At 72.2% G+C, this 112,320-nt stretch carries 106 protein-coding genes (1 of these 106 only partly in view); 58 read left to right on the top strand and 48 right to left on the bottom strand.

The window, feature by feature from the left end:
- The first annotated feature begins 335 nt into the window (after positions 1 to 335).
- The 5 genes from ACGIF2_RS15200 (at position 336) to ACGIF2_RS15220 (ending at position 5,308) form a co-directional block, all read left to right on the top strand.
- Positions 336 to 530 carry a hypothetical protein gene (locus ACGIF2_RS15200; RefSeq protein WP_396047886.1) on the top strand — a complete coding sequence of 65 codons (195 nt, stop codon included), beginning with the start codon at positions 336 to 338 and terminating at the stop codon, positions 528 to 530.
- Positions 527 to 2,764 carry a TOMM precursor leader peptide-binding protein gene (locus ACGIF2_RS15205; protein WP_396047888.1) on the top strand — a complete coding sequence of 746 codons (2,238 nt, stop codon included), beginning with the start codon at positions 527 to 529 and terminating at the stop codon, positions 2,762 to 2,764. Before ACGIF2_RS15200 ends, ACGIF2_RS15205 begins: the two co-directional genes overlap by 4 nt.
- Positions 2,765 to 2,918: 154 nt before the next feature.
- The gene (locus ACGIF2_RS15210; RefSeq protein WP_396047890.1) at positions 2,919 to 4,055 is read left to right on the top strand and encodes a sensor histidine kinase; all 1,137 of its coding nucleotides are present in this window, start codon (positions 2,919 to 2,921) and stop codon (positions 4,053 to 4,055) included.
- Positions 4,052 to 4,657, top strand: a complete 606-nt coding sequence (locus ACGIF2_RS15215) for a response regulator (RefSeq protein WP_396047892.1) — start codon at positions 4,052 to 4,054, stop codon at positions 4,655 to 4,657. The genes ACGIF2_RS15210 and ACGIF2_RS15215 overlap by 4 nt, the downstream gene beginning before the upstream one ends.
- Before the next feature lie 102 nt (positions 4,658 to 4,759).
- Positions 4,760 to 5,308: a GtrA family protein gene (locus ACGIF2_RS15220; protein WP_396047894.1), complete on the top strand. Its 549-nt coding sequence runs from the start codon at positions 4,760 to 4,762 to the stop codon at positions 5,306 to 5,308.
- A gap of 22 nt (positions 5,309 to 5,330) precedes the next feature.
- Here the strand turns inward: ACGIF2_RS15220 and ACGIF2_RS15225 are convergent, their stop codons facing one another.
- Both ACGIF2_RS15225 and ACGIF2_RS15230 read right to left on the bottom strand, forming a co-directional pair.
- Positions 5,331 to 6,104, bottom strand: coding sequence for a hypothetical protein (locus ACGIF2_RS15225; RefSeq protein WP_396047897.1), 774 nt, complete (start codon positions 6,102 to 6,104; stop codon positions 5,331 to 5,333).
- 123 nt (positions 6,105 to 6,227) lie between these two features.
- Positions 6,228 to 6,776, bottom strand: coding sequence for a potassium channel family protein (locus tag ACGIF2_RS15230; protein ID WP_396047899.1), 549 nt, complete (start codon positions 6,774 to 6,776; stop codon positions 6,228 to 6,230).
- Positions 6,777 to 6,871: 95 nt separating this feature from the next.
- On the opposite strand from ACGIF2_RS15230, the gene radA reads away from it, so the two are divergent.
- Both radA and disA read left to right on the top strand, forming a co-directional pair.
- Positions 6,872 to 8,335, top strand: coding sequence for a DNA repair protein RadA (gene radA / locus ACGIF2_RS15235; protein WP_396047902.1), 1,464 nt, complete (start codon positions 6,872 to 6,874; stop codon positions 8,333 to 8,335).
- A gap of 134 nt (positions 8,336 to 8,469) precedes the next feature.
- Positions 8,470 to 9,552 carry a DNA integrity scanning diadenylate cyclase DisA gene (gene disA / locus ACGIF2_RS15240; protein WP_396047904.1) on the top strand — a complete coding sequence of 361 codons (1,083 nt, stop codon included), beginning with the start codon at positions 8,470 to 8,472 and terminating at the stop codon, positions 9,550 to 9,552.
- A gap of 32 nt (positions 9,553 to 9,584) precedes the next feature.
- On the opposite strand, the gene ACGIF2_RS15245 is transcribed toward disA, so the two are convergent.
- A complete protein-coding gene (locus ACGIF2_RS15245) occupies positions 9,585 to 10,184 on the bottom strand; it encodes a hypothetical protein (protein WP_396047906.1) in 600 nt (199 codons plus the stop codon).
- Positions 10,185 to 10,324: 140 nt separating this feature from the next.
- Between ACGIF2_RS15245 and ACGIF2_RS15250 the strand changes: the two genes are divergently transcribed.
- Both ACGIF2_RS15250 and ACGIF2_RS15255 read left to right on the top strand, forming a co-directional pair.
- Complete coding sequence (locus ACGIF2_RS15250) at positions 10,325 to 11,266, top strand: A/G-specific adenine glycosylase (protein ID WP_396047943.1); 942 nt, start codon at positions 10,325 to 10,327, stop codon at positions 11,264 to 11,266.
- A 60-nt stretch (positions 11,267 to 11,326) separates the two neighbouring features.
- A complete protein-coding gene (locus ACGIF2_RS15255) occupies positions 11,327 to 11,683 on the top strand; it encodes a cupin domain-containing protein (protein WP_396047908.1) in 357 nt (118 codons plus the stop codon).
- Positions 11,684 to 11,690: 7 nt separating this feature from the next.
- Here the strand turns inward: ACGIF2_RS15255 and ACGIF2_RS15260 are convergent, their stop codons facing one another.
- Positions 11,691 to 12,200: an amino-acid N-acetyltransferase gene (locus ACGIF2_RS15260; protein ID WP_396047910.1), complete on the bottom strand. Its 510-nt coding sequence runs from the start codon at positions 12,198 to 12,200 to the stop codon at positions 11,691 to 11,693.
- A gap of 254 nt (positions 12,201 to 12,454) precedes the next feature.
- Here ACGIF2_RS15260 and ACGIF2_RS15265 point away from each other — a divergent pair, with 254 nt between their 5' ends.
- The 4 genes from ACGIF2_RS15265 (at position 12,455) to ACGIF2_RS15280 (ending at position 18,499) form a co-directional block, all read left to right on the top strand.
- Positions 12,455 to 14,290 carry a glycerol-3-phosphate dehydrogenase/oxidase gene (locus ACGIF2_RS15265; protein ID WP_396047912.1) on the top strand — a complete coding sequence of 612 codons (1,836 nt, stop codon included), beginning with the start codon at positions 12,455 to 12,457 and terminating at the stop codon, positions 14,288 to 14,290.
- A gap of 152 nt (positions 14,291 to 14,442) precedes the next feature.
- On the top strand, positions 14,443 to 15,180 hold the full coding sequence (locus ACGIF2_RS15270) for an MIP/aquaporin family protein (RefSeq protein WP_396047915.1): 738 nt from the start codon (positions 14,443 to 14,445) through the stop codon (positions 15,178 to 15,180).
- Between the two features lie 53 nt (positions 15,181 to 15,233).
- Positions 15,234 to 16,760 (top strand): glycerol kinase GlpK, encoded by a 1,527-nt coding sequence (glpK, locus tag ACGIF2_RS15275; RefSeq protein WP_396047917.1) that lies wholly within the window; start codon positions 15,234 to 15,236, stop codon positions 16,758 to 16,760.
- A gap of 197 nt (positions 16,761 to 16,957) precedes the next feature.
- Positions 16,958 to 18,499: a DUF222 domain-containing protein gene (locus ACGIF2_RS15280; RefSeq protein ID WP_396047919.1), complete on the top strand. Its 1,542-nt coding sequence runs from the start codon at positions 16,958 to 16,960 to the stop codon at positions 18,497 to 18,499.
- Between the two features lie 106 nt (positions 18,500 to 18,605).
- Here the strand turns inward: ACGIF2_RS15280 and ACGIF2_RS15285 are convergent, their stop codons facing one another.
- From ACGIF2_RS15285 to ACGIF2_RS15300, 4 genes are all read right to left on the bottom strand, one after another.
- Complete coding sequence (locus ACGIF2_RS15285; protein ID WP_396047921.1) at positions 18,606 to 19,358, bottom strand: SDR family NAD(P)-dependent oxidoreductase; 753 nt, start codon at positions 19,356 to 19,358, stop codon at positions 18,606 to 18,608.
- A 243-nt stretch (positions 19,359 to 19,601) separates the two neighbouring features.
- Positions 19,602 to 20,126, bottom strand: coding sequence for a hypothetical protein (locus ACGIF2_RS15290; RefSeq protein ID WP_396047923.1), 525 nt, complete (start codon positions 20,124 to 20,126; stop codon positions 19,602 to 19,604).
- Between the two features lie 199 nt (positions 20,127 to 20,325).
- Positions 20,326 to 21,126, bottom strand: a complete 801-nt coding sequence (locus ACGIF2_RS15295; protein WP_396047925.1) for an ABC transporter permease — start codon at positions 21,124 to 21,126, stop codon at positions 20,326 to 20,328.
- Complete coding sequence (locus ACGIF2_RS15300) at positions 21,119 to 22,105, bottom strand: ABC transporter ATP-binding protein (protein WP_396047927.1); 987 nt, start codon at positions 22,103 to 22,105, stop codon at positions 21,119 to 21,121. Before ACGIF2_RS15300 ends, ACGIF2_RS15295 begins: the two co-directional genes overlap by 8 nt.
- A gap of 89 nt (positions 22,106 to 22,194) precedes the next feature.
- Here ACGIF2_RS15300 and ACGIF2_RS15305 point away from each other — a divergent pair, with 89 nt between their 5' ends.
- The 4 genes from ACGIF2_RS15305 (at position 22,195) to ACGIF2_RS15320 (ending at position 24,465) form a co-directional block, all read left to right on the top strand.
- The gene (locus ACGIF2_RS15305) at positions 22,195 to 22,932 is read left to right on the top strand and encodes a TetR/AcrR family transcriptional regulator (RefSeq protein WP_396047929.1); all 738 of its coding nucleotides are present in this window, start codon (positions 22,195 to 22,197) and stop codon (positions 22,930 to 22,932) included.
- A gap of 121 nt (positions 22,933 to 23,053) precedes the next feature.
- Entirely contained in the window at positions 23,054 to 23,365 is a 312-nt protein-coding gene (locus ACGIF2_RS15310; protein ID WP_396047931.1) for a putative quinol monooxygenase, read from the top strand.
- Between the two features lie 72 nt (positions 23,366 to 23,437).
- Entirely contained in the window at positions 23,438 to 24,082 is a 645-nt protein-coding gene (locus tag ACGIF2_RS15315; RefSeq protein ID WP_396047933.1) for a DUF998 domain-containing protein, read from the top strand.
- Between the two features lie 59 nt (positions 24,083 to 24,141).
- Positions 24,142 to 24,465 (top strand): PGPGW domain-containing protein, encoded by a 324-nt coding sequence (locus ACGIF2_RS15320; RefSeq protein ID WP_396047935.1) that lies wholly within the window; start codon positions 24,142 to 24,144, stop codon positions 24,463 to 24,465.
- 95 nt (positions 24,466 to 24,560) lie between these two features.
- On the opposite strand, the gene ACGIF2_RS15325 is transcribed toward ACGIF2_RS15320, so the two are convergent.
- Positions 24,561 to 25,886, bottom strand: coding sequence for an MFS transporter (locus ACGIF2_RS15325; protein WP_396047937.1), 1,326 nt, complete (start codon positions 25,884 to 25,886; stop codon positions 24,561 to 24,563).
- Between the two features lie 245 nt (positions 25,887 to 26,131).
- Between ACGIF2_RS15325 and recQ the strand changes: the two genes are divergently transcribed.
- Positions 26,132 to 28,210, top strand: coding sequence for a DNA helicase RecQ (gene recQ, locus ACGIF2_RS15330; RefSeq protein WP_396047939.1), 2,079 nt, complete (start codon positions 26,132 to 26,134; stop codon positions 28,208 to 28,210).
- Between the two features lie 104 nt (positions 28,211 to 28,314).
- On the opposite strand, the gene ACGIF2_RS15335 is transcribed toward recQ, so the two are convergent.
- The 4 genes from ACGIF2_RS15335 to ACGIF2_RS15350 all read right to left on the bottom strand — a co-directional run bounded on the left by ACGIF2_RS15335 (position 28,315) and on the right by ACGIF2_RS15350 (position 32,059).
- On the bottom strand, positions 28,315 to 29,088 hold the full coding sequence (locus ACGIF2_RS15335; protein ID WP_396047094.1) for an SDR family oxidoreductase: 774 nt from the start codon (positions 29,086 to 29,088) through the stop codon (positions 28,315 to 28,317).
- 169 nt (positions 29,089 to 29,257) lie between these two features.
- Complete coding sequence (locus tag ACGIF2_RS15340; protein WP_396047092.1) at positions 29,258 to 30,031, bottom strand: SDR family oxidoreductase; 774 nt, start codon at positions 30,029 to 30,031, stop codon at positions 29,258 to 29,260.
- 163 nt (positions 30,032 to 30,194) lie between these two features.
- Positions 30,195 to 31,025, bottom strand: a complete 831-nt coding sequence (locus ACGIF2_RS15345) for an alpha/beta fold hydrolase (RefSeq protein ID WP_396047090.1) — start codon at positions 31,023 to 31,025, stop codon at positions 30,195 to 30,197.
- Positions 31,022 to 32,059 (bottom strand): aldo/keto reductase, encoded by a 1,038-nt coding sequence (locus tag ACGIF2_RS15350; RefSeq protein WP_396047088.1) that lies wholly within the window; start codon positions 32,057 to 32,059, stop codon positions 31,022 to 31,024. The genes ACGIF2_RS15345 and ACGIF2_RS15350 overlap by 4 nt, the downstream gene beginning before the upstream one ends.
- Before the next feature lie 77 nt (positions 32,060 to 32,136).
- Here ACGIF2_RS15350 and ACGIF2_RS15355 point away from each other — a divergent pair, with 77 nt between their 5' ends.
- From ACGIF2_RS15355 to ACGIF2_RS15370, 4 genes are all read left to right on the top strand, one after another.
- A complete protein-coding gene (locus ACGIF2_RS15355) occupies positions 32,137 to 32,598 on the top strand; it encodes a tRNA (cytidine(34)-2'-O)-methyltransferase (protein WP_396047100.1) in 462 nt (153 codons plus the stop codon).
- Positions 32,599 to 32,757: 159 nt separating this feature from the next.
- The gene (locus ACGIF2_RS15360; protein ID WP_396047086.1) at positions 32,758 to 33,297 is read left to right on the top strand and encodes a MarR family winged helix-turn-helix transcriptional regulator; all 540 of its coding nucleotides are present in this window, start codon (positions 32,758 to 32,760) and stop codon (positions 33,295 to 33,297) included.
- 133 nt (positions 33,298 to 33,430) lie between these two features.
- Positions 33,431 to 35,125 carry an MFS transporter gene (locus ACGIF2_RS15365; RefSeq protein WP_396047084.1) on the top strand — a complete coding sequence of 565 codons (1,695 nt, stop codon included), beginning with the start codon at positions 33,431 to 33,433 and terminating at the stop codon, positions 35,123 to 35,125.
- An 83-nt stretch (positions 35,126 to 35,208) separates the two neighbouring features.
- Complete coding sequence (locus tag ACGIF2_RS15370) at positions 35,209 to 35,670, top strand: MarR family winged helix-turn-helix transcriptional regulator (protein WP_396047098.1); 462 nt, start codon at positions 35,209 to 35,211, stop codon at positions 35,668 to 35,670.
- 19 nt (positions 35,671 to 35,689) lie between these two features.
- Here ACGIF2_RS15370 and ACGIF2_RS15375 read toward each other — a convergent pair whose 3' ends face one another.
- From ACGIF2_RS15375 to ACGIF2_RS15385, 3 genes are all read right to left on the bottom strand, one after another.
- Positions 35,690 to 36,442: a nuclease-related domain-containing protein gene (locus ACGIF2_RS15375; protein ID WP_396047082.1), complete on the bottom strand. Its 753-nt coding sequence runs from the start codon at positions 36,440 to 36,442 to the stop codon at positions 35,690 to 35,692.
- A 99-nt stretch (positions 36,443 to 36,541) separates the two neighbouring features.
- On the bottom strand, positions 36,542 to 36,964 hold the full coding sequence (gene msrB, locus ACGIF2_RS15380; protein ID WP_396047080.1) for a peptide-methionine (R)-S-oxide reductase MsrB: 423 nt from the start codon (positions 36,962 to 36,964) through the stop codon (positions 36,542 to 36,544).
- Positions 36,965 to 37,131: 167 nt separating this feature from the next.
- Positions 37,132 to 38,640, bottom strand: a complete 1,509-nt coding sequence (locus ACGIF2_RS15385; protein ID WP_396047078.1) for a DEAD/DEAH box helicase — start codon at positions 38,638 to 38,640, stop codon at positions 37,132 to 37,134.
- Positions 38,641 to 38,946: 306 nt separating this feature from the next.
- On the opposite strand from ACGIF2_RS15385, the gene ACGIF2_RS15390 reads away from it, so the two are divergent.
- Positions 38,947 to 42,348, top strand: coding sequence for an EAL domain-containing protein (locus tag ACGIF2_RS15390; protein WP_396047075.1), 3,402 nt, complete (start codon positions 38,947 to 38,949; stop codon positions 42,346 to 42,348).
- A 10-nt stretch (positions 42,349 to 42,358) separates the two neighbouring features.
- Here the strand turns inward: ACGIF2_RS15390 and ACGIF2_RS15395 are convergent, their stop codons facing one another.
- Entirely contained in the window at positions 42,359 to 43,099 is a 741-nt protein-coding gene (locus ACGIF2_RS15395; RefSeq protein ID WP_396047073.1) for a PilZ domain-containing protein, read from the bottom strand.
- Between the two features lie 253 nt (positions 43,100 to 43,352).
- On the opposite strand from ACGIF2_RS15395, the gene ACGIF2_RS15400 reads away from it, so the two are divergent.
- The 4 genes from ACGIF2_RS15400 to ACGIF2_RS15415 all read left to right on the top strand — a co-directional run bounded on the left by ACGIF2_RS15400 (position 43,353) and on the right by ACGIF2_RS15415 (position 47,366).
- Positions 43,353 to 45,299 carry a putative bifunctional diguanylate cyclase/phosphodiesterase gene (locus tag ACGIF2_RS15400; RefSeq protein ID WP_396047071.1) on the top strand — a complete coding sequence of 649 codons (1,947 nt, stop codon included), beginning with the start codon at positions 43,353 to 43,355 and terminating at the stop codon, positions 45,297 to 45,299.
- 75 nt (positions 45,300 to 45,374) lie between these two features.
- Entirely contained in the window at positions 45,375 to 46,049 is a 675-nt protein-coding gene (locus tag ACGIF2_RS15405) for a hypothetical protein (protein ID WP_396047069.1), read from the top strand.
- Between the two features lie 131 nt (positions 46,050 to 46,180).
- Entirely contained in the window at positions 46,181 to 46,963 is a 783-nt protein-coding gene (locus ACGIF2_RS15410) for a signal peptidase I (protein WP_396047068.1), read from the top strand.
- Positions 46,944 to 47,366, top strand: a complete 423-nt coding sequence (locus tag ACGIF2_RS15415) for a hypothetical protein (RefSeq protein WP_396047066.1) — start codon at positions 46,944 to 46,946, stop codon at positions 47,364 to 47,366. Before ACGIF2_RS15410 ends, ACGIF2_RS15415 begins: the two co-directional genes overlap by 20 nt.
- Here the strand turns inward: ACGIF2_RS15415 and ACGIF2_RS15420 are convergent.
- Positions 47,356 to 48,672 (bottom strand): MFS transporter, encoded by a 1,317-nt coding sequence (locus tag ACGIF2_RS15420; protein ID WP_396047064.1) that lies wholly within the window; start codon positions 48,670 to 48,672, stop codon positions 47,356 to 47,358. The genes ACGIF2_RS15415 and ACGIF2_RS15420 overlap by 11 nt on opposite strands.
- Before the next feature lie 61 nt (positions 48,673 to 48,733).
- Here ACGIF2_RS15420 and ACGIF2_RS15425 point away from each other — a divergent pair, with 61 nt between their 5' ends.
- Positions 48,734 to 49,414 carry an ArsR/SmtB family transcription factor gene (locus ACGIF2_RS15425; protein ID WP_396047062.1) on the top strand — a complete coding sequence of 227 codons (681 nt, stop codon included), beginning with the start codon at positions 48,734 to 48,736 and terminating at the stop codon, positions 49,412 to 49,414.
- A gap of 56 nt (positions 49,415 to 49,470) precedes the next feature.
- Here the strand turns inward: ACGIF2_RS15425 and ACGIF2_RS15430 are convergent, their stop codons facing one another.
- Positions 49,471 to 49,830 carry a hypothetical protein gene (locus ACGIF2_RS15430; protein WP_396047061.1) on the bottom strand — a complete coding sequence of 120 codons (360 nt, stop codon included), beginning with the start codon at positions 49,828 to 49,830 and terminating at the stop codon, positions 49,471 to 49,473.
- Positions 49,831 to 50,081: 251 nt separating this feature from the next.
- Here ACGIF2_RS15430 and ACGIF2_RS15435 point away from each other — a divergent pair, with 251 nt between their 5' ends.
- Positions 50,082 to 50,465: a hypothetical protein gene (locus ACGIF2_RS15435; RefSeq protein ID WP_396047060.1), complete on the top strand. Its 384-nt coding sequence runs from the start codon at positions 50,082 to 50,084 to the stop codon at positions 50,463 to 50,465.
- Positions 50,466 to 50,494: 29 nt separating this feature from the next.
- On the opposite strand, the gene ACGIF2_RS15440 is transcribed toward ACGIF2_RS15435, so the two are convergent.
- From ACGIF2_RS15440 to ACGIF2_RS15455, 4 genes are all read right to left on the bottom strand, one after another.
- Positions 50,495 to 51,385: a class II glutamine amidotransferase gene (locus ACGIF2_RS15440; RefSeq protein WP_396047059.1), complete on the bottom strand. Its 891-nt coding sequence runs from the start codon at positions 51,383 to 51,385 to the stop codon at positions 50,495 to 50,497.
- A 202-nt stretch (positions 51,386 to 51,587) separates the two neighbouring features.
- Entirely contained in the window at positions 51,588 to 53,486 is a 1,899-nt protein-coding gene (locus tag ACGIF2_RS15445; RefSeq protein ID WP_396047058.1) for a DUF4914 family protein, read from the bottom strand.
- Positions 53,487 to 53,649: 163 nt separating this feature from the next.
- Positions 53,650 to 55,443 carry an ABC transporter ATP-binding protein gene (locus tag ACGIF2_RS15450; protein ID WP_396047057.1) on the bottom strand — a complete coding sequence of 598 codons (1,794 nt, stop codon included), beginning with the start codon at positions 55,441 to 55,443 and terminating at the stop codon, positions 53,650 to 53,652.
- Positions 55,440 to 57,359, bottom strand: a complete 1,920-nt coding sequence (locus ACGIF2_RS15455; RefSeq protein WP_396047056.1) for an ABC transporter ATP-binding protein — start codon at positions 57,357 to 57,359, stop codon at positions 55,440 to 55,442. Before ACGIF2_RS15455 ends, ACGIF2_RS15450 begins: the two co-directional genes overlap by 4 nt.
- 174 nt (positions 57,360 to 57,533) lie before the next feature.
- On the opposite strand from ACGIF2_RS15455, the gene ACGIF2_RS15460 reads away from it, so the two are divergent.
- The 6 genes from ACGIF2_RS15460 to ACGIF2_RS15485 all read left to right on the top strand — a co-directional run bounded on the left by ACGIF2_RS15460 (position 57,534) and on the right by ACGIF2_RS15485 (position 64,330).
- Positions 57,534 to 59,000: a DUF2252 domain-containing protein gene (locus ACGIF2_RS15460; protein ID WP_396047055.1), complete on the top strand. Its 1,467-nt coding sequence runs from the start codon at positions 57,534 to 57,536 to the stop codon at positions 58,998 to 59,000.
- Positions 59,001 to 59,014: 14 nt separating this feature from the next.
- Positions 59,015 to 60,673 (top strand): MFS transporter, encoded by a 1,659-nt coding sequence (locus ACGIF2_RS15465; protein ID WP_396047054.1) that lies wholly within the window; start codon positions 59,015 to 59,017, stop codon positions 60,671 to 60,673.
- A gap of 64 nt (positions 60,674 to 60,737) precedes the next feature.
- Positions 60,738 to 61,016 (top strand): hypothetical protein, encoded by a 279-nt coding sequence (locus tag ACGIF2_RS15470; protein WP_396047052.1) that lies wholly within the window; start codon positions 60,738 to 60,740, stop codon positions 61,014 to 61,016.
- A 112-nt stretch (positions 61,017 to 61,128) separates the two neighbouring features.
- Positions 61,129 to 62,922: an ABC transporter ATP-binding protein gene (locus ACGIF2_RS15475; RefSeq protein ID WP_396047051.1), complete on the top strand. Its 1,794-nt coding sequence runs from the start codon at positions 61,129 to 61,131 to the stop codon at positions 62,920 to 62,922.
- 68 nt (positions 62,923 to 62,990) lie between these two features.
- Complete coding sequence (locus ACGIF2_RS15480; RefSeq protein WP_396047050.1) at positions 62,991 to 63,677, top strand: YdeI family protein; 687 nt, start codon at positions 62,991 to 62,993, stop codon at positions 63,675 to 63,677.
- A complete protein-coding gene (locus ACGIF2_RS15485; RefSeq protein WP_396047049.1) occupies positions 63,647 to 64,330 on the top strand; it encodes a LiaF transmembrane domain-containing protein in 684 nt (227 codons plus the stop codon). The genes ACGIF2_RS15480 and ACGIF2_RS15485 overlap by 31 nt, the downstream gene beginning before the upstream one ends.
- A 6-nt stretch (positions 64,331 to 64,336) precedes the next feature.
- Here ACGIF2_RS15485 and ACGIF2_RS15490 read toward each other — a convergent pair whose 3' ends face one another.
- Positions 64,337 to 64,882: a hypothetical protein gene (locus tag ACGIF2_RS15490; protein WP_396047048.1), complete on the bottom strand. Its 546-nt coding sequence runs from the start codon at positions 64,880 to 64,882 to the stop codon at positions 64,337 to 64,339.
- 233 nt (positions 64,883 to 65,115) lie between these two features.
- On the opposite strand from ACGIF2_RS15490, the gene ACGIF2_RS15495 reads away from it, so the two are divergent.
- Positions 65,116 to 66,666 (top strand): M20/M25/M40 family metallo-hydrolase, encoded by a 1,551-nt coding sequence (locus ACGIF2_RS15495; RefSeq protein WP_396047096.1) that lies wholly within the window; start codon positions 65,116 to 65,118, stop codon positions 66,664 to 66,666.
- Between the two features lie 132 nt (positions 66,667 to 66,798).
- On the opposite strand, the gene ACGIF2_RS15500 is transcribed toward ACGIF2_RS15495, so the two are convergent.
- The gene (locus ACGIF2_RS15500) at positions 66,799 to 68,007 is read right to left on the bottom strand and encodes a methyl-accepting chemotaxis protein (protein ID WP_396047043.1); all 1,209 of its coding nucleotides are present in this window, start codon (positions 68,005 to 68,007) and stop codon (positions 66,799 to 66,801) included.
- 223 nt (positions 68,008 to 68,230) lie between these two features.
- On the opposite strand from ACGIF2_RS15500, the gene ACGIF2_RS15505 reads away from it, so the two are divergent.
- From ACGIF2_RS15505 to ACGIF2_RS15520, 4 genes are read left to right on the top strand one after another with little or no spacing between them, the layout of a single operon-like run.
- Complete coding sequence (locus ACGIF2_RS15505; protein ID WP_396047042.1) at positions 68,231 to 69,157, top strand: ABC transporter ATP-binding protein; 927 nt, start codon at positions 68,231 to 68,233, stop codon at positions 69,155 to 69,157.
- Positions 69,154 to 70,044 (top strand): ABC transporter permease, encoded by an 891-nt coding sequence (locus ACGIF2_RS15510; RefSeq protein ID WP_396047041.1) that lies wholly within the window; start codon positions 69,154 to 69,156, stop codon positions 70,042 to 70,044. The genes ACGIF2_RS15505 and ACGIF2_RS15510 overlap by 4 nt, the downstream gene beginning before the upstream one ends.
- Before the next feature lie 8 nt (positions 70,045 to 70,052).
- Positions 70,053 to 70,895 carry an ABC transporter permease gene (locus tag ACGIF2_RS15515; RefSeq protein WP_396047047.1) on the top strand — a complete coding sequence of 281 codons (843 nt, stop codon included), beginning with the start codon at positions 70,053 to 70,055 and terminating at the stop codon, positions 70,893 to 70,895.
- 60 nt (positions 70,896 to 70,955) lie between these two features.
- Positions 70,956 to 71,573: a TetR/AcrR family transcriptional regulator gene (locus tag ACGIF2_RS15520; RefSeq protein WP_396047040.1), complete on the top strand. Its 618-nt coding sequence runs from the start codon at positions 70,956 to 70,958 to the stop codon at positions 71,571 to 71,573.
- Between the two features lie 33 nt (positions 71,574 to 71,606).
- On the opposite strand, the gene ACGIF2_RS15525 is transcribed toward ACGIF2_RS15520, so the two are convergent.
- Positions 71,607 to 71,984, bottom strand: coding sequence for a VOC family protein (locus ACGIF2_RS15525; protein WP_396047039.1), 378 nt, complete (start codon positions 71,982 to 71,984; stop codon positions 71,607 to 71,609).
- A 155-nt stretch (positions 71,985 to 72,139) separates the two neighbouring features.
- Here ACGIF2_RS15525 and ACGIF2_RS15530 point away from each other — a divergent pair, with 155 nt between their 5' ends.
- Positions 72,140 to 73,279 carry an RDD family protein gene (locus tag ACGIF2_RS15530; RefSeq protein ID WP_396047037.1) on the top strand — a complete coding sequence of 380 codons (1,140 nt, stop codon included), beginning with the start codon at positions 72,140 to 72,142 and terminating at the stop codon, positions 73,277 to 73,279.
- Positions 73,280 to 73,345: 66 nt separating this feature from the next.
- On the opposite strand, the gene ACGIF2_RS15535 is transcribed toward ACGIF2_RS15530, so the two are convergent.
- Together ACGIF2_RS15535 and ACGIF2_RS15540 are read right to left on the bottom strand one after the other, a co-directional pair.
- A complete protein-coding gene (locus ACGIF2_RS15535) occupies positions 73,346 to 73,558 on the bottom strand; it encodes a hypothetical protein (RefSeq protein WP_396047035.1) in 213 nt (70 codons plus the stop codon).
- A 118-nt stretch (positions 73,559 to 73,676) separates the two neighbouring features.
- Complete coding sequence (locus ACGIF2_RS15540) at positions 73,677 to 74,081, bottom strand: hypothetical protein (protein WP_396047033.1); 405 nt, start codon at positions 74,079 to 74,081, stop codon at positions 73,677 to 73,679.
- A 67-nt stretch (positions 74,082 to 74,148) separates the two neighbouring features.
- Between ACGIF2_RS15540 and ACGIF2_RS15545 the strand changes: the two genes are divergently transcribed.
- Positions 74,149 to 75,612, top strand: a complete 1,464-nt coding sequence (locus tag ACGIF2_RS15545) for a wax ester/triacylglycerol synthase domain-containing protein (RefSeq protein WP_396047031.1) — start codon at positions 74,149 to 74,151, stop codon at positions 75,610 to 75,612.
- Between the two features lie 178 nt (positions 75,613 to 75,790).
- On the top strand, positions 75,791 to 76,024 hold the full coding sequence (locus tag ACGIF2_RS15550) for a hypothetical protein (protein WP_396047029.1): 234 nt from the start codon (positions 75,791 to 75,793) through the stop codon (positions 76,022 to 76,024).
- 91 nt (positions 76,025 to 76,115) lie between these two features.
- On the opposite strand, the gene ACGIF2_RS15555 is transcribed toward ACGIF2_RS15550, so the two are convergent.
- Both ACGIF2_RS15555 and ACGIF2_RS15560 read right to left on the bottom strand, forming a co-directional pair.
- The gene (locus ACGIF2_RS15555; protein WP_396047027.1) at positions 76,116 to 76,400 is read right to left on the bottom strand and encodes an acylphosphatase; all 285 of its coding nucleotides are present in this window, start codon (positions 76,398 to 76,400) and stop codon (positions 76,116 to 76,118) included.
- Between the two features lie 54 nt (positions 76,401 to 76,454).
- Positions 76,455 to 77,120 (bottom strand): TetR/AcrR family transcriptional regulator, encoded by a 666-nt coding sequence (locus tag ACGIF2_RS15560; protein ID WP_396047025.1) that lies wholly within the window; start codon positions 77,118 to 77,120, stop codon positions 76,455 to 76,457.
- A gap of 70 nt (positions 77,121 to 77,190) precedes the next feature.
- On the opposite strand from ACGIF2_RS15560, the gene ACGIF2_RS15565 reads away from it, so the two are divergent.
- Positions 77,191 to 78,564: a glycosyltransferase gene (locus tag ACGIF2_RS15565; protein ID WP_396047023.1), complete on the top strand. Its 1,374-nt coding sequence runs from the start codon at positions 77,191 to 77,193 to the stop codon at positions 78,562 to 78,564.
- 24 nt (positions 78,565 to 78,588) lie between these two features.
- On the opposite strand, the gene ACGIF2_RS15570 is transcribed toward ACGIF2_RS15565, so the two are convergent.
- Positions 78,589 to 80,043 carry an MDR family MFS transporter gene (locus ACGIF2_RS15570; protein ID WP_396047021.1) on the bottom strand — a complete coding sequence of 485 codons (1,455 nt, stop codon included), beginning with the start codon at positions 80,041 to 80,043 and terminating at the stop codon, positions 78,589 to 78,591.
- 113 nt (positions 80,044 to 80,156) lie between these two features.
- Between ACGIF2_RS15570 and ACGIF2_RS15575 the strand changes: the two genes are divergently transcribed.
- A complete protein-coding gene (locus ACGIF2_RS15575) occupies positions 80,157 to 80,759 on the top strand; it encodes a TetR family transcriptional regulator (RefSeq protein WP_396047019.1) in 603 nt (200 codons plus the stop codon).
- Between the two features lie 38 nt (positions 80,760 to 80,797).
- Here ACGIF2_RS15575 and ACGIF2_RS15580 read toward each other — a convergent pair whose 3' ends face one another.
- The 11 genes from ACGIF2_RS15580 to ACGIF2_RS15630 all read right to left on the bottom strand — a co-directional run bounded on the left by ACGIF2_RS15580 (position 80,798) and on the right by ACGIF2_RS15630 (position 91,796).
- On the bottom strand, positions 80,798 to 81,064 hold the full coding sequence (locus ACGIF2_RS15580) for a type II toxin-antitoxin system RelE/ParE family toxin (protein WP_396047017.1): 267 nt from the start codon (positions 81,062 to 81,064) through the stop codon (positions 80,798 to 80,800).
- On the bottom strand, positions 81,064 to 81,336 hold the full coding sequence (locus tag ACGIF2_RS15585) for a type II toxin-antitoxin system Phd/YefM family antitoxin (RefSeq protein ID WP_396047015.1): 273 nt from the start codon (positions 81,334 to 81,336) through the stop codon (positions 81,064 to 81,066). Before ACGIF2_RS15585 ends, ACGIF2_RS15580 begins: the two co-directional genes overlap by 1 nt.
- A 131-nt stretch (positions 81,337 to 81,467) precedes the next feature.
- Entirely contained in the window at positions 81,468 to 84,932 is a 3,465-nt protein-coding gene (locus ACGIF2_RS15590) for an FUSC family protein (RefSeq protein WP_396047013.1), read from the bottom strand.
- Positions 84,933 to 84,970: 38 nt separating this feature from the next.
- Positions 84,971 to 85,897 carry an urea transporter gene (locus ACGIF2_RS15595; RefSeq protein WP_396047011.1) on the bottom strand — a complete coding sequence of 309 codons (927 nt, stop codon included), beginning with the start codon at positions 85,895 to 85,897 and terminating at the stop codon, positions 84,971 to 84,973.
- Between the two features lie 57 nt (positions 85,898 to 85,954).
- Positions 85,955 to 87,025 (bottom strand): urease accessory protein UreD, encoded by a 1,071-nt coding sequence (locus ACGIF2_RS15600; protein ID WP_396047009.1) that lies wholly within the window; start codon positions 87,023 to 87,025, stop codon positions 85,955 to 85,957.
- On the bottom strand, positions 86,992 to 87,627 hold the full coding sequence (gene ureG / locus ACGIF2_RS15605; protein ID WP_396047007.1) for an urease accessory protein UreG: 636 nt from the start codon (positions 87,625 to 87,627) through the stop codon (positions 86,992 to 86,994). The genes ACGIF2_RS15600 and ureG overlap by 34 nt, the downstream gene beginning before the upstream one ends.
- Positions 87,628 to 87,673: 46 nt before the next feature.
- Complete coding sequence (locus tag ACGIF2_RS15610) at positions 87,674 to 88,399, bottom strand: urease accessory protein UreF (protein WP_396047005.1); 726 nt, start codon at positions 88,397 to 88,399, stop codon at positions 87,674 to 87,676.
- Positions 88,400 to 88,407: 8 nt separating this feature from the next.
- Positions 88,408 to 90,132 carry an urease subunit alpha gene (gene ureC / locus ACGIF2_RS15615; RefSeq protein ID WP_396047003.1) on the bottom strand — a complete coding sequence of 575 codons (1,725 nt, stop codon included), beginning with the start codon at positions 90,130 to 90,132 and terminating at the stop codon, positions 88,408 to 88,410.
- Positions 90,132 to 90,548: an urease subunit beta gene (locus ACGIF2_RS15620; protein ID WP_396047001.1), complete on the bottom strand. Its 417-nt coding sequence runs from the start codon at positions 90,546 to 90,548 to the stop codon at positions 90,132 to 90,134. Before ACGIF2_RS15620 ends, ureC begins: the two co-directional genes overlap by 1 nt.
- A gap of 43 nt (positions 90,549 to 90,591) precedes the next feature.
- Positions 90,592 to 91,488, bottom strand: a complete 897-nt coding sequence (locus ACGIF2_RS15625) for a sirohydrochlorin chelatase (protein ID WP_396046999.1) — start codon at positions 91,486 to 91,488, stop codon at positions 90,592 to 90,594.
- Positions 91,489 to 91,490: 2 nt separating this feature from the next.
- Positions 91,491 to 91,796, bottom strand: a complete 306-nt coding sequence (locus tag ACGIF2_RS15630) for an urease subunit gamma (RefSeq protein WP_396046997.1) — start codon at positions 91,794 to 91,796, stop codon at positions 91,491 to 91,493.
- A 223-nt stretch (positions 91,797 to 92,019) separates the two neighbouring features.
- Here ACGIF2_RS15630 and ACGIF2_RS15635 point away from each other — a divergent pair, with 223 nt between their 5' ends.
- Positions 92,020 to 92,559, top strand: coding sequence for a fluoride efflux transporter FluC (locus ACGIF2_RS15635; protein WP_396046995.1), 540 nt, complete (start codon positions 92,020 to 92,022; stop codon positions 92,557 to 92,559).
- Positions 92,556 to 92,933 carry a fluoride efflux transporter CrcB gene (crcB, locus tag ACGIF2_RS15640; RefSeq protein ID WP_396046993.1) on the top strand — a complete coding sequence of 126 codons (378 nt, stop codon included), beginning with the start codon at positions 92,556 to 92,558 and terminating at the stop codon, positions 92,931 to 92,933. The genes ACGIF2_RS15635 and crcB overlap by 4 nt, the downstream gene beginning before the upstream one ends.
- Before the next feature lie 332 nt (positions 92,934 to 93,265).
- On the opposite strand, the gene ACGIF2_RS15645 is transcribed toward crcB, so the two are convergent.
- From ACGIF2_RS15645 to ACGIF2_RS15660, 4 genes are all read right to left on the bottom strand, one after another.
- Positions 93,266 to 94,312: a DUF2776 family protein gene (locus tag ACGIF2_RS15645; protein ID WP_396046991.1), complete on the bottom strand. Its 1,047-nt coding sequence runs from the start codon at positions 94,310 to 94,312 to the stop codon at positions 93,266 to 93,268.
- Between the two features lie 427 nt (positions 94,313 to 94,739).
- Positions 94,740 to 95,183 (bottom strand): hypothetical protein, encoded by a 444-nt coding sequence (locus ACGIF2_RS15650; RefSeq protein ID WP_396046989.1) that lies wholly within the window; start codon positions 95,181 to 95,183, stop codon positions 94,740 to 94,742.
- On the bottom strand, positions 95,180 to 96,121 hold the full coding sequence (locus ACGIF2_RS15655) for a cold-shock protein (RefSeq protein WP_396046987.1): 942 nt from the start codon (positions 96,119 to 96,121) through the stop codon (positions 95,180 to 95,182). Before ACGIF2_RS15655 ends, ACGIF2_RS15650 begins: the two co-directional genes overlap by 4 nt.
- Before the next feature lie 204 nt (positions 96,122 to 96,325).
- Entirely contained in the window at positions 96,326 to 97,804 is a 1,479-nt protein-coding gene (locus ACGIF2_RS15660; protein ID WP_396046985.1) for an OmpA family protein, read from the bottom strand.
- A 347-nt stretch (positions 97,805 to 98,151) separates the two neighbouring features.
- On the opposite strand from ACGIF2_RS15660, the gene ACGIF2_RS15665 reads away from it, so the two are divergent.
- Complete coding sequence (locus ACGIF2_RS15665) at positions 98,152 to 98,727, top strand: TetR/AcrR family transcriptional regulator (RefSeq protein ID WP_396046983.1); 576 nt, start codon at positions 98,152 to 98,154, stop codon at positions 98,725 to 98,727.
- A gap of 32 nt (positions 98,728 to 98,759) precedes the next feature.
- Complete coding sequence (locus tag ACGIF2_RS15670; RefSeq protein WP_396046981.1) at positions 98,760 to 99,935, top strand: GDSL-type esterase/lipase family protein; 1,176 nt, start codon at positions 98,760 to 98,762, stop codon at positions 99,933 to 99,935.
- 500 nt (positions 99,936 to 100,435) lie between these two features.
- On the opposite strand, the gene ACGIF2_RS15675 is transcribed toward ACGIF2_RS15670, so the two are convergent.
- Complete coding sequence (locus tag ACGIF2_RS15675; RefSeq protein ID WP_396047941.1) at positions 100,436 to 100,948, bottom strand: helix-turn-helix domain-containing protein; 513 nt, start codon at positions 100,946 to 100,948, stop codon at positions 100,436 to 100,438.
- A gap of 470 nt (positions 100,949 to 101,418) precedes the next feature.
- On the opposite strand from ACGIF2_RS15675, the gene ACGIF2_RS15680 reads away from it, so the two are divergent.
- From ACGIF2_RS15680 to ACGIF2_RS15700, 5 genes are all read left to right on the top strand, one after another.
- Complete coding sequence (locus ACGIF2_RS15680; protein ID WP_396046979.1) at positions 101,419 to 101,601, top strand: hypothetical protein; 183 nt, start codon at positions 101,419 to 101,421, stop codon at positions 101,599 to 101,601.
- A 350-nt stretch (positions 101,602 to 101,951) separates the two neighbouring features.
- Positions 101,952 to 103,223 carry a hypothetical protein gene (locus ACGIF2_RS15685; RefSeq protein ID WP_396046977.1) on the top strand — a complete coding sequence of 424 codons (1,272 nt, stop codon included), beginning with the start codon at positions 101,952 to 101,954 and terminating at the stop codon, positions 103,221 to 103,223.
- The gene (locus ACGIF2_RS15690) at positions 103,220 to 103,795 is read left to right on the top strand and encodes a hypothetical protein (RefSeq protein ID WP_396046975.1); all 576 of its coding nucleotides are present in this window, start codon (positions 103,220 to 103,222) and stop codon (positions 103,793 to 103,795) included. Before ACGIF2_RS15685 ends, ACGIF2_RS15690 begins: the two co-directional genes overlap by 4 nt.
- Positions 103,792 to 105,723, top strand: a complete 1,932-nt coding sequence (locus ACGIF2_RS15695) for a hypothetical protein (RefSeq protein ID WP_396046973.1) — start codon at positions 103,792 to 103,794, stop codon at positions 105,721 to 105,723. Before ACGIF2_RS15690 ends, ACGIF2_RS15695 begins: the two co-directional genes overlap by 4 nt.
- Before the next feature lie 426 nt (positions 105,724 to 106,149).
- Entirely contained in the window at positions 106,150 to 106,293 is a 144-nt protein-coding gene (locus tag ACGIF2_RS15700) for a hypothetical protein (RefSeq protein WP_396046971.1), read from the top strand.
- Between the two features lie 728 nt (positions 106,294 to 107,021).
- Here the strand turns inward: ACGIF2_RS15700 and ACGIF2_RS15705 are convergent.
- Complete coding sequence (locus ACGIF2_RS15705; RefSeq protein WP_396046969.1) at positions 107,022 to 107,777, bottom strand: DUF4145 domain-containing protein; 756 nt, start codon at positions 107,775 to 107,777, stop codon at positions 107,022 to 107,024.
- Between the two features lie 326 nt (positions 107,778 to 108,103).
- Between ACGIF2_RS15705 and ACGIF2_RS15710 the strand changes: the two genes are divergently transcribed.
- The 4 genes from ACGIF2_RS15710 to ACGIF2_RS15725 all read left to right on the top strand — a co-directional run.
- Entirely contained in the window at positions 108,104 to 108,928 is an 825-nt protein-coding gene (locus ACGIF2_RS15710; protein WP_396046967.1) for an abortive infection family protein, read from the top strand.
- Positions 108,929 to 108,949: 21 nt separating this feature from the next.
- The gene (locus tag ACGIF2_RS15715) at positions 108,950 to 110,476 is read left to right on the top strand and encodes a ribbon-helix-helix protein, CopG family (RefSeq protein ID WP_396046965.1); all 1,527 of its coding nucleotides are present in this window, start codon (positions 108,950 to 108,952) and stop codon (positions 110,474 to 110,476) included.
- Positions 110,477 to 111,224: 748 nt separating this feature from the next.
- Entirely contained in the window at positions 111,225 to 111,467 is a 243-nt protein-coding gene (locus ACGIF2_RS15720; RefSeq protein ID WP_396046963.1) for a hypothetical protein, read from the top strand.
- A 695-nt stretch (positions 111,468 to 112,162) separates the two neighbouring features.
- Positions 112,163 to 112,320: the start of a hypothetical protein gene (locus ACGIF2_RS15725; protein ID WP_396046961.1), read on the top strand. 1,126 nt of this gene lie beyond the right edge of the window; 158 of the gene's 1,284 nt are visible here — the first part of the coding sequence; it begins with the start codon at positions 112,163 to 112,165; its stop codon lies beyond the right edge, outside the window.

Raw genomic sequence — 112,320 nt, forward strand, 5'->3', positions numbered from 1 at the left:
CGCTCCGGGCTGACGGTCCCCCTGACGACCAGCCCGGCGGCGCCCCCCCGCCAGGACATCGACGTCCCCCGGCGTCGAGTGCCTGATGATCGGCTGCACGCGGCCAACGTAACGCCCTCGGGCAGGGGTGGAAGCACCTCGGCGCAGAAAGTGAGAAACGCACACCGACCACGCGCGTCCGCCACGCGCCCGGACCGCCACGGCCGCCGTGACCTGCGCGCAAGGGGCGAAACCCACCGAACCTCTGTGCACATCGCACTACGCCCGCCCCCGGGGCGTCGAGCACAGTGGGGCGCGAGACGCCGCCCCGGCGTCCGACGAGAGGGGATCTCGACATGACGACGACCATCAGCCCGGAAGCAACCCTCGACGAGCTCTACACGATGCTCGAGCGCACCGATGCAGCCGTGGAGCCCCGCACCGCGACGCCCGCGACCGGCATCGCCCACGTGGAGGACTTCGAGTCCTTCTACTGGTTCACGCTGCGCGTGCCCGGCAGCTTTTACCCCGGGGAGACCGCCCCGCGGTGACGGTTCCACCCGAGGAACGCCCCAGGGCGGCGACCCTCGTGCCCGTCGGTGTCACGCGCGACTCGCTCGTGCGGCTGGCCGACGGCACGGGGGTCGCGCTGCGTCCGGGCAGCGCCCGGCTGGTGCACGGCTCACGGCGCGAGACCCTCACGTCGCTGCCGGCCCGGGCCCTGCTGGGTGCGCTCGACCCGGACGGCGCCCCGCGCCCGCTGCACGCGGTGCTGGCCGACGCGCTGGCCGACCACGCGAGCACCTCGCCCGGCGGGGCCACCCGCACGATCCCCGCGGCCGGGTGGATGGCAGCCCTCGCGTCGCTCGTGGCCCGCGGCACAGTGCTGGTCGACCCACCCGGTGCGGGACTCGTCGCACCGCACCCCCTGCGCGGCTTCCTCGGCGCACCCACCACCTCCCTCGCGGCCGGGCCGATGCCCGTCGAGGTGGACGTGGTGGGTGCGACGCGCGGCGCGACGGGCGCGGCCGTACGTGCTGCGCTCGCCGCGTGCGGGTTCGCGGCCGAGATCGGCGCAGCGACATCCACGGCTCCCCCGGCGGCCCGCGTGGTGCTCACCGCGGACCTCACGAGCGGCGCCGCGCGCGCCGCGTACGACTCGGCCCTCGCGGCCGGCGTGCCCGTGCTCCCGGTGGGGCTCGGGCAGCGCACCGTGCTGCTGGCCCCGGTGCTCGGGCCGCAGGGCACCTGCCCCGCGTGCCTGGTGCGCTCGCTCGCTCCGGGCGCCGAGCACGACCCGCCCGACGACGTGCCGCTCGGCTGGTCGCCCGCGGTCGAGGCGGTCGCGGGCGGGCTCGTCGCGGGGTGCCTGGCCCAGCACCTGAGCGGCCGCCCGGCGCCGGCGTGGGAGCTCGTGGCGCTCGACGTGGCCGACGCGTCCACCCGCCGTCACCGTCTCATCCGGTTCACGACGTGCGGCCGGTGCGGACGGCCCCCGGCGCCTCGCCGCACGGCGACGGCCCCGACGCCGGTGCGGGCCGCGGACGGCTACCGCTCGACGGGTGCGGCCGAGTTCGTCGCGCGGGTCGATGCGCTGGTCGACCCCCTCACGGGTGTGGTGACCGAGGTGTCGGACGCCGAGCAGGTGGCGGGGGGCTGGGTCGTGCGCGCCCGGCACCGGGTGCGCACGGGAGCGGGGTGGACGACGATGCCCGCGCTGGGTCGCGGTCCGGACCCGTTGGCGGCGCGCGCGTCGGCGCTCGGCGAGGCGGTCGAGCGGTACTCGGTGTCCTGGCACGGCGACGAGGTGCATCGCACGGCGACCCTGGCGAGCCTGGGGCACGACGGGCTCGACCCGGCCGAGTGGCTGCTGTTCGCCCCGGGTCAGGTCAGCGAATCGGGTCCGGTGCCGCGCCGGCTCGATCCCGACGAGGTCGTCGACCTGCTGCCCCTCACGTCCATCACCTCGGGCCGCACCCGCTGGGCCCCGGCCTCGACCCTGCTCTTCGGCCACCCGGGCCCGCACGACGTCGGCACGCCCGACTCGAACGGGTGCGCCGCCGCGGCGACGTGGTCCGAGGCCGTGCTGCACGGCCTGCTCGAGCTCGTCGAGCGGGACGCCGCGAGCCTGTGGTGGTACCCCCGCGCGCACCGTCCCGCGGTCGACCCGCAGGTGCTGGACGCGCGCACCCGCGCCGCGACCGACGCCCGCCTGCAGGCCGTGGGCCGCCGGTGGTGGCTGCTCGACCTGACGCACGACCTGGGGGTGCCGGTGGTCGCGGCCGTGAGCGCCCGCACCGCTCCCGAGGGCTCGGGCGAGGGCGAGGCGGTCGTGCTGGGCCTCGGCGCACACCTCGACGTGGCACGCGCGGCCCGGCGGGCGCTCGGCGAGCTCGACCAGATGCTCGCCCTGGGCCCCGACACCGACCCCGATGCGCACCCGCCGGTGGCACGCGAGTTCTGGGCCACGGCGCGCACGTCGACGCACTCGTACCTGCACCCCGACCCGGACGCGGTGCGGTGCCCGGCCCGGGTGGCGCCGTCGGGGGACGCCGCGACCGACGTCCGTGCGCTCGTGGACGTGCTGGCCGCGCACCGCGTGGAGGTGCTCGTGCACGACGCCTCCCGGCCCGAGACCGGGGTCCCGGTCGCGCGCGTCCTCGCCCCCGGGCTCCGGCACCTCGACCGCAGGCTCGCCCCGGGACGCCTGCACGACGTGCCGGCGCGGCTGGGCTGGGTCGAGCCGGGGCCGCGCGAGCTCAACCCCGTGTGGCTCTTCGTGTGACGTGCGGTGACACGGTATGCGCCGTCCTGTCACAGAACGCCCCCGGCTCACTAGACTCTCGCGCGGGTCGCCGACGCACGAGGGGGTCGTCTTGGTTCCCGTCCTGTCGGTCGCATGGCGTTCCCGCGTCGCGCTGTGGCGACGTTGGCCTGCCGTGCGCGCGCTCGACGCGGTCACCGCGTGCCTCAGCCTCATGCCCGCGCTGTCGGTCGTGGGGGCCGGGCACGGCTCGGGCGTGGTCGGCGTCCTGGTGTGGCTCCTGTCCGTGCCGCTGGCCGTGCTCGTCGTCCACCACCTCACGCTGCCGCTCGCGACCCACACCCCGGTGCGCGCCGAGTGGTCCCTCGGGGCGCTGGCGGCCGTCTGCTACCTGCCGATGCTGCTCGCCGGGCGCCCGTGGGGGGCGTCCGCCGGCCTGCTGGCCGCGTGCGCGCTCGCCGCGCTGCCGTGGCGCCGTTCGCTCGTGGTGGTGCTCGTGGTCGTGGCGCTCGACGCGTCCGGCTCGCTGCTCGTCTTCGGGCAGCGACCCATGGACACCGTCTACGGCACCCTCCAGGTGCTGCTCACCGCGGCCGTCCTCGCGGCGCTCGCGTGGACGGTGCGGATCACCCTCGAGCTCAACCAGCTGCGGATCGAGCTCGTGAGCACCGCGGTGCTGCGCGAGCGGCTGCGCATGTCGCGCGACCTGCACGACGTGCTGGGGCGCGGGCTCGCGGCCATCTCGCTCAAGGCCGAGCTCGCGCGCCGCTACCAGGAGCGCGGCCTCGACGCCGAGACGGCGGCCGAGCTCGACCAGATCTCGAACGTCGCTGCGCAGTGCGGCGACGACCTGCGCGCGCTCGTCACGGGCTATCGGAACCTGTCGCTCGAGAGCGAGATCGACGTGGGTCTCGAGCTGCTCGAGGAGGCCGGGATCGAGTGCCAGGTGCGGGTCGACGCCCACCTCGCGGCACCCACGGCGGTGAGCGACACGCTGGCGTGGGTCGTGCGCGAGGGCGTCACGAACGTGCTCAAGCACAGCCGCGCGACGCGGTGCCGGCTCACGGCCGAGCGCCGCGAGGGGCACCTCGTCGTCACGGTCCACAACGACGGCGCCGACCTCGCGCAGGACGGCGCCGCCGTGCCCGATCCCCGCCCGGCCCCGGGCAACGGCCTGCGGGGCCTGCACGAGCGCGTCGCCGCATCGGGCGGGACGGTCTCGGCCGCGGCCGGGCCCGACGGCACGTGGACGCTCGTGGTCGCGCTGCCGACGACCGACGACCCGGCTCTGACCCAGGAGGTCCCTGCGTGATCCGACTGCTCGTCGCCGAAGACATGCACGTGGTGCGCTCGGCCCTCGTCGCCCTGCTGGGCATGGAGGAGGACTTCGAGGTGGTCGCCGAGGTGGGTCGCGGCGACCTCGTGCTCGCCGCCGTCGAGCGCACGCGGCCCGACGTGGCCCTGCTCGACCTCGACATGCCCGGCCAGAACGGCATCGCCGTCGCGGGCGAGCTGGCCCGCGCGTGGCCGCAGGTCCGGGTGGTCATCCTCACCGGCGTCGGGCGCCCCGGCTCGGTCAAGGCCGCGCTCGAGGCCGGTGCACGGGGCTTCGTGCTGAAGACCGCCTCGGCACGGGCGCTCGTCGAGGGGGTCCGGACCGTCGCGGAGGGCGGTCAGGTGCTCGACGCGAGCCTCGCCGCCGCGGCCCTGCGGCTCGGCGCCAACCCGCTGCGCCCACGCGAGCAGGAGCTGCTCGACCTCGTCGCGAGCGGGTGCTCGGTGCGGGAGTCCGCGCAGCGCCTCTTCCTCTCGGAGGGCACCGTGCGGAACTACCTCTCCGCGATCGTCGACAAGCTGGGCGCTCGCGGGCGGGTGGACGCCATCCGCATCGCCCAGGAGAACGGCTGGATGTAATCTCTCGCCCCGGTGTCGCGGTGGCCCGCTGGCGGCACGTCTCACAGCCGACGCACAGGGAGCGGTTAGCAGATGCCGGTGGTCGTAGCGCACAGTGGTGCGGTGGACACGACCGTCGAGATCGGCCCGCTCGGCGACGGGTGGACAACGCTGCCAGCCGACCCCCCACGACCCACCCTCAGCGTCGCCCGTTACGTGCCGCGCACCCCGCTGGGTCGACGGGCGGTCGCCCGCCTCCGCCGCACCGAGCTGCTCGACCAGCTCGTGCGGTTCGGGCTCGTCGGCGCGGTGATGACCGCGTCCTACATCGTGATCTACCTCGCACTGACCGCCCCGATCGGGGCCCAGACCGCCAACTTCGTGGCCCTGTTCGCCACGGCCGTCGCGAACACCGCCGTGAACCGGCGGGTGACGTTCGGCGTCCGCGGGCGCAGGCGGGCCGCGGCGCAGCACGGCCAGGGGCTGCTGATCTTCGCCCTCTCGTGGGCCCTGACGTCAGGGTCGCTCGCTGTGCTCGACGCGCTCGCCCCCGGCGCGCCGCACACCGTCGAGCTCGCGGCGCTCGTGGTGTCGAACCTCGGGGCGACGCTCGTGCGGTTCGTGCTGCTGCGCCAGTGGGTGTTCCGCCCAGCTCGGTCTCACGACGCCTGAGCGCGGGCGACAGCCCGCAGGATCAGAGCGGGAAGGCCAGGTAGAAGTCGCGGATGCTCGCGGCGGGCCCGGTCGCCCGGAAGGCCGTCGTCCCGTTGGACCACACCACGACGCCCTCGGCGCCGGACGGCACGATCGTGAACGAGCCGACCACGGCACCGGCCACCGTCACGTCGCCCGACTCGGCGACCAGCGCGTCCGGGGCGGCCGACGGGTCGGCGCTCGAGTCGGCGCTCGCGTCGGCGCCCGCGACCGGGAGCGCCGCGACGACGGCGCGCACGTGGGCGTCGGCCTCGGCCGCCGTCTCCCACTGCCCGGCCTGCACGACGACCTGGCCCGTGCCGCCGTCGGTGAACGTCTCGGTGTACGCCTCGATCGCCCCCGCCGCGAACCACTCCGGGTCGTCGGCCGAGGAGGCGAGCGCGAACTGCAGGACGGTCGTGGGCAGCGCGCTCGCGAACGCCGAAGTGGCCGTGCGCGCGACCGGCTCGACGGTCGGCGTGGGCGTCGGCAGGAAGACGGTCGCGGCGGCGGCCGCGGGCACGACGTCGTCGTCGCCGCTCAGCACCAGCGCGGTCGTGATGCCACCGACCACGAGCACGGCCGCGGCGATCCCGCCCACGAGCAGCACACGGCGGCGTCGTCCACCGCCGGCGGGGTCCTCGTCGACCGGGGGCTGCGTGGTGGACGGCGGCGTGGTCGTCACGCCCGCCGAGCCCTGCGGCCACAGCACCGAGGAGACGGGCTGCTGGCCCGGGAACTGTCCAGGCTGCTCACCCGGTCGGCTGTCACTCATGGTGTCTCCCTGGCTGCGTGTCGTCCGGCAGGCGGCAGCCGGGCGTTCCCGCAGGAAGCCTAGTGGCCAGGGTGCGCGACAGACCTGAGCGACACCGCCGTGGCGCCGCCCGTCCGCGCGTCCTCAGTCCGACGGCGGCTCGCCGTCGGACGGCAGGACGCCGCGGCCACCGAAGGTCTGGATGCGGTAGGTCACGACCGACACGAGCAGCCCGAGCGCGAACAGGTCGAACAGGATCTGCACCGTCGTCACGATGCGCGCCACCTGCCCCACCGCGTGCACGTCCCCGAACCCCACGGTGCCGAGCGTCACGACCGTGTAGTAGAGCGCATCGGTGCGCGTCGCGATCCCGACCATCTCGTTCGCGCTGCGGGTCGCGAGCAGGTAGTAGGTCAGCGCGAAGAACACCACCACGGTGTAGACCACCGTCAGCACGCTGAGCAGCCGGACGGCCGGGTCTGCCCGGGCCTGGACCTGGCGGCGCACCTGGCGGACGACGAGGACGATGAGCGCGAGCACCCCGAGCGCGAACACGACCGAGCGCGTGAGGCGGGGCAGCGCGTCCTCCTCGAGGTCGAGCGGGACGGCGTAGTAGATGACGACCGCGGCCGTGAGCGTCGCGAGCGAGCGCAGCACCGCCCCGCGGCGGACGGCGCGGCGCTCCGAGACCATGAGGCCATCATCCGAGCACCGGCCGACCGGTGCCCGGCGAACCACGGCGCGGGCGGGCGTCGGGGCGTGTGGGTCGAGGCGGCTACCGTGCGAGCGTGACCTCGACGACCGGCGCCCGGCGCGCCGAACCCCGCAGCCGCACCGTCCGAGCGGGCTTCCGCTGCGGCGAGTGCGGCTGGACCACACCCAAGTGGGTCGGCCGCTGCGGCGAGTGCCAGGCGTGGGGCTCGGTGCTCGAGGACACGGGCCCCGGTGGCACCGCACCGCGCACAGCGACCGTCACCCCCACACGCAGCCCCGCCCGCCCGATCGCGGAGATCGACGTCGAGGCGGCCCGCGCCCGCTCGACCGGCGTCGACGAGCTCGACAGGGTGCTCGGCGGCGGACTGGTCCCGGGCGCCGTCGTGCTGCTCGCGGGCGAGCCCGGGGTGGGCAAGTCGACCCTGCTGCTCGACGTCGCGAGCCGTGCCGCACGTGCGGGCCGCGACCCGCTCGACGCCGCGTTCCGGCCCGACTCCCCCGAGGGGCGACGGGTCCTGTACGTGACCGGCGAGGAGTCCGCCGGCCAGGTGCGGCTGCGTGCCGAGCGCATCGGGGCGCTCGACCCGCACCTGCTGCTCGCGGCCGAGACCGACCTCGGCACGCTCCTCGGGCACGTCGAGCAGGTCGACCCGGACCTGCTCGTGGTCGACTCGGTGCAGACCATCGCGTCCGCGGCGATCGACGGCACCGCGGGCGGCGTCAGCCAGGTGCGCGAGGTCGCGAGTGCGCTCATCGCGGTCGCCAAGGAGCGCGACATGCCCGTCGTGCTGGTCGGCCACGTGACCAAGGACGGCTCGGTCGCGGGTCCCCGCACGCTCGAGCACCTGGTGGACGTCGTGTGCCAGTTCGAGGGTGAGCGGCACTCGCGGCTGCGGCTGCTGCGCGCGACGAAGAACCGCTACGGCCCCACCGACGAGGTCGGCTGCTTCGACCTGACCGAGACGGGCATCGAGGGCCTGACCGACCCGAGCGGGCTGTTCGTCTCGCACGCGCTGCACCACGTGCCGGGCACGTGCGTGACGGTCACGCTCGAGGGTCGCCGGCCGCTCGCGACCGAGGTCCAGGCCCTCGTGGCGCCGAGCATGCTGGCCAACCCGCGCCGCACCACGAGCGGCGTCGACGCGAGCCGGCTCGCGATGGTCCTCGCTGTGCTCCAGCGCCGCGTCGGCGCGCGCCTCGCCGACCAGGACGTCTACGTCTCGACAGTGGGTGGCGCGCGGGTCGTCGAGCCGTCCGCCGACCTGGCGCTGGCCCTCGCGACCGCGAGCTCGCGCGAGAACGTCGCCCTGCCGCGCGGTCTCGTCGCGATGGGCGAGGTGGGCCTCGCGGGCGAGATCCGCGTCGTCACGGGCATCCACCGACGGCTGGCGGAGGCCGCCCGGCTCGGGTTCGTCCGTGCCGTGGTGCCCGCCGGATCGATCGACGCGGGCAGCGGCCCCGCGGGCATGGAGCTCATCGAGGTCGCGGACCTCGCCGAGGCCGTGCGCGCCGTGGGCGTGGCCGGCGACCACACCTGAGACCCACGGCTGCGACGTCCGACGCCGCACCGGCTCCCGACGGGTGCCCGGTGGTGCGGACCAGTGATGTCGCGTGCCCCCGGGGCGCGTGTCTACCCCCCGGCCCGGCCCCCGGTCCCGCGTAGGATCACCGTGTGCCGACCACCCCGCTGCCTGACGACCTGCTGCGCTCGACGCTGGCTGCCGTCGCACCCGGTGGCGAGCTCCGCGACGGCCTGGAGCGCATCCTGCGCGGACGCACGGGCGCACTGATCGTCCTGGGGCACGACAGCACCGTCGAGTCGATCTGCTCGGGCGGCTTCGTGCTCGACGTCGAGTTCTCGGCGACGCGCCTGCGCGAGCTCGCGAAGATGGACGGTGCCGTGGTCGTCGACCGCGACGTCCGGCGCATCCTGCGGGCCGCCGTCCAGCTGCTGCCCGATCCGACCATCGAGACCACCGAGTCCGGCACCCGGCACCGCACCGCGGAGCGCGTCGCCAAGCAGACCGGCTTCCCGGTGATCTCGGTGTCCGCGTCGATGCGGATCGTGGCGCTGTACGTCGGCGGCGTGCGGCACGTCCTCGAGGACTCCGACACGATCCTGTCGCGCGCCAACCAGGCGCTCGCGACGCTCGAGCGGTACAAGTCGCGGCTCGACGAGGTGAGCGGCACGCTGTCGGCGCTCGAGATCGAGGACCTCGTCACCGTGCGCGACGTCACGGCGGTCGTGCAGCGCCTCGAGATGGTGCGCCGCATCTCGGAGGAGATCGCCGGCTACGTCGTCGAGCTCGGCACCGACGGCCGCCTGCTGTCGCTCCAGCTCGACGAGCTCACGGGCGGCATCAGCTCGGACCGCGAGCTCGTGATCCGCGACTACGTGGACAGCTCGCGCAAGGAGCGCGACGCGACTGCCGTGCAGGCCGCGCTCGCCGAGCTCGACAGCACCGAGCTCATCGACATCACGCACTTCGCCCGCGTGCTCGGCCTGCCGGGCGGGGGCGACGCCCTGGACGCCGCGGCGGGTCCGCGCGGCTACCGCCTGCTCTCGAAGGTCCCCCGGCTGCCCGCCGCGATCGTCGACCGGCTCGTCGAGCACTTCGGCGGTCTGCAGAAGCTGCTCGCCGCGAGCATCGAGGACCTCATGGCTGTCGACGGCGTCGGGGAGCAGCGCGCCCGGGCCGTCCGCGAGGGCCTGTCGCGCCTCGCCGAGTCGAGCATCCTCGAGCGCTACGTCTGACGGTCCCCCGCCACTCGAGGACGAAGACCTGCCTACTCGAGGACGAAGACCTGCGGCGCTGAGGACGCGCCCGCGAGCGTGAGCGTCGTGGAGTAGGTGCCGGGCTTGGCGGCCGGGAGGTCTTTCGGGCAGCCGGCGGCCGAGCGGGCCCGCGTCCACTGCACCTGGGTCACGTCCGACTTCCCCGCGGCCAGCAGCAGCGGGCGCTCGACGGGGTCGGCGGGGCAGTCCTGGCTCGCCCAGATGCGGTCGTCGCCCGAGGTGATCACGATCCCGAGCTGCCCCGAGCCCGCGTCGACGAGGCAGTCGACAGCGCCCGAGTTGGCGATCGTCACCGTGAACATGGGCTGCGCCGACGCCCCGTAGGACGCCGCGTCGGCCGCGAGGGTCAGGGCCAGCGACTCGGGCGCGCACGCCTGGGGGGTCGCGGACCCCGGCGACGACTCGGCGGGCAACGGGTCGGAGACCTGCTCGACGTCGCCCCCCGCGCCGTCGACCGTGTCGTCGCCGCCGCGCCCGGCGACGGCCCACACCACGAGCGCGACCACGAGCAGGGGCAGCCCGAGGACGACGAGGCGGCGCACCCAGTACACGCGGGACGGCAGAGGTCCGGCAGGTCGCAGCACACCCATCAGGCACCGTCCTCACGTCCGCCGCACGAGGCGGCCAGTCACCCGTTCAGCCGTAACGTACCGGTCACCGACGGCCCGCCGGCGGCCACCGCGCCGGTGGGGGCACGACCTGTGTCGGGAGAGGATGTCCTGTGCCTGCGATGCCTGACGCCCCGACGCCGCGCGAGGTGGGTCCGGACGCCCCGGCACCCGGCGGCCCCGGGCTGCGCGCGGCTGTGCTCGAGTGGTTCGACGAGAACGCCCGCGACCTGCCGTGGCGCGCCCCCGACCGCACCCCGTGGGGGGTGCTGGTCAGCGAGGTGATGCTGCAGCAGACGCCCGTGGTGCGGGTCGAGCCCGCGTGGCGCGCCTGGATGGCGCGCTGGCCCGAACCCGCCGACCTGGCGGCGGCCGGCACCGCGGACGTGCTGCGGGCGTGGGACCGGCTGGGCTACCCGCGCCGTGCGCTGCGCCTGCAGGAGTGCGCGCGCGTCGTCGTCGAGCGGCACGACGGCACCGTGCCCCGGACCACCGAGGAGCTGCTCGCGCTGCCCGGCGTGGGCGCGTACACCGCGGCCGCCGTCCAGGCGTTCGCGTTCGGGCTGCGCTCGGTGGTGCTCGACACCAACGTGCGGCGCGTGCTGGCCCGGTCCGTGGGCGGCACCGCCCTGCCGGCCCCGAGCCAGACGACCGCCGAGGTGCGGCTCGCCGCGTCGTACGTGCCCGACGACGACGCGACCGCTGCCCGCTGGTCCGCAGCGTCGATGGAGCTCGGCGCGCTGGTCTGCACGGCCCGCAGCCCACGGTGCGAGGAGTGCCCGGTCGCCGGTCTGTGCGCGTGGCGGGCAGCGGGCCGGCCGGACGACGAGCACGCCGCCCGGCGCCGCACGCAGGCGTGGGCCGGCACCGACCGTCAGGTGCGCGGTCGCGTCATGGCCCTGCTCCGCGAGGCGCTGGAGCCTGTGCCCGCCCACGCGCTCGACGCGGTGTGGCCCGATCGGACCCAGCGCGAGCGCTGCGTCGCGGGCCTGCTCGCCGACGGCCTCGTGGTGCGGGTGCCCGGCCCCTCCGACGACGACCCGCCGACCTACCGGCTGCCCTGACGGACCCCTACGCTCGCGAGCACCCGTCCTGATCCCCGCCCCGATCCCCCGGAGACCCCCGTGCGCCTGTTCACCCTGCCCCGCCACGACGTCGACGCCTTCAGCAGCTCGGGCGTCGTGATGGACTTCCTGCCGCACGTCGGCCCGGCCGACGAGACCCGCGTGCACGTCGCGCACCTCGCCGCGGGCGGGACGCTCGGGCGGCACCCGGCCACCCTGCGGCAGGCGTTCGCGGTGGTCGAGGGCGAGGGCGAGGTCGCGGCGGACGACGGTGAGCGCCGCGCGGTCGGCCCCGGCGTCCTCGTGGTGTGGGAGCCGGGCGAGGTGCACCAGACCTGGGCGACGACAGCGCTCACCGCGGTGATCGTCGAGACGGTCGGCGACCTGGACCTCGCGGAGCACTTCGCCGGGGTGTGAGCCCGCGCTACAGCTCGATGAGCATGCGCGTGTTGCCGAGGGTGTTCGGCTTGACGCGTGCGAGGTCCAGGAACTCGGCCACGCCGTCGTCGTGCGAGCGCAGCAGCTCCGCGTAGACCTCGGGGGTCACGGGCGTCCCGTCGATGGGCGCGAACCCGTGCGCGGCGAAGAAGTCGACCTCGAACGTCAGGCAGAAGACGCGGCGCAGGCCGAGCTCGCGCGCGCGGTCGAGCAGCGCGTCGAGCAGCAGGTGCCCCACGCCGCGCCCGCGCCAGGCCGGGTCGACAGCGAGCGTGCGCACCTCGGCGAGGTCCTGCCACATGACGTGCAGCGCCCCGCAGCCCACCACCCGCGGGTCGGCCGACTCGGCCACCAGGAACTCCTGGACCGCCTCGTAGTAGCCCACCCACTCCTTGGCGAGCAGGATGCGCTCGGTCGCGTACGGCTGCACGAGGTCACGGATGGTGCGCACGTCGGCCGGCAGGGCCGGGCGCACGCGGGGGCTGGCTGTGCTCACGGGATCACGGTACCCAGGTGCGCGGGACGGCCCGCAGCATGCCCACCTGCGGTTGCGTCCGGCCGCACACCGGGCCGCACGGTGGGACGATTCATCCCGTCTTCACCCTGCAGCGGTTGCGCGGCTGCTCCCGACGTGGTGACGTAGCGGCCAGGCGAGGACGCACGTGCGGGCTCGCGGCGGCGCTGGACCGCTCCCCTGCCGTGCGTGCCCCGTCATGGCACCAGCAGGCGAGGACCGACGGGGAGCGAACCATGAGGACAGCGGCACTGACGGCACGCCTGCGGGGCGACGCCCTCGAGGCGATGCGCAGGAGCACCGAGCCCGGCCGCGAGCTCGACATCCTCGTGATCGGCGGCGGGGTCACGGGCGCCGGGATCGCGCTCGACGCCGTGACGCGCGGCCTGTCGACGGCTGTCATCGAGGCGCAGGACTGGGCGAGCGGCACGTCGAGCCGGTCGAGCAAGCTCGTGCACGGCGGCCTGCGCTACCTGCAGATGCTCGACTTCCACCTGGTCCGCGAAGCCCTGACCGAGCGTGACCTGCTCATGAGCCGCATCGCGCCGCACCTGGTCAAGCCGGTGTCGTTCCTCTACCCGCTCGAGAACCGCGTGGTCGAGCGGGCGTACGTCGGGGCGGGCGTCGCGCTGTACGACACGCTCGCGACGGTCTCGGGCTCCAAGCGCGCGATGCCCATCCACCGGCACCTGACACGCAAGGGCATGGAGCGGCAGTTCCCGGACCTGCGGCACGACGCGGCGATCGGCGCTGTGCAGTACTGGGACGCGACGGTCGACGACGCACGGCTCGTCTCGACGCTCATCCGCACCGCTGTGTCCTACGGGGCGCACGCGACCTCACGCACCGAGCTCGTGCAGATGCAGACGACCACGGGCGGTGCGATCACGGGCGCCGAGATCGTCGACCTCGAGACCGGTGAGCACATCGACGTGCGGGCCCGGCACGTGATCAACGCGACGGGCGTGTGGACCGAGCAGACCGAGACCCTCGCGGGCACCGACGGCGGGCTGCGGGTGCTCGCGAGCAAGGGCATCCACATCGTCGTGCCGCGCAGCCGCATCGCGGGCACCTCGGGGCTGATCCTGCAGACCGAGAAGAGCGTCCTGTTCATCATCCCGTGGTCGCGCTACTGGGTGATCGGCACCACCGACACCCCGTGGGAGCAGGAGCTCGTGCACCCGGTCGCGAACTCGGCGGACATCGACTACCTCATCGCGCACGCGAACACGGTGCTGTCGCGCCCCATCTCCCGCGAGGACGTGATCGGGACGTGGGCCGGCCTGCGCCCGCTGCTGCAGCCCGGCACCAAGGAGGGCACGTCGTCGGCCAAGGTCTCGCGCGAGCACACGGTCGCGAGCCCCACCCCGGGCCTGACCGTCATCGCGGGCGGCAAGCTCACGACGTACCGCGTCATGGCCAAGGACGCCGTCGACTTCGCGATCGGGTCGCGCGCCACGACGCTGCCCTCGATCACGGCGCGGATCCCCCTGGTGGGCGCCGAAGGGCTCGAGGCGCTCCAGCGGCAGGCCCGCTCGATCGCGAAGCGGTACGGCTGGGACCGGTTCCGCATGGACCACCTGCTGCACCGCTACGGGTCGCTCCTCTCCGAGCTGCTCGACCTGGTGGACGCCGATCCGTCGCTCGCCAAGCCGCTCGCGCACGCCCCCGCGTACCTGCGGGTCGAGGCCGTGTACGCCGCGAGCCACGAGGGCGCGTTGCACCTCGACGACGTGCTCATGCACCGCACGCGTCTCAACTACGAGCAGGTCGACAAGGGTGTCGGTGCGCTCGAGGAGATCGCCGATCTGGTCGCGCCGGTGCTGGGCTGGGGCGTCGAGCAGCGGGCCGCGGAGATCGCCGCGTACCGCGAGCGCGCCGCCGCCGAGGAGGCCGCCGCTCTCGAGCCCGACGACGCGACCGCCGAGCGGGTGCGCCTCAACGCGCCGGACCTCGTCCCGCTCGTGCCCGTGGGCGGTCTCGAGGAGGACGAGCCGCCGCGGGCGACGCCCGGGCGCAAGCCGGGCGCCGAGGCGGACAGCCCTGCCTCACCCGGACCCGCGGGCACCTGACCCGCACGTCGGGACCGGCGCCGTCGGCCCCATCGCAGACCGCCTCGGCGGTCTGACCTCGCGGGGCCGACGGCGCCCGCTCCGCACCAGGCCTCCGGGGATACCGCACTTCCCCCGGACGACACCGACGTCGCTCAGGAAAGAGGTCGCACATGGACGTGTACAGCAATTGGGAGATCTTCGCGTCGGAGGCATTCGGGACAGGGCTGCTGACGCTGCTCGGCACCGGCGTGGTCGCCAACGTCCTGCTGCCGAAGTCGAAAGGCTTCAACGGCGGCTGGCTGCTCATCAACTTCGGGTGGGGCTTCGCGGTGCTCGCCGGCGTGTACGCAGCCTTCCGGTCGGGCGCTCACATCAACCCCGCAGTGACTCTCGGCATCTGGGCGAACGGCTCGGAGGACTTCGCGCCGGGCATCGAGGTGACGGCCTGGCACGGCGTCGTCTACGTCACCGGGCAGATGTTCGGCGCCGCGCTCGGTGCCCTGGTCAGCTACCTGGCCTACAAGAAGCATTTCGACGAGGACCTGGACCCGGCCTCCAAGCTGGCCGTCTTCGCCACCGGCCCGGCGATCCGCTCTTACGGATGGAACTTCGTCACCGAGGTCATCGCCACCTTCGTCCTGGTGTTCGTCGTCCTGATGTTCGCCAACGACCCCGCCAAGCTCGGGGCGCTGCCGGTCTCGTTGCTGGTCGTCGGCATCGGCGCCAGCCTCGGTGGCCCCACGGGGTACGCCATCAACCCGGCGCGTGACCTGGGCCCCCGCATCGCCCACGCGCTCCTGCCCATCAGGGGCAAGGGCTCGAGCGACTGGTCGTACGCGTGGGTCCCGGTGCTCGGCCCGGCCGTCGGCGGCCTCATCGGCGGGCTCGCCGCCTCCTGGTTCGTCTGACCCGCAACCTCCCGCGCCTCCCGCACAGCGATCCCTCGATGGAGAGGAACACCATGCCTGACAGCGAGCAGTACGTTCTGGCGATCGACCAGGGCACCACCAGCACCCGCGCGATCGTCTTCGACCACGGCGGCACGATCGTGGAGACCGGCCAGATCGAGCACGAGCAGATCTTCCCGCGCGCCGGGTGGGTCGAGCACGACGCCGAGGAGATCTGGCGGAACACCCGCGAGGTCGTCGGCATCGCGCTGACACGGGCGAACATCACGCACCACGACCTCGTGGCGGTCGGCATCACCAACCAGCGCGAGACCACCGTGGTGTGGGACCGCCGCACCGGCAAGCCCGTCTACCACGCGATCGTCTGGCAGGACACGCGCACCCAGAAGATCGCCGACCAGCTCGCTGCGCTGGGCGGCGGCGCCGACCGGTACAAGTCGCGCGTGGGTCTGCCGCTCGCCACCTACTTCTCGGGACCCAAGATCCGATGGATCCTGGACAACGTCGAAGGGGCTCGGGAGAAGGCCGAGCAGGGCTTCCTCGCGTTCGGCAACACCGACTCGTGGGTGCTGTGGAACATGACGGGCGGCCCGAACGGCGGGGTGCACGTGACCGACGTGACCAACGCGTCGCGCACCATGCTGATGAACCTCGACACGCTGACGTGGAACGAGGAGATCGCGGCCGAGATGGGGATCCCCCTGTCGATGCTGCCGGAGATCCGCTCGTCGTCCGAGGTCTACGGCACCGGACGCAAGGGGGGCTTCGTCCCCGGCGTGCCGATCTCGGGCATCCTGGGCGACCAGCAGGCCGCGACGTTCGGGCAGGCCTGCTTCGAGGTCGGGTCGGCGAAGAACACCTACGGGACGGGCAACTTCCTGCTGCTCAACACCGGGAACGAGCTGGTCCCGTCCGAGAACGGGCTGCTCACGACCGTCGCCTACAAGATCGGCGACAAGGACCCGGTGTACGCGCTCGAGGGGTCGATCGCCGTCACCGGCTCGCTCGTGCAGTGGCTGCGCGACAACCTGGGCATCATCAAGGCCGCGCCCGACATCGAGAAGCTGGCGGCGAGCGTGCCCGACAGCGGCGGCGCGTACTTCGTGCCCGCGTTCTCGGGGCTGTTCGCGCCCTACTGGCGTGCGGAGGCCCGCGGCGCGCTCGTGGGCCTGACCCGGTACGTCAACAAGGGGCACATCGCGCGCGCCGCGCTCGAGGCCACGGCGTTCCAGACCCGCGAGGTCGTCGACGCCATGAACGCGGACTCGGGCGTGACCCTGACCGAGCTCAAGGTCGACGGCGGCATGGTGCGCAACGACATGCTCATGCAGTTCCAGGCCGACGTGCTCGACGTCCCGGTCATCCGCCCCCAGGTCGCCGAGACGACAGCGCTCGGGGCCGCCTACGCCGCAGGCATCGCGGTGGGGTTCTGGTCGGGCGAGCAGGACGTGATCGACAACTGGGCCGAGGACAAGCGCTGGGAGCCGTCCATGGAGACCGGCGAGCGCGAACGGCAGTACCGGCTGTGGAAGAAGGCCGTGACCCGGACCTTCGACTGGGTGGACGACGACGTGGAGTGACGTCGGACCGGCTGCCGCGCGAGCGGGAGCCTGCGGTGCGACGACGGCCGGTCACCCTTGGGGTGGCCGGCCGTCGTGCTGGTTGTCGGCTGCGGGTGTCGGCAGCGGGTGTGTCGACCGCGAGGCATGCGCTCGAGGTTGTCCACAGATCGCGCGACATCTCCCCACGAAGGGGATGCATCGGTAGAATCGAACACATGTTCGATATTCCCGACGCGGTGCCCGACCCGGTGCTCGACCAGCACCTCGAACCGCCCCTCGCGACTCAGCGGCCCGGGGTGCGGCTCGCGGCCCGGCTCGACGCCCTCGAGGTCGCCCGTGCCACCGACTTCGCGCTCGTCGAGGTGGTCGCCGCGTGGCAACGGGTCGCCTCGTGGGCCGCAGCCCAGGCCGCAGCCGCTGCCGCCGAGCTCGCCGGCCGCGACTCGATGAACCCGAGGTGGCCCGTCAGCGCCACCGACGCGCGCCACTCGTGCGTCGCCGCCGACGAGCTCGCCATGCGGCTGGCGTGCTCACGCCGCGCCGCGCGGCTGCTGGTCCGGGACGGGCTGGCCTTCGCGGGGCCGCTGACCTGGACCGGTGAGGCGCTGGCCCGCGGCGAGATCGACGCGGTGAAGGCCCGCATGATCGCGGACCGTCTCGAGGGTGCGTCGATGGAGGTCGCGCTGGCGGTCCAGGACGCGATCCTCGGCGACGCGCACGCGTGCACACCCACGCAGCTCGGGCGCACCCTCACCCGCGCCCTGATCGAGGTCGACCCCGCCGATGCGGCCCTGCGCCACGACCGAGCCACGACCACCCGGCACGTCGACCGACCACGTCTGCTGCCCGACGGGATGGCGGGCCTGTGGGCCGTCCTGCCTGCCGAGGATGCCGCCCGCATCGACATGACGCTGGACACCTCGGCCCGATCGGCGCGCGCGACCGGCGATCCGCGCACCCTCGACCAGCTCCGCGCCGACCTCCTCGTCGACCTGGCCACCGCGCCGCCGAGCCGGCACGCGAGTCCGGGCACCACGACCTGCGCCGCGTCGACCGCTCGGCTCGCGACCCCGGCCACCGGCACCACCGGCACCACCGGCACTCGCACTGGCACCAGCAGCGGCAGCGGCAGCGGCAGCGGCACTCCGTCGTCCCGGGCGCTGGATGCCCTGCCCCGTCCGCGCGGCCCGGCGGCACAGATCCGGGTCACGGTCAGCGCCTCGACCCTCATGGGCCTGGACGACCAGCCGGCCGAGCTCGACGGGTACGGCGCGATCACTGCGGTCCAGGCGCGCGCCCTCGCCGCCGGCGGCGTGTGGCGACGGTTGGTGACCGATCCGCTGTCCGGGACGGTCCTCGACGTCGGCCGCACCCGGTACCGACCTCCCGCCGACCTCGCCGAGCTGGTCGTCGCCCGCGACCGGTACTGCGCCGCTCCGGGCTGCTCGGCACGAGCAGAGTCGTGCGACCTCGACCACACCGTCGAGTTCCACCGCACGGCGCCCGACGGCAACCAGGGAACCACCTCGGCCCACAACCTCGGTCCACTGTGTCGACGGCACCACCAGATCAAGACCGACGGCGGGTTCCGGCTCTCGCAGCCGACGCCCGGCACCTTCGAGTGGACCAGCCCGACCGGACACCAGTACCGGGTCCGCCCTGGAGCGACCCCACCGCCACCGGCGACGCCGAACTGCACCCACCGCGACACAGCGCCTGCCGGTGAGACCGTCGCTCACCCCGACGACCCTCCCTGACGGTGCACGCCGAGCCGTCCCGAGCTGAGCGACCGCCGCCTCGGCACGTGCGCTAGCGAGCCCTTTCGCGCGCGGGGACACGGCCGGGTCAGTGGAGACGGCCGGCTCAGTGGAAGTACGCGCCGCCGTTGACGTCGAGCACGGTGCCGGTCACGTAGCCCGCGCCGGCCGACGCGAGGTAGACGACGGCCGCGGCGACGTCCTCGGGGGTGCCGGCGCGCTTGAGCGGGGTGCCGGCGACCGCGGCCTGCTGGGCGGGCTCGGGGGTGTGCAGCGCGTGGAACGGGGTGCCGCCGATGAACCCGGGCGCGACCGAGTTCACGGTGATCGACCGTGGTCCGAGCTCTCGGGCGAGCGCCCGGGTGAACCCGTCGAGCGCAGCCTTGGCCGTCGCGTACGCAACGGCTCCGGTGCCCCCACCGTTCTGGCCGGCGAGGGAGCTGATGGTGATGATGCGGCCCCCGTCGGGCATGACGGGCAGCACTGCACGGGTCGCGTAGAACGCGCTCGAGACGTTGAGGTCGAGAACGTGGTGCCAGTGCTGGTCGTCCATCCCGGTCACGGACTGCCGCCCGCCCAGGCCTCCGGCGTTGTTGACCAGGATGTCGATCCCGCCACCGAGCTCCGCGGCGGCCTGCACGACGACCCGGTCGACGTCCCAGCTCTGGCGCGCGTCGAGCTCGTACGCGACGACCTTGCGGCCGAGGCTCTCGATGTCGGCGATGACCGTCTCGGGCTCGTGCGTCAGGTACGTGAACGCCACATCGGCGCCCGCCTGCGCGAGGGCGTAGGCGGTGGCCCGTCCGATGCCCGTCGCTGCGCCGGTGACGAGTGCGCGGCGTCCTTCGAGCCTGTTCATGACCACTCCTTGCTTGGGCGATTCCGGCGAACGTAGTTCACGCGGCGGCAGCGGTCTACACCCCGAACGGGTGCCTCTCCCGCCGCGCGACGCCGGGTTCGACCCCGCGGCGCACGATCTGCCTTGCGTCTCCGGAAGGCTCGGCCCTCGCGCTTGAACGGGGGCGCATCTCGCGCCTGCGTGCGTGCAGGCCAGAGGCACGCAGCCCGGCGCCAGCACGCGCACGCGCACCGGCGGGGATGGTCACTGCGCGGCAGGGACCAGCGTGTCGGTGCCGTTGATCCGCACGGTGAACTCGGTCGCGGGCAGGTCGTCCACAGCGACGACGCTCGTGGTCGGCACGTAGTCGCGCGTGCACGGCGTCTCGGCCTGACCGTTCTCGAACGCGGCACGGACGGTCAGCACCGTGCGGTCGGCGTCCCACTCCGCGCTCACGGGCAGGTCGGGGCACGACGAGCTGCCCCACGTCGTCACCAGCAGGCGCCCGGGGCTCGCGTCACGTGCCGCCGGGGCCACGTCGGCGGCGTCGTTGCGGGCATACGACTCGGCGATCGTGGTCGGTGAGGGGATCGGTGCGGGCGGCGACGCGTCGTCGACGTGGCTCGCCGAGCCGGACGCCGCAGCATCGGTCGGCGACCCGTCACCACCTGCGGTCGTCGCCGTCGCGCACGCACTGAGGCAGAGCACCGCGACCCCGACCAGCGCGGCCGACCGGAGCCCCGGCGCTCGCCTGCGGGCCGACGTCCGTGCGGCGTCCATGGCAGTCATCTCGGGTCCCCTCGACTCACGTGTCGGCGCCCGCTCCCCCGGCCGGACGCCGTCACCCGCGAGTCTTCTCCTGAACCGCGCGCGCGGCCAGCACGCCCACGAGGTCGACCAGGTATCGGCGGGGTCGGCGCGCTCCGTGTCGCTGCGCACCGACGCGCTGCGCACGGACTCGCTGCGCACCGACTCGCCGGCCCGCGGCTCAGGTCCGTCGCACGAGGGCCCTGACGCTGAACGCCACACCGACCGCGCACCAGACCACGAGGACCACCAGGTCACGCATGCTCGCGTCGTAGGTGCCCGAGGCCAGACCAGCGCGCAGCAGGTCGGCAGCCGGGCGCATCGGCAGCACGTCGTGCAGCGACTGGAACCACTCGGGGAGCTGGCTCGCAGCGAACGTGATGGGCGAGAAGAGCATCACGAAGAACACGAGGATCTGGCTGAGCATCTGGGCGACCATCGGCGAGAAGGTCACAGCGATGGCGTAGCCCACGGCTGTCGCGGTGACAGTGACCAGCACCGACGCGGCGATCAGCAGCGGCCAGTCGAACGCGAGCGCCAGGTCGTAGCGCAGCTCGGCCACGAGCACGGCGACCACCACGCTCGGCAGCGCGACGAGCAGCCACACGGTCAGGTCGGCCAGCAGCAGGAGCGGGCGTGCCAGAGGCAGCGAACGCATGTAGGTGAACGTGCCGCTGGTGCGGGCCTGGGTGACCGCCTGGGGAACGATCGTCAGACCCACGATCAGGAGCAGCACGGTGGGGGTGCCGGTCGAGAGGAACATCGCAGCGTCGGGCGTGATGTCGGGGATCAGGAACCCGAAGCCGACCACGACCCCGGCGGCGATCAGCGCCTGCACCACCACGTAGAGCGGCAGCTCGCCGCCGATCTGCGCGAACTGCCAGCGCAGCAGCGTGCGGTAGCTGCTCCACAGCCCCGCACCTCCGGGCTCGGGCGCGGTCGGGTGCGCCACGGGGCGGTCGGTGGTGATGGTCTCAGGCACGGGACGGCTCCTCGGTGGCTGCCTCGTCGGAGGCTTCGGACGTGGTGACGGCGAGGTAGGCGTCCTCGAGCGTCGCGGGGGCGAGCGCGTAGCCGTCGAGGTGACCCTGCTCGCGCAGGCCCGTGGCCCAGGCGACGACCGCGGCGGCCTGCGACGCGGGCACGGTCAGGAGCACGCGGCGGCCGGTGCGGACGCGGCGCGTGACGGGCACGGGGACGGCGTCGAGCGGGTCGGACGGGTCGGGGCCGCCCGGCTGGAGCTGCAGCTCGAGACGCAGGTCGGTGTCCTGGCTGCCCCGCAGGGACGCCGGGGTGCCGGCCGCGACGACCTTGCCGCGGTCGAGCACCACGAGCTCGTCGACCACCCGCTCGGCCTCGACCACGTTGTGGGTCACGAGCAGCACACCCGCGCCCTGGTCGCCGATGCGCCGCACCGCGTCCCACAGCCGACGGCGCCGCGAGGCGTCGATGTCGTTCGTGGGCTCGTCGAGCACCACGAGCGGGGTCGGGGCGACCACCGTCATCGCGAACGAGGTGAGGCGCCGGACGCCACCCGAGAGGCCTCCCCCGTCGGGCAGGGCCTTCTGGTCGAGCCACGGCTCGATGTCGAGCTCGGCCGCGAGCTCCGCGGCCGCCGCGCGCGCCTGCCGGGTGCTCAGGCCGCGGATCCGCCCCGCGAGCTCGATGGCCGTGCGGGGGGTGAGGCCGTTGATCGGGGCCTGCGCCTGGGCCTGGAGCGCGACGCGGCGGCGCGCGCCGGCCGGGTCGGTGACCGCGTCGACCTCGGCCACGTGGATGGTCCCCGCGTCGGGCCGCAGCAGGCCGACGACCTGCGAGACGAGCGTCGTCTTGCCGGCGCCGTTGTGGCCCAGCAGGCCGACGACCTCCCCGGCCCGCACCCGTAGGGTCACGCCGTCGTTGGCGACCACGGCGCCGTAGCGCTTCGTGATCCCGTCGACAGCCAGCACGTCCGCACCCACAGCAGCACTCTCCTCATCCGGAATACCTCGAGTATTCGGATACTAGCGGTATCTCGGTACCGCCGGTAGCCCGACGTACGATCGGGGGCATGACGACCTCGGGACCCACCGCCCCGCGCGCCGCCCGCGACCACTCCACCGTCCCACCGCAGGCACCCCCGACACGCGGAGAACGGCAGCAGCAGACCCGGATGGCCCTGCTCGCCGCAGCCCGCACGGTGTTCGCCCGTGACGGCTACCACGGGGCCCGGCTCGAGGCCATCGCCCACGAGGCCGGGTACTCCAAGGGCGCCGTCTACTCCAACTTCGACGGCAAGGGGGCGCTGTTCCTCGCGGTCGTCGACGCCGACCTGAACGACGCCGACACCGAGCTCGCCCGCGACGGCGTCGACCCGTGGAACCTCTGCGATGCCGCCGCCGCGCCCACCGGCGAGCCGGGCGCCGACACCGCCCCCGCGCGGACAGCCACCCAGGCCGAGATCGACACCGCCCGTGGCTTCGCCCGCGCCAGCCTCGAGTTCATCGCCATCGCCGGCCGTGACCCTGCACTCGCCCCCGAGCTCGAGGCCCGTATGCATCGCATGCTCGCGATGTACACCGACGCCGCCGTCGCGAACAGCCCCGCCCCCGCCGACGACCCGCTGCCCACGACCGACCTCGGCCTGCTGCTCGCCGCGTTCGAGCAGGGCAGCGCCCTGCTGGCCCTCGGCGGCATCGCCCCGCTGCCCGACGCGCTGGTCCGCGAGGGCATGCTCCGCCTCCTCGCACCGCGGCCGTCGCAGCCCACGACTGATCAGGCCCCACAGCCCCCGGACGCCCGCGCCTGATCACCGCCGCGCTCCCCTGCCCCGGGCGCTGATGTCGGCACCGCTCGCTACGTTCGGACGACCAGGTGGTGCCCGACCTCGAGGCACCGCCGCCGCTCACGCTTCGGAAGCAGGACCAGCCATGTCGTACGGCTACATCGGGTCCATGAAGACCCGCCCCGGACACCGCGACGAGGTCGTCGCGATCCTCACCCGCGGCGCACCCGCCCTGCGCGACATCGGCTGCCACGCCTACATCGTCGCCACGGCCACCACCGACGACCAGACGATCTGGGTCACCGAGGTCTGGGAGTCCGCCACGCACCACGACGACTCCCTCCAGCTGCCCGAGGTCCGCGCAGCGATCGCCGAAGCCATGCCCCTGCTCACCGGCGAGTTCTCCAGCCAGGTGTGCGAGGTCGTCGGCGGAATCGGTGCGTGGACCGGCGCCTGAGGGCACGGGGCCGACGGCAGCCCTGATCCCGCTCGACGTTCGGTATGCCGCGAGCCGACTTACAGTCGGTTGATGGGGTCGAACGACGACTCAGGTGTTCCGCGGTGGGCGGTGGTGTCGGCCGCGCTGGCTCCGGTTGCGATGATCGGGAGCTGGACGATCTCTGCGGCGATGCAGGACGAGTACGACCCGGTGCGGGAGACGATCAGCTGGTTGGCGACGAGCGCGGCGGTGGCGCCCGCGGTCGGGGCCTTCGGGTTCGCGGTGACGGGGATCGCGCACGTGGTGACCGCGGCGGGGCTGCGGGCGGCTCCGCGGATGGGGCGCGTGCTGCTCGGGGTCGGCGGCCTGGCGACCGTGGGGGTCGCGCTGGCGCCGGCGGACCGCGCACCGCGGGCGCACTGGGCTGCGGCGACCGTCGCGCTCATGTCGATGGCGACCTGGCCGCTGGCTGCGTGGGGCGCCGACGGGGTCGGGACGCTGGCTCCACGCGCTGGGCTCGCTGCGACGGCGGGACTGATGGGGATGCTGGCCTGGTTCACGCTCGAGCTGCAGCACGTCACGCCCGATGACGGGGCCACGACCGGGCTCGCCGAACGCGCCGCCCTGTGCGCGCAGGCGCTGTGGCCGCTCGTCGTGGTGGTGGCCGCTCGCACGTCCGCGACGTCGGGCACGGCGCCGACAGGCCGTTCGCGGTCGTGGTGGTCCTGGTGGTGAGTTGCGGGGATTCGGCGACGTCGCTGGGCGTCGCCGGGTCGGCCTGGCACGATCAGGGGGTGAACTCCACCCACCACGAGCCGGAGAACGGCCTGCCCGCCCGGATCAGGACCGCGCTCAGCGCGCTGCCCAAGCCCATCCGGTGGGTCGCCGTCGCCGTGGTCGGGTCGGCACTCGTCCTGGCCGGCATCGCGATGCTGGTGCTCCCTGGGCCAGGGTGGCTCGCCATCTTCGCCGGGCTGGCGGTCCTCGCCGCCGAGTTCACGTGGGCAGCGACGCTCCTCGGGCGGATGCGTTCGGTGGCGACGCGCCTGTGGACCACGGTGCGCGGGTGGATCCCGCGTCGAACGACGGGCAGCGCCGAGCCCGACCAGGCGCCCTGAGCCGGACCAGGCACCCTGACGGCGTGAACCGCCTGAGGGCCTGAGGGCCCGAGAGCCTGCGGGCGCCAGCGGCACTCGGCCCCAGCGCTCAGCGGTCAGCGCTCGGGAATCGTGACCTCGATGCCCGCCTCGGCTGCCGCCAGCACCCCTGCCGACTCCGCTGCGCGCCGTCCCAACGCGGTCCACACGGTGGCGCACACCACGAGCACGAGCGGGAAGACGGCCGCACCCAGCAGCCCGACGCGCAGGCCGGTGCCGCCGTCGTCGGGAAGCGCGGCGGCGAGCGAGCCGAGGAGCCCGGTCGACGCCGCGGTCAGGTCGGCGACGGCGCCGGTGAGCCAGGGGCCGACGGCGCCGCCGAGGTCGCCCATGACGGCCAGCACCGCGAACATCGCGGCACCGCCGAGCGGGAACCGGGCGGCGGCGAGGCTGAAGGTGCCGGGCCACATGATGCTGACGGCGAGCCCGCACAGCGCGCACGCGGCGAGGCTGACGACGGGGCTCGGCGACAGGGTCGCCACGAGGTAGCAGACCACGGAGAGCGACCCGGCGCCGATCATCGTCGGCGCGAGCGGGATGCGCGCGCCCCACAGCCCGTAGACGATCCGCCCGACGCCCATCAGCGCGGCGAACAGCCCCGGTCCAGCGAGGTCGCCCCAGGTCTTCGCGACCCCCAGCGACGTCTCGGCGAAGAACGAGGACCACTGCGACATGGTCAGCTCGGCCGCGCCGGCGGTCATCATCAGCACCAGCGCGCACACGAACGCGGGCGCGCCGAACAGCGAGCGCAGCGACAGCCGGTGCTCGTCGGGCACGGTGGGTGGCAGCGGCACCCGGAGGAAGACGACGAGATTCACGGCGGGCACCACGGCCCAGAGCAGCGGCAGCACCTGCCACGACCCGAAGCCGGTCATCGCGAGCACGGCGGTCGTGCCGCCGACGACGGCCACCTGACCCCAGCAGTAGAACGAGTGCAGCAGGCTCATCGCCGCGGCCTTGCCCTCCTGCGGGCTGGGCAGCGACTCGACCACGGGGCTGACCATCACCTCGAGGAGTCCCCCGCCGATGGCGTACACGATCACGGCGACGCACAGGCCGACGTACGGCGTGGGGGCGACGGCCGGCGCGACCGCGAGCAGCACGAGACCGAGGACGGCGAGCGCGTGGGCGAGCACCAGCGGGATGCGGTAGCCGGTCCGGTCGGCGAACCGCACCGCGGCCAGGTCGGTGAGGAGCTGGACGCCGAAGTTCAGCAGCACGAGCCGTCCGAGCATCTCCACCGGCACGTCGTAGGACGTCTGGAAGACGATGAACAGCAGCGGCGCGAGGTTGTTGACCACCGCCTGGGTGACGAACCCGGTGTAGCAGGCGCGGCGGGTCGCGGTGTAGGTCAGCGCCGGCCGGCCGGTGCCGCCCCTCACGCGCGCGACGGGACGAGGGCGGCGGCGGCAGGCATGGGCTGGATGCTACCGAGCGGTCGGCGAACCGATGCGTCCGCAGCGCCACGGTCCGCCACGGCCTCCTCGTCGTCGAGCAGGAGCGGCGGCAGCGGCCGCAGGTGGCGGAGCGGCCGATGCGCACGTCCGGCCGCACGCTGCGCTGAGCGTGGGCACCGCCACTGTGGAGGGCGCCGATCGTGGGGGTGGCGCCTTCTACAGTGGAACCCATGACCTCCCCCCACGCGGTGCCCTCGTCCGGCGCGGACGTCGGAGTCCAGGACGCGTGGCCCACGGCCGAGACGTACCCGTTCTTCGACGAGGAGCCGCCGCCGGACGACGAGCCCCCGTACCCGTCGGACGACCCCTTCGACGGCCCCCCGGCCGACCACCGCGCGCCGACGTCCGCGGCTCCGCCCGCCGCGCGTCGCGCCCGCCCGGCCGCCCGGGTCGCCGCCGCACCCGCGGGTCCGGCGCGCGAGCCGCTCGAGGTGCTGCACACGGTCTTCGGCTACGACGCGTTCCGCGGCGAGCAGGCCGAGATCATCGACACGGTGGTGCGCGGCGGTGACGCGCTCGTGCTCATGCCCACCGGTGGCGGCAAGTCGCTCTGCTACCAGATCCCCGCCCTGGTGCGCCCCGGCACCGGCGTGGTGATCTCCCCCCTGATCGCGCTGATGCAGGACCAGGTCGACGCGCTGTCGGCCCTCGGTGCCCGCGCCGGGTTCCTCAACTCGACCCAGGACGCGGCGCAGCGCCGGGCGGTCGAGGACGCGTTCCTCGCGGGCGAGCTCGACCTGCTGTACCTGGCCCCCGAGCGGCTCAAGGTGCCCTCGGCCGTGGACCTGCTGGACCGCGGCGAGATCAGCCTGTTCGCGATCGACGAGGCGCACTGCGTGTCCCAGTGGGGGCACGACTTCCGCCCCGACTACCTGCAGCTCTCGGTGCTGCACGAGCGCTGGCCCACGGTCCCCCGCATCGCGCTGACGGCCACCGCGACCCGCGCCACGCACGCGGAGATCGCCACGCGCCTGCAGCTCGAGGACGCCCGGCACTTCGTGGCGTCGTTCGACCGGCCCAACATCCAGTACCGCATCGTCGCGAAGTCGAGCCCCCAGCAGCAGCTCCTCGAGCTGCTGCGCACCGAGCACCCGGGCGACGCGGGCATCGTCTACTGCCTCTCGCGCGCGTCGGTCGAGAAGACCGCCGACTTCCTGGTCAAGCAGGGCATCCCCGCGCTGCCGTACCACGCGGGCCTCGACGCCCGGGTGCGGGCCGCGAACCAGTCCCGGTTCCTGCGCGAGGACGGGATCGTCATGGTCGCGACCATCGCGTTCGGCATGGGCATCGACAAGCCCGACGTGCGGTTCGTGGCGCACCTCGACCTGCCCAAGTCGGTCGAGGGCTACTACCAGGAGACGGGCCGTGCGGGCCGTGACGGTCTGCCGTCGACGGCCTGGCTCGCGTACGGCCTGCAGGACGTGGTCCAGCAGCGCCGGATGATCGACACGTCCGAGGGCGACGCCGCGCACCGCTGGCGGCTCGGCCAGCACCTCGACGCGATGCTCGCGCTGTGCGAGACGATCGAGTGCCGCCGCGTGCAGCTCCTCGCGTACTTCGGCCAGACGAGCACCCCGTGCGGCAACTGCGACACGTGCCTGGCCCCGCCCGAGGGCTGGGACGGCACCCGCCCCGCGCAGATGCTGCTCTCGACGGTGCTGCGCCTCGACCGCGAGCGCCGTCAGCGCTTCGGCGCGGGCCACGTGGTCGACATCCTGCTCGGCAAGCAGACCCCGCGCGTGGCCCAGCACGGGCACGACGCGATGAGCGTGTTCGGCATCGGCACCGAGCTGTCCGAGGCCGAGTGGCGCGGCGTGGTCCGCCAGCTGCTCGCGCAGGGGCTGCTCGGCGTCACGAGCGACGGCTACGGCACCCTGGTGCTGACCGACGCGAGCGCGGACGTGCTCGGCGGCACGCGGCAGGTCCGCCTGCGCCGCGAGACGGCCCGTGTCAAGCCCTCCCGCTCGTCGTCCCGCACCGGCCGGACGGGCCGCACGGCCGCCGCCGCGGCGGACCTCGCCCCGCAGGACGTCGCGACGTTCGAGAAGCTGCGGGCGTGGCGCTCGGCCGCGGCGAAGGAGGCCGGGGTGCCCGCGTACGTGATCTTCCACGACGCGACGCTGCGCGAGATCGCGACCCGTCGCCCGACGACGCCCGGCGAGCTCGGCACGATCTCGGGCATCGGCGCCGCGAAGCTCGAGCGCTACGGCGAGCAGGTCATCGCGGCGCTCGAGGCCGACCCCGACTGAGCCCGGCGGCGCAGGCCGGGCCGCGCCGTGCACGGGCATGACGCCCGCGAGGGCGCTGGCGGTCGCCGTCCCCACGGCGACCGCCGGGGCCCTCGCTCAGCGCGTCACCAGGTGCTGTCCGAGCGGATGACCACGTCCGAGCCGCCGTCGACGAAGACGACCTGCCCGCACAGGTGCGTGTTCTCCTCGCTCACGAGCCAGGCGAGCAGCCTCGCCGGGACGTCGGGGGTCATGAACCCGCCGAGCGGCATCGGCACCGTCGCGGCGATCGCCGCACGGTCCTCCTCGGTGGTGAGCATCCCCTGGGTCATGGGGGTCACCACGACCCCCGGGCCGATCGCGTTGAGCGGGATCCCCGCACCGGCCCACCCGGGCTCGGAGGCGTTGCGCCGCAGCCAGCGGCTGAGCGCGACCTTGGAGCTCGAGTACACGAGGTGCCCCTGGTCGCCGCTCACGAGCTCCGCGGCGCGGGCGAGCGACTTCGCCTCGTCGCCCGCGAGCATCGCGTCGACGAGCACCGTGTCGCACGGGTGCAGGCTCGCCATCGAGCTCGTGGCGACGGCCCGCGGCGCGGTGGATCCGGTGAGCAGCGGACGCAGGCCCTCGAGGGTCGCGAGCGCCCCGAAGTAGTTGACGGCGACCGTGGCCGGGAGCGGGAGGGCCAGCCCGGCGTTCGCGACGATCGCGTCGATCTGCCCGCCGCTGAGCGTACGGACCTGCTCCACGAGGCCGGCGCGTCCCGCGACGGTGGTGAGGTCGACCTCGACGTCGGCGTCGTGCAGGTCGACCCCGATCACGCGCTCACCGCGCGCTTCGAGGATCTGTCGGGTGGCCTGGCCGATTCCGGAGGCCGAACCGGTGATGACGACGGTGCGCATCAGAACTCCCTCGACGGGGGGCCCAGCGCCGTTGCCAGGCCGTTGCTCCCGACGCTACGGAGCGCGCCCGCAGGCGGCATCGGACCTTTGTCCCGGGGATCTCCGGGGAATGCCCGCGGCACCACGCAGGGTGCCGCGGGCCGACCTCACCGGAGGTCGCCGCCTGGGTTCACCAGGTGCTGTCGCCGCGCATCACGACGTCGGTGCCGCCGTCGATGAAGATGACCTGACCGCACAGGTGCGTGTTCTCGGGGCTGACGAGCCAGGCGAACAGCGCAGCGGCCGACTCGGCAGGCATGTAGCCGTTGAGCGGCATGGGCACGTTCGACGAGACCATGTCGCGACCCTTGTCGGTGCCGAGCATGTCGGCCGTCATCGCCGTCAGCACGACTCCGGGGGCGATCGCGTTGAGCGGGATGCCCGCACCGGCCCACTCGGGCGTCGGGGCGTTGCGCCGCAGCCAGCGGCTGAGCGCGCCCTTGCTGCTCGGGTAGATGAAGCCCTTCGGGCCGTTCTCGGTGAGCTCGACCGCGCGGGCCATGGCCTTGGCCTCGTCACCGGCGAGCGCGGCCTCGACGAGCAGGTCGTCGGGCTGGCGCAGGCTCGCCATCGAGCTCGTGGTCACGGCGCGCGGGGCGTCCGAGCCGGCCAGGAACGGGCGCAGGCCCTCGAGCGTCGCGACGGCGCCGAAGTAGTTGACAGCCATGGTCAGCGGGATCTCGTGCGAGAGGCCCGCGTTGGCCACGATTCCGTCGATCTTGCCGCCGGTGAGGTCCCCGACGCCCTCGACGAGCGCGGTGCGGCCGTCGGTGGTGCTCAGGTCGACGGTGACGTCGGCGTCGTGCAGGTCGACCCCGACCACGCGGTCACCGCGTGACTCGAGGAGCTCCTTGGTGGCCCGGCCTATCCCCGAGGCCGCGCCCGTGACGACGATTGTGCGCATGCTGACTCCTTGGTCCAGACCCGGCACGTGCCGGGCCCTGCGACGCTACGCCGGAGTTCTGGGACCAAGGGCCTACCGGCGGCGCGCGGCGCAGCGCCGGGGCGCACCCCGACGCGGTCGCCCGACCGCGCCCCGCCCCTCCACCAGGCGCCTGACCTGCGCGTCAGCTCCGCGCGGCAGCGTCGGCCGCAGCGAACACCTCACGCAGCACCGTGAGGAACGTCTCTCTCGCCTCGCGGCGCACGCTGCGCCCCACGCCGGAGACCTGCACGGTGCTGACCTGCGGTCCGAGCAGCGAACGGACCCGTTCGAGGTCCTCGGGTGCCACGAGCGACCCGTGCTCGGGCTCGCCCACGAGCACGGTGACGGGCATGTGCAGGGCGTCGAGCTCGCCGACCCAGTCGCGGCCGCGCCACTCCTGGACGCGCTCCGCGAGCCGCTGGTCCACGCTCTGCTTCGCGTGCACCCAGGGCAGCAGCTCGTCCTCGGGCCACGTCGGGTGCTCGGCGCGGGCCCGCTCGAGCAGCGTGCCCGCGTCGGCGCCCGCGAAGGACTCCAGGTACGGCGGCAGGAACTCGGGCACGCCGTCGGCTCCCGTGGCCTCCGTGCGCCACGCGGGGTCCTCGAGCACGAGGGCCGCGACGAGGGCGGGCTCGGTGAGCGCGACCTCCTCGGCGATGAGCGCCCCGAGCCCGTGCCCGACGACCACCACGGGGCGCCGGACGACCTCGCGCAGCACCGACACGACGTCGGACGCGAGCGCGCCCACCGTGAACGGCTCGGGTGACAGCGGGGTGTTCCCGTGGCCGCGAGCGTCGAGCGTGACCACGAGCCGGTCGGCCGCGAGCGGCTCGAGCAGCGGCGCGAAGACCTCGCTCGAGTCGGTGACGCTGTGCAGCAGCAGCGCGGGGGTCTTGGGCAGGCTGTGCGAGCCGTACGACGACCACGAGATGTCGCCGAGGCGCCCGTAGGCCGTCGTCGGCCCGCGGTTCACCGGGCCGTCCCGTCGACGGCGTGCGGCTCGATCGCGTCGAGCTCGGCCGCCGTGAGCGGCGGGGCGCTGAGCGCGGCGACGTTGTCCTCGAGCTGGCTGACCGAGCTCGCACCGATCACGGCGGACGTGACGCGCGCGTCGCGGAGCACCCACGACAGGGCGAGCTGCGCGAGCGACTGCCCACGTCCGCGCGCGATGTCGTCGAGCGCCCGGGCCCGCGCGAGGTACGTCGCGTCGATGCGCTCGGGCGTCAGGAAGTGGCCGACGGCGGCGCGCGACCCGCTCGGCACCTCACCCGAGAGGTAGCGGCTCGTGAGCAGACCCTGGGCGAGCGGGGAGAACACGATCATGCCGATGCCGAGGTCGCCGACCACGTCGAGCAGGGCCTCGCCGTCATCGCCCTCGGGCTGCTCGACGTGCCGGTTGAACATCGAGTAGGAGGGCTGGTGGATGAGCAGCGGGGTGCCGAGCTCCGCGAGCACGCGCTTCGCCTCACGGGTCTGCGACGGGCTGTAGTTGGAGATGCCCGCGTACAGCGCCTTGCCGCTCGTCACGGCGGTGTGCAGCGCCCCCATGGTCTCCTCGAGCGGCACGCTCGGATCGGGCCGGTGGGAGTAGAAGATGTCGACGTAGTCGACGCCCAGGCGCCCGAGCGACTGGTCGAGCGACGCCAGCAGGTACTTGCGCGAGCCGCCGTCGCCGTAGGGGCCGGGCCACATGTCGTAGCCGGCCTTGGACGAGATGACGATCTCGTCGCGGTAGGGGCGCAGGTCACGGGCCAGGTGCCGACCGAAGTTCTCCTCGGCCGAGCCGTAGGGCGGGCCGTAGTTGTTCGCCAGGTCGAAGTGCGTGATGCCCAGGTCGAACGCCCGGCGCAGGATGTCGCGCTGGGTGTCGAACGGCGTCGTGTCGCCGAAGTTGTGCCACAGCCCCAGCGACAGCGCGGGCAGGTCGAGCCCGCTGCGGCCCGCACGACGGTAGGCCATCGCGTCGTACCGGTCGTCGGCGGCCCGGTACAGGGACGGTGCAGACATCAGCTTCCTCTCGCAGGGCCCGGCTCCGCCGCGGGCGCATCTCGATCACTTTACGGCGGTGGGAGGATCACCCGGTGATGCACCTCGCCTTCTTCGAGCCCCGGATCCCGGGCAACACCGGCAGCGCGATCCGTCTGGCAGCTGCGACCGGGGCGACGCTCCACCTGGTCGAGCCGCTCGGTTTCGACCTGTCCGAGCCCAAGCTGCGGCGCGCCGGTCTGGACTACCACGACCTCGCGCACGTGGTGGTGCACCCCGATCTCGAGGACCTGCTGGCGTCGCTGCCGCAGTCCCGGGTGCTGGCGTTCACGACCCACACGACCACCCGGCACACGGACGTGGAGTACAGCGACGACGACGTGCTGCTGTTCGGGCCCGAGCCGACCGGGCTCCCCCCGGAGGTGCTCGCCCACCCGCGGGTCACCGGCCAGGTGCGCATCCCGATGCTCGCGGGGCGCCGGTCGCTCAACCTGTCGAACGCGGCGGCCATCGCGGCGTACGAGGTGTGGCGGCAGCGCGGCTTCGACGGCGGCGAGTGACGTCCGGAAGGTGACGTCCGACGCCGCCGTCACCGGCGGCAGGGGTGTGACGACGTCGAGCCTCTCGACGTCACCAAGTTGCCCGAGGGGACCATTGCCTGATGCAAGCATCTCTGATAAATTGCCTCTAGCAACTATTGAGAGGCGTGCCCCCGACCTGTGTCTACCGACGAGTCCACCGACCTGACCTACCGCACGCTCCTGGCCGCGATCGAGCGGCTCGCCAGGGTCCAGCGAGAGGTCGGCTCGCACATCGCGCGAGAGGCGGGACTCACCCGGGCGGCACTGGGCATGGTGCGCATCCTCGAACGGTGCGGCGAGCTGCCCATCAGCGAGATCGCCACCCATCTGCGTGTCGACCTGTCGGTCGCGAGCCGGCAGGTCAGCGCCCTCGTGGACGCCGGCCTGGTCGACCGCGCGCCCTCCGACCAGCCGGGCTGCGACCGGCGGGTACGCACCGTGCGCCTGACCGCCGCCGGGCACGAGCTCGCGCGGACGAGCGTCCGCACGCTCGACCGGCAGGCCGCCGAGGCGTTTGCCGGGTGGACCGCCGACGAGATCGTCGCCGCGACCGAGGCCGTGGACCGGATCGCGGCCGCGGTCGGGAGCACTCCGCACCCGCACGCCTCGTGCCGGCGGCTCGCAGCACCGACCCAGGACACGACGACGGACCCCGCCGCCGCGCCCAGCACCACCTGACCGCACAGCACCATCAGCACCACCCGCACCGCCGCACAGCACCACCGCACAGCAGCGTCGGCCCCGCCGCACGCACCCCGCCTGCCGCCGACGCCGGGCTCCACCCCACCAGCACCGAAGGACCGAGCACCCTATGGCCCAGACCCTGACCAGTCGAGCAGAGACCACGCCCGACAGCCCCGCCATGAACCACCGCGAGGTGCTGGAGGCCCTGTCCGGGATCCTCCTCGGCATGTTCGTCTCCGTGCTCGCGACGAGCGTGGTCTCGAGCTCGCTGCCGCGCGTCATCAGCGACCTCAAGGGCACGCAGTCCGCGTTCACGTGGGTCGTCACCGCGACCCTGCTCACCACGACGATCTCGACGCCCATCTGGGGCAAGCTCGCCGACCTCCTCGACCGCAAGGTGCTCATCCAGCTGGCGCTCGCCATCTCGGTGATCTCGTCCGCCGTGGCGGGCTTCTCGCAGAGCACCGAGATGCTCATCACGATGCGCGCCTTCCAGGGCATCGGCGCCGGTGGCCTCACCGCGCTCGGCACCGTCCTGATCGCCGACATCATCTCCCCGCGCGAGCGCGGCCGGTACATGGGCCTGATGGGCGGCATCATGGGCCTCGCCTCGGTGGGTGGCCCGCTCATCGGCGGCCTCATCACCGACGGCCCCGGCTGGCGCTGGAACTTCTTCATCGGGCTGCCGTTCGCGGTCGCCGCGATCATCGTGCTGCAGATGACGCTCCACCTGCCCCCGATGGCCAAGCGCAAGCTGAACATCGACTACGCGGGCGCCGCGCTGCTGTCCGTGGGCATCGCCACGCTGCTGCTGTGGGTCACGTTCGCCGGCACCCACTTCGACTGGGTGTCGTGGCAGTCCGCCGCGATGGTGGTCGGCGCGGTCCTCGTCCTCGCGGTCGCGGTCTGGGTCGAGTCCCGGGCCACCCAGCCGATCATCCCGCTGAACCTGTTCCGCAACCGCACCCTCGTGCTGGCCGTGATCGCCTCGATCGCCGTGGGCATCGCGATGTTCGGCACCTCGGTGTTCCTGAGCCAGTACATGCAGATCGCCCGCGGCAAGTCCGCCACGGCGTCCGGCCTGATCACCATCCCGATGATGCTCGGCGTGTTCCTGTCCTCGACCATCAGCGGCCGCATCATCAGCGTCACGGGCCGCTACAAGCGGTACATGATCGCCGGTGCGGCGACCCTGACCGTGGGTCTCGCACTCATGGGAACGATCCGCTACGACACGAACTTCGCGCTCGTGTGCCTGTACATGTTCGTGCTCGGTTCGGGTGTCGGCATGCTCATGCAGAACCTGGTCCTGGCCACGCAGAACACGCTCGAGACCAAGGACGTCGGCTCGGGCACCTCGACCGTCGCGTTCTTCCGCACCCTCGGCGGCGCGATGGGCGTCTCGGTGCTGGGCGCCGTGCTCGGCACCAAGGTCACCTCGCTGCTCGCCAGCGGGCTCGCTGCCCTGGGCATCGACACGTCGGTGCTGGGCGGGAGCACGTCCATCCCCAACGTCGCGACGATCCCCGAGCCGGTGCGCACGGTGGTCGAGTCCGCGTACGGCGAGGCCGTCGCGCACCTGTTCCTCATCTCCGTGCCGCTCGCGCTGGTCGCGCTGATCGCTGTGCTCTTCCTGCGCGAGGTGCCGCTGGGTGAGCGCTCGGGCGTCGAGCTGCGGCTCGCCGAGGAGGCCGCCGCGGCCGCCGCCGCACCGGCCGTCGAGGTCGCTGTCGCGACCGCCGCGACCGCTGCGGAGGCCGACGAGGTCGGCAGCACGTCCGGCACCGCCCCGTCCGGCACGGGCCGCGGTCAGGACGACTGACGACCACGTCCCCGCACGACGCAGGTCCTGACGGGGCCGGGAGCACGAGCTCCCGGCCCCGTCGGCGTTCGCCGCGCGCCATGATGTCCCTCGTGGACACCGAACCCCTCCAGCGCGTCGAGCGCGAGCTCGGGCTGCTGCTGCGCCGGGCGCACTCCTCGGCCGCCACCATGGCCCATCGCGTGCACCCCGACCTCGACCCGGGCGCGTACCCGATCCTGGCGCGGATCGCCCAGGTGCCCGGCATCCGCGCGAGCGAGATCGCCGAGCACATCGGTGTGGGGCGCGGCACGATGTCCCGACAGCTCGCGCGGCTCGAGGATCTCGGGCTCATCACGCGCACGACCGACCCCGACGACTCGCGGGGCCAGCTGATCCACCTGACCGAGGGCGGCGAGACGCGGGTGGCCGACGCCCGTGGCGCCCGGGGACGGTTCTTGCGCACCGCGCTCGACGCGTGGTCGCACGACGAGCTGGACGCCCTCGCGGCTCAGCTCACGCGGCTCAACACCGACCTCGACGAGGCCCGGCGCAGGGTCGGCTGACCCGCCGGCGACCCCGGGGTCAGCGCGACCAGGTGGTGCGCTGCCGGGCCACGGCCGCGATCGCGTCGACGCGCGGCGCCTCGAGCCGTTCGAGCAGGTTGTGGAACACGCCGGGCACGTCGCTGCGGGCCACCACGAGCGCATCGTCGGGCCGCTCGCCCGGCCGCATCTCGATGACTCCCTGCAGCACGATCACAGCGCGCACCGTGAGCTGCGAGCCGACCGCCGAGCGCAGCAGCGACTGCACCCGCGTGGCCTCGAGGTGGGCGTCGCGCAGGTACGGGACGGGCTTGTCGCTGATCGACATGGTGCGGCGTGACACCCGGATGCGCTCGCCCGGGTGGGATCGCTCGGTCACCGTGAAGATGCCGCCCGGGCCGATCAGCAGGTGGTCGACGACGGTGCCCTGACGGCCCAGCGGCACCCCGTGCACCACGTGCCAGCCGTGGGACGTGAGCCCGTCGAGCCGCAGCCGCACCGAGCCCACCCGCGCGCGGACGCCCGGCTCGTAGTCGGCCCCGTCGAGGCGTGCCAGGTCGTCCAGGTCGTCGATCGCGATGTCACGGTGGAACGGGAGCACCAGCTCGGCCACGTCCGAGCGCAGGTAGGCCTGCGCGGCCTGGCGCACGCCGTCCTCGAGGACCGGCTCGTCGACGATGACCTCGCCCGACTGGAGGTCCACGCACCCGACGCGGGCGCCCGACTCGGCCGTGACGTACAGGCGGTCGGCACCGTAGCGGCGCCATCGCCGGACGATCAGGGCCTCGTTCACGTGACCATTATCGGCACGTCCGGCGCGGGACTGAACCCGCTCGGACGCCCGACCGCCGTGGACGCGGCGTCCACCGGCGTGTCGGGCACGGCACGCCGCTCAGTCCGCGGCGGGCTCGAAGGTGAGGCTCACGGAGTTCATGCAGTAGCGGTCGCCCGTCGGGGTCTGCGGAGCGTCGTCGAACACGTGACCCAGGTGCGAGCCGCAGCGGGCGCAGCGCACCTCGGTGCGCACCATGCCCAGCGTCCGGTCCTCGATCAGCTCGACCTTGTCGCCCGCGAGCGGGGAGAAGAAGCTGGGCCACCCGCAGTGCGAGTCGAACTTGGTGTCGGAGCGGAACAGCTCCTGGCCGCACGCGCGGCACCGGTACACGCCCTCACGCTGCTCGTCGAGCAGCTCGCCCGTCCACGGACGCTCGGTGTCCGCGAGGCGCAGCACCCGGAACGCGGCCGGGTCGAGCTCTGCCCGCCACTGCGCGTCGTCCTTGCTGACCTCGTACGTGCTCTCGCCGCTGCTCGTCATGCCCGGTGCAACCGTGCCTGCCGGGCCGGAATTCCCGCGCTGCACCACGGCAGCGGACAGGGTGCGGACGGCGAGAGGGCCCGCACGCAGGGCCGGACCGTGGGGTCCGGGCCGCTGCGTGCGGGCCCTCTCGTCAGGTAGAGCGGGTGCTGCGGGGTCCTGCCAGATCAGCGGCCGCGACGGCTACCGGCCGACGAGCCCATCGACATGCCCACCGCGCCGCTGCGGCCCGACGAGCCGCTGCCGGGGGTCGCGGTCGAGTGCACCGGACGCGAACCGCCGGTCGCGGTACGGGGCGCCGCGGACGACGCGCTGCGGCCACGGCCACGGCCACCACCCTGGCCACCGCCCGCGGAACCCGAGCCCTGGACCGAGCCGGAGCCCTGACCGGTGCCCGCACCGCGACCACGGCCACCGCGGCGGCGACGCGTGCCGTCGGCCGCACCGGCCTCGCGCGACGGGGCGCCACCACGGCGACCCTCGGCGACGGGCGCGACGGCGGCGGGCTTGACGTACTCGGCGACCTCGCCGACGAGCCGGGCCACCAGGGACGAGCCCGGGAACACCTTCTGCGGCTGCACGTCGATCTTCGCCTGACGGGTCAGGACACGGACGTCACCGGCCTGCTCGGGGAGCATGACCGTGACGACGTCGCCGCCCGAACCGGCGCGGGCGGTACGGCCCGAGCGGTGCAGGTACGCCTTGTGCTCTGCCGGCGGGTCCACGTGCACCACGAGCTCGATGTCGTCGACGTGGATGCCGCGCGCTGCGATGTCCGTCGCGACGAGCACCCGGACCGCGCCCGAGGAGAACGCCTCGAGGTTGCGCTCACGCGCCGGCTGGCTGAGGTTGCCGTGGAGGTCCACCGCGGGGATGCCCGTCGCGGTGAGCGTCTTCGCGAGCTTCTTGGCCTGGTGCTTGGTGCGCGTGAAGAGCAGGCGGCGACCGGTGCCCGAGGCGAGCTCGTTGATGACGAGGCGCTTGGCCTCGGCGTCGGAGACGGCCAGCACGTGGTGCGTCATCTTCGCGACGGGCGACTCGGCCGAGTCGACCGAGTGGGTCAGCGGCTCGTGCAGGTAGCGCTTGACGAGCTGGTCCACCCCGTTGTCGAGCGTCGCGGAGAACAGCAGCCGCTGGCCCTTCGTGGGGGTCTGGTCCATGAGGCGCTTGACGCCGGGCAGGAAGCCGAGGTCGGCCATGTGGTCGGCCTCGTCGAGCACGGTGATCTCGACGCCCTCGAGCGTCAGGAGGCGCTGCTTGATGAGGTCCTCGAGGCGGCCGGGGCACGCGACGAGGATGTCGACGCCACCGTTGAGGGCGCTGACCTGGCGGTTCTGGGACACGCCGCCGAAGACGGTGGTCAGGCTCAGGCGCTCGGCACGGGCCAGCGGCTCGAGCGTCGCGGCGATCTGCGTCGCGAGCTCACGGGTCGGTGCGAGCACCAGGCCGCGGGGGCGGGCCGGGCGGCGCGCGCCGGTCGACGCGGCGAGCCGGGCGACCATCGGCAGCGAGAACGCGAGCGTCTTGCCCGAGCCGGTACGGCCGCGGCCGAGCACGTCGCGACCCGCGAGCGTGTCGGGCAGCGTGGCGGTCTGGATGGGGAACGGGGCGGTGATGCCCTGAGCGGTGAGGGCGGCGACGAGGGTCTCGGGCACGCCAAGAGCAGAGAACGACATGAAGAAGGGCGCCTTTCCGGCGGTTGGGAACGGTCGGGGCTCGCGGCGGCATGCGGGGATGTCTCCCGCCGGTGCTCCACGACGTCGGACGCGCGAGAAAGGGCGCATCTACACCCCCATTGTGCCCTATGGATCTGCCGGCACCGACCATCGGCCGCCCCGGGGCCTGTCGCGGACCCCTGTGGAGCGCACCGAAATGCACCCGAACGAGCGTCTCCAGAACAGTCATGCCCGACCGACCGGGACCGATAGGACATCGAGCGCCGGTGCCCGACCTGCGCCGTCGCGCCGAGAAAGGACACCGTCGTGGCTCTCCCGAGCACCGTCCTCGTGCTGTCACCGTGGACGGCCGGCTTCTACTTCGGCGCGATCCTGTCCGGCATCACCCGCGACGTCGCCGGCCGCGGCGGACGTGTCGTCGTGTCCCAGACCACCGACGCGGACCGGGTGGACGACTCGGGCATCGAAGCCCCGCTCTACACGAGCCACGTCGCGTGGGACCACGCGGACGGCGCGATCGCGGTCGCCGGGGCGACCCGTAACGAGTACCTCGAGGAGCTGCGGGCTGCGGGCAAGCGCGTGACCCTCGCGAGCAACCGCGTCGGCGGCTTCGACGCACCCGTCGCGATGCCCGACAACGAGGGCGGGACCCGGGCGGCCGTGCAGCACCTGATCGAGCACGGCCACACCCGCATCGGCTTCGGCGGCAACCTCTCGAACTCCGACATCCGCGAGCGCTACACGGCGTACCACGAGACGCTCGTCGAGCACGGTCTCGAGCCCGACCCCAACGACTTCTACCCTGCGGTCGACAACGTGGAGACCGGAGGCGTGAGCATCGCCGAGGCGTTCCTGCGCCAGGAGTCGCGCCCCACTGCCGTGGTCGTGGCGACCGACCGCAACGCCCTGACGTTCATGCAGGCCGTGCTCGCGGCCGACCTCGACGTCCCCCGGGACGTGGCGGTCGTGGGCTACGACAACGTCGAGGCCGGGGCCTTCTCGTCCCCTCCGCTGTCGACCGTCGACCAGCGCTTCGACCGCATCGGGTCGCTCGCCTCACGCCTGCTGCACCAGCAGCTGGAGGGCGAGCACATCGACGCCGTCGAGCACCCGGCCTCCGCGCGGGTCGTGACCCGCGCGTCGTGCGGGTGCGCGGGGAACGGCCACCACGAGGAGCCGGACGGGATCGCCGCAGCCGAGCCCGCCCAGCGGCTGATGGCCCGGCTCACGCAGGCGCTGGTCAACTCCGCGAGCTCGGCCCTCGTGACGTCCGCGGTCGCCGAGGCGCACCAGGCGATCGTCGCCGTCGCCGACGGCGTTGTGCGCGAGGGCGCGCGGGCGGAGCCCTCGCACGACGTCCTCAAGGCGATCCTCACGCCGCTCTCGGCGCACATCGAGGTGCCGATCGTGCTCCAGCACGTCGAGCGCGCCATCACGCTGTACCTGCGCGAGCTCACGGCCACCACCGACCCGGAGGACGCCCCCACGCACGCGGCGCTGCTCAACATGACGGCCCGGACGTCGATCGTGCTCTGGCACCTGCAGACCGGCCTGTACCTGGGGCGGGTGGCCGTGCTCGAGGCGTCGCTGCACGAGCAGTACAACATCGGGGTGCGCCTGCTCGGGTCGCACACCGCGGACCCGCGGCGGCTCGACTGGCTCGCCGGCTCGCACGTGCGGGCCGGTGTGCTCGCGCTGTGGAACGGCGAGGACCTCGTGATCGAGGGCGTGCACGACCCCGAGGGGCGCCTCGGGGACCTCCGCGGGACCGTGACCACCACCCCGGTCTTCCCGCCGGCTGCGATGGTCGCCGCGTCCGACCCCGCCCAGGGCGAGGTCGTCTACGTCCTGCCCCTGCGCCGGCGGGGCGGCCGCGACTGGGGCCTGCTCGCCGTGACCGGGCCCGTCGACACGACCTCGGGCCGCGAGACGTACAACCACTGGGCCGCGCTGCTGTGCGAGGCGTTCGACCAGGAGGCGCTGCTCGAGACCTTGCGCTCGAGCGAGGAGCGCCACGGGCTCCTCGCCCGGGCGATGAACGAGGGCCTGTGGGAGTGGTCCAACGACGGCGCGAGCGTCATGTCCTCCCGCTGCCGCGCGCTGCTCGGCTTGGGCGAGGACGGCAGCGACGAGGTGCTGACGTGGCACGAGCACATCGACCCCGACGACTTCGCGGCGTTGCGTCGTGAGGTCCAGTCCGTGCTCGACGGCGACAAGCACCTCGCCGAGATCGAGGTCCGCTACCGGGGCCCGCGCGACGCCGAGCCCCGCTGGCTGCTGCTCCGCGCGATGCCCGTCCCCGGTCAGGGCCGCGGGATGCGGCGGGTGCTCGGGTCGCTGAGCGACATCGACGACCGCAAGCGGCTCGAGGAGCGGCTGCGGCACAACGCGATGTACGACGCGGCGACAGGGCTCCCCAACCGTCGCATGTTCCTCGAACGGCTCGAGCGCAGCATCGAACGCTGGCAGGAGACGCGGACACCGTTCGCCGTCGTCTTCCTCGACCTCGACCGCTTCAAGGTGGTCAACGACTCGCTGGGCCACCAGGCGGGCGACCTGCTGCTCAGGGGCGTCAGCGACCGGCTGCGGGGCGTGCTGCGCAGCCAGGACACCGCGGCCCGCTTCGGGGGCGACGAGTTCGCGATCCTGATCGACGGTGTCGTCCCCGACGCCATCCCGGCCATCGCGCGCCGCATCCAGGACAGCCTCTCGCGGCCCGTCGAGGTCGAGGGCCACGCGCTGTGGGTGACCGCGAGCCTCGGCATCACGTCGTCGTCGGTCGACTACCGCTCGGCCGACGACGTGCTGCGCGACGCGGACACCGCGATGTACCACGCGAAGTCCCACGAGCCCGGCACGCTCTCCTACTTCGACGCGGCGATGCACGCCGAGGCGCTGCACCACGTGCACCTGCAGGCCGCCGTCCAGGACGGCCTGGACCGCGGCGAGTTCGAGGTGTTCTACCAGCCGATCGTGCAGCTCACGCAGGCTCCGGTCGGGCGGTTCGAGGCGCTGGTGCGCTGGAACCACCCCGACCGCGGCGTGCTGCTGCCCGGCGAGTTCCTGCCCCTGATGGAGGAGACGGGCCTCGTGGTGCGCCTCGGCCTGCAGGTCATCGCTGACGTGTGCGCGCAGATCGCCGCGTGGCGCGCCACCTACGACGGCCCGGTCAACGTGAGCATCAACGTCTCCGACCGCGAGTTCTGGCACGCGGGGCTCGTGGACCACGTCCGCGCGTGCCTGGCTCGGCACGGCCTCGAGCCCTCGTGCCTCACGATGGAGGTGACCGAGGGCGTGATCATGCGCCGCCCCGAGCTCGCGCAGCAGCTCATGTCACGCATGCGCGAGGCGGGGCTGCGGCTGCACATCGACGACTTCGGCGCGGGCCACTCGTCGCTCCAGACGCTGCACCGCTACCCGGTCGAGGCCCTCAAGATCGACAGGTCGTTCGTGCACGAGCTCGTCGAGGGCAAGCAGAGCCGCGAGCTCGTGCGGGCCATCGTCGCGATGGGTGGCGCGCTCGGGCTCGAGGTCATCGCCGAGGGCATCGAGACGCCCGAACAGCTCGCGGTGCTGCGCGAGGTCGGCTGCGACATCGGGCAGGGGTTCCTGTTCGACCAGGCCGTGCGCGGGGACCGCGCAGCCGAGCTGCTGGGTCATTCGTTCGCGGCGCTCGCCCTTGCGGACCACCCGGTGGTCGTCGGGTAGCGCGCCGCGGTCAGAGCCGCATGCGCTCCCGGCGCTGCACGCCCTGGGTGTGCAGCACGTGCCGGAACAGCGCATCGGTCTCGCGCATCGTCAGCCCCAGGAACCGGCAGCCGTAGTGCGTGCCGGTGCGCGACTCCTGCATGCGCACCACGACCGCGTCGAGGAGGATCGGCTCGGGGAGCTCCTCGTACAGGAAGCGGATGCGCTGCCCGTGCTCGAGGCGCGTCTGTGCCAGCACACGCATGCCGTGCGCGCTGATATCCAGGATGGTGAACGCGATCGTCGAGCCGACCAGGCGGCCCTCGTCGTCGTTGCCGTGCTCGGGCTCCGGGGTGGCACCGGGCTGCGGCGCGTCGTCGGCGCCGTCGTCGGCGCCGTCGTCCGCGGCGGGATGGTTCGCGGCGGGCTCGACCACGGCGTCGGCGTGCGGGTCCCGCCAGCGGGCGAGGACGGTGCCGGTGCAGGCCACGTGCGTGCCCACCCGCACGACCTCGCGCTTCTGCAGGGTCGAGACGAGCGCCACGTCGGCGACCTCGAGGCCGTCGGGGGCCACCCGCGAGACGTAGCCCGCGTACAGGCACTCGCCGCGCACCTCGTCGAGCACCTCGACGTTGACGTCGGTGCCGGGCTCGAGGCCCCGCACGATGTCCTCGGTGCCGATCGTCAGCATGTCCCTGTCGAACAGGCGGACGTAGCCCACGACGACGGTCCCACCGTCGTCGTAGACCTTGCAGGGTGCCAGATCGTGCATCAGTGCCGTCGTCCGTCCGATCGCTCATCCGGGGCCCACAGGCGTGGTGGTTGGTGGGAGGTTACCGGCCGCACGGCGTGACGGAGGGCATCCGGCCCGGGTGAACCACGCCCGCGCCACGGCGAAGCGGCAGGGATCGGATGAATGCGACGCGCCGGAGGAACCGGAGAACTCGCCCAGGCGGCCCGACTACGCCTACTCTCACCCCGACCCTCGTCTGAGGGATCCGTCCGCTTCTGTCTCAGAGGTCCAGGTGCCGACCCCCCGCCGCCGGTGGCCGCTGACCCGCTACTTCGCCGTGGTCAGCGTCGTCGCCATGCTCGTTCTCGGTGTCGCCCTGGCCCTGACCACCTCGAACGTCATGCGCAAGCAGGCGCTGCGCGAGGGCGCCGTCGCGGCCCAGTCGGTCGCGCGGTACGTGGAGCGGGTCGTGCCGCACGACGCCTACACCCTGGGCCTGCTCACCCCCGAGCAGCGCACCCTGGTGGGCGAGGCCGTCGCCGGGTTCTCGGACCGCCTGGTCGGGCTACGGGTGTGGACGAGCGACGGCGGGGTGCTCTACGACTCCGACGCGGCCGACACGGGGTTCCCCGACTGGGAGCGGCTCGACGCCGCGCTCGCGGGGACCTCGGACGCCCGGGTCATCACCGAGGTGCGGGGCGACGCGGTCGGCGGGGTCGAGCACGCCGTGCTCGACGTGTACGTCCCCCTGGAGGTCGACGGCACGGTCGTCGGCGCGTCCGAGGTCCGCCTCGACTACGCCGAGACCACCGACGCGCTGACCCGGGCCAGCCGGCTCGTGGCCGGCGTGATCGTCGGTGGGCTCGCCCTGCTCTGGCTCCTGCTGTTCCGCACCGTGCGCACCACGTCCCGACGCCTGCAGTCGTCGGCCCTCGACAACGCGCGGCTCGCGCTGCTCGACTCGCTCACGGGCCTGCCCAACCGGCGCATGCTCGCGCACCACCTGGGCCGGGCGATCGCCACCGCCCAGTCGGACGGCACGCACGTGGGGCTCGTGCTGCTCGACGTGGACCGCTTCAAGGACATCAACGACTCGCTCGGCCACGACCGCGGCGACGAGCTGCTCGAGCAGGTCGCGGTGCGGCTGTGCGGGATCCTGCGCGACGACGACCTGGTCGCGCGCCTGGGTGGAGACGAGTTCGCGGTCCTGCTGCCCGACGTGCGTTCGACCGAGGACGCCGAGCGGCTCGCGCACCGGGTGCGTGGCGTGTTCGCCGCGCCGTTCGTGCTCGGCGACCTGCCGTTGCACGTCGACACGTCGATCGGCGTCGCGTGCCTGCCCGACCACGCGCAGGACGCCACGACGCTCATGCGCATGGCCGACGTCGCGATGTACACCGCCAAGGCGCACCGCCTCGGCGTGGCCGTGTACTCGCCCGACGAGGACGACTCGTCCCCCGCACGGCTCGTGCTCCTGGGCGACCTGCACGCCGCGCTGGCGGCGGGCGTCGAGCTCGAGCTGCACTACCAGCCGAAGATCGACCTCGACGGCGGGAAGGTCGTGGGCCTCGAGGCGCTCATGCGCTGGCGGCACCCCACGCGCGGCCTGCTGCCCCCCGACCTGTTCGTCCCGCTCGCCGAGCAGTCGGGCCTGATCCACGACCTGACCCGGTGCGCGCTCGAGACCGCGGTGTCCCAGCTCGCCCGCTGGCGCGCCGAGGGGCGCGAGCCGCTGCCCGTCGCTGTCAACCTCTCCGCGCACGACGTGACGTCCCTGAAGGTCGTCGAGCTCATCGAGCGGCTGCTCGCGGAGCACGACGTCCCCCCTGAGCTGCTCGAGGTCGAGATCACCGAGACGGCCCTCGTCACCGACCCGTCGCGCGTGGTGCCGGTGCTGCACCGGCTCGCCGAGGGCGGCGTGCGGGTCGCGATCGACGACTTCGGCATCGGCAACACCTCGATCTCCCAGCTCCTGGACCTGCCCGTCGCGGTGCTCAAGATCGACCGGCTGTTCGTCACGGACCTCGCCGACGGCGGCGGTTCGGCGCTCGTGGTCAAGGCGATGGTCGACCTCGCGCACTCGTTCGGCCTGACGGTCGTGGCCGAGGGCGTCGAGGACGAGGTGACCGCGGACCTGCTGCGCGGGCTGCAGGTCGACCAGGCGCAGGGCTTCCGGTACTCCCCGGCGGTCCCACCCGACGAGCTCGCCGGCATGGCCGCCAGTTCCGGACGAATCTGACATGAGACCTCAAGTCCCCTCAAACACCTGCCGATCCAGGCAGAGCACCCCGTCCCACCACCAGAAGGGCCCCTGATGGACGAGCTCCTCCAGGAGATGATCGACCCCGCTCCCCCGCGCCACGACGTCGCCCGACGTCGACGCCTGATCAGCTCGGTGGCGATCCTCGTCCTGGCCGGCACGGGCGTCGCGACGCTCGCGACCGCCGCAGTCTTCACCGACAACAAGACGGTCGACGCGGCCGAGATCAGCACGGGCTCGGTCGACCTGACCGCGGGCGACCTGACGTTCGCCGTCCCGGCCTCGGGGCTCGCCCCCGGCGACACGCTCGTGGCCCCGCTCACGGTGCAGAACACGGGCACGCTCGCCTACCGGTACTCGGTCCGCTACGAGGCGGCCGACACGACGCCGGGCGTGGACGCCCTGCTCACCGAGTGGCTGCAGCTGCGCGTGTACGCGCTGGACACCTGCACCAAGGCGGCCACCGACACCGCGTCCGCGGACCGGCTGCTCGGCTCGGCCGGCACGAAGGTCGGCACCGGGCCGCTCTCGACGAACGGGCTCGCGACGCTCGTGGGAGACATGGCCACGGGTCAGCAGACCGGCGACCGGGTGCTCCTCGCGGTCGAGGGCTCCGAGCAGCTCTGCGTGCGCGTCGACCTGCCGCTCGACACGCCCGACGCGCTCCAGTCCACGTCCGCCGACCTCACGCTCCGCCTCGACGCCGAGCAGACGACCAACAACCCCTGACCGGGCGGCCACGACACATGGTGGGGATCGCCCGCGCCCTCCGGGGAGACGCGCACCGACAGTCCTCGACGCCTGTCGGTGCGCCGACGTACCCCGCGGCACCGGCGACGCAGCGTTGGAGCACCGACGGCGTGCCCACGCCGTGGGGCGAGCGCGACCTCTCGGCACGGTGGCACCAGGTGGGCGTCGGACCACGGCTGTCCGAGACCACCGACGCCGGACGCGGAGCCCGCACCGAGCGTGCCCCCGGATGGTTCCGCGCCGTGACGGCCGCGCTGTGGACGGTGGTCGCGGTCTGCTCGCTCGCCTACGCCACCTCGCTCGGCGTGCCGCTGTGGTTCTCGCTGCACCACCAGCGGGTGCTGGTCGTCACGTCGGGCTCGATGTCCGGGGCGCGCTCGGGCGGGTTCGACGCGGGCGACGCCGTGGTCATGCGCCACATCACCGACCCGTCGCAGCTCAAGGTCGGTCAGGTGGTCTCGTTCTGGCCACCCGGCTCGGACCACCTCGTGACGCACCGGATCGTGTCGCTGCACTACATGCCGGTGATGCGCCAGGACGAGGTCACCGGGCGCATGGTCGAGTCGGTCGACGGGTCAGGCTCCGCGACGACCCGGCCGTACGTGGTGACCAAGGGGGACGCGAACGCCGAGCCGGACCCGGACGCCACCCCGCTCTCGCGCGTGCGTGGCGTCGTGCTGGGCGTGTACCCGCGCTGGGGGTGGGTGCTCGAGTGGACCGGGTCCGCGACGGGCCGGCTCGTCATGCTGGCACCTCCGCTGGCCTCGCTCGCTGCCATGGAGCTCATGGCCCTGCTGCGCGACCGGTCGGCACGGCGCACCGCTGCTACGGACCCCGCACCAGCAGGACACACCGGCGCGAGGACGGCGGACGATGCGCTCCTCCTCGACTGACCTGACGACGAGCGTCCTCGCGCCGACCGGCACGGACCGTCGGCACGCTGACCGTTCCCGGCGCGGCCGCGCCCGGCTCGTCGCGGCAGGTCTGCTGGCCGTCGCGGCGCTCGCCGGGCCGGTGGTCGCCGCCACCACCTCCGCCCTGTTGACCGACGACGACCTCGCCACGGTGTCGTTCACGACCGCTCCCGACTTCTCGGCGCCGTCGGCGACGGCCACCCCCGACCTCGCCGATTCCCCGGGCTCGGCAGGAACGGCGGGCACGGCGGGCACGGCGGGCGTCCGGACCCCGTCGACCGCCGGGTCGGGCAGCGCGTCGCGACCCGGCACGGAGCAGGGAGTTCGCCCCGGGCCCTCCCCCAGCCCGACGACGCCCACCTCGGCCGGCATCAACCGGTGACGCCCGCGACGCCGGCGTCGACCTCAGGCTCGACCTCAGAGTCGACCTCGATGTCGGCCGCGAGGGCCGCGTCCGCCTGGTCGACGACGCGCTGCGGGACCTTCCAGGCGGCCCAGGCCACGAAGAGCACGGAGACGACCGGGCCCGTGACCAGCACCGCGGGCAGCCCGAACACCTGGCCCACGACACCGCCGAGCGCCGCACCGATGGGCATGCACCCGTAGCCCAGCACCCGCGAGGCACCACCCACGCGTCCGAGCAGTCGCTCGGGGACCAGACGCTGGCGCATGGTCTGCGAGACCACGTTGCCGACCATGTTGCTGAACCCGACGAGCGCGAGCGCCGCGACGACCAGTCGCAGGTCGCGGACGAGCGCGGGGACCAGCAGCAGCCCCGAGTTGAAGAACCACGAGGTCGTGATGAGGCGAGCCTCGCCGACCCGTCGCAGCAGCGGCTCGGCCAGCACCGCGCCCACCAGCGCCCCGACGGCGAGCACGGCCGCGAGGAGCCCGTACGACCGCGACGTGAGACCGAGGAACGAGCCCGGGCCCACGACCCACAGGACGAGCACGGCGAAGTACGCCGAGGAGCAGAAGTTCAGCACCGTGCTCGTCACCAGGAACGGGCGGATCACCGGGTGCCACCACAGGAACCGCAGCCCTTCGCGCAGGTCGCCGCCGATCGAGGCGCCCGGCCGCACGGGCCGCACGACGTGGACGCGCCCGTGCAGACCGCGCACGACGACCAGCGCGGCGAGGCCGCACAACGCTGCAGGCACCCCGAACAACCAGCCGGCGCCGAGCGCGAGGGTTGCACCCGCGAGGGGCGCGCCGAGGAACGAGTTGGCGAGCTGCTGGACGCCCAGCATCCTGCTGTTCGCGGCGCCGAGCCGCGAACGCGGGACCACGGCGGGCACCAGCACGCTCGAGGCCGAGTCCGCGACCACCTCGGCGATGCCGAAGACGAGCACGAGGGCGAGCAGCGCGGGCATCGTGAGCCGACCGGTCGTGGCGAGCACGGCCGCGACCACGAGCGCGACGACGCGCGCGAGCGTGGCCAGCAGCACCAGCCGGACCCTGTCCGTACGGTCGACGAGCACCCCGACGTGCAGCGACAGGAGCAGCCACGGGAGCGTGAAGAACGCGCTGATCAGCGAGATGAGCACCGGCGAACGAGTCAGCGTCAGCGCGAGCAGCGGCAGGCCGACCAGGATCAGGCCGTCGGCCAGGTTGGACAGGCCGCTGAAGGTGACGAGGTGGGCGAATCGCGGGCCGAGCGGTTCGCGGGCTGCGGTCGAGGTGGACATCTACGGTCTCCGATACCCTGAGAAGAGGAACCTATGCAGAGGTTTCTTTGCAAAGATAGGTATGCAGATGTCTGTTGGCAACCCTGAGGACGCATCTCGCCAGAGCGAGTCGATCGACGCATCCGCCTTCAAGGCGTACGCGCACCCGCTGCGGCTGCGGATGATCCAGTACCTCAACGACCACGGCAGCGCGACCGCCACCGAGCTCGCGCAGCACCTGGGCGAGAGCACGGGCCAGACCAGCTACCACCTGCGTCAGCTCGCCAAGCACGGCCTGATCGAGGACGACCCCGCCCGGGGCAAGGGCCGCGAGAGGTGGTGGCGGTCCAGGCCGTTCGCCGTCGACGGCGCGAGGCTCAGCACCGAGGACCCGACCATGACCCCCGCCGTGACGCGCATGCTGCACTCGGTCGCGCGCACCCGCGCCGAGGCTCTCGACGACTGGTTCTCCCGCGCGCTCCAGCTCCCGGGCGAGTGGCTCACCTCGTCGGTGCACAGGCAGAGCACGGCCGACCTCACGCCCGAGGAGACCACCGCCCTCAACGCCGAGGTCTCCTCGACCATCGACCGCTACGTCAGCCTCAGCCGGGCCCGGGCGGAGCGTGGCGAGACCCCCGCCGACGCCCGACGGGTACGCACCTACTACGACGCCTTCCCGCTGGCTGCCGACGGCAACGCGGCGGAGACCGGGACCACCACGAACCCCCTCGGCGGACCGTCGGTCGACGAGCCCCAGGCCTAGTCGCAGCAGGGAGTCGCCGGCGGCGGCGCCGGCGACTCGTTCGCTCGCTCAGTCGCTCAGTCGACCGCGGACCAGCACGGGTCGTCGAGGTCGAGGGCCTTGTATCCCTGCCGGACCTCGGCCGACCCGACGACGATCTCCCAGGGCCCCGTGGCCGCGGGCAGCCCCGAGACCGCGAGCGCGTCGTTCACGTCGAAGATCACGTCGGCGACCCGGGTGCGCTCGTGGGGGGGCGCCGCGCTGAAGTGGGCGACCAGGGCGAACGATGTCGCGAGGTCGACCACGACGATCTGCACGTCGGTCCGGATCACGGGGCGCGGGCGCGGGCTGTCCTCGTCGCTGAAGACGGCGTCCAGGCTCTCCGCGAGGATCTCGCGGGTGCTCAGGTTGAGCGGAGCCGGCACGTCCCAGCGCAACGAAGGTCGATACCTCCCTGGAAGGTCTGTCACGATAGGCCCCCTTTGCCCCCCGACTGGTCCCAGCAGTGTGGCAGCCCCAGGGGGCTCTGCGAAGAGTTTCCGTGGGTGGATTACCCGCGCGACCCCGAGCCGCCTCCCCCACGCCGAGGCTCGCGACGGACCACGCGGCGCTCGCGTGCCGGTCGGGCGGGTGTGACGGACACTGGGATCAGCGAGGTCCGGTCGACCGCGAGGACGAGGTGACGCTCATGGCCGAGGTGATGGTGGCCGTCGTCGACGGCCCGTACACGTTCGACGCCGACACCGTGCTCGCGCTGCTCTACGAGGCGTGGCCCGAGGCGACGTGGAGGCCCACGCCGCCCGACAGCATCGACCCCTCCATGGGGCAGCTCGCGATCGGCGGCGACGACGGCGAGCCGCCGCTGCTCGTCGACCTGCTCGCGGGCGGCGAGGCGATCACCCTCGACGGGGGCGCGCCGCGCATCGCCGAGCTCGTCGCGCGGCTCACCCTGCTGCCCGGCTTCCCCGACGACGGGAGCATCGTGCTGACCGACTGGTCCGAGGACCTGTACCCCTTGGCGCCCCGGACGAGCGCGCAGACCCTGAGGGAGTCGGCCACCGAGGTCGACTGAGACCCGGGTGGACTGAGACCCGGACGGCGTCAGACCGGCTCCTTCTTCGGCCGCTGGGACGCGGCGGCCTGCGGGGCCAGGTCCTTGAGCGTGAGCGGGTGCGTCGGCTGCGCGGGCAGCGGCGCGCTGCTGTGCACCTCGAGCGCCTCGGTCACGTGCAGCAGCTCGCCCGCGCCCATGAGACGCCACCCCGGGTCGTCGTCCATCGGCTCGGTCGCGATCACCACGGAGGGTCTGCCCCCGAGGGTCTCGCTGTGCACGCTGATGCGCTCGGTCCTCGCCTCGAACGCGGCCTGCCCGGCGACCTCGCGGGACCCGCTGAACCCGCGCTGCAGCACGTACAACGGGTGGGTCTCGGGGTAGCGCAGGGCCCACACGTCGGTCGCGGTCGCGAGCAGGAGGTTCGCGGCGTACACCGGGATGTTCTCCGCGATCCAGGTGACCGCCGTGACGACGGCCGCGCCCACGTCGCCGCCGTTGCGACGCGCCATGGCGGTGATCAGCGCGAACATCCGCTCGCTGTCGGTGTCCCCGTGCACCAGGTCCATGACGTCGAGCTCGCGCAGCCGCGCGTCGAGCACGTCGAGGCCCTCGAGCACACCGTTGTGGGCCAGGAGCCGGTCGTCCTGCTCGAACGGGTGGGTGTTGACGGGCGCGTCGGCCCCGGTGCTCGCGTAGCGCACGTGCGCCAGGAACGTCCGGCTCTCCAGGTCGCGCGCCTCGGCGGCGAACTGCCGGTCCTCGTACGCGGCGAGCGCCTGCTTGTCGACGACAGGATGACCGTCCGGCCCGAACACCCCCACCCCGGTGCCATCGGCCTCCTTGCGGCTCTGCTGCGCCAGGCTGTCAGGGGCGCTGAGCAGCCAGAACGTCGCCCGTGCCGGGGTCGCGCCGGCGTGCATCCCGAACAGACGACACATGAGCCCTCCCGCTGGTCAGCAGGGCGGCACGCCCGGTGCCGGGTGGCCCGCCCTCCCCAGTGCAGCAAGTTCCGGGCCGAGCCGCGACCCGGACGTGCGTCGGCGGCCTGGCGCCACCGCACCAGACCGCCGTTCCCGCACCACCGGGACCTCGTTCCGCACACGCACCGTGCGGCGGGACGAGGGGCTCAGATGTACCGGCTCAGATGTACAGCGGCGTGAGCTCCGCGTACTCCTCGATCGAACCGTCACGCATGCAGACCTCGATGATCTTGCGGCCCAGCGGGTCGAGGTCGTCGGTGAGGAACTGGGCGAGCTCGCTCTTGAAGAAGTCCGTGAGGATCTTGGCGCCCGCGTCGTACGCCTCCTCGCCCACCTGCGACTGCTGCTCGGGACGCAGGAACGTGGGCCGCACGAGCTGCCCGTCGATCTTCATCTCCTTGAGCGTGTAGCCGAACAGCGGGCAGCGCGCCGCGACGAGCTCGTTCTCACGGATCCGGCCACCACCGCGACGCGCGAGGTACTCACGCGTCATCCACTCGGCGGCGAAGCCCACCTTGTACGCGCCGATGTGCTGGTTCGGGGTCAGCACGTAGCGCGTGCGGTAGGCCTCGACCAGCTGCGTGAGCAGCAGGTTCGCGGCAGCGACCTTGGTGCCCGTCGAGAACGGCCAGTACGAGCCCACCCCCTCGGCGACCATGCCGCCGTGCGCGAGCTTGTCGGTCGCGGCCTTGCTCTCGCCGATCGACGGGTTCTTGTCGCCGCGCGGGGCGATCAGACGCCACAGCCACGCGAGCGACGGCGGCACGACGTGGGTCATGCCCATGATCCCGTAGGACGGCGTCTCCCGGGTGCACGCGGGCATCCGGACGCCGAACGTGCGCACGTCCACGGCCGAGGGCTCGTTCACCACGTTGCGGATCTGGCTGCGCGGGATCACCACGCGGGGGTTCGGGCACCGCTTGCCGTTCGAGTCGAGCGTGTGCTCCCACGGCAGCACCGTCGCGTCGGGCACGCCCTGGATGTTGAAGAAGACGAGCGGCTCGTCGGGGTGGATGCAGGCGCGCTCGAACGCGACGTCCTGCCCGTACTCCAGCATGTTGTCGACGCGCACGAACCAGCCGTCCTCGGCGTCGGCCACGACGAGCTTGCCGTCACCGCGCTGCAGGTCCTTGTGGCACAGCGTCATGTCGTCGGTGACCGGCGCGAGCGCGCTCGTCTCGCTGAGCGTGATGACGTAGGGCTCGTTGCTCACCACGTTGGTGCCGAGCAGGATGCGGCCGTCCTCGCGGCGGCGCATCTCCTGGTACATCTCGGACTTGCCGCCGCCCGAGGCGCCCTCGTGCATGATCACGGTCTCGTTCTCGTACGGCGTCGTGACGCGCACCGACGACGCGTGGGCCGTGACCCAGCCCTCGTGCTCGCCGATGTCGAGCAGCACCGAGAACACGCCCTTCTTGGCGCTGGGTCCCGGGTAGAGGTTGTACGCGAACACCTCGTGCAGCGTGTCCGTGCGGTCGTGCACCACGACCTGGCGGCCGTCGAAGTGGGTGTGCCGGAACGGCGGTGCGACGTACACGATCGAGCGGGGCGTGAACGGCCCGATCTCGTCGAGCGTGACCCACCCCTGCAGGTCCACGAGCGTCAGCGCGAAGAACGCCGAGTTGACCGGGCAGATCGCGAGCGACGGGTAGCCGTGCGTGAGGCCGCCGGCCTTGAACGGCACGACAGCGAGCTCCTGCTGCGAGAGCCACTCGAGCGTCTCGGCCTTGACGGGGGCGAACTCGGAGCCGAAGACGTCGCGGTAGCGCGGTTTGTCGGTCGGCAGGTCGTCCGCGACGCGCATGCAGTCGGGGTCCCGACGGCGCATGTAGTCCTCGGGGTAGTTGACGGCGATGCCGTTCTTGCCGCGGACGACGGTGGCCTCGGTGACGGGTGTGCCGTTCACGTCGTAGTCGACCGAGAAGCGGGGACCGCCCTCCGGGCCGAGGGCCAGCTGGTAGAGCTCTGCGCGCGTGCTCGGGACGACGACGCTCGCGCACGCGTCGAGAGCAGCCCGCACGTCGGCGGGCAGGGTCACGCTGTCCAGGGATCGGCTCACGGCTACTCCTTCGTCGGACATGCTGACGGGCGGCAGAGGCTGTGTCGGGGCCACATCGGCAGCGATCGCGCGCACTGCACTCTTTACCCGCAGATTACGACTCCATGGGAACCCAGACCTGGGACCTTTGGGATTCGACAGACCCCCCGATCACCCACCGACCTCAGCGGTACGCGGCGGCCTGCAGGTCGAACAGCTCGGCGTACAGGCCGCCGCGGGCCACCAGCTCCTCGTGCGAGCCCTGCTCGGCGATGCGCCCGCCGTCGACCACCAGGATGAGGTCGGCCATCCGCACGGTCGAGAACCTGTGCGAGACCAGCAGCGTGATGGCCCCGGTGAGCTCACCGACCCGGCGCGCGTTCTCGGCGTAGCGCTCGAACAGCTCGTGCTCGGCCTGAGCGTCGAGAGCCGACGTCGGCTCGTCGAGCACGAGCAGCAGCGGCGCCTCACGCATCATCGCGCGGCCCAGCGCCAGCTTCTGCCACTGGCCGCCCGAGAGCTGCGCGCCGTCGCTGTGCGTCGTTCCGAGCTGCGAGTCGAGCCCGTGGTCCAACCGGTCGAGCACACCCTCGGCGTGCGCGCGCCCCAGTGCGGCGCGGACCGCGTCGTCCGAGCCGAGGTCCGGCAGGTGACCCACGCCCACGTTCTCCCGGGCGAGCAGCTCGAAGCGGGAGAAGTCCTGGAACCCGGCGGCGACCCGCGTCCGCCACGCGTCCGCGTCGAGGTGGCGCAGGTCGGTGCCGTCGACGGCGACCGTCCCGGCCGTCGCGTCGTAGAACCGGCACAGCAGCTTGACCAGGGTCGTCTTGCCCGCGCCGTTCTCGCCGACGATCGCGACGGTCGTGCCCGGCGGCAGCGTCAGGTCGACGTCGGTGAGCACCGGGCGGTCGGTCCCCGGGTAGGTGAACGCGACCCCCTCGAACGTGATCCCGGTGCGGATCGCGTCCGGGGCGGGCAGCGGCGCCGCGAGGCCGGGCACGGGCCGTGGACGCACCAGCGCGCGCACCCACGCCAGGTCGGCCATGGTGCGGGCCGTGCGCTGCAGCTGCTGCAGGATCGTGACCGTGGACGTGACCTGCGCGTTCACCTGCGCCGCCAACGTGATGACCAGGATGACGTCGCCGACCGTGCGGTGGCCCGCGACCGCGTCGCGCACCACGAGCAGGGTGGCCGCGACGTAGGCGACCGCGAACACGAGCTGGCCCGCGACCCGGAGCACGCTCGCCCGGACCTCGCCGCGCCACAGCGTCGAGGTGGCGTGCGACCAGGCAGCCGCGTGCCGGGCCCGCAGGTCGCCCTCGAGCCCGCACACCCGCAGCTCCTTGGCCGGGCCCGCGTCGGCCGCGAGCGTGAACAGGTGCCGCGCCCGGCGGTTGTCCAGCGCGGCATCGTCACGCGACCGCGCGACCACGGACTCCGCGCGGCGACCGAGCAGCAGCGGGGGCAGGGCCGCGACGGGCAGGGTCAGGAGCCACGGGTTGAGCCCGGCGAGCAGCACTGCCGTGATGACGGCCGCGACGCCGAGGCCGAGGCTCGACAGCAGCGCCTGCATCGAGCCCCAGCCCGAACGGTGCAGCTCGGTGCGCAGCACCTGGAGCTTGTCGGCGTAGTCGGCGCGCTCATGGTGCTCGAGCCCCGGAGAGTCGTTCGACAGCTCGATGAGCTCGCGTTCGAGACGCATGACCGCGAGGTCGCCCAGCTCGAAGTAGTAGATGTGCGCGAAGTGCCCCGCGGTGAGCGACGCGATCACGAGCGCCGCGACCGTCACACCCGCGATGCTCGCGCCCCGGGCGTCCCCCGCGACGGCGGCGTCGGTGAGGGCGGCGAGCGCGGGCGCAGCGAGCGGCAGCGCCGAGAACTGCAGCAGCATGAGCGCGAGCGAGAGGACGAGCTTGGCCGGGTCGATCCGGTAGGCGATCAGCAGGAGCTCGCTCGCGCCGCGGACGGTCTGCCTCATGGACGTCTCCCTGTGGTCGGAGCTGCGTCTGTGGTCGGAGCTGCGTCTGTGTCCGTGGCGTCGGCCTCGGCGTCGGGCACGAACCGTTCGGCCTGGAGCCGGAACAGCCGCGCGTAGTGCCCGTCTGCTGCCAGGAGCTGCTCGTGCGACCCCTGCTCGGCCACCCGGCCCTGGTCGACCACCACGATGTGGTCGGCGCGACGCACGCTCGAGAACCGGTGCGAGATGAGGACCGAGGTGACCCCGCGGGTGAGCTCGACGAACCGGTCGAAGAACGCGGCCTCGGCGCGGACGTCGAGGGCCGAGGTCGGCTCGTCGAGCACGAGGACCCGCGCTCCGGCCTGCAGCGCGTACAGGGACCGTGCGATCGCGATGCGCTGCCACTGCCCTCCGGAGAGGTCGGCCCCGCCCTCGTAGGCCCGCGACAACGGCGAGTCGAGGCCGTGGGGCAGCGGCTCGAGCGCGTCGAGGATCCCGGCCTGCTGCGCGGCGCGTCGCACGGCGGCGTCGGTGCGGGGCACGTGCACGGCGCCGACGGCGATGTTCTCCGCTGCGGTCAGCTCGTACCGGACGAAGTCCTGGAAGATCACGCTGACCTGCCGACGCCACGCCGCCACGTCGAGGTCGGCGATGTCGGTGCCGTCGCACGTGATGACGCCGTCGGTCGGCTCGTGCAAGCGGGTGAGGAGCTTGACGAGCGTCGTCTTGCCCGCGCCGTTGACGCCCACGATCGCCGTGCTGCGCCCCGCCGGCAGCTCGAGGTCCAGCCCGTCGAGCACCGCCCGGGTGCTGCCCGGGTAGCGGAAGCTGACACCCTCGAACCGCAGCGCGACGCGCGGGCTCTCGGGCGCCACTGCGGCGCCGCCCGTGCGTCCGAGGTCCTGGACCGCCCCGATCCGAGCCTCGAACTCCTCGAGCGCGGCGACGGACTGCATGCCGTACTGGGTCGCGACGTCCGACTCGGGGTAGTACTCCCCCAGCAGCAGCGCGGCGACGACCGACTGCAGCCCGAGCGTGAGCCCCGTGAGGGTCACGTCACCGGACGCCGCCCCCCGGGCGAGATCGACGAGCACCGCTGCGCCGAGCCCGAGCCCGATCGCGGTGTAGAGCAGGTAGGGACGCAGGTAGATCGCGCGGCGCCGGGCGGTCACGGGCGCGAGCATCTCCACCGTCGCCGCCGCGTACCGATCGGCGAACCAGGTGCTGAGCCCGAAGACGCGCATCTCCTTGGCTGCGCCCGGGCCCATCGCCACGTCGCGCAGGTACTCCGCCCGCCGCCGGACCCCGACCACGGTGCGCCATGCCGTCGAGTACTTGCGCAGGCCGCCGCGCTGCCCGTACCGGAACACCATCGTCGCGACGAGCAGCGCGGCCGCGGACCACCACGTCGAGACGATCCCCAGGACCACGGCGAAGCCCACGAGCCGCACGTACCGGGCCAGCAGCGCGAGGAGCCCCGCGCAGGCGTCGCCCGGCGTGTTGAAGTCCGAGTCGAGCTGCCGAGTGGCCTCGCTCAGCGCGTCGAGCGTGGTCTGGTCCTCCATCGGGCCGATGCCCGTCGAGCGCAGCGTGCTCGCGAGCATCCGGTCGCGCATCCTGCCGTCGACGCGGCGCTTGACGCGCATCCCGAGCGCCGTCTGGACGGGGGCGAGGACCTGCTGCCCGCAGAACGCTGCGGCGGCGAGCACGAAGTCGCGCACGAGCGAGTCCCACGCGGGCGACCCGAGGCCCTCCGCGACGGCCGCGGGCACCTGGCCCACGACCACGCTCGTGGCGATGACGAACGCGACGGGCAGCAGCCCGAGCAGCAGGTTCAGGAGGCTCACGCCGACGACGAGACCGGCCCCGGCTGTCGGCAGCAGGCGGGCGATGGCCAGTCGCGGGGCGACCGCGGAGTGGTACCAGGTGCTGAGCACCGGGGCAGCGTAGCGGCGGGCGCCGACACGTCTGTACCGATGTGCGAGGTCCGTCCCTGCGCGTCCGCCGCGGCCGGGGGCTGCTCGCTTCGCTCTCCCGTCGCCGACCCCGGCGGGCCGTGGCCCGCCCGCACCCGGTTGCGGACCTCTGGGACCGCGCGGAGCATGAGGCTCGTGGTCGATGTCGATGCCGCACGCAGACCAGCTCGTCACGACCGGGACAGCAGCACGCTGCTCGGTCCCGTGGGAGTGGGCCGGCTGAGCCGCGCAGAACGGGTCGAGCGTGGGCGTGCGGCCCGGGCCCAGGCGTCGCGCTCGAGCCACGCCGGGTGGCAGGCCGCAGCCGACCGGCCCGACCCGGTCGAGCTGCTCGTCGAGCGCACGCACGACCGGCTGCCCGAGCTCGTCCCCATCCACTTCGGGCGCATGCTCGCCTCGCCGTTCGCGTTCTACCGCGGCGCGGCCGCGCTCATGGCCGCCGATCTCGCCGACACCCCGATCTCGGGCCTGCGCGTCCAGCTCTGCGGTGACGCGCACCTGTCGAACTTCGGCGGGTACGCCTCGGCCGAGCGGGACATGGTCTTCGACCTCAACGACTTCGACGAGACCCTCCCCGGCCCGTGGGAGTGGGACCTGAAGCGGCTCGTCGTGAGCTTCGAGCTCGCGGGCCGCGAGCGCGGGTTCACCGACGACGAGCGGCGAGCGGTGGTCATGGGGACGTCCCGGGCGTACCGGCAGGCCGTGCGGGGATTCGCGCAGCGCAGCAACCTCGAGGTCTGGTACACGCGCATGACCCTCGCGGCGATCCTCTCGCGCTGGGGTCAGGACGCCGGCCGCAAGGTCGTGCGCAGCCTCGAGCGGCGCGTCGACAAGGCCATGCGCAAGGACAGCATCCTCGCGTCGAGCCGGCTCACCCGGCTCGACCACGGGGAGGCGCGGCTGCGCTCCGACCCGCCGCTGCTGGTGCCGATCGGCGAGCTGCTCGGTGACGCCGACCGCGACACGTTCGAGCAGGTCATCGGCACGGCGTTCCGGCGCTACCGGCGCACGCTGCCCACCGACCGGCGGGACCTGCTGGAGCAGTTCCACTACGTCGACATGGCCCGCAAGGTGGTGGGCGTCGGCAGCGTGGGCACGCGCGCCTGGGTCCTGCTGCTGCTCGGCGTCGACGGGACCGACCCCCTCGTGCTGCAGATCAAGGAGGCGAACGAGTCGGTGCTCGCCGAGGCGGCGGGCGCCAGCGCGTACGTCAACCACGGGGCGCGGGTCGTGGCGGGCCAACGGCTCATGCAGGCGAGCTCGGACATCTTCCTGGGCTGGACCACGAGCCAGGGCATCGACGGCGCGGACCGCGACTTCTACGTGCGTCAGCTCTGGGACTGGAAGCTCTCGACCGACATCGAGCGGCAGTCGCCCGCGACCCTCGGGATCCTCGGGCAGCTGTGCGGGTGGACCCTGGCGCGGGCCCACGCGCGGTCCGGCGACCGGGTCGCGCTCGGCGCGTACGTCGGCCCGTCCGACGTGCTCGACCGCGCGATGGCCGACTTCGCCGTCGCCTACGCAGACCAGACCGAGCGTGACCACGCGCTGCTGGCCCAGGCCGAGCGCGACGGTCGCGTCGCGGTGCAGCGCGGGGTGTAGGCGAAGGCGGGCGCATGGGGTCACCACCGCAGGCGGAGGCGAAGAAGCAGCACACGGGCCTCGTCCTGGGCGTGCTCGGCGCGAGCCAGTTCCTCATGACGCTCGACAGCTCGGTCATGAACGTCTCGATGGCCACCGTCGCGGCCGACGTCGGAACCACCATCACCGGCATCCAGACCGCGATCACGCTCTACACGCTGGTCATGGCCACGCTCATGATCACCGGCGGCAAGGTCGGGAGCATCCTCGGGCGGCGGCGGGCGTTCGCGATCGGCCTCATCGTGTACGCGTGCGGCTCGACCGTGACGTCGCTGGCCCCGAACCTCGGCGTGCTGCTGCTGGGCTGGTCGCTGCTCGAGGGGATGGGCGCCGCGCTGATCATGCCCGCGATCGTGGCGCTCGTCGCCGCCAACTTCCCGCCCGAGCGTCGGGCCGCCGCCTACGGGCTCATCGCGGCCGCCGGAGCGGTGGCGGTGGCCGCCGGGCCCCTGATCGGCGGGGCTGTGACGACCTACGCGTCGTGGCGCTACGTCTTCGCGGGCGAGGCCGTGATCGTGGTGATCATCCTGCTGCTGCTGCGGCACATCGCCGACGTCGCCCCGCACCCGCTCAAGCTCGACCTGGTGGGCTCGGCGCTGTCGGTCGTGGGCCTGGGGCTCGTCGTCTTCGGCGTGCTGCGCTCGGGAGACTGGGGGTGGGTGATCGCGACCCCGGGTACACCGACCGTGTTCGGCGGGTCGCCCGTCATCTGGCTCATCGTCGTCGGCTCGCTGGTGACGTACCTGTTCATCCGCTGGCAGAGCCACCTCGAGCGCACCGGCGGCGAACCGCTGCTCGACCCGAAGATGCTGCGCAACTCGCAGCTCGTGGGCGGCCTGAGCATGTTCTTCGCGCAGTTCACGGTGCAGGCCGGGGTGTTCTTCTGCGTCCCGCTCTTCCTGTCGGTCGCCCTCGGCCTCTCGGCGGTCGAGACCGGGCTGCGGGTGTTCCCGCTGTCCATCGCCCTGCTCGTGGCGGCCGGAGGCATCCCCCGGATCTGGCCGCACGCGAACCCGCGCCGCGTGGTGCGGTTCGGGCTGCTCACCATGACGGCAGGCATCCTCGTGCTCGTGGCCGGCCTCAGCCCGGCGGCCGACGCAAGCGTCGTCGCGATCCCCATGGTGCTGATGGGCCTGGGCCTCGGGTCCCTGTCCTCGCAGCTCGGCGCCGTGACGGTCTCGGCGGTCCCCGACTCGCAGAGCGCCGAGGTCGGCGGGCTGCAGAACACGGCGACCAACCTCGGGGCGTCGCTCGGCACCGCGTTGGTGGGCTCGGTGCTCATCGCGACGCTCACCTCGGCTGCGATCTCCGGCGTGCAGAACAACCCCGACATCCCTGACTCCGTGAAGAGCCAGGCCACCACCGAGTGGGCGAGCGGGGTCCCGTTCATCTCGACGGACCAGCTCACGACGGCCCTCGACGAGGCCGGGGTGGACCAGGCCACCGCCACCCAGATCATCGACGTGAACGACGACGCCCGGATCGACGCGCTGCGCTCCGCGCTGGCCGTCGCCGCGCTCATCTCGATCGCGGCGCTGTTCTTCACCGGACGGCTGCCGCGCACCGCCCCGGGCCAACCCGCACGCCCGAAGGCGGCGCCACCCGCCGCCGAGCCGGAGACGGAGCCCGCATGAGCAGGGACCCCGGTCTCCCGACGCCGCACTGGTGGACCGGGCGTCCCGCAGGGATCATCGGAGCATGACGCCCACCAGGTCCCGCCTGTCGATCGGCTCCGAGGACTCGCTGCTCAGCATCGGGTCGAAAGGGTCGGTGCTCTCGATCGGCTCGGTCGGGTCGGTGCTCTCGATCGGCTCGGTCGGGTCGGCGGCGTCGGTGCTGTCGATCGGATCGGCCCTCAGCGTCGCGTCGCTGCTCTCGGCGCTGTCGTGGCGGTCGGTCATGTCCTGGCGCGCGCGGCGCGGGGTGATGACGGGCCACGAGACCGGGCGACCGGGCCGCAAGCACCGCGCCACCTGACGCGGCAGGCGGCGCGGGTGGGCGCGGGTAGGGTGACCCCCGTCCAGGGCAGCGCCGACCAGCGCGAGGTCGTCGGCGGCAAGGGTGCCCGCGTGCAAGGAGCTCGAGAGCAGTGCGAAGCATCATCCGGATCCTCGGGGTCGCCCGGGATCTGTGGCCCACGTATGCCGCGATCGTCGTCGCGTCGCTCGCCGTCGCCGGCACGGGGCTGCTGACACCGTTCATCGTCAAGGCCGCGACCGACCACGTCGTCGACCTGACGCAGGGGAACGCGTCGGGCATCGCGACCGTCGTCTGGCTCGCCGCCGCGCTGCTCGCGGCCGACCTGGCGAACACGGTCCTGACCAACGTCAGCGGGTACCTGGGGGACACCATGGCCGCCCGGCTGCGCGCCACGCTGTCGAGCCGGTACTACGCCAAGCTGCTCGCGCTGCCGCAGCGGTACTACGACCACGAGCTCACCGGCACCGTGATCAACCGGCTGTCCCGCTCGATCACGTCGGTCACGGGATTCGTGAACATGTTCGCGAACTCGTTCTTCCAGATGATCCTCACGGTCGTCGCCGTGCTCGCGATCACGGCGTACTACTCGTGGCCGCTGGCCGTGCTGCTCGCCGTGATCTACCCCGTGTTCCTGTGGCTCACGACGATCACGAGCGCCCGCTGGCAGGTGCTCGAGGCCGAGAAGAACCAGGACCTCGACGTGGCGGGCGGCCGGTTCGCCGAGGTCATCGGGCAGATCCGGGTCGTCAAGAGCTTCGTGCAGGAGCGCCGCGAGCTCGAGGTCTTCGACGACCGCTACCGGCGCACGGTGCGCACCACCCGCACCCAGTCGCGGTACTGGCACACCATGGACGCGACCCGGCGGGGGGCGCTCAACGTCATCTTCTTCGGGATCTTCGCGATCATCTTCGTGCAGACCGCTCGCGGGGTCTTCACCATCGGCGTCATGGTGCTGCTCATCCAGCTCGTCACGATGGCCCGCCAGCCGGTGTTCATGATGAGCATGGTGGTCGACTCGGGACAGCGCGCCATCGCGGGCAGCCGGGACTGGTTCGCGGTCATGGCCGAGCTCGGCGAGCGCGACGAGCTGCCCGCCCCCGTGCCCCCCACCGGCCGCGCGACCAGCGCCCCGGTCGAGGTCGCGTTCGACCACGTGTCCTTCGGCTACGGGGACGACGACGCTGTGCTGCGTGACGTGAGCTTCACGATCCGCCCGGGTGAGCGGGTCGCGCTGGTGGGTGAGAGCGGCGGCGGCAAGTCGACGCTCGTGAGCCTGCTGCTGCGGCTGTACTCGCCCGACCAGGGGCAGATCCGCATCGACGGCACCGACGTGGCGAGCCTCCCGCTCGAGGAGCTGCGCGGGGGCATCGGTGTCGTCTTCCAGGAGGCGGCGCTGTTCTCGGGGACGATCCGGGAGAACATCGCCTACGGCGCGCCCGACGCGACGCCCGAGGCGGTGGTCGAGGCCGCGCGCTCGGCGGGCGCCCACGAGTTCGTCTCCCGCATCCCCGCGGGCTACGACGCCGAGATCGGCGAGCGCGGCCTCAAGCTCTCGGGCGGGCAGAAGCAGCGCATCGCCGTCGCGCGCGCGATGCTCAAGGGCGCTCCCGTGCTCGTGCTCGACGAGGCGACGAGCGCCCTCGACTCGCGGTCCGAGCGCCTGGTGCAGGCAGGTCTCGACCGGCTGATGGCCGGACGGACGACGCTGATCATCGCGCACCGCCTGTCGACCATCTCCTCGGTCGACCGCATCATCACGCTGCGAGACGGTCGCGTCGACGAGATCGGGACCCCCGACGAGCTCGCCGCCTCGGGCGGCATCTACGCCGAGCTGCTCGCGCTCCAGGCCTCGGCCACCACCCGCGACCTGAAGCGGCTCCGGCAGTTCGACATCCGCGTCTGACGCCTGCCCTTCCCGCGCGTGGTCCCGCTCGCGAGGCGCGTGCGGGTGCTGCGCGACAGGATGGCCGCATGCCCGCCGACGACCTTCCCGAGCTGCTGGTGCCGCACGCCGACGCGTGGCGGGCCTGGCTCGACGAGCACCACGCCGACTCGGCCGGCGTCTGGCTCGTGCTGCACAAGAAGGGCGGCACCGTCACCGAGCTGACCTACGCCGCGGCGCTCGACGAGGCGCTGTGCTACGGCTGGATCGACGGCCAGGCACGGTCGCGCGACGGGGAGAGCTCGTTCCAGCGGATGACGCCCCGGCGCCCGCGCAGCCGCTGGTCGGCGCGCAACGTGGAGCACGTCGGGCGGCTCGAGGAGCAGGGCCGGATGCGCGAGGCCGGGCGGGCGCAGGTGCGGGCCGCGCAGGCCGACGGGCGCTGGGAAGCGGCGTACCACGGCAGCGCCACGGTGCAGGTGCCCGACGACCTCGCGGTCGCGCTCGCCGCCGAGCCCGCCGCGAAGGCGTGGTTCGACGCACTGACCTCGACCAACCGGTTCGCGGTGCTGAACCGGATCGGCGCGGTCAAGCGGCCCGAGACCCGCACCCGCAAGATCGCCGAGACCGTCGAGCGGCTCGGCCGGGGCGAGACCCCGTACCCGCAGAAGCGTCGCCCGACCGACGCCAGGGCTGACCTGCAGAAGGACCTCCAGGCAGGTGGTCCGACCCCTAGGTTGGCCGCATGGAACGTCGCCCCGCCACGCAGGCACTGATCGGCACCGCCATCATGGTGATCGGGGCCATCGCCCTGCTGAACCAGCTCGACGTGGTCGACGTGAGCATCGGTCGACTGCTGGCCACGTGGTGGCCCGCCGTGATCATCGTGCTGGGGGTCGCCGGGCTCGCGGCCGCACCCCGCGCCTGGCCCGCCCCGCTCGCCGTGGCAGCGGCCGGGGGCGTGCTGCTGGCCGGGAACCTCGGGGTAGTCGACGGCGGGGTGTGGCCGCTGATCTGGCCGGTCGCGATCATCCTCGTCGGCCTGTCGTTCCTCACCCGGGCGGCGTCGTCACGCACGGACGAGCGGTACGTGACGGCGACCGCGATCTGGTGGGGCGCCCAGCGCCGCCCGCTCACGCAGGACTTCCGCGGCGCGCAGCTCAGCGTCCTGATGGGCGGCGTCGACCTCGACCTGCGGAACGCGCAGATCGTCGAGCGCGCCGAGATCCGCGCGTTCGCGATGTGGGGCGGGATCGACGTGAAGGTGCCCCACTCGTGGCGCGTCGAGATCGTCGGCCTGCCGCTGCTCGGCGGGTGGGAGAACCGCACCACGGTGCCGTCCGACCCGGAGGCCCCCGTCCTCGTGGTGCGCGTGATCACGCTCATGGGTGGCGTGGACGTGAAGAGCAAGGCCCCCGCGAACGCCTGACCCCGGTCAGTGGTGGTGGTGCCGCAGCTTCTTCGCGGCGACCCCGACGGCTGCCGCCTTGGCCCCGGCCTCGACGGTCTTGCGGCTGACCTTCGCGGTCTCCTTGGCCACCTTCTTGGTGGTCTTGCGTGCCGCCGCCCGGGCGTCCAGCCGCAGGGCGTCGAGCAGGAAGGTCAGTGCGGCGCCGAACAGGATCACGTCCTTGGCGACGCCCACACCCTGATCGTTGGGCCGGGGGTCGCCAGGCCCCACGTGCAGCGCCGGTGTCTTGAGGTACACCCCGACGAGCAGCCCGGAGAACGCCGTGAAACCTGCTGCCACCACGGTGCGCGGCAGGACCGGCACGAGCAGCGCCGACCCGAGCGCGATCTCGGAGGTCGACAGCAGACGGGCGAACTTCTTCGGCTCCATGTCCTTGACGACGGGGTACGCCGCGGCGGCCATGTCCTGCAGCCCTCGGGCCGTGTCCTCGTCGGCCCCCCTCTTGCTCAGCCCTGAGTTGAGGATGTAGGCCCCTGCGGCGAGCCGCAGCGGGATGAGATGGATGTGCATGTGTCCTCCTGAGCCGGTGTCAGGCACGCGGGCGCGCGTCACGCCGACGCTACGGCCGAACGGCCCGGCGAACATCTTGAGAGCAGAACGGGACACGCCGGTGGGTAGATGTCGCGTTTCGCCCGGTTCGTCACGGCGGGGCCCTACGTTGTCGGCATCGGCTCCACTGCAGGACCGCCGCGGCCGCCTCGGTCGTGGCGTCACTCCCCGACCAGGAGGTCCTCATCGTGAGAATGCGTCGAACCGTCGCCGGGCTCGTCATAGCCGGGGCGATGACCGTGGGGGCAGGGGTCGCGTCGCCGGCGGCGGCCCACCCCCAGGACAAGGGCCCCGCGGCCTTCGCCCAGAAGATCACCACCAAGAACGTCTTGCGTCACCTCCAGCAGCTCCAGAAGATCGCCGAGCAGAACGGCGGCAACCGCGCAGCGTCGACCCCGGGCTACGAGGCCAGCGCCGCGTACGTGGAGAAGACGCTCAGGAAGGCCGGGTACACCACCGAGCGGGACTACTTCACGTTCGACCGCGAGATCCTCGACGCGCAGACCCTGACCCTGACCCCGGCCGTGGGCGACCCCGTCGGCTTCGAGGTCGACCAGATGGCCTACTCACCGAGCACGCCGGTGGGGGGCACCACCGCCGACGTCGCGAGCCCGACGGACACGTTCGGCTGCGCCGCGGAGACATGGAGCGGCGTCGACGTCGCGGGCAAGATCGCCCTGGTCAGCCGCGGCGGCTGCGCGTTCGCCCTCAAGGGCGCCACGGCGGAGGCCGCGGGTGCGGCGGCCGTCGTGGTCTACAACAACACCGACGGGCTGCTCAACGGCACCCTCGGCGAAGAGAACGGCGTCGGCATCGCGGTCGCGGGCATCTCGCAGGCCGACGGTCAGACGCTCGTCGCCGCGGCGGCGTCCGGCCCCCTGAACCTGACGCTGGACGTCCGGTCACACGTCGAGGCGTCCGAGAGCTTCAACGTCATCGCCGAGACGAGGCAGGGTCGCGACGACAACGTGGTGATGCTCGGCGCCCACCTCGACGGCGTGGAGGACGGTCCCGGCATCAACGACAACGGCTCCGGCTCGGCCGCCCTGCTCGAGGTCGCCGTCCAGCTGGCCGACAGCAAGAGGCTGAACAACACGGTCCGCTTCGCCTGGTGGGGTGCCGAGGAGCTCGGCCTGATCGGCTCCACCCGGTACGTCACCGAGCTCGCCACCCAGCCGGGCGAGCTCGACCGCATCGCCACCTACCTCAACTTCGACATGATCGGGTCGCCGAACTACATCATCGGGGTGTACGACGCGGACGAGTCCACGTACGAGGCACCGGTGGCGGTCCCCGAGGGTTCGGTCGCGACCGAGAAGGTCTTCACCGACTACTTCGACAGCATCGGCCAGCCGTGGGTGGACACCGAGTTCTCCGGCCGGTCCGACTACCAGGCGTTCATCCTCAACGGCATCCCCGCCTCCGGTCTGTTCACCGGGGCGGACGACGTCAAGACGGATGCCGAGGTCGCCCTGTTCGGCGGCACGGCGGGGATCACCCACGACCCGAACTACCACTCGCCGGGTGACGACCTGACGAACATCAGCACGAAGGCGCTGGGCATCATGAGCAAGGCCGTCGCGTTCGCGACCTACTCGTTCGCCCAGGACACCTCGGCCGTCAACGGCGTCTCGGGGCTCGGCGACCAGCCGGGCAAGCCGGGGAAGCCCGGCAAGCACGGGAAGCCGGGCAAGCCGGGCAAGGGCCACGACCTCGGCGTCCGGGGATGGGACAGAGCAGCCTGACCACGCGAGAGCAGCCCGACACGCAGACGGGCGGGGCCGGTGGACGCACGTCCACCGGCCCCGCCCGTGCTCCAGGGGTCGAGCCGCTCCAGCGTCGAGCCGCTCCAGCGTCGAGCTGCTGCGGTCGAGCGCTCAGAAGGTGAAGCCGGCGACGCGCTCGCGCAGCCCGGCGGCCATCGCGGCGAGATCGTCCACGCTGGCACCCATCCGCCCGATGACCTCCGACGACACGCTCGCGGCGGACGCCACCCCGGTGATGTTCGACGCGATCTCGCCCGACCCGGTCGCGGCCTCGGCCACTCCCCGCGACATCTCGTTGGTGGTCGCGGTCTGCTCCTCGACCGCCGAGGCGATCGTGAGCTGGTAGTCGTTGATCGAGGTGATGATCGTCGAGATCTGCTCGATCGCGGCCACCGCCCCGGACGTGTCCGCCTGGATCGCCTCGACCCGGCGGGCGATGTCCTCGGTGGCCTTGGCGGTCTCCTGCGCGAGCTCCTTGACCTCGCCCGCGACGACGGCGAAGCCCTTGCCGGCCTCACCGGCCCGCGCGGCCTCGATCGTCGCGTTGAGCGCGAGGAGGTTCGTCTGCTCCGCGATCGAGGTGATGACCTTGACCACGTTGCCGATCTCCTGGCTCGACGTCCCGAGCTTCGCGACCTGCGCGTTCGTCTGCTGCGCAACGGTCGTGGCCTGCGCGGCGACCCTCGCGCCGTCGGTGGCGTTCTGCGCGATCTCGCGGATCGACGCACCCATCTGCTCGGCGCCCGCGGCGACCGCCTGCACGTTGAGCGAGACCTGCTCGGCCGCGACGGCCACTGCGCCGGCCTGCACGGACGTCTCGTGGGTCCCGGCCACGACCTGGTCGGCCGAGACGGCCAGCCCCTGGCTCGCATCGGCCATCGTCTCGGCCGCGACGGACACCTCGGACAGCATCGACCGCAGCGACGTCTGCACCGTCGTGAGCGACCCGGCGAGCCGGGCCATCTCGTCGTTGCCCCGGACCTCGGGCGCACGGGTCAGGTCGCCCGCCGCCATGGCGTCGAGCGCCACACCGAGCGCCGTGACCGATCGCCCGATGCTCCGCGTCACGGTGAGGCCGATGCCCCACACGACGGCGACGCCGACGACCAGCACCCCGACGATCAGCACGGTCGCTGCGTCCGCGTCGGACGCGTCCTCCGCGGCGGCGAAGGCGTGGATCGCGAGCGCCGCGAGCACACCCACCGCTGCGGCGGCGACGGTGAGGAAGCCGAGCAGCGTGAAGATCTTCGCGCGGATCGAGATCCCCGCGGACAGGGAGCGGCGAGCCATGCGCGGTGCGCCGGCCTGGACAGCTGACATCGAGACACTCCCTCGGTCGGACCTCTTGTCCCGCCCATCGACCGGTCGGGGCCGCCGATGAGCCATCGGGCCAAGGCGGACGCCGACCGCGAGCTCGGCGCGTACCTCGAGACCCTCGAACGGCGCGGCGACCACTGACGACGCGCACGGACTCGACGCCCAGGACGTCCGCACGACAATTTCCGTGGGCCGATGTCGCCGGCGACCACTAGCCTCTGGACTCGTGCCCGAGCCCGTGATCACCGCGAAAGCCCTGACCAAACGCTACGGCGACCTCACCGCGGTCGCCGGCATCGACTTCGAGGTGGCGCCCGGCGAGTCCTTCGGGCTGCTGGGCCCCAACGGTGCCGGCAAGTCGACCACCATGCGCATGGTCGGCGCTGTGTCCTCCCGCACCGACGGCACGCTGCGGGTGCTCGGGCTGGACCCCGAGACCCACGGGCCCGAGATCCGCAGCCAGCTGGGGGTCGTGCCGCAGGAGGACAACCTCGACACCGAGCTGAAGGTGCGCGACAACCTCATCGTCTACGGCCGCTACTTCGGCATCTCCCGCGCGGTATGCGGGCAGCGGGCCGACGAGCTGCTGGCGTTCGCGCAGCTCGAGGACAAGGCGCGGTCCAAGGTCGACGACCTGTCGGGCGGCATGAAGCGACGGCTGACGATCGCCCGGGCGCTGGTCAACGAGCCGCGCATGCTGATGCTCGACGAGCCGACCACCGGGCTCGACCCGCAGGCCCGCCACGTGCTGTGGGACCGGCTGTTCCGGCTCAAGGAGCGCGGCACCACCCTGGTGCTCACCACGCACTACATGGACGAGGCCGAGCAGCTGTGCGACCGGATCATCGTGGTCGACAAGGGCGCGATCATGGCCGAGGGCAGCCCGTCCGAGCTCATCCGGCGCTACTCGACGCGCGAGGTGCTCGAGCTGCGCTTCGGCTCGGACCGCAACGCCTCGGCCGCGCGGGAGCTGGGTGACCTGGGCGAGCGGGTCGAGGTCCTGCCCGACCGCGTGCTGGTGTACGTCGGCGACGGCGAGGCCGCGCTCGAGCAGGTCGCGCACCGCGGGCTGCAGCCGACCACGAGCCTGGTGCGCCGCTCGAGCCTCGAAGACGTGTTCCTGCGTCTGACGGGCCGGAGCCTGATCGAGTGACCGCCTCCCCTGCGCCCGCGGGCGCCACCCCGTCGGCCGATCTCACGACCCCCGGGCCCGACGACGCCACGGCTGCGGCCCTCGCCGGGGGCGTCCGGCCGCGCCGTCTCGGCACGCTCTACGTCGCCGAGCACAACCTGCGCTCCATGCGGAGCTACGGGTGGACCATCGTGATGACCGGGATCGGCAACCCCGTCATGTACCTGCTCGGCATCGGCCTCGGGCTCGCGAGCTTCCTCGACGTGCCGGTCGGGTTCGGTCCCGACGGGCCCGTGCCGTACGTGTGGTTCGTCGCGCCCGCGCTGCTGGCCACGGCCGTGGTGACGGTGGGCACCGAGGAGTTCACCTACACCGTCATGGGCGGGTTCCGGTGGCGGCGGGTGTTCTGGGCGATGAACTCCTCGCCCGTGGCCCCGGGCCAGGTCGTCGGTGGTCTCGTGCTCGCGGTGGCGGCGCGGATGATCTTCGTCTCGGTGGCGTACACACTGGTCGTGGCGCTGTTCGGCGCGGTGGGCGACCTGCGTGCACTGCTCCTGCTGCCGCTGATCGGCGTGCTGGGCGGCCTGGCGTTCGGTCTGCCGCTGCTCGCCTACTCGGCGAGCCTGACGCAGGACTCCGGGCAGTTCGCGGCCGTCCAGCGGTTCGTGTTCACGCCGATGTTCCTGTTCTCGGGCACGTTCTACCCGCTCGACACCCTGCCGACCTGGCTGCACTGGATCGGGTGGATCTCGCCGATCTGGCACGCGAGCGAGCTCGGGCGGGCCGCGTCCTTCGGCCAGGCGACGCCCGGCTGGCTGCTGTGCGTGCACGTCCTGGTGCTCGTGGCGCTCGCGGTCGGCGGCTGGTTCGTGGGCCGTCGCGTCTTCGTGGGAAGGCTGCGCGGATGAGCGCGAACATGTCGGCGCCGACCACCACCGGCAGCCACGCCACCGAGCCTGGGACCCCGGGTCGGGGCGGGGTCAGCGCGCTGTACGCCGGGAACGCCCGGTCCGTGCTCGCCCGCGGGCTGCGCGCGGCCCGGTCCAGCACCTGGGTCGTGGTCGTCTCGGGGTTCTTCGAGCCGGTGTTCTACCTGCTCGCGATGGGCATGGGCCTCGGCTCGTACATCGGGGACATCACGACCCCGTCGGGGCAGACGGTGGCCTACGCCGCCTACATCGCCCCCGCGCTGCTCGCGGTCTCGGCGATGAACGGCGCGGTCTACGACTCGACGTGGAACGTCTTCTTCAAGATGAACTTCGGCAAGCTCTACGAGGGCATGCTCGCGACGTCGCTGGGCCCGCTCGACGTGGCGCTCGGGGAGATCCTGTACGCGCTGCTGCGCGGCGTGCTGTACGCGGCGGGGTTCCTCACAGTGATGCAGGTGCTCGGCCTCAACCTCGGCTGGACGGCCGTGCTCGCGCTGCCTGCCGTCGTGCTGATCGCGTTCGGCTTCGCGAGCCTGGGGATGGCCGTCACGAGCTACCTGTCGACCTTCCAGCAGATGGACTGGATCAACTTCGTCATGCTGCCGATGTTCCTGTTCTCGGCGACGTTCTTCCCGATCACCGTGTACCCCGAACCGCTCCAGTGGCTGGTCCAGGCCATGCCGCTGTGGCACGCCGTCGAGCTCGTGCGCGGGCTGACCACCGGCGCGCTCGGCGCCGGGATGCTGGTGCACGTCGGCTACTTCGTGGTGATGATCGCCGTGGGCGTCGTCCTGGTGACCCGGCGGCTGCGCGCGCTGTTCCTCGACTGAGAGCCCCGAGGACGCCAAGAGCAGGCCGACCTGACGATGCGCTCGGCTACGCTCGCCGACGTGAACCAGCGGCTCGACGCGCAGCGCAACCGGGCCAAGCTCGTGGCTGCTGCCGCCGAGGTCTTCCGGGAGGACGGCGCGGCGGCACCCCTCGACCTCGTCGCCCGGCGAGCGGCGGTCGGGCGCGGAACCCTCTACCGCCACTTCCCCGACCGTGGCTCGCTCGTCGCCGCGGTGCTGGACCTGCGCATGGCGGCCCTCGAGCGGTACGCCGCCACCTACCCGGGCGACGACCTGCTCGAGCACCTGCTCGTGGAGATCTGCGCGCTCCAGCTCGACACCCCGGGTCTCATGACGGTGGTGCGCAGCTCCCCCGACCCCCGGCTGCACCTCGACGAGCTCACGCGCCGCACGTCCTCGCTGCTGTCGGCGGCCGTGCACGTGGCGCACCGCGCCGGGACCGTCCGTCCCGACGTGACGCTCACCGACGTCCACCTGGCCGTCGCGATGGTCGACGGCGTGATCTCGATGCTGCCGCGCACGCCCGGTGCCGACCCCGTCGCGAGGGCGCTCGAGCTCGTGCTCCGGGCCCTGCGCAGCCCCGACCGCGCCGCGGAGCCCGTCCCCGCCCCCGAGCTGCGGCTCGCCACACCGCAGGACGTGGACGCGGCGGACTGACCCCGAACGGTCAGCCCGCGGTGCGGCAGCCGCTCAGGTCGTGGCGTCGGGCGTCGCCGTGGAGCCCTCGTACAGCCCGATCTCGTTGCCGTCGGGGTCCACGACCACCGCCCACCAGCTCGTCGAGTCGATCTGCAGCTTCGGGGCCCGGATCTGGCCGCCGAGCGCGAGGACCTGCCCCAGCACGTCGTCGATCGAGTCCACCTCGACGTAGCTGCGCGGCGCCGTGAAGTCGTCGGACCGCGGGGCCAGGCCACCGCCGCTGATCTTGTTGGGGGCCTGCCACATCGGGTAGCCCTCGAAGCCGACGACCTGCTGAATGTCCCACCCGAACAGGCCGTTGTAGAACGACGTCGACCGCCCGAAGTCCCCGACGGGGATGTCGATGTGCGTGATGTCACCGTGCGCCATGACCGCTCCTCCCGAAGGCCCGGCCACCGGTGCGACCGAGGCATCCTTCGCACGGTAGGTCCACCCGCGGCCGACCGCACCCCGCGGCCCGAGCGGAGTGGTCACGATCGCCTGAACCGCTGCGGGGAACGCGCACGCCGCGCCAAGATGTCCGGATGAGCGCACCGCCGCCCGCCCCCACCCCCACCCAGCAGTGGGACCCGGCGACGGACGACGCCCCGATCCCCGTGCCGTTCGCGACCTGGCCGATGCGGGCGCTCGCGCTGCTGCTCGACGGAGGGCTGCTCGCGGGTGTGGCCTTCCTCGCGGACGGCGGCCCCGGGTTCGACGGCCCGACGCTGCACCCCGGGCTGCCGACGTTCACCACGCCCGCGCCGGAGACCGTCAACGCGTCGGGCTGGGTCCTCGGGACGCTGGTGCTGATGGCCCTGCTGCAGGCCTACCTCGGTGCGACACCGGGCAAGTGGCTCGTGGGCATCGTCGTGGTGAGGACGTCGACCGGCCGACCGGCCGGCGCGCTGCGCACCGCCCTCCGCACGGCGGCGCACCTGCTCGACTCGATCCTGCTGATCGGGTACCTGCGCCCCCTGGTGAACCGCGAGCGCCGCACCTTCGCCGACAGCATCGCGGGGACGTACGTGCTCGGCACGCGACGCCCGCTGACCCTCCCGTGGGTGGCCTGGCTCGCGGACCCGCGTGGAGCCCCGCTCGAGCCGACCGGTCCCCCGCCGCCGTGGGAGGAGCCGTTCGAGCCCCGCTGGCGCCGCGTCGTGGGCGCGGTCGTCACCTCGGCAGGCGTCCTCGGCGTCGCCTACGGCTGCGCACCGCCCACTCAGACGATGAGCGGCACCGGCACCCTGACCTGCCGGCCGGTCTCCTCGGACGTCACCGGCAGCACCACCGACCCCACGCTGACGGAGGCGCAGGTCACGGCGTCCCTCCCGGCCGAGTGGACGCGGCTCGGGGTGACCCGCGTCGACCACGTGGCCCCCCGACTGGATGTGACGTGGCAGCTCACGGACTACGCCGCCGACGACGAGTCGTTCGCCGCGGACCACGGCTCCTGGTGGGCCACCGTGCGCGACGCGGACGGCACCCTGCTCCAGACGGTCAGGGTCAGCTCCGCACAGGCGGTCGAGGGCCTGGCCGGCGCCACGTACACCGGGGGCGCGGTGACCGCGACGGTCCCGTGGGAAGCGGTCGAAGCGGTCGACGGGCTCGACGTCGGCGACTGGACCCTCGAGGCGGGCCAGACCCGAGACGGGCGGACCGTCGCGAGCTGCAGCTCACCCTGACCGGGGGTCAGGCTCCCGCGGGCCCATCGAGTCGTCGAGCACGCTGCCCGGGGTCGCGCCCGGGTGTCACCCCGCCAGTGAGAGCAGCGCAGCCACGAGGGCGTTGCACGCCAGCCCGACGACCATCCAGCCCACCATGCTCGCCGCGACGTAGCGGACGTGCCGCGCCCGGTTTCCGCGCTCCCACGCCGGAGCCGGCGTGTACCGGAGCCTGTCGAACGCGGTCGGTCGGCGCCGGTCGCGGGAGGCGAACAGCGGCGAGGGCGTGAGGGTGGTCATGGGCTCTCCTCGTGGGTGAGACGCGATGCGGCCGGGGTTTCCGGCAGACCCACTCTGGCCGCCCAGCCACGACCATGTCTGGGCACAACGGCCCAAATCCGCTCGCCGGCGAACGCGCTCACCGTCGTCGCGAAGAACGCCGACGCAGCACCGCACAGGACGCCCCCGCGAGCGCCAGCACCAAGCCGGTCAGCCAGAGCCCGCTGACGAGCGACACCACCGCGCCGGCGCCGACCAGGGCCACGACACGGCCCAGCACCCATCCCCGCGTCCTCCCCGATGCACCGAGGGCGCCGATCCAGCCCAGCCCGATCGACAGACCCGCCAGCACCGCGGCGCGAGCGCCCGCCAGCCGTCCGCGCTCGAGCAGGTCGCCCGGCGTGAGCGGCTCGTCCATGACCTCGAGCACCCCGGACAGACGGAGCGGCACGGCCACGATGGCGAGTGCGACCGCGACGACGAGCAGGCCGACCGACAGCTGGCGCGCGGGAGCAGACGTGCTGGTGACGGCCCCGGCCTCCATCACTGCATGCTAGGGGCACCAGCCCTCGACGTCGGGGGTCGTCACCGACGAGGAGAGGAGCGGGATGGTGAGCACGCGGCGCACGATCGAACGGCTGAGCGGAGGCGACCTGGTCGAGCTCCGCTCGGACGTCGGCCCCGCGCCGAAGAACGTCGGCGCGCTCCTGGTGCTCGACGACGCGGACCTCGCCACCGTCGAGCGGGTGCTCAGCCGCCGGCTCGCGGGGATCGACCGGCTACGTCAACGGCTGGTCGCGCCGCCGTGGGGGCTGGGCCGGCCGTACTGGCTCGAGGATCCGGCGTTCGACGTCGCGGCCCACGTGACGCACGTGCGCTGCCCCGCACCCGCCGACCACGACGCCCTGCTCGACGTCGCCGCGGACGCGCTCACGCAGCCGCTCCGCCGCGACCGGCCGCTGTGGCGGGCCGTGCTGGTCGACGGGCTGCCGGGTGGTGCGGTGGGCGTCGTCCTCGTGATGCACCACGTGCTCGCTGACGGCGTCGGCGGCCTCGCGGTCCTCGCCGCGCTGGGTGATCCGGGGACGCCCGCACCCCGACCCCTCGGGCCGGCATCCGCCATCGCTGCTTCCACCGTCGCCGCGGCCGCCGTCCCCGGGGCCCCCGTCCCCGCGGTTGCCGTCCCCGCGGCCGGGCCGACGGTGACGGCGCTGCTCGCCGACCACGTCGTGCGGCTCGTCCGCGCCGCCGCCGCGCTGCCCGCGGGCCTGGCACGGGTGGGGCGTGGGCGCGTCGAGCTGCGCGGCCGCGACCGCGGGCGCGACCACGGGCACGGGCACGACCAGGGGCGGGGAGCGCCGCGGTGCTCGCTCAACGTGCCGACCGGTGCCCGTCGACGGCTCGCGACGGTCGACGTCGACCTGGCCGAGGTGCGGGCGGCCGCGCGGCGGCATGGCGCCACGGTCAACGACGTGCTGCTCGTCGCGGTCACCGCGGCGATGGGCACCGTGCTGCGCGCACGCGGCGAGGACGTGTCCACGCTCGTCGTGTCCGTGCCCGTGTCGGCGCGGCGGCCGACGGGGAGGGCGGGGACGGCGGGGACGGCGGGGACGGCGGGCCGCACGAGAGGCGGCGAGCTCGGCAACCAGGTCGGCGTCATGCAGGTCCGGGTCCCCGTGCGCGGCCCCCTGCCCGAGCGGCTCGCGCGGGTCGCGGCCACCACCAGCGCCCGCCGGCACGACGACCGTGGTGCGTCGGCGGGGCTCGTGGGGCCGGTGTTCCGGCTGCTGGTGGCGGTCGGCGCGTTCCGGTGGTTCATCGACCACCAGCGGCTGATCAGCACGTTCCTCACGAACGTGCGCGGACCCGCGGAGGCCGTCTCCGTGGCCGGGGCGCACGTCCGGGAGATCGTCCCCCTGACGTCGGCACCGGGGAACGTGGCGGTCACGTTCGCGGTGCTCTCCTCGGGAGGGCGTCTGGTCGTGACCGTGGTCACCGACCCGGACGTCGTCGCCGACCCGACCGCTCTCGCGGCCGGTACGGACGAGGCGCTGCGCGGGCTCGTCCGGGACTGAGCCCCGCCGGGAAGACGCCGGGCCCGCAGCACGCGGCGGCCCGGTGTTTCCCGCTGGGCGAACAGGTGCGCACCTGAGGAATGCGGGTGGTGGGTCCACCGTTCTCGATGGCATCGCCCGCCCCGGGAGCCTCCCGGGGTCGGACGAGCACCGATCACCGCAGCGAAACGAGGTCCCCATGACTGCATCCACCCTCGAGGGTTCCGCCCCCACCACAGAGCTGTCCCGCCACGACCGCTGCGACCGCTGCGGGGCGCAGGCCTACGTCCGGGCGACGCTCGCGGCCGGCGACGGCCTGGAGCTCCTCTTCTGCGGCCACCACTTCCGCACCTTCGAGCACGGTCTCGTCGCGTCCGGCGCGACCATCCACGACGAGCGTCACCGCATCGAGGCTCAGTCCACGGACGACTGAGCCGTGTGGTTCACCGGCACCCGCGGCAGCGTCGCCCGGGAACGTCGGGGACGCGCGCGCGGGACGCAGACCGGCAGCAGGTCGACCCGGATCAGCGCTCGACCGTGAACACCGAGCTGGTGAACGCCGGGCTGCCGTCCGGCGTCGCGTCCCGCACCTCGACGCTGCTCACCGAGGCGAACCGTGGGCCGCGGTGCGCCCACCCGACCAGGGCATCGACGGGCTCCCGGCCTCCGACCACGAGCGCCTCGACAGCGCCGTCGGCCCGGTTGCGCACCCATCCGGTCACACCGAGCCGCCGGGCCTCGGCGACGAGCGCCGCACGGAACCCGACCCCCTGGACGACGCCGCGCACGACGACCTGGCGAGCGATCACGGGTCCAGTCTGCGTCGTGTCACGCGAGTCCTCGCGCTGGGCGGCGCCGCTGCCTCAGGCCCGGACGGCCAGCCGCCGGACCGTGCTCCCCAGCCAGTCCTCGTAGTGCTCCATGGTCCAGCCCGACCGCCGGACGAGCTGGTCGTGGCCCTCCGGGGACATCAAGAAGGACAGCGCGTCCGCGAGGTCGTCGCGATCGACGTCGACCGGGACCATGTCGCGTTCGACGAGCGCCTCGACGGCGCCCCGGTAGTCGGCCCGCCGCCGCTCGAGCAGCTCGCTGAGCGCCGCCCCGACGTGCGGGTCGGACGCCCCGGCGCTCACGAAGCCGACCCACAGCGCGCTGGTGCGCGCGTTCGCCTGCGCGACCCAGTGGACCAGTCCGTCGAGGAACCGCTCGCCGTCGGTGAGGGTCAAGATCTCGGCGGCGGACTCGCGCGCTGTGACGCTCTCGGGTCCCTCCGTGCCGGTGAACGCCTGCTCGAAGGCTCCGAGCAGCAGGTTGCGCTTGGGTCCGTTGAGCTTGACCGTCTCGACCGACACCGAGGCCCGGGTCGCGATGTCGCCCAGCGAGGTGCCGGCATAGCCACATTCGGCGAAGCAGTCGGCGGCGGCCTCGAGGATCCGTCGTCGGGTGTGGGCGGCCTGCTCGGCCCGCAACGTCGAGCGGTACGGGCGGGACGGCGCAGAGGCCGACGGGGAAGACGACGAAGCAGACATATTGACCACCATGGCAGTGTGATGAATACTCGGGACCAGTAACCAATACTAGCCACTGGTGAGGAACCCGATGTCATCCCTGCTGATCTGCGCCACCCCCGTCCACGGGCACGTCACCCCGCTGCTCGCCGTCTCGAGGTTCCTCGTCGGCCAGGGGCACCACGTCCGGTTCCTGACCGGCGCCCGCTACCGGGGCGCCGTCGAGGCGACGGGAGCCACCTACCTGCCGCTCCCCCTCGAGGCCGACTACGACGACCGCGACATGGACGCCGCGTTCCCCGGGCGGGTGGGCCGCAGCGGCGCCTCCGGCATCCGGTACGACATGAGCACGATCTTCATCGCGCCGGTGCCCGCACAGGTTCGCGCCGTCGACCAGGCGCTCGCCGCCGAGCCGACCGACGCCGTGCTCGTGGAGAGCATGTTCTTCGGCGCGGCCGCGCTGCTCTCCCGGTCCCGCACCGCCCGCCCGCCCGTCATCACGCTCGGGATCATCCCCCTCGGGCTGGCGAGCACCGACACCGCACCGTTCGGGCTCGGGATCCCCCCGGTGCCCGGGCTCGCGGGACGCGTGCGCAACGCCGCCCTGCGGGTCGTCGCCGAGAAGATCGTCTTCGGCCCCGTCCAGCGCGACGCCGAGCAGGCGGTCCGTGAGGCGACCGGCTGCGAGCTGCCCGGCTTCTTCATGGACTACGGCAGGCTCGCCGACGCGCTCGTGCAGTTCACCGTGCCCGGCTTCGAGTACCCGCGCCCGGACCTGCCCTCCTCGGTCCGGTTCGTCGGGCCCGTGTCCCGCACCACGCCGTCCGACACGCCCGTCCCCTCCTGGTGGGGCGACCTCGACGGCACACGCCCGGTGGTCCACGTGACCCAGGGCACCGTCGCCAACCGGGACTACGACCAGCTCATCACCCCGACGATCACGGCCCTTGCCGAGGAGGACGTGCTCGTGGTCGTCAGCACGGGAGGCCGCGACGTCACCACGCTGCCGCCCCTGCCGGCCAACGTGCGGGCCGCGGAGTACCTCCCCTACGACGCGCTGCTGCCCCTGACCGACGTCTACGTCAGCAACGGCGGGTACGGCGGCGTGCACTTCGCGCTCGAGCACGGGGTGCCGCTCGTCGTCGCCGGAGCCACCGAGGACAAGGTCGAGGTCACGGCCCGCGTCGCATGGTCGGGCGCGGGCCTCAACCTCCGCACCCACCAGCCGACGCCCGCAGCCGTCCGCACGGCCGTCCGCACGGTCCTGGCCGACCACAGGTACCGCCGCGCCGCCGCCCGCCTGGGCTCCGAGATCACAGCGTCGCCCGGCCTGGCCGGCCTCGAGGCAGCGCTCGGCGACGTCCTGCACGCCCGGGCGACGACCCCGGGCATCCCCGCGGGACGTCGCCGGCAGGCCCGTGCCGCGACAGCGCCCGAACCGGCCGACCGCCGTCGCGGGCGGTGACCGGGGGACGCTGTTCCCGACGGGTCAGGCGTCCGTGCGCAGCCGCTTGACGAACGGGGCGGTGATCACGGCGATGAGGCCGATGCAGCTACCCAGGATGAAGGCGTGCCGCGTGCCGACCGTCTGCATCTCGGCGTCGCTGCCGCTCGCGGCCGCGGCCCCGATGGTCAGGGCCGCGACGAGCAGTGCGGTGCCCGCTGCACCGGCGAGCTGCTGCAGCGTGTTCAGGATCGCTGAGCCGTGCGCGTAGAGCTCACGCGGCAGGGCGCTCAGCGAGATCGTCATCAGCGGGGTCATCAGCAGGGACAGACCGAGGCAGAAGACCACGTGCCAGGCCACGACGACGCCCAGCGAGGTGTCGGCCCCGATCGTGCTCAGCAGCAACTGCCCACCGCAGAGCAGGATCGCGCCGGGGATGACGATCGGGCGCGGGCCAACCTTGTCGTAGATGCGGCCGACGAACGGCGCCAGCACCCCCTGGGCGAGGCCGCCCGGAAGCATGAGCAGCCCGGTGGTGAGGACGCTCACGCCCATCCCCATCTGCAGGTAGATGGGCAGCACCACGACGGTGCCGAGCAACGTGGCCATGACGACCATCAGGATGATGACGGAGTTCCGGAACGCGGGGACGGCGAACGGCCGCAGGTCCAGCAGCGACGATCCGGTGCGCTGCAGACGCGTCTGACGACGCACGAATGCCACCAGCCCGAGGACGCCGATCACCAGCGCCACGACGGGCGCCGCGGCCCCGTCGAGCAGCGCCTCGATCGAGGACAGCCCGTACACGATGCCGCCGAAGCCGAACACCGAGAGCACGACCGACCCGACGTCCAGGCGCGGGCGCGTCACCTCGTGGGTGGCCTTGATCATGAACAGGCCGCAGACGAACACGATCGCCCCGAGCGGGAGCATGAGCCCGAAGACCCAGCGCCAGCTGAGCGCCTCGACGACGATGCCCGAGATGGTGGGGCCGATGGCCGGCGCGACGGAGATCACGACGGAGTTGAGGCCCATGACCGCGCCGCGCTTCCACGCGGGCACGGTCGTCAGGGTGGTGGTCATCAGCAGCGGCAGGATGATCGCCGTGCCGCAGGCCTGGACGATGCGGCCCAGCAGGATCAGGGCGAAGGTGGGCGCGATGCCGCAGAGCGCGGTGCCCACGATGAAGAGCAGGAGCGCGGCGCTGAACAGCGTCCGGGTGGTGAAGCGCTGCAGCAGGTAGCCCGTGGTCGGGATGACCACGGCCATCATGAGCATGAACCCGGTGGTGAGCCACTGGGCCGTGCCGGCCGTGACCTCGAAGTCGCCCATGATGCTGGGCAGCGCGACGCTGAGCACGGTCTCGTTGAGGATCATGATCAGCGCGGAGAACATCAGGACGGCGATGACCGGGCCGACACGGCCGGTGGCCTTCTCCGTCTCGATCGCCGGCGAGAACGCGCCCGCCGGGGTCTCCTCGCGGAGCTGGACATCAGACATGGGACCTTCTTCCTAGACACAAGCGAAGGCAATTCTGTCACACTGTGACAAGATGGCAGCCACCGCCAGAGTGGTGTCTCTGGTCACACGTGTGCTCGTGCTAGGAAGGCCCCATGGACGACGTCCCCACCGACCTCCGCGCCCGACGCCGCCTCGACACGGCCGAGCAGATCCACCAGGTGGCCCTCGAGCTCTTCGAGAAGCAGGGCGTCCGAGAGACCACGGTCCAGCAGATCGCCGACCGCGCTGGCATCTCGTCGCGCACCTTCTTCCGGTACTTCGCCTCGAAGGAGCAGGCCGCCCTTCCAGGTCAGCAGCGGCTGCTGCAGGTGATCGACACGCTCGAGCTCTCCCCCGGCGACTCGCCGGCGACCGTCCTGCAGAAGGCCGAGAAAGCCGCCGAGTCGGCCATGTCCGGAGAGAACGACCCCGGCCTCGCGGAGCACCGGCGCATCGCGCGCCTCCTCGGCGAGCCGGAGCTCCAGGCGCTCGCCGCCGCACAGGAGCGGACCTTGACCATGCACCTGCACGCCCGGCTGAGCGCCCAGCTCGAGAGCAGCGACCCGACCACCGTGCGGCTCATCGCCGAGCTCGTTGTGGCGCTGTGGCGCACCAGCTGGGAACGCTGGGGCGAGCTCGCGCTGGAGGGCCACATGACGGACCCGGTGGAGGTCTACCGGCACTGCCGCAGGGAGCTCCGCCGCGTCGTCGAATGAGGGCATCGTCGACCGGGCGAACCGTCGACTGCGGCCGGTCAGTGCGGCCGATACACGTCTCGCCGATGGGCGATCGACAGGACGTAGACCGTGACCACCCGAGCGTTGATCGCGTAGATGACGCGATACTCCCCACGCCGGGCAGACCACTTTCCCTCGAGCTCGTTGCGCAGCGGCTTGCCGACCTTGAAGGGGTCCTCGGCCAGCGGCCCGGAGAGGAACTCGATGACGGCAACGGCAACCGCCGCGGGCAGCTGCGAGGCGAGCGCACGCTTCGCAGCGGGGGCCAGGGAGATCTCGTACATCAGACGTCGCGGCGCAGCTGCTCCAGCACCTCGCTGAGCGGCGTCACGTCACCTGCGGCCACGGCGGCGTCACCCTCGCGGATCTCGGCCATCAGCCGCGGGTCCGACAGCACGGCGATGGTCTCCTCCAGCGAGGCCAGGTCGTCGGGCGAGACCAGGACTGCGGCCGGCTCGCCGTGACGCGTGATGGTGACCCGCTCGTGGGTGCCGTGGACGGAGTCGACGTACCGCGACAGGTGCGCCTTCACATTCGCGAGCGATGTCGTCGTCATGACCCGAATCATAGTCATCACCGATCGGGCAGGGAAGCGGAACGATCGACGCTCACGCAGCGGACTGTCTCGGTTGGCGCCGATGAACCGGCATGTCCTAGATGGACGTCTCCACCGTGTCGGGCGGTGCGTCAGACGCCCGCGGGCGACGCCTCCTGACGCTGCTGCTGCTCGGCCGCACCGGGAGAGACCTCGCCGACGAGCAGCACGAGCGTGTCGTTGATCCGGTCGAGGTGGCGCAGCACGGCGGCCTGCGGACTGTCCGATGCGCCGCGGACGCCGTCGTCGAGGACCAGCGGCAGGTCCGGCTCGACCGACGTCGGCAGCCGGTCGGCGAGGACGTCGAGCAGCGCCGTGAAGTTGGTGCGCAGCGTGGTGCGCACGGCGGACCAGTCCTGCGCGCTCGGATCGGCACCGGCGTCGACCGCCTGCTGGGCGGCCCGCACCAGGTGCCGGGTGTCGTAGGTGAGCGACCACAGCGCCGTCAGCCTGCCCTCGACGCCGTCGGCGCCCGAGGCGCCCGCGGCCCGCCGCAGGGGCGCCGCGGTGGAGTTGACCGCCCGAGCCTCGCGCTCCACGACGAGCAGCCGGTCGCGCACCGACGCCGTCGAGACCGAGGTGCTGCCCTCGAGGCGTCCCACGGTGGTCGTCACGACCGTCGCGACGTCGCGCACGAGGGTCGCGGTGTCCTTGTTGAGCACGGTGCGGATCCGCGTCGGCAGCACGAGCCAGGCGACCAGCAGCGCGGCCGCCGCCCCCAGCAGGGTCTCCACGACGCGCAGCTCCAGCGCGACCGGCGTCAACCGGCCGAGGAACTCGTAGATGACGGCGAACAGCATCGTCGTCCACAGCGTCGACACCGCCGGGGACACGGGGCGGAAGTAGGTCGAGGCGAACACCGTGAGGGCGAGCAACGGCACCAGGACCCACGGCTCGTGCCCGGTGCCGATCGCGATCGCGAAGCCGACCGTGGCGCCCGCGACCGTGCCGGCGACCCGTTGCGCGCCCTTCATGAACGTCTCGGCGTCGGTGCCGCCGAGCACCTGGTACGCCGCGAGCGTCGCCCAGTACTGGTCGGTCGACGACACGGACTCGCCGACGCCCAGCGCCGCGCCCACCGCGACGCCGGCCTGGACCGCCCGGCGGCTCGTCGGTGAGAGCCGGTGCTGCGAGCCAGCCGGAGAGCCGTCGGCGCTCCAGGTGAGCTCGTCGAGCGCCTGGGCGTCCTCGTCGCCGTCGTCCGACGGCGCGGGCGGCGCCGACGGGTCCAGGGCCGCCGTCCGCGCCTCGGCGAGCGCGGCCGCCGCGCGGTACAGCTCGTTGGTCGCCACCTGCAGAGCGCGGGCGGCACGCGGCCAGTCCGCAGGCGGTGGGTCCGCGTCCCACGGCTCGAGGGTGGCGGGTGTCGCGTCGGCCGGGCCCGGCGCCGCATCCGAGCCCGGCACGGCCCCGGGACCCGCGGCGGCGAACCGCTCCAGGTGCGCCTGCAGGAGCTCGAGCCGCCCCGCGAGCCGGCCGCGCAGCTCGAGCGACAGGGTGGTACCCGTGGCGTCCTCCACGGTCCCGACCAGGTGCGCGGTCGCGAGCGTGGTGTCGAACAGCCGCAGGCGCAGCTCCACGGCCCGGACCGGGTCGACACCGGTCGCGTCGGCCTCGCCCGCCAGCTGCCCCGCGAGGAAGGTGCCGCCGCGCTCGAGGCGTCGCTGGTCCACCTCGACGCGGTGGCGGACGTCCGGGTCCCAGCGCGCCCACGACACGGCGTCGACGAGCGCGTCCATCGAGGCCACGAGCTCGCGGCCGTAGCCGGCGAGCCCCGCGCGCAGGACCCGCGCCGGGCGCTCCGGCAGCACGACGTAGTTGAGCAGGAAGCCCCAGGCGATGCCCACGGCGCCGGTCGCGACGTACAGCGTCACCTCGGACAGCTCCAGCTGAAGGATGAGCGCGAAGTAGTAGACCATGAACGTCACGCCACCGAGCGCTGCCCAGCGCGGGCCGAAGCGCCCGACCCAGGCGCCACCCGCCGCGACGGCGACGACGAGCACGCCCGTCCACACGGGCGACCCGGACACCAGTGCGCCCAGCACGACGACCACGCAGACCGGCACGATCAGCAGGACGCTCGTGAGCTTGCGCCCGCGCGCCGTCTTGTCGGCCGAGAGGCCCGTGCTGAGCATGGCCACGAAGGCGCCGAAGAGTGCCGGCCGCAGCTCGTCCCGGCCCAGTGCGTGCAGCAGGACGTACCCGGTCACCCCCGCGGCAACCACGGCCAGCAGCGCGCGGGCCGCCGCCCGCAGGCGCGCGAACCCCGGGTCGACCTGGGCGACGTGAGCGTCGACGAACGTCCGCCAGCGCGAGAGCCGGCCGTGGCCTGTCGCGGCGGCGTCCGGCGGCTGCGTCGGCCCTGGCAGGAAGAACTCCTCGACGTCACGCAGGGCGACCGCACCCTGCGGGTGCAGCATCGACACGGGCTGGTCCGTCACGATGATGGGCTGGTAGTCCAGGTCGCGACTGACGGCCAGCGTGACCTGGTGCGCCCGGTACGCGAACGGCAGCCACGCGACGTACCGGCGGTAGGTGTCGTCGACGTCGGTCAGCGGTTGGACGTCCACCAGGGCGGCCGTCTCGCGGTCGAGCTGCAGGAACCGGTTGACCCACTCGTCGCCCTCGTCGCGGTGCGCCTCACCCTGCGCGATCCGTGCGAACCGCTGGGGGTCGACCACCGAGGGCACGTCCACGCTGGTCCAGCGCACCCGGCCCTGCAGGTACTCGCCGAACTGGAGGAACTCGAACGTCAGCGGGACCAGGCGCGCCGTGGCGGTGGCCGGATGCCCGGTGGGCAGCCCCCAGCGCAACGCCCCGATCGTGCCGCCGATCATGCGCAGCGCGTACGGCAGCGCGAACCGGTCGCGTCCGCTCTGGAAGTAGTACGCGGCGTGGTGCAGGCGCAGCCCGTCGGTGTACGAGGAGAACGTGTCCCCCACGGCGTCGAGGTGGCCGTCGAGGTCGTTGGGCTGACCGTCGCGGAAGTACGGCGTCAGGCTCGCGACGGGTGAGCCGGCACCGCGCTCGGCCGTGAAGAACTGCGTGCACAGGCTGCTGAGGTCGCTGATCACCCCGTACACGCCGAGCAGGAACGTCAGGATGAGGGACAGCAGCAGCACGCCGGTGAGCGTCTCCGCGATGCTGAGGAAGCGCAGGACGTCGGTCTCCGCGGTCAGGGACGACCCGCCGACCGTGGCGAGCTGCGCGGCGCTGAAGTACAGGCCGTTGAACAGGTCGAGGTCCGCCCCGGTGCCGGAGACGGAGAACGACGTCGGTGTCATCAGACCGCGGTAGATGAGGCCGTAGCCGAGGATCGTCCCGCACACCCACAGCACGATGCTGAGCACGAGCTGCATCCCGGTCACCTGGCGCAGCGCTGCGGGCCGCCAGCGTCGCGGCAGCCGTCGCGTCACGCGCCGCAGCGACCGCCACTGCAGCCGCGTCAGCGGCCCGGCGAGGAAACCCGACTCGTCGTAGTTGAGCGCGGTGAGGAAGACGTCGAACAGCGTCGCGGCGAGGACGACGACGCCCAGCAGCAGCCACACGGTGTCCACGGGCGTCTCCTTCTACAGCACGAGCTCGGGCTGCAGGGTCACGGCCGTCGCAGAGCGCGGATGCCCGTGGCGATGATCAGCAGGACCCAGGTCGTCAGGATGTAGGGCCACGTGTAGTGCGGGGCGTCGGTCGCGTCGTTCATGGCCAGCGTGACGACCGCCGTCACCGCTGTACCGACGACCGCGTACAGCCAGGACGCGACGTTGCTGCGCAGGAAGACGACGGACAGCGCGATCGCGGTCAGCACGCCGGAGTAGCCGGCCAGCCCTTCGGCGACGTCCGCCTCGGCCCAGCCCAGGGCGAGCGCGCACAGGCTGCCGACCGCGCTGCCCATCACGGCCGCGAGCCCGACCTTCCACGACGCGATGAACAGGCCCAGCAGGATCAGCGCGCCGGACCACACGCTGCTGATCAGGACGACCTCGGACACGTTCGTCAGCAGCGACTGGAGGTACGTCACGCCGGTGTCCTCCACGACGTGCACGGCCGGGGACCTGACCTGCAGGCCCGAGGTGGTCGCGTGCATCACGCCGGCGACCACGCAGAACGGTGCGGTGGTCGCCGGAAGCCCGAACCGGGCGAGGGGATGGGTGGCGAACAGCCACACGAAGAACCAGGTCACGGGTGCGCACAGGATCCCGCCGAGCGCGGCGATCGGGTAGGCCCAGCCCTGGGAGCCGAGCGCGGTGTAGACGGCGGCGCCGAGCAGGGCGCCGCAGAACCCCTGCATCCCCAGCCGCACGTTCTGCGCCCCCATGAGAGCGCCCGTGAGGGTCGACGCGACGGTGCCGATCGCGACCAGCAGCGCCATCCGCCAGTCGGCCACGACGAACGCGGCCAGGATGAGCAGACCCGTCCACACGTTGCGCTGGAAGAAGATCTGCGAGAGGCCGTCGGAGAGGGAGCGCACGTCCAGGGCGGCACCGACCCCTCCGGTCGGCGTTGTGGCGTCTGTCGCTGCCATCGAGCTCTCCTGTCCGTGCTGGTGGTGCCGGCGGGCTCACCGTGGGCGGCGCCCGGTTCAGGTCTTGCGCACGACAGGTGCCGGCCGGCCTGTGAGCCGCAGGCGCAGCGCCCGCCACGCGAGAGCGGTGGCGTGCGCGACGGGTTCGGTCGCGTCGCCGAGGATCCGTACCCAGACGCCGACGTCCCCCGGCAGGGCGCTGACGCCCAGCACGACACCCTCGGCCCCGGCCAGCTCGGCGTGCAGCAGGTCGGCCAGGTCCGCGGCGGACGCGAGCGGGGTGACGACGTACAGCATCGCCAGCACGTCGTGGTCGGCGAGCACGGCGAGACCGCCCGTGCCGCGGTCCGTCGGGGTGAGCCGTACGCGGTCCACCGCGAGGCACGTCCCGTCCGGTCGGCTGATCTCGAGGTCGGCGGCGAGCGCCGCGTACCGGTGCCGTTCGCCGTGGGCCAGCCGCCCGGCGACGAGCGTCTCGCCCGCGACGACGGTGGCGGACTCCGCGACCGTCAGGCGCGTGCGCTGGTACAGGCGCGAGTCGACGAACAGGACGAGAGGTTCCGGCATGTACTCCACGTACGCGTGCTCGGCGGCGTCGACGTCGATCAGCGCGACGGCGTAGTCCTGCTCCATCCGCAGCACGCGCGTGTAGGCCGTCGTGGTGACGTACGCGCTCGTGCCGGGGCCGAAGCTCAGGTCGGTCCGCAGCCTGTCTCCCTGCAGGATCCCGGCGCCCGTCGACATCAGGTAGACGTACGGCATGTCCTGCCGCAGCGGGTCGTAGTACAGCGGCCGCATGATCTGCAACGGCGACTTCTGGTAGTGCGCCACCAGCTCCGTGCCGTTGGTTGTCCGCTCGAACCGCAGGTCCAGGATGCCGACCTTCCCCGGGCTCCCCGCAGGCAGCATGTCGGGCACGCCGGCGTACCGGGCCACCTCGGCCGGGACGTGGTCCGGCAGGTAGTAGGCCGGCTGGAGCCGACGCCCGCCGTACGCGGGTGCCACCTGCCCGGCGACGTCCGGCGGCGCGTCGGACGGTCCGGTCGCGCGGACCGCGGGGACCCCAGGGTCCGTCACGACGTCGGCGCTCACGATCACGAGACCAGGGCGCGCGTGCGGCCGTCCCACGCGGCGAGGATCTGGTCCTGCAGCGCGTCGACGCCCTCGCCGGTCAGGCAGTTGGTCAGCACCACGGGCCTGCCCTCGCGCACCCGGTGCGCGTCGGACTCCATGACGCCCAGGTCCGTGCGCACGTACTGCGCGATGTCGATCTTGTTGATCACGAGGATGTCGGAGTCCGTGATGCCCGGACCACGCTTGCGCGGCATCTTCTCGCCCTCGGACGTGTCCAGGACGAAGACGAACACGTCGACGAGCGCCGGGGAGAACGTGAGGGTGAGGTTGTCACCGCCAGACTCGTAGAGGAGCGTGTCGACGTCGGGGAACCGCTCGAGCATCTCGGCACCCGCCGCCAGGTTCATCGTCGGGTCGTCCCGGACGGCCGTGTGCGGGCACGCGCCGGTCTCCACCCCGATCACGCGCTCGGGGTCCAGCACGCCGGCCAGCTCGCGGCGCACGTGGTGGGCGTCCTCCTGCGTGTAGATGTCGTTCGTGATCACCGCGGGGTGCCTGCCGGCGGCCATCAGCCGCGGCACCAGGGCCTCGGTCAGCGCCGTCTTGCCGGATCCCACCGGTCCCCCGATGCCGATCCTCAGCACGTTCTCGCTCATCGCTCTCCCCTTCTCGTCCGGCGGTGCGTCCCCGCGCCGGTGCGTGCTAGCTCGTGAACAGACGCGCCTCGGCACGCTCGTGCTGGGCCGACATCACGTCCGCCATCGGGACGCAGCCCCCCAGGTCGGCCAGGTCGCGGGCGACGGCCTCCTCGGCCGCCTGCGCGATGACCGGACCCACGGCGTGCAGCATGACCTGGACCTGCCGGTGGTCGGCGAGCCGGAGCCGCAGGGCGGCACCGAGGACGCTGACCGCGAACGCCGACAGGTCCGACGCGACGGCCTGGGCCGTCCCGACCCCCGCGGCGGCGTAGGCCACCGCCGTGGCGACCGGCTGGCATCCCGGCGACTCTTTCGCCGCCAGGATCCGCGCCCACTCCGCGAGCACCGGCCCCCCGAGGGCCGCACCCGCCACGTCGGACAGCTGGTGGCCGCTGCGCACCGACGCTCGCCGCATCTCGGCGTTGAGCTTGGTGGCGTACAGCAGGTGATCCACCTGTCGGACGCGGTCCCAGTCGCCCACGGCCGCCGCCTCGTGGGCCCGAGCGAGCGCGGTCGCGTCGCCCGGGCCCACGGAGTGCAGCAGCAGCCCCCGCAGCAGGCCCTCGACGCCGCCCCGATCGACCAGCCGTGCCTGGCTGAAGCCCTCCAGCCCGTGCGACATCGTGTAGAAGCCGCTCGGGAACGCGGAGTCCGTCAGCTGCAGGCTGACGAGCAGCGCGCGCAGGTCGCTGCTCGGCAGGTCGGTCGTCGGCACGGCTGTCGTCGGCACGGCGCTCCTCAGGCCAGGAAGAACAGCTGGGTCATGGGCAGCGACTTCGCGGGCTCGATGTGGGCCGGGACCCCGTCGAGCGTCACCTTGTACGTCTCCGGGTCGACGTAGACATCGGGTGCCCGGTCGTTGCGGACCATGTGCGCCTTGCCCAGCTGGCGGGTACGGCGCACAGGCAGCACGGTGCTGCGCAGACCGAGCTGCTCGGGGACCCCGGCGTCGATCGCGGCCTGCGACATGAACGTCACACGGGTGCTCTGCTGCGCCCGGCCGTACGCCCCGAACATCGGACGGTAGAAGACGGGCTGCGGGGTCGGGAGCGACGCGTTCGGTTCTCCCATGAGCGCCCACTTGATGACGCCGCCCTTGATCACCATCTTCGGCTTGGCCGCGAACGAGCCCACCGGCCAGAGCACGATGTCAGCCAGCTTCCCGGCCTCCAGCGACCCGTAGTAGTCGGAGATGCCGCACGTGATCGCGGGGTTGATCGTCACCTTGGCCAGGTAGCGCAGCACCCGGAAGTTGTCGTGACGCTCGGTGTCCTCCGCGAGCCTGCCGCGCTTGTCCTTGTTGTGGTGCGCGGTCTGGAAGGCGCGCATCACCGACTCGCCGATGCGACCCATCGCCTGCGAGTCGGACGAGAACATCGAGATGACGCCCTCGTCCTGCAGCACGGTCTCCGCGGAGATCGTCTCGGCGCGCACGCGCGAGTCCGCGAACGCGACGTCCTCGGGGATGTCGTGCGACAGGTGGTGGCACACCATCACCATGTCGAGCAGCTCGTCGACCGAGTTGACCGTGTACGGCAGCGTCGGGTTGGTGGACGACGGCAGCACGTTGGGGTAGCTCGCGAGCTTCATGATGTCGGGGGCGTGCCCACCGCCTGCGCCCTCCGTGTGGAAGGTGTGGATCGTGCGCCCGTTGATCGCCGAGATCGTGTCCTCGACGAAACCGGATTCGTTGAGGCTGTCGGTGTGGACCGCCACCTGCACGTCGTACTCGTCGGCGACCGACAGGGCGTCGCTCAGCGCCGCGGGTGTGGCGCCGAAGTCCTCGTGCACCTTCAGCCCGGCGGCGCCGGCCTTGAGCTGCTCGATCAAGGCCTGGGGCAGCGACCCGTTGCCCTTGCCGTAGAACCCCATGCTCACCGAGACGTCCTCGGCGGCCTCGATCATGCGGTGCAGGTACCAGGCGCCGGGCGTGGTGGTCACGCCGTTGGTCGCGTCGCTGGGGCCGGTCCCGCCGCCGAACAGCGTGGTGATGCCGTTGCTGAGGGCGGCCTCGGCCTGCTGCGGCGAGATGTAGTGCACGTGGGGGTCGATGGCACCAGCGGTCGCGATGAGGTGCTCGCCGGCGATGAGCTCCGTCCCGGTGCCCACGACGAGACGCGGGTCGACGCCGTCCTGCAGGTGCGGGTTGCCGGACTTGCCGACGCCCGCGATCTTGCCGTCCTTGACGCCGATGTCGCCCTTGATCACGCCGAGCACCGGGTCGAGGATGATCGCGTTGGTGATGACGAGGTCCAGCACGCCCTGCGGGGCTGTCGCACGCGGGTCGGCGCCCATCCCGTCGCGCGCCGTCTTGCCGCCGCCGTAGACGATCTCGTCGCCGTAGTGCCCCTCGTTGTAGTCCTTCTCGATCTCGATGACGAGGTTCGAGTCGGCCAGGTGGATCCTGTCGCCCCGCGTGGGGCCGAACAGGTCGGTGTACTGCTTGCGTGACAGGATCGCCATCAGTGGTCCCCCCCATGGGTGGCGTCGGGCTTCGGCGTGCTCGGCGCGCCGTCCTTGAACTCGCACTCCGCCAGACGGCGCAGGGCGTCGAGCCGCGTCTGGCGGGCGTCGAGACCACCGTCGACGAGGTTGTTGAACCCGATGACGCGACGTCCGCCCCCGTAGGCGGCCAGCGTGACCTCGCGGGTGTCGCCCGCCTCGAGCCGCACCCCCGTGCCAGCCGGCAGGTCCAGGTGCATGCCGTACGCCTTCTCGCGGTCGAACAGCAGGGCGCGGTTGACCTCGAAGAAGTGGAAGTGCGAACCGATCTGGACGGCGCGGTCGCCGGTGTTGGCGACCTGCAGCGTGACCTTCGCGCGGTCGGCGTTGATCTCGATGTCCTTCTCGTTGTGGTCGTACTTGGGGCTGCCTAGCATCGTGTGTCCCTCCACGTGGTGGTTGGGGTCGGGGCGTGCGGCGTCACAGGTGCGCCGGCGCGGGTGCGTCGGCGCGCGTCGGGCCCGGTGCGACGGGCGCGAGGGCCGCCGCGACATCGTGGTGCTGGTGCTGGTGCTGGTGGCCGTGGGTGTGCGGATGAGCGCCCGAACCCGGCACGCTCTCGTGCGAGTGGGCGTAGCCGTGCCCGTGGTCGGCCTCCAGCCCCTCGTCGATGCCGTCGCGGCCGTGGTCGAGCTCGTGCACGGCCGTGGCCACGCGCTCCTCGACGATCCGCGCCATCGCACGGTCCGACAGCAGCGGGCCGTAGAACGACGCACCGTCGAGGGCAGCGGGAGCCGGGCTCGACTCGGCGAACCCCGCCGGGACCACCACCACGCCGTCGGCGCCCAGGAGCCGTTCGCGCCCGACGGCATGCGCGAGGTCGGCGTCGGTGTCGACGCACGCGACGGCCACCTCCAGGCCGGCGCCATGGGTCCGCACCAGGTGCGCGACGCGGTGCAGCTCGGCGTCGTCGAACGGGTCGGCCCGCGGGGCCGCGATCACCAGAGCGGCGTCGGGCTGCGCGGCCACGGTCCGTGTCGCCGCCATCCGCAGCAACGCGACGAGGTGGTCGATCGTGCCGAACGGCTCGCACAGGGCGAGCCGCCCACGGGCGGCGTCCGTGCCCGTGCCCGTGCTCAGCCAGTGCAGGGTGCGGGCCGTGTCGGCGACCGCCACCGGGTCCCGCCCCCAGGTCATCGGCAGGACCGCGATCGGCCCCGCACCCGACTCCAGCAGGGCACGCACCCGGTCGTGCAGGGCCCTGCCGGGCGCGGTCACCAGGGCACCGGGCAGGACGGCGAGCAGACGTTCCAGGTCCGCCCCCTGCCGGCTCTCGTGACCGCCGACCAGCACGGGTCGGAGCTGCGGCATCGACACGGTCACACCGCGACGGGGTCGTGACAAGACACGAGCTTGCTGCCGTCCGGGAACGTGGCCTCGACCTGCAGCAGGGCGATCCGCTTGCGGACGCCGGGCATGCAGTCGTGCTCCGAGACGACGTGCTTGCCCAGCTCCATGCACTCGGCGACCGACTTGCCGTCGCGGGCGGCCTCGAGGATGGCCTCGGAGACCAGCGCCTGCGCTTCGCTCACGTTGAGCTTGGTGCCGCGCTCGCGGCGGCGCCGTGCGAGGTCTGCGACCTGGTACACGTACAGCTTTTCCAATTCACGCGGGGTCAGATCCATGTCCTGGGACCTTTCGTGATGACGTGGCACCTCGGCTGTGACTGCGTGCTCGTTTTGACGATACGCCGAACCCCATTGACGACAACTCGTGGGCATATCCGCAGGTGGGCGGCGGATTCCCCGTGCGCGGGCTTTCTGAACGGCTGTACAAATGAATCGTTCTCGACGCCCGGCCCGGGCTCTAGTCGCGCGCGCGACGGCATTCCGGCCTAGCGTCAGAGACATGGCATCCGACAGCCACCACGAGCCAGGGCGTGCGCACGCGGCACCGCGCAGGCCCCACCGAACACCGCTGCACTGGTCCGGGCTCGGCCTGGTCATGATCGGCGGCATCCTGGGCGTCGCGGCGCGCGAAGGCCTGATGCAGGCCATCCCGAACGTCGACCAGGTGCCGGTGGTCGTGCCGGTGGTCAACCTGCTCGCCGCGTTCGCCCTGGGCTACCTGTACGAGGCACTCGCCCGCACCGCGCCCGGCACCGCGCTCACCGGCCGGCTCAAGCTGCTGATCGGTACGGGATTCTGCGGCGGCCTGAGCACGTACAGCTCGCTCGCGACCGACACGGCCGTCCTGCTGCACGATGATCGCGCCAACGTCGCGGTCCCGTACGCGCTCGGCACGGTGCTGATCGGCGCGCTCGCGACGCTCGCGGGCATCGCCCTGGGCACGCGGCTGCACCCGCACGAGCCGGACGAGGACGAGCTGCGTCACATCGAGGGGCACGCCCAGAAGACGACACCTGCGGCTCCCGGAGGTAAGTCATGACGCCCGGAGTGTTCGTCCTCGTGGTCCTCGCGGGCGGCCTCGGCGCCTGCACGCGCTACGTCGTGGACGCCCAGATCCGGAGCCGCGTCAGCTCGTCCTTCCCCTGGCCCACCGCGATCATCAACCTGACCGGCTCGTTCGTCCTGGGGCTGCTCACGGGGCTGGTCGCCGCCAACGTCGCCTCGCCCGTGGTCAGCGCCACGGTCGGCATCGGGTTCCTCGGCGGCTACACGACATTCAGCACCGCGAGCTACGAGACGGTCCAGCTGGTCCGGAAGAAGAACTACGGCGTCGCGCTGGCCTACGGGATCGGGATCCTCGTCGTGACCGTCGCGCTGGCCGCTGTCGGATATAGCTGGGGACTCTCGCTGTAGCAGCAACCCGAAGCTCCAGGAATGGTCCCAGCGAGGTTGTCGGCATTCTTCGCCGGCGACACGTCAAGCGCACGTCACGCGCATAATGCGACTCATCTGCCGCTGGCCCACGAACCCCCTCACGCCTGGGGACATGGTCGAAGCCCGCGCGAAGCAGGTTGTTCAGACCTGGCGCACCGACCAGGTGGACATTCCGCGATCAGATGGAGGCGAGATCGCGACAAACGGGTTCACCGGCCTCAAGAGCGTCGCGACCGAAGAACTCCCCGGCACCGAAGAGACCTCCAGCTCACCGGGGCCGACGAGACGACCCCCCAACGCGTTCCTGCGGGCTACGACGACGACGTCCCGGCCTCGAGGATGGACACGATCGAGAACAGCGTGAAGCAGACGGCCCCGAGCCCGACGAGGACGTGTGCGCCGACGAAGAAGCCGGGCTGTCGCGCGGTCGCCTCGAACAGGAACGCCGCGAAGAACAGGCAGGTGAGCGCTGTGCCCACGGGGATGATCGGGATGCGGTTGGCCAGTGGGAACACCTGGCGCCACACGAGCGCGAGCAGCACGACCTTGGACACGATGCTGAAGCAGATGAGCCCGAGCCCGATCAGCACCACGCCGGGGGCGAGCCGCGCCGGCTTGTCCGAGGCCAGGAGGACCCCGAGGCCGAGGAGGACGTTGATGGTCCCCATCGCCACGACCCACCACGTCCAGCGGTAGCGCTCGCCTTCACCGAACTCGTTGCGGACCTGGCGCACGATGCTGGCGACCAGCGCGACGAGAGCGGAGCAGACCAGGGACAGCCCGGTCACCACGTGCCCGGCGACGACCTCGGGCGTCGAACCGCGCGCGTACAGCGTGCCCGCGATCACCAGACCGATCACCGCGAGAACAGCCGGTACCGCGATGAGCACGGCGCGGACCCGCGATGAGTACGCCTCGGGAGGTGGACCGCTGCCGACGTCGCGCGCGGCGCTGGTCTGGATGAGCGTGAACCTGGTCGAGGCCGTGGCCACGGTGCTCACGCTCGCGGCGATGAACCCGATGCCGATCATCACGTACCCGGCGACGATGAACTGCGGCTCGTCGCCCCGCCGCACGATCGTGACGCCCCAGATCATCGTGGCCAGCGCGACCGCGTACCCCAGCACGGGCAGCAGGATCTCCCACACCCTGCCGTACCTGTGCACGAGCTGGCGGATGATCGTCGCGGCCGTGGAGAACAGCGCGATGCAGATCGCCGTGAGCGCCACGTTGACGTGGCCTGCCACGAAGTGGTTCGTGTCGTCACCGCCCGACAGGACGTACAACCCGAACGCGAGACACACCGCCCCCATGGCCAGCGGGATCGCCCGGAAAAGAATGCTGATCGTCAGGTTCATTCGTCCCCCCCACGTCGCTCCCCACAGTAAGGACAGCGAACGAGATCGGCGCGTCGAGCCGGCTCCCCGGCTGCTCACCGCGTTCCACCTGGCGGCCGTCGCCGGTGCGCAGCACGACGCCCACTCGTACGGGCCGTCCGTGCTCGACGGCGGCCGCGGTCACAGAGCAGAGAGCACGAAGCGTCCGATGAGGAACCATGCGGCCCCTACCCCGAGACCCCCCGATCAGCCTGCGCGACCGGGCCGGCCCTGGGGCGAGAACAAAACCACCGACGAGCGCAGCTCCAGAGAGCGCCCACAGGGCAGTCCCCTCGCCCGGGTGGGGCTCACCACCAGCCACAGCCGGTGTCCAGAGCCATCCCGCGAACGCGAGGCCGAGCGCCACCGGCAGCGAGATCACCGTCGCCACGGCCACCCAGCAGCAAGCTCAAACAGTGCGGAGCACGAGGAGGAACTGCCCACCGCCCGGTTCGACGGCGGCGGTCACGCGAAGGTCGGGGGCGAATCGCGAGAGCCGGTCCACGAGCCAGGCGGCGGCCTTCTCACCGTCCGCCTTGGTCGGGCAGCGGGCCACGACCTCACGCCCGCCCTTGCGGGTCAGCCGCTCGACGGTCGCCACGATCGGTGCCGGCTCCACGACGAACAGCGACGACGACCAGGCCACGACGGGCTTGACCGCACCCTTGCGCGTGTTGCAGGCCCGATGCGCGAGCCGCTCGGAGCCCGGTGCTGCCTTCTTGCCCTTGGGCGTCGCGCCGCCATCGATGCTCGGTCCGCGGTCGGAGTTGACGGACGCGTCGGGGTCGACCGGCTCGTCGCACAGCCAGCATCGCCAGGCGTCTCGCGTGCCGACCTCGTCCAGGGTGCTCACAGCAGCTCGACGCGGTCGGCCTGCGGGCCCCGGTCGCCCTGGCGCACGTCGTACCGGACCCGATCGCCTTCCTCCAGCGCCTCGGTGCCCCTGATGACCGACACGTGCACGAACAGGTCCGCGCCCCCGGCATCGGGGGTGATGAAGCCGAAGCCGCGCTCCGCGTCGTAGCGCGCGACCACGCCCTCGCCGCCGCGCACAGGCGCGTCGGAGGACGACCGGCCGCCAGGCCGCCCGGCCGGCGCCCACGCCGGCGCCGCCTGAGGCGCCGAACCGCGCACGAGCTGCACGTCGCGGGCCTGCGGGCCCCTCTCGCTCGGGGCGACGTCGTACGTCACCCGGTCGCCCTCGTACAGCTCGGCGAGCCCACCGGCCAGAGCGCGGTGGTGGACGAAGACGTCCGCGCCGCCGGAATCGGGGGCGACGAAGCCGTAGCCCTTGTCCACGTCGTACCAGGACACGGTGCCGTCTGCCCCGTCGGACCCGCCGGCCTGCGCGGCGGCGTCGGCGCCGAGCGGCAGCAGGTGGTCGGCCTGCGGCCCCTTCTCGCCGTCGACGACCATGAACGCGACCCGCTGCCCTTCGGAGACGACACCGCCGCCCACGATGGCCGAGCTGTGCAGGAAGATCTCCGCGCCGCCACGGTCGGGCGTGATGAAGCCGTACCCCTTGGCCGGCTCGTACCAGGTGACCGTGCCGAGCACGCCGACCGGCGCGTCAGCGGCCTGGTCGCCGGTGACCCGGACCCGGCGCGCCTGCGGGCCGCGGTCCCCCTCGCCCAGCTCGAACTCGACCGTCTGCCCCTCGCGGAGCACCTTCGGCCCGTCCTCGCCGACGATCTCGGACGCATGCACGAACAGGTCCTCGGCCTCGTCCCCGAGGGCGATGAATCCGAACCCCCGATCGGTGTCGAACCAGCGGACAGTCCCCTGGGGCACGTTTGACTCCTCGTCGAAACTACGGTTGATCTCCCTAGTGTCCCTGACGGAACCGCCGGCGGGTGTCCGCGGGCGACTCTCGGACGGTAGTTCCATGCCCCCGCGAGACCCAGGGCGGCCTGACCTGCGCCGGCACGACAGGCAGACACCTCGTCTCGTGCAAGGAGTCCGATGCGCGCATCGCCGCGATGCAGGGGGTCCGCCCTACTCTGCGTCCACGACAGGGACGTCGGTGAGCCGGAACGCCGCCCCGCCCACGGTGACTCCGCCGAACGCCGAGATCTGCCGCGGGGCGACCTCCACCGCGACGGACGTCGTGCCGGTGTCCGGCCACACGACGGTGACCACGCGCGTCGTGCCCGCGTCGACGGTGACCCCCCGGTCAGCCAGCGGCTCCCGCATGTCGACCGCTGGCCGCACGTAGTCGACCGGGTAGACGCGGCTACGGCCGACGAGCAGGCTCACGTTCGTAGCCGCCAGCTGGAGGCTGGGGTCGAACTGCCCCCTCGTGTCGGACACACCAGAGGCGAGCACTCCATCGGTCAGGTCCTTGGGCCCCAGGTTCGTCAACTCGAGCTCGCCCACCAGGTACGGACCGACCCGGCGCACCTGCGGGAGTCGCACCGAGTAGTTGTTCTTACCGTCCTGCACCGTCACGCCGGCAGGCCCGGTAGCGGCAGGCCCGGTGGCCTCGGGCAGCGCCGCGGAGTCACCCGGCGCCGCGGGCGCGGGCGCGGCCTCCTCTGCGGGCACCAACGTGATCGTCACCCGGCGGTTCAGCGCTCGCGCTTCGTCGCTCGTCCCGGCCATGGCGGGTTCGCTCTCGCCGCGCCCCTCGACGGACACGTCGAACCCCGAGAGGTCGACCAGAGTGCTCAGCTGCTGCTCCACGCTCGCGGCCCGGCGCTGCGACAGGTCGAGGTTGTGGGCCTCGTCGGCGACGTCGTCGGTGTGCCCCACGATCGTGATCTGCCCGCCGGAATACGTGCTGACCTGCGCGCCGGCCGCGGCAAGAGCCGCCTGCGCATCGGCACCCAGCTCGGCGGAGTCGACTGCGAAGAGCACGTCAGAGGCGATGTCGAGGGTGACCTCCGTGGGGGTCTGCCGCGCCCGCACCAGCCCGTCGACCTGCTCGGTGTAGAACTCCAGCGGGAACGGCGCCTGGTCCGTGATGTCGTTGTCCGTCAACTCGGCCGGAGGGACGGTCAATGCCCCGGCTGCCGCGGCGTCCACGACGGGGACGCCCTCGAACCAGCCCGCCTCGGGCAGGAGGACGTCGACCGTGTCACCGTCCGGAACGGTGAATGCGGCGTAGACCACCTCGGTGTCCTCTCCCGCGGCCTGCTGCGCGGCCTCGGTTGCGGGACCCTCCGGGCTGCCGTTCCTGCTCGTCACTGCGAGGTCTCTGCTGTCGCGCAGGGTTGTCATCACGGTGCCCTCGGCGACGTCGATCAGTCGGGCGCCGTTCGGGCCTGGGGTGCTGATGCCCTCGAAGGCCTCCCAGAAGGCCATGCGCAGAGCGGGCGGATCGGTGGGCGCCGCGAGCCGCAGGACCGCGACGTCCCCGTGGACGGCCACCGGGCCGACCGCGAGCTCGACTTGGTCGCCGCCGATCGTCACCGTGCGCACCACGGGCGCGACCACCGTCCCTGCCACGGCTCCGGTGGCCGACGGCGTCGTCATCGGCGCGACGCCCTCCCCCGGGGTGCAGGCGGCGCAGCTCAGCGCAACCAGCATGCCTGCCATGACCGCGCGTGCACGCGTGGGCGTGGTCAGCGCGGGCAGTGCGCCAGCAGGTCGAGCGCGGTGCGAGTGCATTGGGCTCCCAGTGTGTGTTGACGATCCCGCATCTGCCCGGATTGCGACCGATGCGACGTGTGTACTCCCGCGACCACGCGAGCGTAGAGCGTCAGGGCCTTCCTGGCAGGACGCGCCGATCGTGCCCCACGTGAGCAGATGCGCACTCCAAGCGTGGCCGTGTCTACGAGGTGTAGTCTAGGAACACCGATCCGTAGACAAGGAGCCCGCACATGGCCGCACGCGCCGGGTTAACCGTCGACGCCGTCACCGACGCCGCCGTCGACCTCGCGGACGCCGTCGGGTTCGAGCAGGTGACAGTTTCGGCGCTCGCTCGACGCCTCGGCGTGCAGCCCGCCAGCCTGTACGCGCACGTCCGCGGAACCGACGACCTGCGCACCCGGATCAGCGTCCGCGCGCTGGAGGAGCTCGGCGACGGCCTGTCGATGGCCCTGGCCGGCCGGTCCGGGCGAGAGGCCGTCCAGGCGCTGGTCGGCGCCGTGCGCGGCTACGCCGACGCGCACCCCGGCCGGTGGGCGGCCACGCAGGCGCGGGTCGACCTCGCCCAGGCGGGCGCCGCTGGCACCCGGGTGTCCGCGCTGATGCGCGGTGCCCTGCACGGCTACGGGCTCGCCCCCGACGAGCAGGTGCACGCGGTGCGGCTGGTAGGCAGCACCGTCAACGGGTTCGTCCGGCTGCAGGCGAACGGCGGGTTCGACCACTCGACGCCCGACGCGGAGACGTCGTGGCGCCGGGTGACCGACGCCCTCGACGCCGCCCTCCGGCACTGGCCGTCCCCGGCCGCGTGACCCCCCACCCCGACGACACGAGAACGAGACCGATGGACGACCGCACCACCCAGGACATCCCCCTGACCGACGCGCTGCTCCGCGGCGCCGTCGAGCTGGAGCGCACCGCCGACGGCGTCCGGCCGCACCGGCTCCCCGCGTGGGCACGCCGGCAGTACCCCGACCCGCAGCTGCTGATGGCCGAGGCGCAGCCGTCGGGCGTCCGCCTCGTGCTGCGCACCCGGGCGACCGTGCTCGCGCTGACGACCCGGCCGACGAAGATCGCGTACCTCGGCGCCCCTGCCCGCCCGGACGGCGTGTACGAGCTGACCGTCGACGGCGTGCGCACCGCCGAGGGGGTCGTGCGCGGTGGCGACGTGCTGGCGATCGACCTGCAGACGGGATCGCGCGAGGTCCGGCCGGGGGCGCCGGGCACGGTGACGTTCGGCGGCCTGCCCGACAGGGACAAGACCGTCGAGATCTGGTTGCCGCACAACGAGCTGACCGAGCTGGTGGCGCTGCGCGCCGACGCCCCGGTCGACCCGGCGCCGACGGCGGGCCGCCCGGTGTGGCTGCACCACGGCAGCAGCATCAGCCACGGCTCCAACGCCGCGACCCCCACGGGCACCTGGCCAGCCGTCGCCGCCGCGACCACCGGCGTGGACCTGGTCAACCTGGGGTTCGGGGGCAGCATGCTGCTCGACCCGTTGACCGCGCGGACCATGCGGGACACGCCGGCCGACCTGATCAGCGTGAAGATCGGCATCAACATCGTGAACGCCGACGCCATGCGGCTGCGGGCGCTGGTGCCCGCGGTGCACGGGTTCCTCGACACGATCCGCGACGGCCACCCGGACACCCCGCTGCTGGTGGTCGGGCCGATCCTCTGCCCCATCCACGAGCGGACGCCCGGGCCGGGGGCGGTCGACCCTGCGTCGCTCGGCACCGGCACCGTGCGGTTCCTCGCCACCGGCGACCCGGCCGAGGTGCCCGCGGGCCGGCTCACGCTCGAGGTCATCCGCGAGCAGCTGGAGCGCGTGGTGGAGCAGCGCGCGGCCGACGACCCGCACATCGCGTACCTCGACGGGCGTGAGCTGTACGGCCCGGCCGACGAGGCAGCCCACCCGCTGCCGGACGGGCTGCACCCGGACGCCGCGACGCACCAGCTCATGGGCGAGCGGTTCGCGCGGCTGGCGCTCGGCACTCACGGCGCCCTGACCGGGCTCTGACGGCCGCACGCCACCACCCGAGCGTCCCGCCGACACCGAGCCTCCTCGTGCCGACGGGGCGCTGGGTGGTCGAGACACCGGCCAGAACTGCACCGCAGCTATCCGGAGGGTTCCACCGACCCGCCACCGACGGCCATCAGTGCGCGCCAGCGCCAGCAGAACAGCCCCCTGACGAGGCGGTACCTTGGATCCCGTCGGCACCAGGGCGGCCCCACCGCCCCGGCGAACGACACGGGTGTTCTCCGGTGGGTTCCACGAGTGAATCCACTCATCACCCGGGCCTCTGGGTGATGAGTGGATTAACTCTGACCTGCGACACCGCACCCGAGCTGCGACGCGGCGCGGAATCTCCAAGACCGTGGCCATGCCGCTTCGGGAACGTCAGGTGTCGGCGAACGCGGAACGCGGCGTACCCACACTGGAACGTCCCCAGTGCCCGGGGATCGGCAACCAGCACGCAGCGGTGTGAGGCAGCAGCGCGCTACAGCGGGGGTGCAAGCTCAGCCACCAGACCGGGCCGAGAAGCGGCAGCGGCGGCGGCGGCGAGATCGATGCACAACACTCGAGCGCGCCCAAGCACCCGCGAGTCGACAGGGAAGACACCAGTCAGCTCTGCCAACCGAGCAACGAGTACCTGATCGACGTGCCGCTGGAGGCGGTCGGGGCTTCGTGGATCGACGACCCCGGAGAGCACGAACCGAGGATCTGAGATCACACCGAGACAGAGGACTCGAAGGCTCGCATCGGCTGCTTCCTGTGGCGGCGCCGCGGACTCCGCCACAGCGGAGAGTTGCGTCTCGCGGCTCGCGTCGGAGGAGGAAGCAGCGAAAGCGCTGGAGGACTGCTGCAACTCGCCTGTCGGCGTCATACGCCCGGTAGGCGTCGTGGCCGCCGTTGCGAGCCACCTCCCGCGACACCGTCGACGGTGGCCGGCCCAGCGCGTCGGCGATCTGCCGCATGCTCCGTCCAGCCGCCAGCCCCCGCGAGATCTCCTCACGCTCCCGCAGCAACAAGTACCGCGCCGAGCGCCCGCTGGCCGAGGCCGCACCCCGCCGGTCTGCGCCACGTACCGGCGAATGTGATGCACCGGCGCCCCCAGCTGGCGGGCGACGCTGCGCAGCGCCTCACCCTCCCGCCACCGTCGCCACAGCTCGTCCTGCTGCTCAACCGTCAACCCGCACGCCTGCACGTCTGCCTCCACGAAGTGATCATCGTGGTGCGTTGACCCACTGAGACCGCGGCCTTTCACGCGCAAGCCAGTACCGCGCTCGCAGGATGCAGGCGGCGATGGACGGTCGCTGGAGCGTCCCGCAGGACGTGTTCGACACGATTGCCGAGATGATGTTTCGAGCCCTCTTCGCAGGATCGCAACGTCCAGTTTGCGAACCTGGCGAGCGAGCTCGGTCAGTCGGACCTACACGTGGCGTGGCTGCACGAGACCGGCTACTGCCACCCCAGCCTCTTGGGGGCTGAGGCATACGTGATGAGCTCACCCGACGCGTCCCAGATCCTGCTCAGCGAGTCGCAACGCGCGACCAACGTCCCGGAGGAAGTCGCGACGATCCTGCTCGTCGCGAGCATCGGGTTCAACCACTTCGTCGAGGGCCAAACTTGGACGCACGCTCTTGGAGAGCTCAGTGAAGAGCTTCGCTCGCTCGTCACCTAACTCGGACTCAGCACTGGTCCGAGCGAAATCGAGCCCGCACCGCTCCTCAGGCATCCACGGTCGGCGATACTCGTCCGACGCGTCCAATGCCGACGTGCCGATGGCGGCGCTACCTGGCCTCGCCCTGGCCAACGCGGTGGCTGGGCCGGCGCAAGCGGACCAGCGGCTGACGCACGTGCCGCTCGGGCACCACGACTCTCCTGAACTCCCGAAGCGGCCTGCACCAAGCGCGCTGCTCGGCAGGCGGCGCGGCCCGCCGAGTACGCGAACCCTTGCCTCATGCGCCGCCCCTTAGAGGCCAAACGAGTGATCTGTTCCACGCATGCCACTTTCGACCCTAGATTGGCCAGATGAGCGGCGCGGCATCGACAGCACTGGGAGCCGCCCTGCATCCCGCGACGCCACCAGACGACGCAGGCGCCGAGACACTCGACCGGTACGAGTGGCAAGCGATGATGGCCACCGCGGATCTCCTGGCACTGTACCTCGAGGTACTTGACCAGGGAATGGATCCGAGCGCCGCCATCGACCGCGGCTTGGTGTGTGAATACCACGAAGACTGGGTGCGAATCCGACCCGGCCAAGTTCAACTCGTCTCGGCCAAACACAAGGATCCTCAATTCGGAGCGTTCACAACCACAGCGAGCCTCCTGACCGTTGGCGGCGTCTATCACCTATTCGACCGGTGGCACGAACTCGGGGGTTCTCTCGAAGCGCGACTGGTGACAACCGCGGGTCTCGCAGCCGACGCTGGCCACATTCTCGATCTATGCGGGACATCGGATTCTCCGCCAGCCGACACCGCAGCCCACCGGGCATACACCCGACTGATCCAGGGCGTCGCGGATCGGCGGAAAAGCGATGGTCATCCCGAGATCGATGATCTGCCCGCCACTATTTCTCGGTTCATCAACCGCCTCACACTAGACCACGGACTGCCACGCAGAGAGCACGTTCCCGACTTTGCCCCGACCGGGTACGCCGAACCGATCGCGAAGGCCATCGGCCAACCTCAACACGCCGCTGCCGTATGGGAGGCGGTCCTCTCGCTGGTTCGCGGTCGAATGCGAGCGGCAGGCCCGAGGCGCCGGGGTCTCCTTCCAACCCTTGACCCTTCCACCACTCCTGACCTCGAGCGCCGGACCATCACCGTCGCCGACGCACACATCGCGATGTCCTTCGCCGTCAGCTCGCCTGCCGCCTTCATGCCCTTGCCGCGCGTCACCGTCACAAATCGACTTGCGGTGAAGATGAGCGAAGGGCGGTGTGCGGCCACCTCGATCGAACGAGCCGAAGCACTCCGCCGTCAGTTCGCCTCTTGGCGGCGCGAGCAGAGGTCGCAACCAGGTGCGCGCGTTGCCGAGGTCGAACTACTTCTGCTGCGCGTCGCGGATCACGCCACCGCCGCTGTGCGTACGAGTACTGGCCACTGGGGTGCAGCGCTCTGGGCGGAGCTCGAAGACCGACTGACCCGCGAGGCTGGGACCGGACCGGTGGCGAGCATCGACAGTGACATGCTGCTCGGCGGGGTCTCGTACCTCACGAACGCGTGCAAGGTGTGGTACTCCGAACCGTTCGACGCCGCGGACCGCCTGCGGCAACTCACCGAGGACCGCCTGTGACGGCCCCAAGCGCGGCCGCTGAGGCCCTCAGCTCTGCGGTGGACGACCTCGTCTATCACCAGACCCGGATCCTGCTCCTCGTCACGGCGGTAGCCGGCGAGCCCGGGAACGCGGGCAAATTGGACGGCCTCACCAAACTCGCAAAACTCGACTTCCTCGTTCGCTACCCCGGCCTGGCGCCCGTCGTCCTTGACTCCTTGGAGGACAGCGACCCCAAACTGCACCTGACGTCGTACGAGCTCGCCGAGCCGACATCGGTGGCAGACCCGATGATTCGCTATAAGTATGGGCCCTGGGACGACAAGTACTACCCAATCATCGGCGCCCTCGTTTCGAAGGGACTGCTCCGCTACACAAAAGGCAGACAGGGAAGCGTAGCCCTGGCTCCGACCACCCATGGCCGAAGACTCGTCCAGGACATAGTCAAGGAAAGCACTTGGTCCGCCGTTCACGACCAGTGCTCCGCGGTGGCCGCGGCTGCGGCCGGAATGACAGGAAACGCTCTCAAACTCCTGATCTATGAACGCCTTCCTCATCTGATGGACCGAGCCCATCGAAAGTTGATCACATGACGACGACGTTCCGCATAGACGAGATCGAACTCCAGACTTCCGGCGGCCCCGTTCGCTATACTTTTGGTACCGATCTGACGGTCCTCGCCGGTCCGACTGGCGTCGGCAAGACGTCGCTGCTGGAGTTGGTGAAGTACGCACTTGGGGGCGATGGCCTGCTCGCGTCGGTCGCGGAGGCGGCCGTATCGACGGTGCGGGTCTCGGTTCGCCTCGGAGCCGAGAAGTACCTTCTCTCGCGCTCGCTACGTGCCGAAGACCAGAACAAGGTTGAGGTGTTCGACGCGATCGCGGGGCGCAGCCTCGAGGATCACTTCGTCGATCGGCTCCAGCCGAGAGTTAGCGACCTTCTGATGAAGGCCCTTGATCTGCCGACCGGTTTGCGCGCCGCCCCTCGCTCAAGCGGAAGCAGCAAGCCGGGAGCCCCAATCACGTTCAATGACGTCTTCCGCTTCCTCTACGTCCCTCAAATTGCGATAAACCGCGAGATTGCCGGCAGCTCGCAAGGCTACTACGAGCCGAAGCGTCGAACCGTGTTTGAGTTGTTGTTCGGCCTAACGTCTGATGAACTGGTCTCTCTCAGGACAGACCTAAATCTGAAGAACAGCCAGGTCGGCGAGGCGGCAGCCCAACTGTCCGCAGTCGAGAGGTTCCTGGTCGAGAGTGGCACTGAGAGCCGTTTCGAGGCTGAGCGGCGTCTTGGCCAAGCCCAGAGCCAGGGCGCTAGTGCGGCGTTGGAGCTTGAGCGCTTGTCGGCGGCGATGACTGAAACCGGAGATCGCGAGACCCAGGTGCTGCGAGATCTGTTGGCTGACACCGAACGTGGTGTCGCGCAAGCCCGCGCGCTATCTGCCGATCTGACGAGACAGCATGCCGAGTACGCGGTTGAACGCCGCCGCGTCCACGTGGACATCTCCCGACTCGAGCGGATGGCGTCGGCGGGCATAAAGATGGCGAACATCGAATTCATGGCCTGCCCGCGGTGCCTGCAATCACTGGACCGCGAGGTGCCCGAGGGTCGTTGCCGCGTGTGCTTGCAAACAGACGTCGTCGCCAACCTGCCCGACACTGGTCAATACGAGATGGCACAACTCCGGTCCCAGCTCGACGAGATCGATCAGCAACTTGAGGAGCTTTCATCTGCTCAGACAGGTGTGCGGAGAGCCGAATCCGAGCGCACGGGTCTAATCAGACGCCTCACCCTACAGATCGATCAGCGCACGGAACAGCGCGTTTCGCCCAGGCTTCAGGCCTACACCGATGCCGCACGCCGAGTAGAGCGCAGCGCCGTCGAGACCGCTGCCATCGAGGCACTTCTTCGGCAGTGGGATCGAGTTCAAGATCTTCGCACCCAGGTGGAGCTTTTGAATGAGGAGAAGCGGTCCCTCGAGGCACGCGTTCTCTCGCTCGAGTCGAACGAAAAGGAGCGCCGGACCGAAGTGCTCACTGAGCTCTCCGAAGAATTTCAGAGGACAGTTCAGAACTTTGGTGTACCCAACGGCCAAATGGCGTCGATCAACCCCACAAACTACCTCCCAGAGCTGAACGGAAGGCGGTACGAGAAGGTTAGTTCCGCGGGCGGAATTGCTACCGCGACGCAGGTGGCGTACTGGATCTCGCTCGTGACTGTCGCGACAAGGCGCCGCGACACACGCTATCCCAGTTTCTTGCTTATCGACAGCCCGAGACTCGCGCTAAACACCGCGGAGGGTATGGCTGCGCAAATGTACCGACGCTTCGTCGCGCAAGTCGGCACCAACCCCGGCCGGCTGCAGTTCATCGTGGCGGATAACGAACTGCCGCGGGAGTACAAACGTGAGTTCGCCGAGTTCGTTTTCGACTACGGCAATCCGACAGTCCCGACGGTTCCTCACCCCGGTCCCGCAAACGTGAACACGATCGGATCCGGGGAATCGATCCAGGCGGTGTAGGTCGGCGTAGCGTGCCAGTCATCCGGCGCGCTTTTCCAGGGGGAACAGAAGCTCGCTGTCGGCGCTGAACGCGCGTCGGCGCGCCACGACCCGATGGCTTTTTGCCTCCTACCGCCCCCTATGCCGGCTTCGCATGGGCCGCTCCGCCGCCACGGCCGTGCCACAGCCACGCCAAAGCCGATCGACTGAAGTGCCGGCTGATGCAACGGTTCCACGGACGGCCGATGGGTTGAGGAGGACACATGGCGAAGCACCGCGCCACTGTGCGAGTCGACCTCGTGGATGACTGGCCCACGTTCGCCGAGCTGGTTATCGAGTCGATCGACCGTGCGGCCCGTCACGCGGCATGGTCCGTGGACGGGTCGCGGCTCGCATCGCTCGAGGCAGCCGCCTCGCTGTCAGTGGATCTTCTTCGAAGCGCGGGTCATGGGCCTGAGCGAGGCGATGCTCCGCGCCGCCGGGTTTGAACTGCGCGGGGGCTGGACGATCGACCGCGCGAGCGTTCCTGCTGAGGAGGGTGGCACGTGCGGATCGATCGAGGCCAGCGCACCCGTCTCGGGCGAGCTCTGAACTACTCGGTGCCGATGCCAGCAGGGGTCGCTTCCAGATCATCGTTGTCGATCATGCGAACCTCGATGCCCCGCGGTTCCAACGCTCAATCGTCGACAACTGGCGCGCCGATGAGTCCGGCGAGGTACGCAGACTCGTGCCTGCCCACTGGATCCGAGAAACGCGCTGGTAGGGACAGGGGCGAAGTCGGTTTGCCAGAGATTGCAAGCATCATCGACGCCTCACGTACGCGGCGTCCTAAGTAGGGCGCGATCCTCAGGGTTGGCCCGGCTTAGGCAGGAAGATGCGCGCCTCAACCGCGGTCCGCCCCTGAAAGACCTCCGCCTTACAGGCCACGGCGTCGGCCCGCGACAAGAACGACGCATGCCGCGCGCCCCTGCGCGGCGGTGAGCGCGCCCACCCGTCGACCGTCGATCCGTACCTCGAAGGTCACCGCGCCTACGGAGGTGCCGCGCTCGACCTCGGCAGTGTGAAGCCTGACCCGCACCGGCACCCACGCAGTCGAGGCGTCGCACCTGCCGCCCGCACGGCCCATCTCGGCGATCCACGAGCCGCCGCGATGGGACCACGAGCTGCGGCCGATCGACTACCCAGGTCGACGGCCCGCCATCACCACGGTGTCGGGTCCTCGTCCTGCGCCGTGCCACCGCAGGGGGATGGTTTGCCCCAGCGCCGGTCCGGGTTCCGGCCCACGCTTCCACCATCTCCCCGCAGACTTCCGCCCACGTTCAAGGCCGTGCGTCCGGCCGCGGAACGCGCTTCGCCGTGTTGATGACCTCCACACGCCGTCTGAGCTCCTCCTGCTTCGTGTCATAGAGCAACTCCAGCGCGTGGGCAAGGATCTGAGCGCCCGCCACGACATCGGCGCGAGTAAGCGAGTCTTCGTGGCTACCCTGATTGCCAATCCATTTGACGGCCTCGAGCGCGTCCGCGACGCGCGCATTCTTGCTCCGGAATCGCTCGATCCGGGCATGGGTCTTCAGTTGGTGCCCGTTGTGCGCCACCCGGTCGATCGACTGATCGTCGAGGACCTCTTCGACCGCCAGTCGCAGTCGGTTCGCCGCTGCATTCGCATCGGACCAGATCACAAGAGCGGCCTCGTTGAGCCGGTCTCGAACCGGCTCAGGGCAGGCTTCGACGACTTCGACGAGGGGCGGGGCAGGCAGGACGTGACGCAACTGGAGGAACGTCGCGTACTGACCATCCCACGTATCGTCCGGATGATTGCTGTAGTCGACCTTCATGTCCCCAAGCGCGACCGCCGTCTCGTCGCAGCCCCCGCGCTGGCACTTCAGGTGCGCAGTAAAGAAGCCGGCGATCCACTCGGGCTCGAACGCCTCATGCGCGCGCAGCCGCTGCGAGATGCCCGTATCGATCGGCAGGACGGACACTGGGGCGAGGTCTCCTCTCAGACACACAGGACACGAGATCGTCGGCCAGGCGTCCTCTTCGAACCAGTCAGCGAGCTTGTCCAGTTCCGTCATCGTTCGTCTCCAGCCAGGGGCGCAGATCGCGCCAAGGGCGGCCCCGCCGACCCGCTCGCCGGCAGGTCGGTTGGCCGGCCGGGGCGCGGGGTACATCGTCGCGCAACGTAGGACCGCTCGACGCAACTTCGGCCGCTGAGCAGCCTTCCCGCTCGAGCGAGTCTTGGCGGGGTTAGGTCAGCGTCGATGCAACGCCGCCCTCGCTCTCGCCCAGGCCGCGGATTGCGACGCTCAGAACGGACCTTCGCGGTGCCGATCGCGAGAGACTATGAGATCACGCCCGAGAGCGGCGGCTGTGTCGGATCTGCGAAAGGGCGTGGGGCCTCATGGATCTCATCGGGCTCGGTGCTGTGATCGGCGATTTCTTCGAGGATGGCGCCGGACCGTCCCACGATCAGCTCGACCAGGCCTTCTCGCGCGCGGGACTGAGCGCTGGCGATCCGGCGCCGAGCGGTCGCACGCCGGGCGGCCCACCGTTAGGCAAGGCGAAGCGGGTGCGGCACGTGTTCGTGCACGCCACAGACCACGCACCGAAGGCCGGCTTGGCACTCGGCGCGCACCTGGTTGCTTTGCTGCGCGCTGACGGGTGCTTGTCAGAGTCGTCAGCGTCGTTCGCAGGGGCGGTCAAGGTTGGACGCCTTCGCGACGCGTACGACGCGTTGGGCTTCACAGTCGACGGCACGGGTGCGCTGCGGCCCAAGGTGATCGACAACCTGACGGGAACGGAGCTAACTGCGGCGCTCCGGTCGTATGTCGACCGCTTGAACCTGAATCCGGATGATCCTCCGTTGCAGGTCGGCACCGGCAAGGAACTCGATGAGGCGGTCGCGCGTCACGTGCTCGAGCAGATGACGGGCTCGTATCCGGTGGGTGGGCGTGAGGGGAACTTCCCGGTGACGTTGGCGAGTGCGTTCACGACAGTGGGGTACGCGGTGCCTGGGCGTGTGGAGCTCGACCCGGATCCACACAAGGCAGTGCAGCAATGCCTGTTCCTCTTGGCAACGCGGGTCAATCAGCTGCGCAACGATGTGGGGACTGGTCACGGGCACCCGTCGGGTCCTCGCAAGACTCAGCCGTTGTCGCCGGCGGAGGCTCGCGTGGTGGCGCGTGCGACTGCTCTCGTTGCCGGTGCGCTACTCGACGCCTTGTAGGTCGATGTGGCGACTGGGTGGATGCAGACGAGCGTCCGGCTCTCACCGCCCGCAGTTGCGGCGCTCGAGGCGATCAAGATCGACCGCGGTGTGAGCCGTGACGCCGCGGTTCGAGGCTTGCTGGAGGAGTACGTCGCCGCGCAGTCGGTACGCAGCGAGGACGAGCGACTGACGCACATCTCGACGGTCCTTCGGTACCCGCCTCGACCGGTGGCTCGCACTGAAAAGGACGATCGGGTTCGCGTGGCGTTCCGTGCGAGCGCGGAGACGGTGGCGCTCGCGATGTCGTTCGCCCTGCGGCTCCCGGGTCAGCCGGTGCGGCGTGGCCCGAGGGACTACTCGGCCCGTCCGTTGACCGATGCGTTGAACGTGGCAATCGTTTCGGTGCGACCGTTCATCGACGTCGGACTCGAAGACCTTCCGTCCGTGATCTCGCAGGCTGCTGCGTTAGGGCTGTGGCGTCTGACGGTTGCGGCGACCTTGTCCAGAGCGGAGCAGCGGGTGGTGCTGACAGCGCCGTCGTCAGACGTGGCCTTGATCCTTCAGGATGAGGATGTCGCGTGGCACGCGCCGATGCGGTTCGAGGTGGCTTTGCACATCGCGCGCAAGTTGTTCGCCGGTGATGACGGTGCCGCGAAGCTGCGCATGCTCGAGGCGCAGCGCGACGACTTCGCCGCACTGCTGCACGAGTTCGCTCGCACAGAATGGGAGGACTCGACTCTCCTGCGGGACTGCCCGGCCGCGGGTCGTTTGCGATACGAGGGTCGTGGTGGCGCAGCGGTTTGGCGCGCGGAACGCAAGCTGACGATGACCCACCTGGCACGGTGGGTAGTCCACGACGGTGCCATTGGTGAGTTCCGCACGCTGCAGCCGCAGTGGACGGTGGCGTCGGTGCCGGGCTGGTTCGCCATTAGCCTCGGGCGCCATCAGCCCTTGGCGCCGTCGCGTCAGCGCGACATCGATGCCCGACGTGTCCTGCAGGTGCGCGCTGGGTCATGGTCGGCCCTATGGCCATGTGCCGCTGACGGAACTCTGGTTCCAGGCTTCGGCGCGGTACTTGAGGCCGCAGGTGCGTTGGAGACTGCGAGCATCGTTGAGCTGGTGCTGCTCACCGAGGAGCACATCGGTGATCCATGGGTGCCGGCCGAGCTCGCGTGCGACTGGGGATTCATTTCGCCGGAGACCCGCGACCGGTTGATCCGCGAGGCCGCGGTCAATCGTCATCGCGCGGTCAAGGAAGCGCCTCGCCACCACCCCCGCGACGAGATCAAGCTCGAGGCGGAGCTACACAGGTACCGCGACGACCCGGATCGGTTCGTCGCAGTCGCCCGCCAGCAGGGGGTACGCGGCGGACCCTTCCGCGCGGCTTATCGCTGGGAGGTTGGGTCCGTCGGGGCACTCCTCGAGCGAGGCGCACCTGTCGAGCAGGTGAAGTGGCTCGTCGGGGCGGTCTCGGCGATGCGCACACGGCTACTCGAAGGGTCGATGCAGCACGCGGCGATGACGGCGTACTGGCACGGGCAGCCGGACGCGGACGAGATCGTGTGACATCGACCGTATGTCCCAACAGCGACGCGCGCTCGATGGTGGATGTGTACGCACGTCGCCACGAGAAGGGATCTCCTCAACATGTCAACGATCACCTCGAAGAATGCCTCGACGACCGGTACCACCCTGGCTGCTCGTAGGCCGCTGCAGCGGAACGTCCGACGGTGCCGTGAGCACGACGTCGACGCTGTCTTCGACTTCGACTGCTTCCGCTGTCCCGTCGACAACGCGGTCATCGGTCCACCGATGCGGTGGCGCGTGGGGCCGTTTGCGGCGCGGCCCTCCCCGGCTCGCGCCCCGCGGTAGCGACCGCCGTGGCTCGATGCAGTCCAGGTCTCGCGGGAGTACGTGGAGTGGACGCCCCGGGTGCGATGTTCGCTATCTCGGCCCACCTTCGGCAGGAAGAGGCGCAACTCGACCACGGTCCGTCCCTGGAAGATCTCCGCCTCACACGCCACGACCTGGCCGCGCGACATCAGCGGCGCGTATCGCGCGCCCTGTGCGGCCGTCAGCACGCCGTCCCGTCGGCTGTCGATCCGCACCTCGAGCGTCTCGGCCCCGGCGGATCCCCCCAACTCGATCTGCGCCGCGTGCAGCGTCGCCATGCCGGCCCGAGCCGCGTCCCGATCGCGTCTTGGTGCGTGCTCTCGCCCGTGACCGCACACTCCCGCTCCGGCTCGAGCAGTACCGCTCCTGCCGGCGGCGCGTTGAGCGCGACCGCCCGCTCTGGCGGCGCGAGCCGCAGCACATGAGTCTCGACCACCTCGTCATCGCGGTCAGCGAGCTCACCGTCCGTGTCCAGGTCCAGCAGGGCCTCCCTTGGATCGAAGCCGCCGTGAGCGCCGCCGGGCCCGAATGCGCAGATACGGTCACGCTTCCCGAGTGGCTCCATGCGCGCCGCCCCGACCTCACGATGGAAACGGACATCGCCAGTTGGCAGCGCGTCGTCGACTTCCTCGTCGTCGCCGGCGACACGAGAGTCGCCGACTAGCACTGGCCAAGGAGCGACGGGTCTTGCCCCGATGCCGAAGCCGACGCGAGCAGGCCAACGACTCCGGCGGGCAGTCGCGGAACGAGGCATCACCTCCGGCTCGCGTGGCCTGCCCGCTCCTGGTCCCTCGTGGTTTGGGGCGGTTGGGTGTCTCTTCGCAACGGGGGCCCTATTGGCGGTCGGGGCGGGGGAGGTCGTTTGGGGCCTTGTCCTCACTGGGGGCAGCCTCGCAATCAGCCCCCACTCTCACCCTCATCGTTCGCGCTCAACTGGTGACGAACGTGCCTCAGCTCCACGCGATCGTCACACTTGTGCCTCCGACGGCCGCTGCTGTGTGGGCGGGGCGTGATTCTCTGCTCGCATGTCAGAGACGCCAGCGGCGGAGGTACTCAACGCCGTGGCGAGAGGCAGGACCGCTCGCATCGCGCGCTGGGCTGAGAAGACCACGCCGGAGTCGAGCCACCACGGTTGTACACGAGCAGCCAGCACGCGGCCGTCGAACGCGCCTACCCGGACCTCCCCCGAGACGCGATCCTGCTCGACCGAGTGGTCGAGGACCTTGAGCGACAAGACCTCTGTCCATCGCGCTGCGGACGATGATGACCGGTGAGGGCGTCTTGTCGGCACGCACGTGTCCTGTGGGCGCTGAGTTGCTGGCATCCTTCTCCGAGCCCGCGTCCTGATCGGCGTCGGGGGTGCTGAACTCGCGCGAGTGGGCGATCGTCACCCTGCTCGTCTCGTTCGCCGCCGTGGTGCTCACCAACCCAAGTGCACGCAAGACGCTCCGCGAGAGCGTGGAGCGACGCTGGGTCTGGGCCGTCGTCGTCCCGCTCCTGGCGCTCACCGCCTGGGT

The sequence above is a fragment of the Cellulomonas sp. P22 genome, assembly GCF_044392165.1.

Excerpts from the sequence above, each read along its gene's own strand:
- ureC (WP_396047003.1), bottom strand. The coding sequence starts at position 90,132 with ATGGCGATCCTGTCACGCAAGCAGTACACCGACCTGTTCGGCCCCACG.
- ACGIF2_RS15685 (WP_396046977.1), top strand. The coding sequence starts at position 101,952 with ATGAGCGGCGCGGCATCGACAGCACTGGGAGCCGCCCTGCATCCCGCG.
- ACGIF2_RS15200 (WP_396047886.1), top strand. The coding sequence starts at position 336 with ATGACGACGACCATCAGCCCGGAAGCAACCCTCGACGAGCTCTACACG.
- ACGIF2_RS15550 (WP_396047029.1), top strand. The coding sequence starts at position 75,791 with ATGACTGCATCCACCCTCGAGGGTTCCGCCCCCACCACAGAGCTGTCC.
- ACGIF2_RS15440 (WP_396047059.1), bottom strand. The coding sequence starts at position 51,385 with ATGTGTCGTCTGTTCGGGATGCACGCCGGCGCGACCCCGGCACGGGCG.
- ACGIF2_RS15280 (WP_396047919.1), top strand. The coding sequence starts at position 16,958 with ATGTTCGATATTCCCGACGCGGTGCCCGACCCGGTGCTCGACCAGCAC.
- ACGIF2_RS15315 (WP_396047933.1), top strand. The coding sequence starts at position 23,438 with ATGGGGTCGAACGACGACTCAGGTGTTCCGCGGTGGGCGGTGGTGTCG.
- ACGIF2_RS15435 (WP_396047060.1), top strand. The coding sequence starts at position 50,082 with ATGGCCGAGGTGATGGTGGCCGTCGTCGACGGCCCGTACACGTTCGAC.
- ACGIF2_RS15715 (WP_396046965.1), top strand. The coding sequence starts at position 108,950 with ATGCAGACGAGCGTCCGGCTCTCACCGCCCGCAGTTGCGGCGCTCGAG.
- ACGIF2_RS15580 (WP_396047017.1), bottom strand. The coding sequence starts at position 81,064 with ATGTACGAGATCTCCCTGGCCCCCGCTGCGAAGCGTGCGCTCGCCTCG.
- ACGIF2_RS15465 (WP_396047054.1), top strand. The coding sequence starts at position 59,015 with ATGGGGTCACCACCGCAGGCGGAGGCGAAGAAGCAGCACACGGGCCTC.
- ACGIF2_RS15585 (WP_396047015.1), bottom strand. The coding sequence starts at position 81,336 with ATGACGACGACATCGCTCGCGAATGTGAAGGCGCACCTGTCGCGGTAC.
- ACGIF2_RS15500 (WP_396047043.1), bottom strand. The coding sequence starts at position 68,007 with ATGTCAGCTGTCCAGGCCGGCGCACCGCGCATGGCTCGCCGCTCCCTG.
- ACGIF2_RS15720 (WP_396046963.1), top strand. The coding sequence starts at position 111,225 with ATGAGTCTCGACCACCTCGTCATCGCGGTCAGCGAGCTCACCGTCCGT.
- ACGIF2_RS15365 (WP_396047084.1), top strand. The coding sequence starts at position 33,431 with ATGGCCCAGACCCTGACCAGTCGAGCAGAGACCACGCCCGACAGCCCC.
- ACGIF2_RS15595 (WP_396047011.1), bottom strand. The coding sequence starts at position 85,897 with ATGGCAGCGACAGACGCCACAACGCCGACCGGAGGGGTCGGTGCCGCC.
- ACGIF2_RS15495 (WP_396047096.1), top strand. The coding sequence starts at position 65,116 with ATGCGTCGAACCGTCGCCGGGCTCGTCATAGCCGGGGCGATGACCGTG.
- ACGIF2_RS15665 (WP_396046983.1), top strand. The coding sequence starts at position 98,152 with ATGGCCGCACGCGCCGGGTTAACCGTCGACGCCGTCACCGACGCCGCC.
- ACGIF2_RS15620 (WP_396047001.1), bottom strand. The coding sequence starts at position 90,548 with ATGCTAGGCAGCCCCAAGTACGACCACAACGAGAAGGACATCGAGATC.
- ACGIF2_RS15395 (WP_396047073.1), bottom strand. The coding sequence starts at position 43,099 with ATGCACGATCTGGCACCCTGCAAGGTCTACGACGACGGTGGGACCGTC.
- ACGIF2_RS15645 (WP_396046991.1), bottom strand. The coding sequence starts at position 94,312 with ATGAACCTGACGATCAGCATTCTTTTCCGGGCGATCCCGCTGGCCATG.
- ACGIF2_RS15515 (WP_396047047.1), top strand. The coding sequence starts at position 70,053 with ATGTCGGCGCCGACCACCACCGGCAGCCACGCCACCGAGCCTGGGACC.
- ACGIF2_RS15285 (WP_396047921.1), bottom strand. The coding sequence starts at position 19,358 with ATGAACAGGCTCGAAGGACGCCGCGCACTCGTCACCGGCGCAGCGACG.
- msrB (WP_396047080.1), bottom strand. The coding sequence starts at position 36,964 with ATGACGAGCAGCGGCGAGAGCACGTACGAGGTCAGCAAGGACGACGCG.
- ACGIF2_RS15680 (WP_396046979.1), top strand. The coding sequence starts at position 101,419 with ATGAGCTCACCCGACGCGTCCCAGATCCTGCTCAGCGAGTCGCAACGC.
- ACGIF2_RS15630 (WP_396046997.1), bottom strand. The coding sequence starts at position 91,796 with ATGGATCTGACCCCGCGTGAATTGGAAAAGCTGTACGTGTACCAGGTC.
- ACGIF2_RS15370 (WP_396047098.1), top strand. The coding sequence starts at position 35,209 with ATGTCCCTCGTGGACACCGAACCCCTCCAGCGCGTCGAGCGCGAGCTC.
- ACGIF2_RS15700 (WP_396046971.1), top strand. The coding sequence starts at position 106,150 with ATGGGCCTGAGCGAGGCGATGCTCCGCGCCGCCGGGTTTGAACTGCGC.
- ACGIF2_RS15525 (WP_396047039.1), bottom strand. The coding sequence starts at position 71,984 with ATGGCGCACGGTGACATCACGCACATCGACATCCCCGTCGGGGACTTC.
- ACGIF2_RS15310 (WP_396047931.1), top strand. The coding sequence starts at position 23,054 with ATGTCGTACGGCTACATCGGGTCCATGAAGACCCGCCCCGGACACCGC.
- ACGIF2_RS15635 (WP_396046995.1), top strand. The coding sequence starts at position 92,020 with ATGGCATCCGACAGCCACCACGAGCCAGGGCGTGCGCACGCGGCACCG.
- ACGIF2_RS15565 (WP_396047023.1), top strand. The coding sequence starts at position 77,191 with ATGTCATCCCTGCTGATCTGCGCCACCCCCGTCCACGGGCACGTCACC.
- ACGIF2_RS15270 (WP_396047915.1), top strand. The coding sequence starts at position 14,443 with ATGGACGTGTACAGCAATTGGGAGATCTTCGCGTCGGAGGCATTCGGG.
- ACGIF2_RS15485 (WP_396047049.1), top strand. The coding sequence starts at position 63,647 with ATGGAACGTCGCCCCGCCACGCAGGCACTGATCGGCACCGCCATCATG.
- ACGIF2_RS15265 (WP_396047912.1), top strand. The coding sequence starts at position 12,455 with ATGAGGACAGCGGCACTGACGGCACGCCTGCGGGGCGACGCCCTCGAG.
- ACGIF2_RS15350 (WP_396047088.1), bottom strand. The coding sequence starts at position 32,059 with ATGTCTGCACCGTCCCTGTACCGGGCCGCCGACGACCGGTACGACGCG.
- glpK (WP_396047917.1), top strand. The coding sequence starts at position 15,234 with ATGCCTGACAGCGAGCAGTACGTTCTGGCGATCGACCAGGGCACCACC.
- ACGIF2_RS15305 (WP_396047929.1), top strand. The coding sequence starts at position 22,195 with ATGACGACCTCGGGACCCACCGCCCCGCGCGCCGCCCGCGACCACTCC.
- ACGIF2_RS15470 (WP_396047052.1), top strand. The coding sequence starts at position 60,738 with ATGACGCCCACCAGGTCCCGCCTGTCGATCGGCTCCGAGGACTCGCTG.
- ACGIF2_RS15660 (WP_396046985.1), bottom strand. The coding sequence starts at position 97,804 with ATGACGACGCCGTCGGCCACCGGAGCCGTGGCAGGGACGGTGGTCGCG.
- ACGIF2_RS15340 (WP_396047092.1), bottom strand. The coding sequence starts at position 30,031 with ATGCGCACAATCGTCGTCACGGGCGCGGCCTCGGGGATAGGCCGGGCC.
- ACGIF2_RS15420 (WP_396047064.1), bottom strand. The coding sequence starts at position 48,672 with ATGTCCACCTCGACCGCAGCCCGCGAACCGCTCGGCCCGCGATTCGCC.
- ACGIF2_RS15670 (WP_396046981.1), top strand. The coding sequence starts at position 98,760 with ATGGACGACCGCACCACCCAGGACATCCCCCTGACCGACGCGCTGCTC.
- ACGIF2_RS15490 (WP_396047048.1), bottom strand. The coding sequence starts at position 64,882 with ATGCACATCCATCTCATCCCGCTGCGGCTCGCCGCAGGGGCCTACATC.
- ACGIF2_RS15710 (WP_396046967.1), top strand. The coding sequence starts at position 108,104 with ATGGATCTCATCGGGCTCGGTGCTGTGATCGGCGATTTCTTCGAGGAT.
- ureG (WP_396047007.1), bottom strand. The coding sequence starts at position 87,627 with ATGAGCGAGAACGTGCTGAGGATCGGCATCGGGGGACCGGTGGGATCC.
- ACGIF2_RS15530 (WP_396047037.1), top strand. The coding sequence starts at position 72,140 with ATGAGCGCACCGCCGCCCGCCCCCACCCCCACCCAGCAGTGGGACCCG.
- ACGIF2_RS15560 (WP_396047025.1), bottom strand. The coding sequence starts at position 77,120 with ATGTCTGCTTCGTCGTCTTCCCCGTCGGCCTCTGCGCCGTCCCGCCCG.
- ACGIF2_RS15385 (WP_396047078.1), bottom strand. The coding sequence starts at position 38,640 with ATGTCGTTCTCTGCTCTTGGCGTGCCCGAGACCCTCGTCGCCGCCCTC.
- ACGIF2_RS15250 (WP_396047943.1), top strand. The coding sequence starts at position 10,325 with ATGCCTGACGCCCCGACGCCGCGCGAGGTGGGTCCGGACGCCCCGGCA.
- ACGIF2_RS15245 (WP_396047906.1), bottom strand. The coding sequence starts at position 10,184 with ATGGGTGTGCTGCGACCTGCCGGACCTCTGCCGTCCCGCGTGTACTGG.
- ACGIF2_RS15705 (WP_396046969.1), bottom strand. The coding sequence starts at position 107,777 with ATGACGGAACTGGACAAGCTCGCTGACTGGTTCGAAGAGGACGCCTGG.
- recQ (WP_396047939.1), top strand. The coding sequence starts at position 26,132 with ATGACCTCCCCCCACGCGGTGCCCTCGTCCGGCGCGGACGTCGGAGTC.
- ACGIF2_RS15335 (WP_396047094.1), bottom strand. The coding sequence starts at position 29,088 with ATGCGCACCGTCGTCATCACCGGTTCGGCCTCCGGAATCGGCCAGGCC.
- ACGIF2_RS15355 (WP_396047100.1), top strand. The coding sequence starts at position 32,137 with ATGCACCTCGCCTTCTTCGAGCCCCGGATCCCGGGCAACACCGGCAGC.
- ACGIF2_RS15570 (WP_396047021.1), bottom strand. The coding sequence starts at position 80,043 with ATGTCTGATGTCCAGCTCCGCGAGGAGACCCCGGCGGGCGCGTTCTCG.
- ACGIF2_RS15405 (WP_396047069.1), top strand. The coding sequence starts at position 45,375 with ATGGACGAGCTCCTCCAGGAGATGATCGACCCCGCTCCCCCGCGCCAC.
- crcB (WP_396046993.1), top strand. The coding sequence starts at position 92,556 with ATGACGCCCGGAGTGTTCGTCCTCGTGGTCCTCGCGGGCGGCCTCGGC.
- ACGIF2_RS15290 (WP_396047923.1), bottom strand. The coding sequence starts at position 20,126 with ATGACTGCCATGGACGCCGCACGGACGTCGGCCCGCAGGCGAGCGCCG.
- ACGIF2_RS15575 (WP_396047019.1), top strand. The coding sequence starts at position 80,157 with ATGGACGACGTCCCCACCGACCTCCGCGCCCGACGCCGCCTCGACACG.
- ACGIF2_RS15450 (WP_396047057.1), bottom strand. The coding sequence starts at position 55,443 with ATGAGGCAGACCGTCCGCGGCGCGAGCGAGCTCCTGCTGATCGCCTAC.
- ACGIF2_RS15480 (WP_396047050.1), top strand. The coding sequence starts at position 62,991 with ATGCCCGCCGACGACCTTCCCGAGCTGCTGGTGCCGCACGCCGACGCG.
- ACGIF2_RS15540 (WP_396047033.1), bottom strand. The coding sequence starts at position 74,081 with ATGGAGGCCGGGGCCGTCACCAGCACGTCTGCTCCCGCGCGCCAGCTG.
- ACGIF2_RS15225 (WP_396047897.1), bottom strand. The coding sequence starts at position 6,104 with ATGAGTGACAGCCGACCGGGTGAGCAGCCTGGACAGTTCCCGGGCCAG.
- ACGIF2_RS15535 (WP_396047035.1), bottom strand. The coding sequence starts at position 73,558 with ATGACCACCCTCACGCCCTCGCCGCTGTTCGCCTCCCGCGACCGGCGC.
- ACGIF2_RS15425 (WP_396047062.1), top strand. The coding sequence starts at position 48,734 with ATGCAGATGTCTGTTGGCAACCCTGAGGACGCATCTCGCCAGAGCGAG.
- ACGIF2_RS15695 (WP_396046973.1), top strand. The coding sequence starts at position 103,792 with ATGACGACGACGTTCCGCATAGACGAGATCGAACTCCAGACTTCCGGC.
- ACGIF2_RS15230 (WP_396047899.1), bottom strand. The coding sequence starts at position 6,776 with ATGGTCTCGGAGCGCCGCGCCGTCCGCCGCGGGGCGGTGCTGCGCTCG.
- ACGIF2_RS15415 (WP_396047066.1), top strand. The coding sequence starts at position 46,944 with ATGCGCTCCTCCTCGACTGACCTGACGACGAGCGTCCTCGCGCCGACC.